This window comes from Vibrio gigantis (assembly GCF_024347515.1).
Classification (GTDB): domain Bacteria; phylum Pseudomonadota; class Gammaproteobacteria; order Enterobacterales; family Vibrionaceae; genus Vibrio; species Vibrio gigantis.
This window is the reverse complement of record NZ_AP025493.1, coordinates 1,730,140-1,845,482: the sequence shown is the minus strand read 5'-3', so window position 1 is coordinate 1,845,482 and position 115,343 is coordinate 1,730,140. Positions and strand designations below refer to the sequence as shown.

Annotated in this window: 100 protein-coding genes and 5 pseudogenes (2 of these 105 only partly in view); 41 read left to right on the top strand and 64 right to left on the bottom strand. The window is 41.6% G+C overall.

Annotated elements, in window-relative coordinates; all coding sequences use genetic code 11:
• Positions 1-162: the beginning of a hypothetical protein gene (locus OCV56_RS24205; RefSeq protein ID WP_261901425.1), read on the bottom strand. Its footprint begins 822 nt before the window's first position; 162 of the gene's 984 nt are visible here — the first part of the coding sequence; it begins with the start codon at positions 160-162; its stop codon lies off the left edge, out of view.
• A gap of 286 nt (positions 163-448) precedes the next feature.
• Positions 449-1,426, bottom strand: coding sequence for a DUF1254 domain-containing protein (locus tag OCV56_RS24200; protein WP_086715053.1), 978 nt, complete (start codon positions 1,424-1,426; stop codon positions 449-451).
• Positions 1,427-1,630: 204 nt separating this feature from the next.
• On the opposite strand from OCV56_RS24200, the gene OCV56_RS24195 reads away from it, so the two are divergent.
• Complete coding sequence (locus tag OCV56_RS24195) at positions 1,631-2,551, top strand: LysR family transcriptional regulator (RefSeq protein WP_086715055.1); 921 nt, start codon at positions 1,631-1,633, stop codon at positions 2,549-2,551.
• Positions 2,552-2,592: 41 nt separating this feature from the next.
• On the opposite strand, the gene OCV56_RS24190 is transcribed toward OCV56_RS24195, so the two are convergent.
• From OCV56_RS24190 to OCV56_RS24180, 4 genes are all read right to left on the bottom strand, one after another.
• Positions 2,593-3,381, bottom strand: a complete 789-nt coding sequence (locus OCV56_RS24190; RefSeq protein ID WP_086715057.1) for a hypothetical protein — start codon at positions 3,379-3,381, stop codon at positions 2,593-2,595.
• Positions 3,382-3,824: 443 nt separating this feature from the next.
• Complete coding sequence (locus OCV56_RS24185; protein ID WP_130200317.1) at positions 3,825-4,082, bottom strand: hypothetical protein; 258 nt, start codon at positions 4,080-4,082, stop codon at positions 3,825-3,827.
• 54 nt (positions 4,083-4,136) lie between these two features.
• On the bottom strand, positions 4,137-4,277 hold the full coding sequence (locus OCV56_RS26180; RefSeq protein WP_086715061.1) for a transposase family protein: 141 nt from the start codon (positions 4,275-4,277) through the stop codon (positions 4,137-4,139).
• Between the two features lie 211 nt (positions 4,278-4,488).
• Positions 4,489-6,828 carry a DEAD/DEAH box helicase gene (locus OCV56_RS24180; RefSeq protein WP_086715063.1) on the bottom strand — a complete coding sequence of 780 codons (2,340 nt, stop codon included), beginning with the start codon at positions 6,826-6,828 and terminating at the stop codon, positions 4,489-4,491.
• Between the two features lie 965 nt (positions 6,829-7,793).
• Between OCV56_RS24180 and OCV56_RS24175 the strand changes: the two genes are divergently transcribed.
• Positions 7,794-8,585 (top strand): metallophosphoesterase, encoded by a 792-nt coding sequence (locus OCV56_RS24175; protein WP_086715065.1) that lies wholly within the window; start codon positions 7,794-7,796, stop codon positions 8,583-8,585.
• Positions 8,586-8,722: 137 nt separating this feature from the next.
• Here OCV56_RS24175 and OCV56_RS24170 read toward each other — a convergent pair whose 3' ends face one another.
• Positions 8,723-8,992 carry a hypothetical protein gene (locus OCV56_RS24170; protein ID WP_086715067.1) on the bottom strand — a complete coding sequence of 90 codons (270 nt, stop codon included), beginning with the start codon at positions 8,990-8,992 and terminating at the stop codon, positions 8,723-8,725.
• Positions 8,993-9,025: 33 nt separating this feature from the next.
• Positions 9,026-9,355: a hypothetical protein gene (locus OCV56_RS24165; protein ID WP_086715069.1), complete on the bottom strand. Its 330-nt coding sequence runs from the start codon at positions 9,353-9,355 to the stop codon at positions 9,026-9,028.
• Positions 9,356-9,631: 276 nt separating this feature from the next.
• On the opposite strand from OCV56_RS24165, the gene OCV56_RS24160 reads away from it, so the two are divergent.
• From OCV56_RS24160 to OCV56_RS24145, 4 genes are all read left to right on the top strand, one after another.
• Positions 9,632-10,117, top strand: coding sequence for a hypothetical protein (locus tag OCV56_RS24160; protein ID WP_032477421.1), 486 nt, complete (start codon positions 9,632-9,634; stop codon positions 10,115-10,117).
• 174 nt (positions 10,118-10,291) lie between these two features.
• Entirely contained in the window at positions 10,292-10,729 is a 438-nt protein-coding gene (locus OCV56_RS24155) for a hypothetical protein (RefSeq protein WP_005376187.1), read from the top strand.
• Between the two features lie 241 nt (positions 10,730-10,970).
• Positions 10,971-12,956: a DEAD/DEAH box helicase gene (locus OCV56_RS24150; protein ID WP_031778913.1), complete on the top strand. Its 1,986-nt coding sequence runs from the start codon at positions 10,971-10,973 to the stop codon at positions 12,954-12,956.
• 56 nt (positions 12,957-13,012) lie between these two features.
• Positions 13,013-14,872: a DEAD/DEAH box helicase family protein gene (locus OCV56_RS24145; RefSeq protein ID WP_086715071.1), complete on the top strand. Its 1,860-nt coding sequence runs from the start codon at positions 13,013-13,015 to the stop codon at positions 14,870-14,872.
• 58 nt (positions 14,873-14,930) lie between these two features.
• Here OCV56_RS24145 and OCV56_RS24140 read toward each other — a convergent pair whose 3' ends face one another.
• The 9 genes from OCV56_RS24140 to OCV56_RS24100 form a co-directional block, all read right to left on the bottom strand.
• Positions 14,931-15,098 carry a hypothetical protein gene (locus tag OCV56_RS24140; RefSeq protein ID WP_005376180.1) on the bottom strand — a complete coding sequence of 56 codons (168 nt, stop codon included), beginning with the start codon at positions 15,096-15,098 and terminating at the stop codon, positions 14,931-14,933.
• An 11-nt stretch (positions 15,099-15,109) separates the two neighbouring features.
• The gene (locus OCV56_RS24135; protein WP_005376178.1) at positions 15,110-15,826 is read right to left on the bottom strand and encodes a zeta toxin family protein; all 717 of its coding nucleotides are present in this window, start codon (positions 15,824-15,826) and stop codon (positions 15,110-15,112) included.
• The gene (pglZ, locus tag OCV56_RS24130; RefSeq protein ID WP_130200311.1) at positions 15,826-17,868 is read right to left on the bottom strand and encodes a BREX-1 system phosphatase PglZ type B; all 2,043 of its coding nucleotides are present in this window, start codon (positions 17,866-17,868) and stop codon (positions 15,826-15,828) included. Before pglZ ends, OCV56_RS24135 begins: the two co-directional genes overlap by 1 nt.
• Entirely contained in the window at positions 17,855-19,543 is a 1,689-nt protein-coding gene (locus OCV56_RS24125) for a DUF262 domain-containing protein (protein ID WP_086716256.1), read from the bottom strand. The genes pglZ and OCV56_RS24125 overlap by 14 nt, the downstream gene beginning before the upstream one ends.
• A complete protein-coding gene (locus OCV56_RS24120; RefSeq protein WP_150330725.1) occupies positions 19,536-22,967 on the bottom strand; it encodes an Eco57I restriction-modification methylase domain-containing protein in 3,432 nt (1,143 codons plus the stop codon). The genes OCV56_RS24125 and OCV56_RS24120 overlap by 8 nt, the downstream gene beginning before the upstream one ends.
• A 153-nt stretch (positions 22,968-23,120) precedes the next feature.
• The gene (gene brxC / locus OCV56_RS24115) at positions 23,121-26,594 is read right to left on the bottom strand and encodes a BREX system P-loop protein BrxC (RefSeq protein WP_086712895.1); all 3,474 of its coding nucleotides are present in this window, start codon (positions 26,592-26,594) and stop codon (positions 23,121-23,123) included.
• Between the two features lie 12 nt (positions 26,595-26,606).
• A complete protein-coding gene (locus tag OCV56_RS24110) occupies positions 26,607-27,152 on the bottom strand; it encodes a BREX protein BrxB domain-containing protein (protein WP_001283833.1) in 546 nt (181 codons plus the stop codon).
• Positions 27,152-27,931 carry a hypothetical protein gene (locus OCV56_RS24105; RefSeq protein WP_001088014.1) on the bottom strand — a complete coding sequence of 260 codons (780 nt, stop codon included), beginning with the start codon at positions 27,929-27,931 and terminating at the stop codon, positions 27,152-27,154. The genes OCV56_RS24110 and OCV56_RS24105 overlap by 1 nt, the downstream gene beginning before the upstream one ends.
• On the bottom strand, positions 27,924-28,811 hold the full coding sequence (locus tag OCV56_RS24100) for a helix-turn-helix transcriptional regulator (RefSeq protein ID WP_086712894.1): 888 nt from the start codon (positions 28,809-28,811) through the stop codon (positions 27,924-27,926). The genes OCV56_RS24105 and OCV56_RS24100 overlap by 8 nt, the downstream gene beginning before the upstream one ends.
• 106 nt (positions 28,812-28,917) lie before the next feature.
• On the opposite strand from OCV56_RS24100, the pseudogene OCV56_RS24095 reads away from it, so the two are divergent.
• A pseudogene (locus OCV56_RS24095) lies at positions 28,918-29,061 on the top strand (DUF4113 domain-containing protein); the annotation flags it as partial.
• A gap of 12 nt (positions 29,062-29,073) precedes the next feature.
• Here the strand turns inward: OCV56_RS24095 and OCV56_RS24090 are convergent.
• Entirely contained in the window at positions 29,074-29,466 is a 393-nt protein-coding gene (locus OCV56_RS24090; RefSeq protein ID WP_025796295.1) for a hypothetical protein, read from the bottom strand.
• Complete coding sequence (locus tag OCV56_RS24085) at positions 29,463-29,885, bottom strand: ATP-binding protein (RefSeq protein ID WP_025796296.1); 423 nt, start codon at positions 29,883-29,885, stop codon at positions 29,463-29,465. Before OCV56_RS24085 ends, OCV56_RS24090 begins: the two co-directional genes overlap by 4 nt.
• Positions 29,886-30,532: 647 nt before the next feature.
• Between OCV56_RS24085 and OCV56_RS24080 the strand changes: the two genes are divergently transcribed.
• Positions 30,533-31,186, top strand: a complete 654-nt coding sequence (locus tag OCV56_RS24080) for a HEPN domain-containing protein (RefSeq protein WP_029805244.1) — start codon at positions 30,533-30,535, stop codon at positions 31,184-31,186.
• Between the two features lie 19 nt (positions 31,187-31,205).
• Positions 31,206-31,532, top strand: a pseudogene (locus OCV56_RS24075) (ATP-binding protein); the annotation flags it as partial.
• An 84-nt stretch (positions 31,533-31,616) separates the two neighbouring features.
• Here OCV56_RS24075 and OCV56_RS24070 read toward each other — a convergent pair.
• From OCV56_RS24070 to OCV56_RS24025, 10 genes are all read right to left on the bottom strand, one after another.
• Entirely contained in the window at positions 31,617-31,958 is a 342-nt protein-coding gene (locus OCV56_RS24070) for a hypothetical protein (protein ID WP_139061217.1), read from the bottom strand.
• A 116-nt stretch (positions 31,959-32,074) separates the two neighbouring features.
• Entirely contained in the window at positions 32,075-32,704 is a 630-nt protein-coding gene (locus OCV56_RS24065) for a hypothetical protein (RefSeq protein ID WP_025524006.1), read from the bottom strand.
• 154 nt (positions 32,705-32,858) lie between these two features.
• Positions 32,859-33,605 carry a hypothetical protein gene (locus OCV56_RS24060; protein WP_029805238.1) on the bottom strand — a complete coding sequence of 249 codons (747 nt, stop codon included), beginning with the start codon at positions 33,603-33,605 and terminating at the stop codon, positions 32,859-32,861.
• Positions 33,606-33,811: 206 nt separating this feature from the next.
• Positions 33,812-36,067: a dynamin family protein gene (locus OCV56_RS24055; protein WP_086712892.1), complete on the bottom strand. Its 2,256-nt coding sequence runs from the start codon at positions 36,065-36,067 to the stop codon at positions 33,812-33,814.
• Between the two features lie 5 nt (positions 36,068-36,072).
• Entirely contained in the window at positions 36,073-37,209 is a 1,137-nt protein-coding gene (locus OCV56_RS24050; protein WP_143691563.1) for a tellurite resistance TerB family protein, read from the bottom strand.
• 19 nt (positions 37,210-37,228) lie between these two features.
• Positions 37,229-38,458: a tellurite resistance TerB family protein gene (locus tag OCV56_RS24045; protein ID WP_086712890.1), complete on the bottom strand. Its 1,230-nt coding sequence runs from the start codon at positions 38,456-38,458 to the stop codon at positions 37,229-37,231.
• Between the two features lie 12 nt (positions 38,459-38,470).
• Positions 38,471-39,466, bottom strand: a complete 996-nt coding sequence (locus OCV56_RS24040; protein ID WP_143691562.1) for a TerB family tellurite resistance protein — start codon at positions 39,464-39,466, stop codon at positions 38,471-38,473.
• 68 nt (positions 39,467-39,534) lie between these two features.
• Positions 39,535-43,158 (bottom strand): patatin-like phospholipase family protein, encoded by a 3,624-nt coding sequence (locus tag OCV56_RS24035; protein WP_086712888.1) that lies wholly within the window; start codon positions 43,156-43,158, stop codon positions 39,535-39,537.
• Between the two features lie 11 nt (positions 43,159-43,169).
• A complete protein-coding gene (locus tag OCV56_RS24030) occupies positions 43,170-44,792 on the bottom strand; it encodes a dynamin family protein (RefSeq protein ID WP_086712887.1) in 1,623 nt (540 codons plus the stop codon).
• Between the two features lie 5 nt (positions 44,793-44,797).
• Positions 44,798-45,763, bottom strand: a complete 966-nt coding sequence (locus tag OCV56_RS24025; RefSeq protein WP_086712886.1) for a helix-turn-helix transcriptional regulator — start codon at positions 45,761-45,763, stop codon at positions 44,798-44,800.
• Between the two features lie 338 nt (positions 45,764-46,101).
• Between OCV56_RS24025 and OCV56_RS24020 the strand changes: the two genes are divergently transcribed.
• The 4 genes from OCV56_RS24020 (at position 46,102) to OCV56_RS24005 (ending at position 48,085) form a co-directional block, all read left to right on the top strand.
• Positions 46,102-46,734, top strand: a complete 633-nt coding sequence (locus tag OCV56_RS24020; RefSeq protein WP_086712885.1) for a GGDEF domain-containing protein — start codon at positions 46,102-46,104, stop codon at positions 46,732-46,734.
• Positions 46,735-46,972: 238 nt separating this feature from the next.
• Positions 46,973-47,314 carry a hypothetical protein gene (locus tag OCV56_RS24015; protein WP_086712884.1) on the top strand — a complete coding sequence of 114 codons (342 nt, stop codon included), beginning with the start codon at positions 46,973-46,975 and terminating at the stop codon, positions 47,312-47,314.
• Between the two features lie 19 nt (positions 47,315-47,333).
• The gene (locus OCV56_RS24010) at positions 47,334-47,561 is read left to right on the top strand and encodes a hypothetical protein (RefSeq protein WP_086712883.1); all 228 of its coding nucleotides are present in this window, start codon (positions 47,334-47,336) and stop codon (positions 47,559-47,561) included.
• A 32-nt stretch (positions 47,562-47,593) separates the two neighbouring features.
• Positions 47,594-48,085, top strand: coding sequence for a DUF726 domain-containing protein (locus tag OCV56_RS24005; protein ID WP_143691561.1), 492 nt, complete (start codon positions 47,594-47,596; stop codon positions 48,083-48,085).
• Positions 48,086-48,442: 357 nt separating this feature from the next.
• Here the strand turns inward: OCV56_RS24005 and OCV56_RS24000 are convergent.
• A pseudogene (locus OCV56_RS24000) lies at positions 48,443-48,645 on the bottom strand (LysR family transcriptional regulator); the annotation flags it as partial.
• Position 48,646: 1 nt separating this feature from the next.
• Between OCV56_RS24000 and OCV56_RS23995 the strand changes: the two are divergent.
• A pseudogene (locus OCV56_RS23995) lies at positions 48,647-48,968 on the top strand (type 1 glutamine amidotransferase domain-containing protein); the annotation flags it as partial.
• A gap of 211 nt (positions 48,969-49,179) precedes the next feature.
• Here the strand turns inward: OCV56_RS23995 and OCV56_RS23990 are convergent.
• The 8 genes from OCV56_RS23990 to OCV56_RS23955 all read right to left on the bottom strand — a co-directional run bounded on the left by OCV56_RS23990 (position 49,180) and on the right by OCV56_RS23955 (position 59,911).
• Positions 49,180-49,560, bottom strand: coding sequence for an HVO_A0114 family putative DNA-binding protein (locus OCV56_RS23990; protein ID WP_086712881.1), 381 nt, complete (start codon positions 49,558-49,560; stop codon positions 49,180-49,182).
• A 141-nt stretch (positions 49,561-49,701) separates the two neighbouring features.
• Positions 49,702-49,899, bottom strand: coding sequence for a hypothetical protein (locus OCV56_RS23985; protein ID WP_167373161.1), 198 nt, complete (start codon positions 49,897-49,899; stop codon positions 49,702-49,704).
• A gap of 152 nt (positions 49,900-50,051) precedes the next feature.
• Positions 50,052-50,822: a hypothetical protein gene (locus tag OCV56_RS23980; protein ID WP_086712880.1), complete on the bottom strand. Its 771-nt coding sequence runs from the start codon at positions 50,820-50,822 to the stop codon at positions 50,052-50,054.
• 295 nt (positions 50,823-51,117) lie between these two features.
• The gene (locus tag OCV56_RS23975) at positions 51,118-52,521 is read right to left on the bottom strand and encodes a relaxase/mobilization nuclease domain-containing protein (RefSeq protein ID WP_086712879.1); all 1,404 of its coding nucleotides are present in this window, start codon (positions 52,519-52,521) and stop codon (positions 51,118-51,120) included.
• Positions 52,511-53,056 (bottom strand): chromosome partitioning protein ParA, encoded by a 546-nt coding sequence (locus tag OCV56_RS23970; protein ID WP_086712878.1) that lies wholly within the window; start codon positions 53,054-53,056, stop codon positions 52,511-52,513. Before OCV56_RS23970 ends, OCV56_RS23975 begins: the two co-directional genes overlap by 11 nt.
• Positions 53,057-53,950: 894 nt before the next feature.
• A complete protein-coding gene (locus OCV56_RS23965) occupies positions 53,951-55,753 on the bottom strand; it encodes a recombinase family protein (RefSeq protein WP_086712901.1) in 1,803 nt (600 codons plus the stop codon).
• Positions 55,754-55,930: 177 nt separating this feature from the next.
• Positions 55,931-57,133, bottom strand: coding sequence for an acetate/propionate family kinase (locus tag OCV56_RS23960; protein WP_086712877.1), 1,203 nt, complete (start codon positions 57,131-57,133; stop codon positions 55,931-55,933).
• A gap of 708 nt (positions 57,134-57,841) precedes the next feature.
• Positions 57,842-59,911 (bottom strand): DEAD/DEAH box helicase, encoded by a 2,070-nt coding sequence (locus tag OCV56_RS23955; protein ID WP_086712876.1) that lies wholly within the window; start codon positions 59,909-59,911, stop codon positions 57,842-57,844.
• Positions 59,912-60,219: 308 nt separating this feature from the next.
• On the opposite strand from OCV56_RS23955, the gene rnb reads away from it, so the two are divergent.
• Both rnb and OCV56_RS23945 read left to right on the top strand, forming a co-directional pair.
• Positions 60,220-62,226, top strand: a complete 2,007-nt coding sequence (gene rnb, locus OCV56_RS23950) for an exoribonuclease II (RefSeq protein WP_086712875.1) — start codon at positions 60,220-60,222, stop codon at positions 62,224-62,226.
• A gap of 157 nt (positions 62,227-62,383) precedes the next feature.
• A complete protein-coding gene (locus OCV56_RS23945; RefSeq protein WP_086712874.1) occupies positions 62,384-63,214 on the top strand; it encodes a helix-turn-helix domain-containing protein in 831 nt (276 codons plus the stop codon).
• A 96-nt stretch (positions 63,215-63,310) separates the two neighbouring features.
• Here the strand turns inward: OCV56_RS23945 and OCV56_RS23940 are convergent, their stop codons facing one another.
• Positions 63,311-63,673: a DUF3024 domain-containing protein gene (locus OCV56_RS23940; protein WP_086712873.1), complete on the bottom strand. Its 363-nt coding sequence runs from the start codon at positions 63,671-63,673 to the stop codon at positions 63,311-63,313.
• Positions 63,674-63,926: 253 nt separating this feature from the next.
• Between OCV56_RS23940 and OCV56_RS23935 the strand changes: the two genes are divergently transcribed.
• Positions 63,927-64,742 (top strand): phosphate ABC transporter substrate-binding protein, encoded by an 816-nt coding sequence (locus tag OCV56_RS23935; RefSeq protein WP_086712872.1) that lies wholly within the window; start codon positions 63,927-63,929, stop codon positions 64,740-64,742.
• A 126-nt stretch (positions 64,743-64,868) separates the two neighbouring features.
• Here the strand turns inward: OCV56_RS23935 and OCV56_RS23930 are convergent, their stop codons facing one another.
• The 3 genes from OCV56_RS23930 to OCV56_RS23920 form a co-directional block, all read right to left on the bottom strand.
• Positions 64,869-65,555 carry a MaoC family dehydratase gene (locus tag OCV56_RS23930; protein WP_086712871.1) on the bottom strand — a complete coding sequence of 229 codons (687 nt, stop codon included), beginning with the start codon at positions 65,553-65,555 and terminating at the stop codon, positions 64,869-64,871.
• Between the two features lie 333 nt (positions 65,556-65,888).
• Positions 65,889-69,041: an efflux RND transporter permease subunit gene (locus OCV56_RS23925; RefSeq protein WP_086712870.1), complete on the bottom strand. Its 3,153-nt coding sequence runs from the start codon at positions 69,039-69,041 to the stop codon at positions 65,889-65,891.
• Positions 69,042-69,052: 11 nt separating this feature from the next.
• On the bottom strand, positions 69,053-70,189 hold the full coding sequence (locus tag OCV56_RS23920) for an efflux RND transporter periplasmic adaptor subunit (protein ID WP_086712869.1): 1,137 nt from the start codon (positions 70,187-70,189) through the stop codon (positions 69,053-69,055).
• 259 nt (positions 70,190-70,448) lie between these two features.
• On the opposite strand from OCV56_RS23920, the gene OCV56_RS23915 reads away from it, so the two are divergent.
• On the top strand, positions 70,449-70,892 hold the full coding sequence (locus tag OCV56_RS23915; RefSeq protein ID WP_004737813.1) for a dCMP deaminase family protein: 444 nt from the start codon (positions 70,449-70,451) through the stop codon (positions 70,890-70,892).
• Positions 70,893-71,012: 120 nt separating this feature from the next.
• On the opposite strand, the gene OCV56_RS23910 is transcribed toward OCV56_RS23915, so the two are convergent.
• The 3 genes from OCV56_RS23910 to pepT form a co-directional block, all read right to left on the bottom strand.
• On the bottom strand, positions 71,013-71,855 hold the full coding sequence (locus OCV56_RS23910; protein ID WP_086712868.1) for a mechanosensitive ion channel family protein: 843 nt from the start codon (positions 71,853-71,855) through the stop codon (positions 71,013-71,015).
• 122 nt (positions 71,856-71,977) lie between these two features.
• On the bottom strand, positions 71,978-72,445 hold the full coding sequence (locus OCV56_RS23905; protein WP_086712867.1) for a DM13 domain-containing protein: 468 nt from the start codon (positions 72,443-72,445) through the stop codon (positions 71,978-71,980).
• Between the two features lie 76 nt (positions 72,446-72,521).
• Positions 72,522-73,754: a peptidase T gene (pepT, locus tag OCV56_RS23900; protein ID WP_086712866.1), complete on the bottom strand. Its 1,233-nt coding sequence runs from the start codon at positions 73,752-73,754 to the stop codon at positions 72,522-72,524.
• 337 nt (positions 73,755-74,091) lie between these two features.
• On the opposite strand from pepT, the gene OCV56_RS23895 reads away from it, so the two are divergent.
• The 3 genes from OCV56_RS23895 (at position 74,092) to OCV56_RS23885 (ending at position 76,539) form a co-directional block, all read left to right on the top strand.
• The gene (locus tag OCV56_RS23895; protein WP_167373160.1) at positions 74,092-74,238 is read left to right on the top strand and encodes a hypothetical protein; all 147 of its coding nucleotides are present in this window, start codon (positions 74,092-74,094) and stop codon (positions 74,236-74,238) included.
• A gap of 329 nt (positions 74,239-74,567) precedes the next feature.
• A complete protein-coding gene (locus OCV56_RS23890; protein WP_086712865.1) occupies positions 74,568-75,620 on the top strand; it encodes an aldo/keto reductase in 1,053 nt (350 codons plus the stop codon).
• 184 nt (positions 75,621-75,804) lie between these two features.
• Positions 75,805-76,539, top strand: a complete 735-nt coding sequence (locus OCV56_RS23885) for an RNA methyltransferase (protein ID WP_086712864.1) — start codon at positions 75,805-75,807, stop codon at positions 76,537-76,539.
• Between the two features lie 97 nt (positions 76,540-76,636).
• Here the strand turns inward: OCV56_RS23885 and fdxA are convergent, their stop codons facing one another.
• Positions 76,637-76,960 (bottom strand): ferredoxin FdxA, encoded by a 324-nt coding sequence (gene fdxA, locus OCV56_RS23880; protein WP_050650887.1) that lies wholly within the window; start codon positions 76,958-76,960, stop codon positions 76,637-76,639.
• Positions 76,961-77,214: 254 nt separating this feature from the next.
• On the opposite strand from fdxA, the gene OCV56_RS23875 reads away from it, so the two are divergent.
• Positions 77,215-78,846 (top strand): NAD(P)/FAD-dependent oxidoreductase, encoded by a 1,632-nt coding sequence (locus OCV56_RS23875; protein ID WP_017631335.1) that lies wholly within the window; start codon positions 77,215-77,217, stop codon positions 78,844-78,846.
• A gap of 81 nt (positions 78,847-78,927) precedes the next feature.
• Here the strand turns inward: OCV56_RS23875 and bluB are convergent, their stop codons facing one another.
• Positions 78,928-79,596: a 5,6-dimethylbenzimidazole synthase gene (gene bluB / locus OCV56_RS23870; RefSeq protein WP_086712863.1), complete on the bottom strand. Its 669-nt coding sequence runs from the start codon at positions 79,594-79,596 to the stop codon at positions 78,928-78,930.
• Positions 79,597-79,763: 167 nt separating this feature from the next.
• Here bluB and OCV56_RS23865 point away from each other — a divergent pair, with 167 nt between their 5' ends.
• The 3 genes from OCV56_RS23865 (at position 79,764) to OCV56_RS23855 (ending at position 82,169) form a co-directional block, all read left to right on the top strand.
• On the top strand, positions 79,764-80,960 hold the full coding sequence (locus tag OCV56_RS23865; protein ID WP_010431064.1) for a DEAD/DEAH box helicase: 1,197 nt from the start codon (positions 79,764-79,766) through the stop codon (positions 80,958-80,960).
• Between the two features lie 113 nt (positions 80,961-81,073).
• Positions 81,074-81,478, top strand: coding sequence for a PPC domain-containing DNA-binding protein (locus OCV56_RS23860; protein WP_086712862.1), 405 nt, complete (start codon positions 81,074-81,076; stop codon positions 81,476-81,478).
• Between the two features lie 67 nt (positions 81,479-81,545).
• A complete protein-coding gene (locus tag OCV56_RS23855; protein ID WP_086712861.1) occupies positions 81,546-82,169 on the top strand; it encodes a 3'-5' exonuclease in 624 nt (207 codons plus the stop codon).
• 85 nt (positions 82,170-82,254) lie between these two features.
• On the opposite strand, the gene OCV56_RS23850 is transcribed toward OCV56_RS23855, so the two are convergent.
• Positions 82,255-83,091 (bottom strand): DUF6279 family lipoprotein, encoded by an 837-nt coding sequence (locus tag OCV56_RS23850; RefSeq protein ID WP_086712860.1) that lies wholly within the window; start codon positions 83,089-83,091, stop codon positions 82,255-82,257.
• Positions 83,092-83,375: 284 nt separating this feature from the next.
• Here OCV56_RS23850 and OCV56_RS23845 point away from each other — a divergent pair, with 284 nt between their 5' ends.
• The gene (locus tag OCV56_RS23845; RefSeq protein WP_017630126.1) at positions 83,376-83,549 is read left to right on the top strand and encodes a hypothetical protein; all 174 of its coding nucleotides are present in this window, start codon (positions 83,376-83,378) and stop codon (positions 83,547-83,549) included.
• A gap of 125 nt (positions 83,550-83,674) precedes the next feature.
• Here the strand turns inward: OCV56_RS23845 and dbpA are convergent, their stop codons facing one another.
• Positions 83,675-85,054, bottom strand: a complete 1,380-nt coding sequence (gene dbpA, locus OCV56_RS23840; RefSeq protein WP_017064348.1) for an ATP-dependent RNA helicase DbpA — start codon at positions 85,052-85,054, stop codon at positions 83,675-83,677.
• A gap of 189 nt (positions 85,055-85,243) precedes the next feature.
• Here dbpA and OCV56_RS23835 point away from each other — a divergent pair, with 189 nt between their 5' ends.
• On the top strand, positions 85,244-85,918 hold the full coding sequence (locus OCV56_RS23835; RefSeq protein WP_086712859.1) for a prepilin-type N-terminal cleavage/methylation domain-containing protein: 675 nt from the start codon (positions 85,244-85,246) through the stop codon (positions 85,916-85,918).
• Between the two features lie 97 nt (positions 85,919-86,015).
• Here the strand turns inward: OCV56_RS23835 and OCV56_RS23830 are convergent, their stop codons facing one another.
• The 3 genes and pseudogenes from OCV56_RS23830 to OCV56_RS23820 form a co-directional block, all read right to left on the bottom strand.
• Positions 86,016-86,924: an aldo/keto reductase gene (locus tag OCV56_RS23830; RefSeq protein WP_086712858.1), complete on the bottom strand. Its 909-nt coding sequence runs from the start codon at positions 86,922-86,924 to the stop codon at positions 86,016-86,018.
• Between the two features lie 217 nt (positions 86,925-87,141).
• Positions 87,142-87,729 (bottom strand): hypothetical protein, encoded by a 588-nt coding sequence (locus OCV56_RS23825; protein WP_086712857.1) that lies wholly within the window; start codon positions 87,727-87,729, stop codon positions 87,142-87,144.
• 211 nt (positions 87,730-87,940) lie between these two features.
• Positions 87,941-88,045, bottom strand: a pseudogene (locus OCV56_RS23820) (PstS family phosphate ABC transporter substrate-binding protein); the annotation flags it as partial.
• 106 nt (positions 88,046-88,151) lie between these two features.
• Here OCV56_RS23820 and OCV56_RS23815 point away from each other — a divergent pair.
• Entirely contained in the window at positions 88,152-89,999 is a 1,848-nt protein-coding gene (locus OCV56_RS23815) for a M3 family metallopeptidase (protein WP_086712856.1), read from the top strand.
• A 105-nt stretch (positions 90,000-90,104) separates the two neighbouring features.
• Here the strand turns inward: OCV56_RS23815 and OCV56_RS23810 are convergent, their stop codons facing one another.
• From OCV56_RS23810 to OCV56_RS23800, 3 genes are all read right to left on the bottom strand, one after another.
• Positions 90,105-90,416 carry a hypothetical protein gene (locus tag OCV56_RS23810; RefSeq protein WP_086712855.1) on the bottom strand — a complete coding sequence of 104 codons (312 nt, stop codon included), beginning with the start codon at positions 90,414-90,416 and terminating at the stop codon, positions 90,105-90,107.
• Positions 90,417-90,608: 192 nt separating this feature from the next.
• Entirely contained in the window at positions 90,609-91,649 is a 1,041-nt protein-coding gene (locus tag OCV56_RS23805; RefSeq protein WP_086712854.1) for a porin family protein, read from the bottom strand.
• Between the two features lie 156 nt (positions 91,650-91,805).
• Positions 91,806-92,726 carry a DUF3187 family protein gene (locus tag OCV56_RS23800; RefSeq protein ID WP_228761172.1) on the bottom strand — a complete coding sequence of 307 codons (921 nt, stop codon included), beginning with the start codon at positions 92,724-92,726 and terminating at the stop codon, positions 91,806-91,808.
• Positions 92,727-92,984: 258 nt separating this feature from the next.
• Here OCV56_RS23800 and OCV56_RS23795 point away from each other — a divergent pair, with 258 nt between their 5' ends.
• Positions 92,985-93,779, top strand: a complete 795-nt coding sequence (locus OCV56_RS23795) for a response regulator transcription factor (protein ID WP_086712853.1) — start codon at positions 92,985-92,987, stop codon at positions 93,777-93,779.
• Between the two features lie 31 nt (positions 93,780-93,810).
• On the opposite strand, the gene OCV56_RS23790 is transcribed toward OCV56_RS23795, so the two are convergent.
• On the bottom strand, positions 93,811-94,644 hold the full coding sequence (locus tag OCV56_RS23790) for a RecX family transcriptional regulator (protein ID WP_086712852.1): 834 nt from the start codon (positions 94,642-94,644) through the stop codon (positions 93,811-93,813).
• A 153-nt stretch (positions 94,645-94,797) separates the two neighbouring features.
• A complete protein-coding gene (locus tag OCV56_RS23785; protein ID WP_086712851.1) occupies positions 94,798-96,402 on the bottom strand; it encodes a mechanosensitive ion channel family protein in 1,605 nt (534 codons plus the stop codon).
• Positions 96,403-96,654: 252 nt separating this feature from the next.
• Here OCV56_RS23785 and OCV56_RS23780 point away from each other — a divergent pair, with 252 nt between their 5' ends.
• From OCV56_RS23780 to OCV56_RS23765, 4 genes are all read left to right on the top strand, one after another.
• Complete coding sequence (locus OCV56_RS23780) at positions 96,655-96,903, top strand: hypothetical protein (protein WP_017062732.1); 249 nt, start codon at positions 96,655-96,657, stop codon at positions 96,901-96,903.
• Between the two features lie 913 nt (positions 96,904-97,816).
• The gene (locus OCV56_RS23775) at positions 97,817-99,880 is read left to right on the top strand and encodes a protein-disulfide reductase DsbD family protein (RefSeq protein ID WP_086712899.1); all 2,064 of its coding nucleotides are present in this window, start codon (positions 97,817-97,819) and stop codon (positions 99,878-99,880) included.
• A gap of 3 nt (positions 99,881-99,883) precedes the next feature.
• Positions 99,884-100,441: a protein disulfide oxidoreductase gene (locus tag OCV56_RS23770; protein ID WP_086712850.1), complete on the top strand. Its 558-nt coding sequence runs from the start codon at positions 99,884-99,886 to the stop codon at positions 100,439-100,441.
• Positions 100,442-100,567: 126 nt separating this feature from the next.
• Entirely contained in the window at positions 100,568-101,287 is a 720-nt protein-coding gene (locus OCV56_RS23765; protein ID WP_086712849.1) for a DsbA family protein, read from the top strand.
• A 299-nt stretch (positions 101,288-101,586) separates the two neighbouring features.
• Here OCV56_RS23765 and OCV56_RS23760 read toward each other — a convergent pair whose 3' ends face one another.
• The gene (locus OCV56_RS23760; protein ID WP_086712848.1) at positions 101,587-102,603 is read right to left on the bottom strand and encodes a succinylglutamate desuccinylase/aspartoacylase family protein; all 1,017 of its coding nucleotides are present in this window, start codon (positions 102,601-102,603) and stop codon (positions 101,587-101,589) included.
• 389 nt (positions 102,604-102,992) lie between these two features.
• Here OCV56_RS23760 and OCV56_RS23755 point away from each other — a divergent pair, with 389 nt between their 5' ends.
• The 3 genes from OCV56_RS23755 (at position 102,993) to OCV56_RS23745 (ending at position 105,700) form a co-directional block, all read left to right on the top strand.
• Positions 102,993-103,967: a porin gene (locus OCV56_RS23755; protein WP_086712847.1), complete on the top strand. Its 975-nt coding sequence runs from the start codon at positions 102,993-102,995 to the stop codon at positions 103,965-103,967.
• A 155-nt stretch (positions 103,968-104,122) separates the two neighbouring features.
• Complete coding sequence (locus tag OCV56_RS23750) at positions 104,123-105,013, top strand: DMT family transporter (protein ID WP_086712846.1); 891 nt, start codon at positions 104,123-104,125, stop codon at positions 105,011-105,013.
• A 69-nt stretch (positions 105,014-105,082) separates the two neighbouring features.
• Entirely contained in the window at positions 105,083-105,700 is a 618-nt protein-coding gene (locus tag OCV56_RS23745) for a glutaredoxin domain-containing protein (protein WP_086712845.1), read from the top strand.
• A gap of 152 nt (positions 105,701-105,852) precedes the next feature.
• Here OCV56_RS23745 and OCV56_RS23740 read toward each other — a convergent pair whose 3' ends face one another.
• The 3 genes from OCV56_RS23740 to OCV56_RS23730 form a co-directional block, all read right to left on the bottom strand.
• A complete protein-coding gene (locus OCV56_RS23740; protein WP_004737777.1) occupies positions 105,853-105,987 on the bottom strand; it encodes a hypothetical protein in 135 nt (44 codons plus the stop codon).
• Between the two features lie 284 nt (positions 105,988-106,271).
• A complete protein-coding gene (locus OCV56_RS23735) occupies positions 106,272-106,622 on the bottom strand; it encodes a hypothetical protein (RefSeq protein ID WP_017057980.1) in 351 nt (116 codons plus the stop codon).
• Positions 106,623-106,722: 100 nt separating this feature from the next.
• Positions 106,723-107,928 carry a multidrug effflux MFS transporter gene (locus OCV56_RS23730; protein ID WP_086712844.1) on the bottom strand — a complete coding sequence of 402 codons (1,206 nt, stop codon included), beginning with the start codon at positions 107,926-107,928 and terminating at the stop codon, positions 106,723-106,725.
• A gap of 108 nt (positions 107,929-108,036) precedes the next feature.
• Between OCV56_RS23730 and OCV56_RS23725 the strand changes: the two genes are divergently transcribed.
• Both OCV56_RS23725 and OCV56_RS23720 read left to right on the top strand, forming a co-directional pair.
• Positions 108,037-108,933 carry a LysR family transcriptional regulator gene (locus OCV56_RS23725; RefSeq protein ID WP_086712843.1) on the top strand — a complete coding sequence of 299 codons (897 nt, stop codon included), beginning with the start codon at positions 108,037-108,039 and terminating at the stop codon, positions 108,931-108,933.
• Between the two features lie 104 nt (positions 108,934-109,037).
• Entirely contained in the window at positions 109,038-110,882 is a 1,845-nt protein-coding gene (locus tag OCV56_RS23720) for a putative bifunctional diguanylate cyclase/phosphodiesterase (protein ID WP_086712842.1), read from the top strand.
• A gap of 135 nt (positions 110,883-111,017) precedes the next feature.
• On the opposite strand, the gene OCV56_RS23715 is transcribed toward OCV56_RS23720, so the two are convergent.
• The 3 genes from OCV56_RS23715 to OCV56_RS23705 all read right to left on the bottom strand — a co-directional run bounded on the left by OCV56_RS23715 (position 111,018) and on the right by OCV56_RS23705 (position 113,663).
• Positions 111,018-112,310, bottom strand: coding sequence for a peptidoglycan DD-metalloendopeptidase family protein (locus tag OCV56_RS23715; protein ID WP_086712841.1), 1,293 nt, complete (start codon positions 112,308-112,310; stop codon positions 111,018-111,020).
• A 277-nt stretch (positions 112,311-112,587) separates the two neighbouring features.
• A complete protein-coding gene (locus OCV56_RS23710) occupies positions 112,588-112,887 on the bottom strand; it encodes an isoamylase early set domain-containing protein (protein WP_017630092.1) in 300 nt (99 codons plus the stop codon).
• Positions 112,888-113,009: 122 nt separating this feature from the next.
• The gene (locus OCV56_RS23705) at positions 113,010-113,663 is read right to left on the bottom strand and encodes a hypothetical protein (RefSeq protein ID WP_086712840.1); all 654 of its coding nucleotides are present in this window, start codon (positions 113,661-113,663) and stop codon (positions 113,010-113,012) included.
• A 32-nt stretch (positions 113,664-113,695) separates the two neighbouring features.
• Between OCV56_RS23705 and OCV56_RS23700 the strand changes: the two genes are divergently transcribed.
• The 3 genes from OCV56_RS23700 to OCV56_RS23690 form a co-directional block, all read left to right on the top strand.
• Positions 113,696-114,178, top strand: a complete 483-nt coding sequence (locus OCV56_RS23700; protein WP_190960440.1) for a GFA family protein — start codon at positions 113,696-113,698, stop codon at positions 114,176-114,178.
• A gap of 151 nt (positions 114,179-114,329) precedes the next feature.
• Positions 114,330-115,004 (top strand): YoaK family protein, encoded by a 675-nt coding sequence (locus tag OCV56_RS23695; RefSeq protein ID WP_086712838.1) that lies wholly within the window; start codon positions 114,330-114,332, stop codon positions 115,002-115,004.
• A gap of 229 nt (positions 115,005-115,233) precedes the next feature.
• On the top strand, positions 115,234-115,343 hold the start of the coding sequence (locus tag OCV56_RS23690; protein ID WP_086712837.1) for a YjiH family protein. The gene runs 1,261 nt beyond the window's last position; 110 of the gene's 1,371 nt are visible here — the first part of the coding sequence; the start codon lies at positions 115,234-115,236; the stop codon falls past the right edge of the window.

Genomic DNA, 115,343 nt, shown 5'->3' with positions numbered 1-115,343 from the left:
TAAAGCAAGTGCACCACCACCAACTGCTTTCCACGCACTCGAATCATCTTGTTCGTATGCGACACCACTCTGCTCTGTGTGTGATCCAGTATCAACACTCTGGGCCATAACGTTGCTTGAAAATACTGTTGTAATTAGAGTTGCTAAAATTGTTTTATTCATGTTCATGTTCATGTTCATGTAATTAAGTCCGGTAAATATAATTAATTTCAAAATACTATTTGTTTTCGGACCATCCTTGGAAGCGATGAGTGAATATTAACGACTTCGGTTAACCATGAATATTCGCCAATATTTAACTGGATCTTAAGCTGTACTTAACAAGTAAAGCCGACGACAAAAAACACATCAATTCAACAACTTAAACAACACCAGAAAATAAAAACACAAAAAAAGGGCTAACACATGGCCAGCCCTTTCTATTTCTTGCTATTTATTTGATGAGAAGTTATTTCCCTTTCACTGTATACATATTATCTGCTTGTTCTTTTACTAATTCAGCATCAATAGGGAGATACATTCTTACAAGGAAATTACCGCCTTGCTCTACAGTTGCATTCCCCTTACCTAGCTGGCAATTGGTAGTGAATGAAAAAGAATTACCATTGTCTTTCATTTCTGTATGTGGAATATAAAAATCATTTTCATGAATCCAACCATCCGCACCATAAAAAGTCGCCGATAAATAGCCGTTATTTTTCCAATCTAAAGCTGGTTTTTCAATTGTCCAAGTTTGGCATTTATCTGAAGCCACTTGCAGTGGAACATATTGAGCGGTATCCATTGGTAAACCTCCCCAACCATATGCGGCAGCATAAACGTAGTTATGTTGATCAACGTCTGCTAGCGTTTTTCCGAAAGCGTTGTGTCCAGCGATAGGTTGCTCGCCAGTATTAACTTGGCGAACAAGCTCATCGCGAAAGGTAATGACCTCATCGGAATCAAAGCCTTTAGTAGAATATGGATGAGCCGAATTAGCTTTAAACTGAAGCTGACTTTGACGATTTTTTGTGTCTTCATAGTCGCCGTTGTCACGCGTTCTTGCCAGTAAGTAGACATATTCGCCTTGAATATCATCGGCGGTCACCTCAAGGGTTTCACCATTTTTTACGACTTGGTGAAAGAGATGATGCTCATCAATAATATGGATAATCTGAAATTCATCAGATTTCGGTACAGTAAACGTTGCACCTTTACTGACGTCAACGATAGCTATTGAGTAGACTACATCACGGTTAGAGCGAATGACTTGCTGATTATCAATGCTGACAGGGTCATCATGCATCCATGTGTTTACTCCCGCTTTTTCTTGCACACCACTAAAATACCAGTCTGATTCCGCGACGACGTAGTTTTCCATAGTGACAGGCGCGGCAATACAGCTGAATGCACTAATTAGAGATAGAGACAAAATCGATTTTTTCATATGTTAACTCGCTGATTCAAAGATTAATGTATGTTCCTGTTCAAAGCCCTTTCGAATCAGCAATATTACATATTGAACAATCGCTGATTCGTATTCCATTACATTTATCTACCACTGTAATTAAGCGATTGAACTTAGAATATTTGAATTTATTTAGCTTGCTGTTAAGCTGAACTTAATACGTCGATTGGTAGAGGAACACCAATGAGCAATGATAAGTTTAAAAATCTCGATCTAAATCTCCTCAAGTTATTTTCTGTTGTATATCAGCAACGTAACTTAAAAAAATCCTCGGAGTTGCTATTCATTTCTCCTCCAGCAGTCAGTCAAAACATAAATAAACTGCGAGATCATTTCGAGGATGAGTTATTCGTTAAAACTCCAAAAGGCTTTGATACCACGCCGTATGCTGACAGTCTTTTCTCGGCGCTATCCCCTGCTTTGACTCTGTTGTCCAATGCAGTTAATACACATGGAGAGTTTGAACCGAGTGAACTAGATGGCACCATTACTGTAGATATGGGCCAGCAGGTTATTCCTTGGCTCTCTCCGATGATGTTTACGGAGATCTCAGAACAGTGCCCCAACGTTACGTTTGCATCTCATAATATGACAACTGAAACCCCTTCAATGATGAAAACGGATCAAGTAGACCTTGCCGTTCAATTTCAGTTTTCTAATACAACGAAAGATATTTATGAGCTGCCTCTTGGCGAAGTAAATTTCGTTGCCGTGGTGAGAGAGGATCACCCTTTCAAGAAAGAAACCGCAACCATAGAGGAGCTTTTGGAGTACAACTTCGCCCTTGTTGAAATGCCATTTTTTAATACCTTCCATACCTCTCTTATTGAACAAGTTGTTGCGAAGAAAGAACTCGAGATAAATATTGTTCATAGAAGTACATCGGCAATCAGTATTCGCGAGATTGTGTTGAAAACAGACCTAGTCGTTCCGGCCCTAGAAAACTTTGTGAAACACTGTGGAGAAGGACTAAGAGCGATAAAAGTAACAAATGTAGAAGAGCTAACGACTTTACGGTTATGTGCCTATATCCATAAGAAAAACAGAAAGAGTCAGAAGCACTTGTGGTTGTATGAGATGATTAGGTCACTAGTCAATTCTTAAAAGCTGACGTGCGTGTTGCTAGCCAGCTTTACTATCAAGGCTTAAAACTGGTAATTGAACTCAATACGATGATCGCCATCCTCGTAGTTGGTATTTTCTGTCCAGTTTGCGAAATAACGAATGTTGGCTCTAGGCATTAATTGATAACCGATCGAAAACTCATGAGTCATGATAGAGTCGTCCTGTTGAAAACCGTAATCTTTATACGTTGCTGATCCCGAAATCGTACCCATATACATTGGGTTATAATTGAGCCAAACCTTTTCAGTAATTTGCATTTTGGCGTACATACCTGCCACATAAAAAGTGCCGTGTAGGTTATAACGGTCTCGAACTTGGTTTGCATCCAAATCACCACCTGTGGTTCCTGGCAACTCTTCTCCTGCAGCAATTCCTACCCCTGCGAGAGGATATAAATTGAACATCCCCATTTTAGGCAAAGCTTGAATAAAACTGTATGACGCTGAGCCTTGGTTATGGTAAAAATCCCAACTCACATCGACTTGCGCACCACGGCCATTGGTTAGATCAACACCAAAATTTCTAAATCGAAGCGAGTTAATACTGTCGTCGTTATCTCGATTGCTCCATCCCAGAGCTTCACCTGCAATACCTTTGATTTCGAGCACGTTCATGCCCATTGTAGTCTCTTTACCCGTATCATAGGTTTGGCCAAACTTGATGTTGAGACCTTTGTCTGTATAACCAAATCCCGCTTGTGTGTAGACAGCAAGAGGATCGGACATATCTTGCACTTCAGCCTCTTGAGCAAACGACAGCGGTACGATAGAAAGAACTGCTAAAGCGAATATAGGTCTGCACATAAACATTTGTAACCTCATAGAAAATTAAGGCTACGTCCTTGTAGCATGAAAAGTACGAGGACTATACGTAGAGAAAGAATTGGCGGAAATGTATAAAAACTTAATCAGATATTAAGCAGAGCTTCACATAAGCGAGTAACAGCCAAGAAATAATTCGATTCAAGCCGAGTCACAATTATGTGAAACCTGACCTACATATAAACAAAAAGCGAGCCACTTGGGCTCGCTTTTCAGTATTTGATTTTAAGCTAAATTACAGAAGTTCTACCGACTGTTGAGCAATCACGAACTCTTCATTGGTTGGGTTACTATTAGTATCGCATATACTAATAGGGATATGGAAATAAACTAGCCAACACTAACCTAGCTTGACAGTCACTTGAAAATGGTTTCCGCCGACAGCAGACTCTGAAGGGCTTACCTCGGTCTCTTCATGAGTTTATGCTCATTCACCTACCCGCTTTACTTAGCAGACGAATTTCAGTGCTCACTCTCATGATTTTATCCGCCATTTTCACTTGACCCAGAACGGTCTGATTAGCAGCACTGAATGCAGTAACCATATGGATAGAACCGCAGCGTTTATCTTTGTTATAGGTACCAAGAATCGTCTTGCCACCAATCGCTACAACATCGCCTTTGGTGACTTCATGGCAATCTTTCATCCACTTAGAGAAACACCGCTGAAACTTTATTGCCGAAATCATATTCACCACTCAAGCTATGGTGTCATTAAACAGGTACACCCTTTTCCAAAATCTTCAATATCTTCCCCCGTCAGCGCCTGCGAGAACCACTGTCACCATTACGAAAATGATATCGGTTAGCGAATGTTCAACTTTCCAAGTGTGGCGCGGGTCGCTGATAACTGAAATATGGTTCAAAAGGGTCAGCCCGTTCATAGTGATGGCAACGTTAATGTAAAAAGCAGTATATGATCACAGCTAAAACTGCTCGTCAAATCTATCCACAACTCATTGTTTTTATTATGAAACTACAGTAGAAATGAGTGAAATGATTGCTTCACTCAAGCCTTATTCCACCACGTTTTTTCATGACCTGGCCCTACTAATTATCCCTTATACGTTTATAAGATAAATATTTTAAAAATTACTACTTATTCTCTGCCACACATGTAAATTTGTAAGACTTTCCAGAGTCAATTCTCTTAGAATTAAAACCAAGCGCTTGGAATATATTTTTAATATTCCTTGTAATTTTAGCTTGGCCTATATTCTCATCTTTACGTTCAGAAATTTTGAGTTTATTTGGAAGAATATGATTGATGATGCTTCTATGGTTATATAGTTCCTTATCTATACCTATAAATGAACCATGAAAGTTTTTACCTTTATACTCTTCTCTGCTAGAGATAATAATAAAGTCTTGAACTAAACCGACCTTAAGTATACTTCGAAGGAGTAGAGCTGCATCGAGTTTAGTTTTCTCAATTGCTGAGCCTAACTGACCAATACTTCTCCCTGTCCTGATAATTTCTAACACATCTTTATCAAAGTGAGGATTTTTTTTCTTACCATAAAAACCACTTGGTAAATTATCAAATGAATCTTCAACAATATTGAACTTCAACTTAGCTAAGGTTAGTTTAAGAGCATCATAAAAATTATCAATCAGCACTTTCTTTCTAAATTCGATACTAGACTCTATCCAATCCTCAGGAGAATTATTATATTTATTATGGTCTAACGTGCTCGGTGTAGATAGACCAAAAATGCCAAATCGGATCTTCTTTGCTTTCCGTAATCGTCTAGAAGACTGTATTATTTCCTTAGGCGTCAGAATTTTATCACATAAACAATAAACGGTATCCGTGTAATTCGATTCAATACTGAAGCCTTCTTTTAAAACTGGACTGCATATAACAGTATGATACTTAAATATTTCCGTATTTGGGCTACGGATAAATTTTTCGACAGCCTCTTCATGGCGTCCTTTCAAAAATTTGCTTGCCACAATAACGAGTATTTTGTTATCCAAGGCACTTATATAATCTACATTGCCATCATCACTAAAAAATCCCGATTCTCTTAAGATAGCATCAACTTTATCTTTTGAAGATGAGAATACAAAACAGTTCTCATTCACATTTTGGATTTTATCAATGATAGTTTGTTTTTCATGACTTCCATTTAAAAGAGATACCTCTATAGACCCAAAATCATGTTCTAGACAAGAATTATATGCGTTCGCAAGTAATACGTTCCTTTCAAGCTTTAACAAGCTTTTGATGACATTTTTTGTTATTTTGTTAGTAATATCCGCGTCCATTAACAACAGTTTCGTATTAGGGTCATTTAATGAATATTGAAGTAATTCTCTAACTATAGATTTTTCACGTTCGTCTATATAGCTATTACTTTTTGAATATAATGCCTCAAAAACTTTTTCCACCTCATCAATAATAATTATATCTGATGACATCACAGAATCTATAATATGCGGTTTACTTAATGATTTTAATGTCGTAGCAATATGTTTACTTTCTTCAATTTCATAGAGAACTGCTTCTGATGTTATAATATGGAAAGGCTCTAATTCTACCATTAACTGACTGACTTTTTCTTGTAGCCTATGCTCATAAGACTGAATTACCGACTTCAAATTTGAAATTATCGATGTTTTTTTTCCTATGCGATGAGCATGAATAACAACGTCTAGAGCCAAATCAGTTTTACCACTACCTGTACCTGATTTTAATAGAGTAATATCAGGTATAAACTTCCACAAGTCCCCTCGCCCCATACCTCGCAAACGTTTTAAATATAGGATATTCAACTCACTATTGCCATTAATTGCACCTTCAAAATAAATAAAAGAACCAGGATCAGTCACTTCTTTTGAAAAAACCAATGACTCATCAACTATATGATGAACAAAATTTTCGGCTGACTTTCTTTTAATCTCTACAACTGAGGTTAAATCTAGATCTAATGAAAATGCAATTGCACTATCTATATCTTCTTGACTAAATTGATCTTTTACAGATTTTCTAGCTTTCAACATAGCCATTGATGTGCAAAAGTTCGATGCATTATGCCTTGTCAAAAATTCATATACAGATAAATAGTAATTAAAAGTTATGTCTTCAATAAGTGGGTTACTTAAAAACTCAAATATTACGTTTCCATCAAGATCATGAAAGAGCATGCTTTTTATATTGGATATATTTGATTCTTTATAAATAAAAAAATTATTAAACATTGAAAACGAGACTTTTTCATCAGAGATATAAATCGCTTTCAACCAATTTTTAACTATAAGACCTCGTTTATGATATTCTAAAACTCTTTGTATATCATTAACATGTTTAATATGTATGACTCTTCGATTATCGTACATAGCCCATTCTGGAAGCATATCTGATAATACAATGATGCACTCATTACATTTTTTATTTCCATGTAATGAGAAATACTCTTTACTGTTTTCCATTAAATTATAATCATATGAAAATTGATGTATTACTATCAATCAAAGCGAGATACCTTATCGTGAATGACACTGTTCCGTACCTTCACCCAACTGTCCTATTAAAATAAAAATGCTTTGTAAATCTAACATATTACATGAATTCCCGACTGATTGTCATAGTAACAAGTCTCTAATGAATGACGACTTGTGACCCCTTAACCTTATAGTAGTACAGCAACTCCATGTTTATTGGCGCAGCTACGCTGCGAGAAACGATAGGTAAGCCCTGTGTCGTGTCCGTGCCCAACTGTGTGTCTTCGTTTCTCCCGCTTCCTTTACGCTATGCACTTTTTACGTGAATATATAAATTTGACGATAAGTGCATAGCTGACGTCATCCCACCATTTGGTATTGCACAGCTTCGCTGTGCTGACTGACGCAGCTGCGCTGCGAGAAACGATAGGTAGGATCTGTGTCGTATCCGTGCCCAACTATGTTTCTTCGTTTCTCCCGCTTCCTTTGCGCTATGCACTTTTTACGTGAATATATAAATTTGACGATAAGTGCATAGCCGACGTCATCCCACCATTTGGTATTGCACAGCTTCGCTGTGCTGACTGACGCAGCTGCGCTGCGAGAAACGATAGGTAAGCCCTGTGTCGTGTCCGTGCCCAACTGTGTTTCCTCATTTCTCCCGCTTCCTTTACGCTATGCACTTTTTACGTGAATATATAAATTTGACGATAAGTGCATAGCTGACGTCATCCCACCATTTGGTATTGCACAGCTTCGCTGTGCTGACTTGACGCAGCTGCGCAGCGAGAAACGATAGGTAGGCTCTGTGTCGTATCCGTGCTCAACTGTTTTATGGCCAGAAATTACACTTCAAGTAACTGATAGAAGTGCCTTAGCGTATATACTCACTTCTCTAATCCCAATAACCAATGTAATATGAAGTAGTCAATCAATCTTAAGGCCATGATAGTTTGAAGTTTTACGTTGTCTCAGACCTACATCTCGACATACACGGAATACGACGTGATTTTTGGCATGACTTCGATAAAGAAGCTACTTTGATCGTTGCAGGTGACACGGCGAACGGTCTCTCAGGCATAGCATACGTAAAGAATGTACTTTGCCGCCACTTTAAAACAGTCATCATCATTGCTGGAAACCATGAATGGTATAGCAATAAAAGTAAATCCTACTGTAAAAAAAGCGCACTCCTTGGCGACGAATCCATTACCAAATCTGGCGTTATCAAAGATTATACGAGTTCAGTACTAGTAAAGCTTAAGGCTCATAGCGATACTACTAAAAACCTGTTCTTTTTGAATAATGAATCGATTGAGTTGGAAGGATTCACTATCTTTGGTGGAACGCTCTGGTTTCCTATCCATACATACTCTGCCGAGCTTGTAGAAGCATATTCTGAGTTGATGAACGACATTAAGTTTATTGACAGCTCAATGATTGAAGAGCAGTACAAATCGTTCGTTAAGAACCTACCAGAAAAAGTTGATCTTGTTGTTTCACATCATCTTCCTTCTAAAGAAGCCTTCGCCTCAGAAGTAAATTCCAACAGTGTCTATACTCCCTATTACCAAGCAGGGCTAAGTAATGATTTGATTTCAAGAGCGAGGTTTTGGGTGGCTGGACATCAACATAATGCTGTAGAGAAAGTCATCGCTGACGGTAATACCACCTTAATTTGTAACCCCAAAGGCTCTGTCCGCTTGAGCAGTGGATTACTTTCTAAGAAAGCTTATACCCTCTAACCGCTAAATAACAACATACTTTCCATATGCAAGTCCTGGTTGGTTTCCTCTTCTACACCTTTCCATGAATTTCGCATTGATCATCTGAAATAGGGCTGAAAGTAAATGAGGTACACAAGTAACCACTCTGTTATTGTTTAAACCAGTTTGTAGTTCACTGCTTTATGAAAGTGAGGCTCCCCATTGTTCATATCGAGTTTTTCCGAGCAATAAGGACAAAAGCGAATATTAAACGCCGTTTGCCATAAAAGTTCTCCCACATTATTGATTTCCGTGCTTAGCTCCAAGTCTCTTTCTTTTGCAGTTTCTGAAATGAATAGAAACCATTGTCGATCTGATGTGTAATGATCAGTGAAATAGATAACAACCTCTTCTGGCATACGTTCACATTGATGCTGTTTATTCATGCATTCACCTTCGGATTTTATGAGTTTATCTGTCTAAAAGAATACGAAGTTTTCTGATGTTTCAGTCGCTACGTTTCTTCTCGATTTATACCTGTTACAACCATATAGCCCAGGAACACGAGACTCCTTTTGGTTCGGGCTTTGCTGATATAAATTGTTGGTAACGGACTTTTCTTTAGTTCCAGAATACCTAAAGCGCTCGAGTTGATCTTCAACTGTTAATGAATTAGCTTTAAAAATTGCTTCTTCATCTGAAATACATAAAATATTATTATCGACATTCTTATCAGAAACAATTTCAACACTTCTTTTATTGATGTAATGATACTTTCTTTTTTTCTGATTTTTCAGTTCAACACTCATAACTATATCCATTAAAAATAAAACCAACAACTTTAATTAACCATAATTAACCCCCTCTGTAAAGAATATTTTAAAACTTTATATTTCCCTTAATTTAATAATTAAACATTTAATAATTAAATTCCAAAAAAATATAACCACCTGTAGTTATGACTATATAGATCTATCAACTTAATGTTGTGTTAATATTAAACATAACATAGAATAATGTAGCTAAAGCCAATAACTTTAATCATTTTTAATGTAAGGAGTTCCATCTTGAAAATGATTTTCGAAATGCAGTATCGGCGTACAGAAAAGTTTATCTATAAACGTGAGGAGATCTGCTCAATCTTTAGAAGTGATGATATTGAGCAGATCATTGCAAAATATGACTACATTGTCAGTATTGATTTAGAGCGATTTGTTTACTTGCGTTCGACATTGCCGCCTGATTTCTTTGACAAACTAGCCTTGTCACTGCGAGAAGGCGAACTGTGTTACATCTCTTTCGAAGATGCCCTATCACGTTGGAGTGTTATCTCCCAAATTCCAATGGTTTTAATTCTCGGCACGACTGGGAAGTCGGGGTTTTATAAGACTAGATTTGGCAGCATTGAGTTTGTGCATGTTCCTCATAGCCATGAAGTAATAATGGCTAACACAACTGAACCTTATGACACTATTCGTCTTGCAAAGAAACTTTTCGCTTTTGAGGATTTAAAAAGGATTGATAGAAACATGCACCTTATCGATTACGAAGAGCTATACGCTGAAGATTAAATTGATAAAAACAGGCTTCATACATTCGATTCAAAAACATTTGACAATTACTAATTAAGGCATTAGCTTTGTAATTGTGTAATTTAAGCCCCAATTTTACGCATTTAAATTAATCTATAATAAATTAAACATTAAATCTTTTTTGGGGAGGTTTGATTTATTAAGGATTAATTTATGAGTTTTGCTATATCTAAGAATCAAAAAGCACTGTCATCACAGCCTAACTATGTTGAGGCCAGTTCTCTTGTTACCTTAAATTTCAGTGTATTAAAACACCATCCTCGAACAGTTCATTTTCAAGACCCCATTGATTTATTTGTTGTATTCGCTCAAGCCCATACACTTGTATGTTTATCACATCAGTACTCAGAAGATAGAAGTCTTTTATCTGGGCGTTTATCAAATCGCTTTCTTCATCAAGTTGAGAGTTTTGATGACATTCTAGATGTCGTGTTTACGATGAACAAATCGAACTTCATGAAAACACATTGCGAAGATAATCAGTTAAAGATTTATTTCAATGATGATTTATCTGATTCTGAAAGAATCATTTCAAATTGTTTTTCATTACAAGAGTGGCTTTGTCGATTAAGTCAACGTTCATCATTATAATTATGCACTTCCTCACCCCATCGATTTTGCCAGTGCATCCGCACTGGCTTTTTTTTTTTAATCAGTCAGTATCAATCTTAAACGTTGTGACCTTAACCTCAACTTCACGATTTTTCACTTCCCTGCCTATAAAAGCCCCCCCCTGACCTTTCCCCTTAAAGACCGCGTTGTATTTCACCAAAACACGCTTAATACGTTATAATATGCAACTATTCTTTTAGTACAAACTAGGTTAGGAAAGTTGACAACTCAAGCAGACAAACTTCGCCATATGGTTCATACGATACTAGAAAGCGATGCTCTTCACTCCCACCAAGTCAATGCAGCAACAAAAACATTTAATGCTTTTATTGGCGACGTTCGAGCAGTGGTAACGGCGGCTGAAATGCAAGCTGGTAAATCAGGAATAGCTCTAGCCCTATGCTGCTTACAAAGACTCAGTTTAAGTGACACCGATATCTGTGACCGCAAGCAGCTTAAAGATACACTTTACTTAGTCACCATGCCCGATACCGCACTAAAAGAACAAGCCGAAGCTGATCTGAGATTGGCGAAGAATGTAGTCGTCAGTAACTTTGTTAATTTTGAAAAAGCGTTAGAGAATGACTTTAAAGGTAATCCGCCTAAGCTGATCATCATTGATGAATGTCACTACGGTTCAAACGTATCCGCTGTCAGATATAGCAAGATTTTTGATTACCTTGAACAAGAGAACGATAGCTGTAAAGTTGTATTCATTTCAGCTACTCCTTTCGGCGCTCTTTATGGAGCTGAAACTGAATATCAAGAGGCGATTGAAATTCAGGAAGAAGCCGAATGTGATGACGATCAAGCTCTTATTCTTGAGGCTCAAGAAGCCGCCCAAAACGCACTTAAAGACTCTATTTTGAGGCGTGATTTCAACACTCGATTAGTATTCCACAAAACCAGCGATGAATATTATGGTGTCCGTGAAATGCTGAAAAGTGGCAAAGTTAAAGGTCTCGAGCAAGACACTAAAAACTTCCTAGTTGACTCACCAGAGCGTAACGAGTTTATCCAGCAATTTAAATCTCACGAAGGTATGGGGTGGTCTTTAGTCCGAGTTCCCGCTGGATTCGCAATGGATGCAAAAAAGTTTTTGATCAGCCAAGGCATCGACGAGAGTTCTGTCTATATTCTGGGAAACTCTCTTTCAGGCGTCCCTGAAGATGAGCATTGCAGTATAGAACGTTTTAAACGTGAGTTTGATGACGCTCTTATCTTTGAGGATAAGCTAATTGCAATCACGGTTGCTGGAGCAAGAGCTGGCATCAACTTTGGTGCTATGATGAAAAACAATTTAATCTCGACTTGGGATAGCACTGTTGCTAGCGTTGCAGCAGTCGTACAAGCCAACATAGGTCGTGCCTGTGGTTACCACGGTAATAATTCATCACTACACTTTACGAACCTAAATGCAACAGAAGCCTATGCATCTATTTTGGATCACTTAGAGAAAACTTGTTCTGAGGAAGCTGCATCTGACTTTGATGGACTAAAAGAGTTCTTTGAAGATGTGTGTCAAGAGTATCAAGTCAATGGGTTAGATGTTGGTTTAACGATCAAATACAAGCGTAGACGACCTATCGGTGATGTTGAAACCTATCGAACAGACAGTTATATCGCTGTACCAGCCAAACTATTGGATGACGAAGCGGACTTTACGCAATACACCAGAGACAAACACCTTCTTCAAGCTATTGACATAATTCGCAATGAGTTTACTGCCAAAGGAGCGCCAAGTGTCAAAGGCAATAGAGCGATGCGTGGTAAAAAGAAGAACTGGATAAAAGCTCAATGGGTAAATGGTGATAGCTACAATAATCCTGAAAAAGCTCATGCAGACGGTACTCAGGAAGAGAAAGCAAAGCTCTACACGACAATGCTCGACAACGGTGAGTATCTTGAGTTTAACCGTGTTGTCGCTCCTGGTTCAGGCGAACTATCAGAAAACAAGCTAGTTACAGCGACCATATTCAGCATATACAACATTTCTCGTCGCCAGGTTGATAAAAAAATCATGACCTTAGAAGAGGTTTATGACATGTGCGATTATTTCGATATCGAGCGAGACGACACTATGTTTGTACTCTACAAGCGTGGTGAATACGATATCGAGCGTTCTATCGCAAAGAAACAGCATAATGAATTGCCTGAAAAATCTGGAGATCTAAGCGATGAATCTCATTTTTCAGATAAAACCTAACCTGTACACAACTAATCTTAGTGGGGGCTTGTTAGCTCCCATTTTCGGTACTAACCATGAATAATTCTGATAAGCACCGCAAACTTACTGAGCATACAATCTCAAATAATACGTATCTACACCAGCGTGAAGCGGCACAACAAGCATTCAACCAGTTTAAAGCGGGATCTAGAGCAGTCGTCATTGCTGCGGAAATGCAATCTGGTAAATCAGGGGTTGCACTTGCCCTATCTTGCTTGCAAAGACTTTCGCTTTCAGATGAAGTGATAATCGACAGGAAATGTCTGAAAGACACGTTATATTTAGTAACCATGGCGGACCTTGCGCTTCAAGAACAGGCCAAACAAGACCTGTCTGCTAGCAAAAACGTGGTCGTCAGTAATTTTACAAATTTTGAATCCGCACTAAAGACACACTTCAAGTTTCAAGCTCCTAAACTGATCATTATTGATGAGTGCCACTATGGTTCAAGCAGTGATAGCGTGCGATACGACAAGGTTTTCAATTACCTTGAGCATGACAACCGCCACTGCAATGTTGCCTTTGTCTCTGCAACTCCGTTTAGTGCGCTATATGCGGCTGGTGCAGACTCGATACTCCGCCACAACTTTAATACTTCATTAGTCTTTCACAAAACAAGTGACGAGTACCATGGTATTAGGCAAATGCATCGGAGCAACCAGATCATTAAGCTTGATGAAAACTCGCGAGACTTTTGTGAAAGCTCTTTACTGAGAAATCGTTTTATTCGGCAAATCAAAGAACATGAAGGCTCTGGTTGGTCATTAATTCGAGTACCTAGCAGTCAGGCAAAAATTGCAAGAGATGTTTTGCTCTCTAATGGTATTGAGCCACATCAAATACATATTATTGGTCAAAAACTAGTAGGTCTCGAAGATCATGAACTCTGCTCTATTGATGACTTTAAGCGTGAATACGAAACTGCTGCATTATTTGATGACAAGCTGATAGCAATCACTGTCGCGGGATTTAGGGCTGGCGTTAACTTCGGTCAAGAGATGAAAGAAACACTTATCAACTCTTGGGATAGCACGATTGCTAATATTGCAGCGGTTGTACAAGCTAATATTGGTCGTGCTTGTGGCTACCACAAGAATACAACAGCAAAGCACTACACTAACCTAGATGCTGTCAGAGCCTATGGTGAGCTACTTGATCACTTAGAGTCAAACCACAATAGCCACGAGTTTGATGGGCTGCATCAGCTATTCGAACAAATTTGCTCTCGCTATGACGTCAAGGGCTTTGATCGTGGCACCACAATAGCCCCCACATGCGAAACTAAAGTAAAAAAGAAGGTTATCGATACCAAGTCTTATTTAACAAAACGTTATTTGGTCGTTCCAGGAAAACTAAAAGAGCCTGACTTCGATTTTTCTGTGTATACAGCTGATCAAGAACTCTTAGACGCCATCAAATTAATCCGTAAAGAGCTAATCGTTGAAGATGGGCCTTACAGAAAGAAAAACCGCGCTCTACGTGGCGAACACCAGAACTGGATAAAGGCGCAGTGGGTAAACGGTGCCACTTATGACGATGGCACTCAAAGCTGTGCAAAATCGAGAACATTAAACTTTATTTCTCGGTTAAATTCTGGTGAGAAAGTGGCATTTAACCAGATAGTAAACCCTGGTGGAGGCGAAAAAACTGAAGATAAGCGAGTTATGGCGAGTATATTTAGTACTTATAACCTTTCTGGTCAGATGGACGCTTTCAAGCGTTCTTTAGATTCGGATGATCTGGAAGAAATTTGTGGGCTACTAGGTGCAGAACATGATAACAACACCCTGATCGTACTTTACCAAAGAGGAGCATTATCAGAGGTTTTTGATGATAACCAACCTATTAACCACGAAGTCCAAACCTCCCGCATACGACATAACAGTGTCTTCTAGGTACAACAAAGCCGCGATGTTCGCGGCTTTGTTTTAAATACACTAGTTGAAGTATTGCCTAACAGTGACAATCGTGCTGCTTAGCTTTCGCTATCATTGTTTTCTGCTCTTCGATGGTTTCTTTAACCACCTTATCAAAAAACTTACGTTTCTCACCTGAAGAAGCGTTACGCACAAACTCAGAGAAAGGGGTTGATTTTACCTTTTCACGCTTTGTAGTGAACATCCTACCCTCCATTACTTATTTAAGCCAACGATGGCTTCTAAGGACTCGCGATTGTACTTTTTACGCAGAAGTGCGTCAATATCACTTACATTAAAATGAGGCCTTTCGTTCCTTCCGTCAATGTTTTTCTCAATGAAAATGATATCAACTTGATCTTGGAAAAGCTTTTTCAACTCACTGACTACTCTTTGTGACTCCATAAACTGATTCACAAATACTTCTTCAGGAACCCTTCTTCCCTCGACGATCTCTCTTGCTTTAACTAAACACCAAGCCTGCTCTGGCTCTTGATAAACAAAGATTATAAGAACATAGCGATTACGTTTTAAAGAACGCTGGATGTTATCTTTGGCTTTTTCAAGACTAGAGAGCGTTGAGTCTAATATAAAACTCACATCCCTTTTTAATGCTCTATCATGAATCGCTTCTACTAAAAGAGTAGCAGGCCTTTGAAATAAGGGCGAATTTATTCCGTCGTAATCCTCAAACACCTTGCGTAACTCATCATTTTCTATATGAACAAGATCTACGCCAGACTCCTTCTTGAAGGTCTTAATCATGTTGCGAGCCGTTTCGGTCTTACCTGCACCAGGAGAACCCGCCATGAAAACCGACACAGCAGACTCCTCCTGAGGTAAGTGATCGACCATTTCTTTTGCTAGCTTCTTTTTGAGCTTCTTGGCTTCTTTAATCGCTTTTTCTGTGATCTGCTCTTCTTGAAATGACATTACTGAGCGTTCCTAACGTTTAATACAGGCGTCAAACACTCCTGTAATGACAGACCACCGTGATTATAGTGATCACCCGACACATAGCCTGAGATGCCAGGAGCCATCGCGATAGAAACACTCGGATTCCAGAACCAAGGTACGACTAAACCATCGTATCGAGCATTACTCTTCAATATCGCACAGCGACGTTGGCGGTTTGTTCCTAATGACTTGTGAATTTCACCTTTTGGCAAGCCATCTGGCACCCATAGCCAGCCGTGGTCAGTTACGATTTTGATTCGCTTCCACCCTGCGTCCAATAGACCTCGGATTCGTGCCACCACATCATCCAGCACCTGCTCGATGTACTGTGGCATCTTTAACTGTTGCTTGTGACCTAAGTTATCTAGGTCTCCTGTTTGCACCCAGGCATAACCATTCGGTTCTCCTGTTTCAAGGCCATCTAAGTATTGCCAGCCTCGCTCAGCAAGTAACTTCTTAAGGTAGTGACTACTAAAAGACGCTTGTGTACTCGCTAGCGCTGGAATGAAGTCATCGTTATCCTCTAAACCCGTGAGCAAATCAGCCAGCGGTGTTACTGCGGCTTTGGCTGTTGCTGTCAATGACGGGAGCGCAGACCATTGAGAAGTGAGATCGGTATTTACATCAATAGCTGAAAGTTTGTTCTCCAGTAGCTTAGCAGTATCGAAACGTAGGCCATCAACAAAGAAAATCACTTGGCTACCAACAGAGTAGTTTGCTGATGTTTCTTTTAACTGTTTATCTCCAGGGTAACCATTCAATCGGACTTGATCTTGGAAGTTAAGCGCCACCCTTTCCAACCACGGTGTATAAATGACAGCCAGCACATCTGCAACCAACTTCTGATGGTGAATATCTTTTGCTTTTGCCATCGCATCTAGCACAGCCGCATCAGCCTGCCAGAAGCGACTGGTATACAACTCCGCCATGCCCGTAGGAGAACCCGAAGTGAATGGAATATCTGTATGCTCAAGAACAATCATAACTTGTTCTAAAATGTCTAACCAAGGTGAAAAGCCTAGTTGAGACCAGATCCAATCTTGGCGAGATTGTTGGTTATGCCACAATGTGGTAAACGTCTGCTTCAGGTTATCACGATTACTGCCTGCTATTTGCTTAAATGCGCCTTCAATAACGGACTCATCACGCAAATTTTCGGATAGATAATTTTGTGCTTCAAAAGCAAGTCCCGATGGTACTACTGTTTTTAAACGGTCCACCAGTGCAGGGAGGTTACTTGCTGTCTCTTCAAATCGTTCCCATACGCCTTGCCACTCACCTTGAGCATCACAGAGCAAATCTAGAGCAAGTGCCGTATTCGCTTCGCTCGGTTCAAAACCGTACCTTGATATACAGGACTGGCTGAAAATATCCCACTTACTGCCTTGCCATTGCTCAGCTTTTTCGGTTGGGTTGTTTAACCATCCCAAAATGTCTTTGATAGGATCATCTAGAACAATAGAGTAGAAATCTTCCGCTTCTAACTTTTTACCCATCAACTTCGTTGCTGGGGTTTCTAGTAGATCGGGCAAAACCTTCAGTATTGCTTCTTGGGTTTTAGTATCTTTTGCAAGGTCGAGTTCTAGACCTACTTTAGGGTTAGTTAGAAACGAGCCAACAGACCAGTCACGTCCAGCCGTGTTATACGCCCACCAGCAACCACGGTATTGCAGCTCAGCCAACGGCTGTAAATACTCAGGGCATTGCTCAATAGCTCGCAAATCTTTTCGCCCAACGCCAGGAAGATAAATGATTGGCGTTTTATCTTCTGGTAGTTTGCAATCTTCTAGTTTTGCAGCAATCGCACACTTAACCCAAATCGCTGGGCCTGTACGCTCTTCTGGTTTGTATTCACCGAGTTCAATTAGTTCAGGCAACTGCTGCTTGATGTATGGCATTGCGGATTGCCATTGGCAATCAATGTCTGTCCACAAAATGGCAGCAGGTGCTACTTGAACTGATTTATTAAAAGTTGCTGAGTTTCGCAACTGCTCGATTAAATAATTAACAACTAACATCAAGGTTCCAACGTTGTTTGCAAAGGTCTACTAATTCTTGTTGGCGGCGTTCTAGTACTTCAGGCGTCCATATTGGTTCATTTAGAACCTGCGTTGTCAACACATAGGACGAGATTCCGCTTTTACCGCCGAAATATGCGGTTTTCTTGCGCTCAAAATCAAAATTTGAAGCTTGAGAGTTCCTCCTTTGTGTCAAAGGAACAAGGTTAGCCAAGCGATGTGTCCACTTATCTCTCTCTTCGACATCAGGCCAGTTGTTATCCCAATCACTCTCGACTTCTACTGTTTGGGGTAGTACATGCTCTATAGTGAGTACAGAATGCTCGTACTTAGCTGCCCCATCGGTAAGGAAAGAATCGGTTCTAAGAATAAGGTAATTACGTCTTCGAGCCGTTAGGTGATAAACGTTTCCGTTAATAACGTCAACGAATTCTTGTGCTTCAGCTTGTGTTAGATTTATAGATTCTACATCTGACGAGTCAGACCTCTCGATACAATCAAGCACATCGGCATAACGCTCAATACGTTGGTTAATGTTAGCCGCGCATATATGTAGCTTTGCCGCTAAACGCTCCAGACGAATGATGAAATCCAACACTGCATTACTATCTGTTCCAAATTTAGCAAGGTAGCTTATAGCTACAGGTAACCAATCTGAGTTATCAATCTTGTTCAACCAATAAAGTACCTGGTTAATTTCTCCAGCATTATCTGTAGATAGATAAGCGCAATCACGCGCTATTAGGTACGCATCAGCGTAAGGCATTATGATGTCGTTGATTAGCGTTTCAGGCTCTGGTGTTTTTATTAAAACGTGTTCTTTAAACTCTTCAAGTAACGCACGTTTTGCCTTGGTTTTCGCGTAAATCATTCGAATATAGGTGAGAAGATCATTTAGATCATCTCGACCAGTTTCTACTTCGATCGCTTCCCACGTATCATTAAATTCATCTCGTTTTTGTTCCGCAATCTTGCCTATAGCATCCGCTTTAATGAGATCTGATGGTAGAAGATCTAAACCACGGTTATTCAAGACAGAAAAAACACGAAATGCGGACTGTTGGCTTGGCGATGTCACTGCAACCAAAAAGCAACGCGTCATTAAAAACACGCCAAAATTGATTAGGGACTGTTCGTTAACAAGCGACTTACGTAACTTAGCCTGAAGTAGCAAAGCATTTTTGCGAATGTTTACCTGAGATTCATTCGCCAACGTAGCTTCATCAATATTAGCAAGCTCATCAAACTTCAGTGTTTGGACTGTATTGGCAAAAAACTCTCGATCACGCTGTCGAAGTGCCAAACGAGGTTTTGCTGGAATACCCTGAAATTTCTTTCCTGGCTCCTGAATGTAGGTAAAACATTCGTTCCGTGCTTCGTCATCTTCCATCAACGAAGTCAATGCGGCGATCAATATGGTTAATGTTGTAAGCCGCTGTTGACCATCAATAACTTGCGAATGAGGTTTATTTTCCTCTTTCACCAAAACAATACTACCGAGGAAATAACTTTCCTCGGCTTCATGTTGATAAAAATCGTACAGGTCGTCGAATAGCTCTCCTGCTTGTTCTGTCGTCCAAGCATAAGGGCGCTGATACGGAGGGATTTCATAATCGAAATCTGAACTAAAGATTTTAGAAAGGGCATACTCTGCCCCAGTAATGTTTTTAGACACCTGAAGACTCCTTAGCTTCCCTAGCCGCTTTCTTTTCAGCGAGCGTCAGGTGATGGTCGTTAATACGACTACCCTCTTTCTCTCCGTAGACTGGGCCAAGATCAAACCATGGAGCGGAAGCGACATCTGTGCCTCGGTCTTTTTTCCAGTGGATGTTTGGCTTGCCACGGAGTACACCTGCGCCTTTTTTACCCACGTCTTTCGCTAGCATAAATGGACGGATGTTCAAACGAACCCCATCATTCAAGTCTGGGTTCCAACCAATAGGTTGTTCTTCTAACGGTTTCCAGCGCACGAATATATCCAAGCCCTTTTCACCTGCCAGGATAGCTTCCAGTTGTTTTTTGAGGTTTTCAGCCGCTGTTAAACGAATGTCTGCGCCATCTTTGCCGTCAGCTAGGTCGCGTTTCTGGGTACTGATCCAGTCATCTAGGTAAGTATAAATCAGGCGTTCAAGCCCTTTGTAATCAAGCTTATGGTAGTTAACAAGAGCTGAGAAGCCATCCTTCAAACCATCCCAAACTTGCCAAATAAATGGACGGTGTTGGAACAGTTTAGAATGCTGGTCAAAGAATTTGTCACGTAACCAGCTTTCTAGATCTTTTGCTTTTACTGCTTTAAGTAGATTTTGTTCGACTGAACTTGTCCACTCATCACCGTAGGCTTTGTGTAAGATTGTTTCTAAACGCTTAGCTGCCGTTTTCTCACCTCGTACAGCTGGAATACAAACAATACCGTCATCATCAATCAAACCAGCAAAGTCAGCGTTCTTCTTCATCACTTCACGCATTTCTGGCGCGAGTTCCATTTCAGGATCAAGTTCCGCAGGCCATTGGTAGCCAAGTAAGCGAGCGATAGCGACTTGAAGTACAGTGTAATCTTGGCGCAAACTTCCAATAGTGGTAGTTTTCGTATCTTCATCCCAAACGACTGAAGCACATGGATGACCGTGGAAAATCCATTGTGTGGGGTCATCTGTATAAGCCAAAGGAAAGCCATTTGGGTACATCACATCAGCCTTAGATGACCACTCACTCAGATTAAATGGAACTTTCACGTAGGTATTACAACTAACCTTAAGGTTTTTATCTATACTTCTGATATCTTTGATGAAGTCGTCAGAGTTCAAGTAGCAATACATCGCTAGAAAGTGCTGCTCGTTCTCTGGAACAATTGTGGCGACATTAGTATCAAAAGAGCCACCGCTATAGGCATTGATAAATAACCTACCCATACCACTAATAGAAATGCCTTTCTTGCTCCAAGCAGCTATACCTGCTTTCCACTTGCCACTAGAGTAACCAGCTTTAGCTTTTTCAGCCATGAAGTTTGCCAACATACCCTGACCGTCTTCCCAGCGGAATATATTAGTAAGGCCTGAGTATGTTTTATCTGCCAAACCTGTTGTCTGTTGATGAATCCACCCCTCGTTGGTTACTTTTCGCTCCCAAAAACGAAATACATAACACGGATCGTCGAAAGATCCCTGTCCATGTAAGCCACCCGCCAGCTCTCCCAACTTCTCTCCAACTTGAATAATATCCAAACTAACTCGGCTATCGGGGTTTGCTAATTGCGCATCTTGTTGTACTTGTTTTAATACACCACACGATAATTGCTTAGCTTTGTCCGAAGTTGTTTTATTGCCACTAACATCGCATCCTTCTATGTAATAGTTAGGTTTAGCTATACTATTTTTAAGCATCAAGAGTACGACATTAACTACTTCGCCACTAATCCCCTCAAAAGCTCCACTCCCAAGCTGATTTAACATGGAAATGGTCTTGTTATTTATAATATTAACTCTGAATTTTTCATAACTTTTTAAAAACATCCAGTTTTGAGGAAGTACTGAACTAGACATACCAAGACTTCCACAAAACCCATAAAATCGCTCAATAAACGTAGTCGCTAGATCCCCTTTAGATTTCGGATAATTATTTTCACAAAATTTTTGCAACAAAGGATCTTGATTACCTCTTTTCAAATATGGCACGTTAGTAACTACCCAGTGATAATTGCTAGCAAGCAACTGCGCATTTTTGATTAGACCTTGTGTGAGATATTTAACTTCATTGCTCACATTTGCTGCTTTTTCTAGTGCAAGATGCATCTGCTCCCATGGTGGAGTTTGGCCATTTTGTAATTCTATTTTCGGTTCAATCAAGCTTCCTAGAGTTGGGGCATCTTTAAAGGTATGCTGCATCCAAGCAATGGCATCTGTTAATGCTTCATCACCTTTTGCTAAGTCATTCCACTCTTTTTGCGCTTCAGCAATCGACATCCCTGAACAGGCCAATTGAAATTCAGGTAACGCACGGTAGCCGCCTGCATTTGGATAGCGCCATGCTTCTAAAGCCAGCGCAAATGCCGCTAGCTCTACACAGCGTTGATCTAGTTCTAAGCCATGGATATTGTCTCGCAGTACCGCATCAACCGCTTGCTTCTCTGACAATCCTTCAAGCTGCATACGCATAGGTACAAGCATTAAGAACACAGCCACTAAGAAGTGACCAGATCCACAGCAAGGGTCAAGTGTTTTAAGCTCTGATAAGTTCTCAGGCCATTTTTCAAACCCACCCGCTGCTGGTTTCCATGATTCTGCGCCCTCTTCTTTAGAGAAGCGAAGGTACTCTAGGGAGACCCCAGGAATAGCCGCTAGCTCACGAAGCTCTTGTTCGTTGTTTGCACGAATTAAATCATCTTGAGAAAGGCGTTTATTGGCCCACCAAGCACCAAGCGCATTGTCAAGTAAGAAACTCACCATATAAGGCTCTGTGAATAACTGCGTTACAGGGCTTAGTTCCTGTGCACCAATTTTCACTCCTGACTTGTTAACCTGATCTTTCTTTTTAGTTTGCCAGAACTGGTAACACCAACCTAAGCTGTCTTGAGCTTGGTAGGTTTGAGGGTCTAGCTGAGCAATCAGACTTTCTAACTCTTCAACGCGGTTCATCGACAGCTTGATATCGAAAACAGGTGAGTCCACACGGAAAATTTGTGGCAGCATTTTTTGTGCTAAGCGACCTGCAAGCTCCCAACCGTCTTTACAATCTGGCTCTTCTTCTGCCAGCTCAAAACATTCGTCCAGAGTGACTGGCGTGTACTCGTCGTACATCAATAGATTGTTTTGCTCTAGGTAACGAGCAAACAGCATACGATGCCAATGCTCATAGGCCATTTCGTTGATTAGTCGTTCAGTTTCCTGTTTACCATCTTTCAGCTTGTCGCCGAGCTGACGAGCGTGGGCACGCAACTTATTACGTAGCGCACGTTCTTCTTCGCTTAAATAGCTTGGAGCTTGAGCTTCTGCCACACCCAAGCGTTGTAGCGCTTCAAATACAGCTTGCTCTACAATATCGCGGGCTTTAACAACCGTATCTTCTAGCTTTTTACGCAGTGTTTTATCTAATGCTTGTCTCATATCGTTCTTCTTAATTCTATTAGTCTGCCCTACCTAGATAAGAGCATTTAGACTATTGAGATAGTGTTCGCTGACCACAAACTTCAAATCGCCTAGGAGAACTCTTCCTAGGCGATGTCCTTTTAGGAGGTGGTTTCAAAAAACAAAGTGATATTACTGTGGTACAACTGGCCCATTTTCTAACTCTGAACGTAGCTCTCGCTCTATTTCAGCTAGCCACTTCTGTAAGTCATCTTCCGTTTCTAGCAATGGTTTATTGAGCTTGCAATACTTCGTTTTAGGTTGAAGTTCACTGATTGCATCTTTCAATACCGCATCGAAGATGCCAGGAAGCAAGGCTACTTTGTCATTCCATCTATCAAAGCTGGTTTCATCTAGCGAGTTGAATACCGAGTCCTCGTCAGCAATATTAATTGCTGGAATAACGTCTAAGCTGCGCTTGTTCAAAAACTCATTACGCTTTGCTTCATCAAGCTTTTGCCAGTTTTCATCTGCTAATAGGTCAGACATACAAGCGCGATGCTCTTCTTCATAGCGTTCACGATGTGCGGTCAACGCCGTGCGAAGTTCATTGGTCGCTTTGTCTAGCAATGGTTTAACTGGGCAAGGTTCAGATAACAAGCTTCGGTTAGTAATGAGCGCCTGTTGTTCTTGTTGCAGCTCTTTGTATATAGCAAGTGGGTAACAGTACTCCATTGCTTGAGTTAACTTCTTCCAAAGCTTCATACGACGTTCAGCTTTATGCGCTTGTTCTTTCCATTGCTGAAAGTCGCTAATCAATTGATCTTTATTATCAAATGCCTTCTGTAATTGATCATTACCTGAGTACATCTCAAGCTCTGATAACAAAGCTGTACTTGGTGCCATAGGTAGTGGCGCGTCACCACCCGCACTACGAGCCACGTTTTTAGCATTAATAATCGCAAAAGGTAGCTTAGTTGCCTCTTCACCCGTATTGCATGCTTCTTCAAGCAAGGTAGAAACCACACCACGAACTTTAATAAGTTGTACTTTAGATAGCGTTACGTTTTCTGGTCGGAACTTAGTTTGCGTTACTGAACTACGATCTAGGCTTTTAGCATCAATCGCACGCTCTTGCACATCTGACCCTCGTAGCACTCCCGCTGCTAACATTGCATATAACGCACCATCTACAACATCTTTACCCCAACCGTATGGCGCATCATAAAAATGATCTCGGATCTCCTTACCCGTTTTCATTGTTCCAATAAAGCGATAGATCTCTGCACACACGGGTTGTTGATTCGCTTCTCCGTTGAAGCCTACCGCTTCAAGCGCATTTGGGTCTGCAAGCTTGCTTGCTTGATCAAAGACTTTAGCCCAGCCACGGCTGTCTGCCATTTTGAATTTGTTGTACAAACGCTGACACGCTAAAGCACCTGCATTTTGGATTTGCTCTGCAAGAGTTTCGCCTTCAACTTCTTGACCACCAGCCAAACGGACTTGTATCTGTGAGAAGATATCGCTCAAATAGCCTTTCTTGGCACGTTCGGCTTCACTTAAGCGCGTTTCCATTGCCTGTAAGGCGTCTTTACCCGCTTCTGTTGTTGCTCGGCCACGAACCTCTAGCGTGTTCTCTGCTGCTTTAAGCGCAACAATGGCATTCTTAAGCTCACTACGGTGGAGAGTTGGCACATAAACGAAGATGGTGGCACCATCTGGATCAGCGCCACGAGAAAGGTCGTTAAATTGCTTCTCGGTTTGCTCTGGTGCCCAGGCATAAATCCGTTTTGTAGCTTCACTTGGCAACTCTGAGTCAAAGGACACGTTGATCACTCGTGGCTCTGCTACTTCACCCTGAGTAATTCGAGCTTGAGCCACTTGCTTAGTAATATAACGCTGGATTTCTTTTGTACGGTACGCCTCTAACGTCTGAGGGTTACCCATAAGATCGTTTTCTTGGCGGCGAAACTCGTCATACCAAGCTTGGCTTTCTACCGTTTGTAAACTGAACTCTCGCCCCTTGTCAGTTTCACGAGCCATGATGAGGTGTTCATCTTCAAGCTGTTGCAGCATCTTTGGCACAAGTGGGCGAAGCTTGTATTTATCGTTTTGTAGATCCTCTAATAGCAAATCAGATAACGTATCTACTGTTGCATAAATGCCGTACTCCATCTCTGCTGGTAGCTTACTAATCAGTAAGATTAGAGAGAGTAAACGACCTTGCAGTTGCGCATCAGCATCACCACCACGCTTACGGCTGATGGTTTCGTAGATATCTTTAGAGATCACACCTGTTTGCAGTAGATTCGTTGAAATCTGATCATAAAGAAAGTCAGCGGGAACAACGTAGCCCAGCTCTTTGTCTGCCGTTGTCTTTAATGCTTCATGCACAACACGGAGTTGGTTACGCAGTTGAGAACCTGTACCCGTTTTATCTAGCGCTGGTAAGATACGCTCCCAAAAACGGCGGCGAACTGGAAGTAGCGGATAGTCTGGCACCATCCACTTCTCATCATCTTTATTGTGCTCAATGGTGCTACCACGTAGATGACGAGAAATCTCACCTAAGTTGTCATCGACGACCGTTTTAACTGCATTTTCTGCTGAAGCTTTCTTTTGAAGGATGACTTTACGAATTACTGCGTCTACATCTGTATCTTCCAACTGCACAGGAACTTGGAAACGACCCATTAAACGTTGGAGGTTTGCCATACCAGACAAGGCACTTTGACCTGTTGCAACAAACAATAGCTTTGACTTAAGTGCACTAGCGCCACTACAGGTCTCGACTACTTCTTGTACATCAAACGCTTTTTGAACGTTGTCACCGATGTACTGTTGCACCTCATCCAGAACAACTAGAGTTAGTGGTAATTCGCCGTCATTGGAAATGGCATCAACAATCGCAGAGACCATTTCATCGTTTGTTACATCATCAACGATCTTGTATTGGGCACGTAGCATCTCGCGCACTTCTTTCAGATCTGCGCCAATGCCAGGAATTGCTTGTAGAACCGCATCATGCATGATTGGGGATACGTGCAAGTTTTTAAGCTCTTTCGTCCAAGGGTCTACACCCTCTTTCACTTTTGCCTTGGCTTCGACAAACGACTTAACTTGTTCAAAAACACCTTCCGCTTTTAGCCACATGACAAAACGTGCTAGGTGATATTGCTCGGGTAAACCTGCTGATTTAAAAATGATGCCAAGAAACGCCATACGAACTTTATCGCCAGCACCTGCCCCCAAAGTGCCTGAAGCTGCATGAAGGCCACCGTTACCAGCTGCAATTGATGATAACTCATCGAAATGCTTCGCAATGTGCTCAGGTAAATCTGCGATTGAACGAGCATCAGAGCCGTTGTTTAGCGTTTGGTTTGTCCAGAGTGTGCGCAGCATTTTAGCAAGGTGAGATTTACCTGAACCAAAGAAGCCACTGATCCATACGCCTGGTTGCTCATTGTTCGTCTTAAACGCTGACAAATAGTTGCTCAGAATGCTGTCCATGCCTTTGGCATATGCTCCATCACAAACGAATGTACGCAACTCATATTCAAGCGTATCTAGAGCACCTTTAGACAGGTCATCCTTTACTTGAGCGACGCCGTTGTTAGCTAAGCGACTACTAACAGGATCGTTTACGAAAATTTCACGGTTTAACATTGAATAAAGCCCTTATGACGTTGCCGAAATCGCGGTTGCGTGATATCCCCAACCGTCTTTCGCATCTAATAATTGATAGTTGTTGTTTTGTACTTCACCAGGGAAGAAGACTACTAAGCGCCCTGTCACCTTTTCAGCTAAAGACTCTACGACACCCGACACAGATGCGAAGCCAAATAGAGTGCCGCAGCCAAGAAGAGCTATGACGCCATCTTCTGTTTGATTTGACTCGACTTTATTGGTCAGTTCTTCAACTAGCTCATCGGCGAAGTCATCGTAGAGTCCTTTGAGATACTCAGGATCTTCAAAATACGTTTCTTTGTAGTCTTGAGCCGACATCCAGTTTTCAAAACTATGAGTCAAATCTAGCAGTTGCCATGGGTGGTTATGCTTAACACATGCTTGTTCAAACTCTTCGACACGCGCACGAAGTTTTAGCTCATCTTCTTTGTGGTAGACCAGAAATATGGTTCGCTCATCAGCAGAAACCGCCACTGGCCATGGAATACTAATGTGTTTTTCAAAGCTTGTTAGTAGCTTGGATAATCGATCTGACATCACTCGTCCTCAGATTCGTTAAATTCGGGCATGACTAGACCAGGGAAAGTTACTTCAACCACTTCACTTGCTTGTTTGAAGTTAATCATTCCTCTTAGCGATGCTCTATGTGCTAGTTCAAACAATCGTTCTTTATCTTGAGCCAACATACGACACCAGAAACTATCAAATAGACGTTGCCCGCTAAGCCCGTGACAATGGGCTAGAAATAGAGCGTATGCGACATTCACATAACTAATTTCTGGGATTTTTCGGTACTTCTTTGCTCTCCCAGATAGGTATCCTGCTTGCGTCCAGGTACCATTAATGTTTTGTGCGAAAGATTTTAGTGATGCCTTGCTGAAACGTTCAGGGTCATCTTTTGATAGAAACGTCTCCATCATCTCTCTAGCTAAGTGTTGACCTGGTTCTAGGCTCAAAATCACTTCCGAAGAACTACGCAACAGTGGGTCTCTGGCGACAGCAAGTTGTAACGCTAGAATCGGTTGAGAGCCTTCATGCAGCTCCCACCAATCTCGAAATACTTTAAAGAGGAAAATATCAGGTGATAAACCATACATTGAAGCCAGAGGTTGGAAACTGTACTTACGTGCATTTTCGCTTGGTTTTTGAAGGACATTGAATACTTCAATATCTTCCCTGTAGTCTTCTAGTGTCGCGTTTTCAGGTCGCCCAAATAATAAGATCTTCAGCTCTTCTATCATCATGCTGCGAGATGTATGAGCACCACTATTACCGAACTTAAAACCCAGTGCTTTGAGGTAAGCTTGGCTATTCATTGTTATTGCCTTTGTAACCAGGGGCTAAACTCGCAGTCTCAACACCATATATAACTGCATTTTCTTCCAGCGCTAAATGGTATTGCTGTGGGTTTAATTGATATGTACTTGAGCAATCCACATTCCATTGGTTTAGCAAATAGCCCGCCAGCGCAGCACGGCATTCGACTTGAAGTTTGCCATTAACCATTCTGTAATCAAGCTCTATCGCTTCAGGGTGTTTTGCTGCTGGATGAGGAATAAAGGTTAAATCAACAATGCGGTTCCACTGCTTGTCTGCTGAAATCGATTCTTTCACACTATCGATTTCATTCTGAGCAAGGCTCGCGGATTTGATGCGAGTAAGAACGAAATCACGAAAAGAACTTGTCGAACGGTCATAAGCACGAACATGCCAACGACTGCCGTTATTCGCGAGGCTATGAGGCACAATTACTCTTGCTGAGTTACCAGAGCTAAGGGAAACGTACTTAATCTTAAGGGCAGATTTTTGGTGTATGGCACGCATAACCGCCGACAGGATGTCAGTCGAAGGTTGATTCAACTGTTGTGGCTGGATACAAACTTGGCTGTTTTCCAGTTGACTCGCCAATCCATCACCAAATCCTCTAGCAAGGCTCACTAAAACGGTATCTGGATCGTGCTCAAACAGAGGCACAAACTGCTCTGTACGATGATAAGACTTCGATTGATGAATTAGCTCTAGGTTACATGGAGCAAACTCTTTATAAGTAGCGAAGTCACGAGTTGCTGCGGCTAAACCTGTTTGAAATTTTGCAATGAGATCGGCTCTAGCAATCTCACCAAAGTAGCTCAAACTAAAATCGATAAACGCCAAGCGTTCTCTTTGAGCGTGAGGTAATTGTTCGAGTTTTTTCATCAGAAACTTCTGTTGAGAATATCTGACAGTTAATATACTCCTAATACGAGCATGGTACAATCAAAATGATTAGACCATATGATATAGAAATGAAGTGTAAGGTTCAGAATTAATGGATGTTTATGATACGTTAAACCAAAGATTTGGGTGTGTGGAACAAGGGGGAATCGCAGAAGTGCAAATGCGGCGTCAAATGTTAACGCCGCAATATACGACACGGTGGGTCGATTTACCGAAGATCAAGAGCTAGCTATCTCACAATCTACAATTCTATGTCAGGATATACCAGTCTATTGAGTTTCTTTTCAGCTTTACAATAAATCTGATCAGCAAATTTTTCCGAATTAAGGATCTTTGCGTCCGCTGCAATCCCTATAGCGCGATACACGTTGTTCAATTTCCACACGGTTTTACCGCGTTCAACTTCAACAAAAGTTGAATATGGTATGCCCTGGTATGAACCCGCAACTTTTGTATAAACTGTAACCAACACTTGAATACCTACCTGATCCTTTTTAAATAGATAAGTATCTAAAGTCTGCTGCACTTCGTTGAGTATTTTATAGACACCTTCGCTAGTTAATTCTCTAGCACGTGAACTTTTTTGCACTGATTTGAGCGCTTCATCTAAACCCTTAATTTTTATTGAACTCATTGTGACGCCTCCATTGCAGCTGAAGACATCAATGCAGGATTTAACTTCTCAAACTGTTTACTCATTCGAGTAATGACAGCATCAGGTACGCCATGAATATTTTGGTATTTCCCATTTATCTCAATGACTTCGAATGATACATTCATCTCATCCGCAAGTGATTTGTAAAATGACATTTCCCAGTTTTTTACAAATGTGTTTGCAACCACAACGTCAAATCCTGCACGAAGTAAACGCTTTGTTTCGAGTTTACACCAGGCATGAGCATTTTTGATTAGAGCGGGGTCGTATTGGTAGGTATCGTTTCTATCGATAAAAAATTGGTCAGCTTCAACTAAGACAGCATCGAGAGTTTTTGCGTATGTAGACTTTCCAGAGCCTGGTAATCCACGCACAAGGGTAAGTGTTTGCTTGGCCATTTTGGCGTTTCCTTTTATTAAAAAATAATTCCCTCCTCTCACCGATAAGGTGATGAATTCTTTGATATTGTTTAATTTATTTAACTCAATCTTTATACAAATTGAGATAGAGAGTGTTCAAGCTTATTAAAACGTATAAAAATCTTTTCGTCAACAATTTATTTCAATAAAAACAAAGGCTTATCATTTACTTTTGACGCTATTTATATCTAATAAAAACAAACCATCGGTTTACCCCTTATTGGGGGTAAACGACAGACTACCCCCAATAAAGGGTAAAGATGGTTTGTTGACCATGAATCAAACATCGATTGATGCACTGCGAAAGCAGTGCTGATTGAAAGCGGCTAACGCCGCATAGAACAAATGATTGGCCTTTGTCGAGCAATATTGATTGATTTAGTTCTATTGGATTACGCAACAAAGCTCCCCCTCTTAATCATAAATCAATTACAGAAACTATTGTCCAATAATTCTAGATACGATTAAGCAATATGAGGGAGACGATCAAATCGCAATTAGGTAAAGTTTCAGATATAAATAACATATTTAAGTGTATTTTATCCATGTCAGGTTACAGTAATGGCTAATCATGAGTTAATCAACTCCATAATAACTCACCCATAATGATAATAAACGAGGAACAAATGCTTACTTTCGATACTTTAAAAAAACGTCACCGCAACGAGCGGGAAAACTACTCCCAAGCTCTTTCAACTAGAGTACATCGTTCATTGAGTTGGTTTCAGCAAGCAGAGTCATGTGATGACGACGACTCAAAATTTACTTTCCTCTGGATCGCTTTTAACTCTGCTTACGCACAAGACTTTGAACAAAAAGTTAACTATGGAGAAAGAGGACTTTACCAAGAGTTTTTGACACGACTTGTTGAGTTGGATACTGAAAATTTATTATCAGACATCGTCTGGCATAATTACTCAGGTGCAATAAGATCTGTATTGGATAATGAATTTATTCTAGAAAGTTATTGGAATTACCATGCAGGGCGTATCACCGAACGTGAATGGAAAGAAGCCCGTAGTAAGGCCAAGATTGCTGCTAATGCCGCTCTAGGGCACAACAATACTGCATCTGTTCTTTCGATTGTATTTGCTCGTCTATACACACTGCGTAACCAAATTATTCATGGCGGAGCAACCTACGGTAGCTCAGCGAACCGTAAACAACTACGAGACTGTACTGCTCTGCTAGAAAAGATATTACCAACTATAATTAAAATCATGATGAATTCAAGCAGTGAATTGTGGGGAGATCCTGTGTACCCACTAATCCAAGATTAGATAAAAGAAAACGACAAGCCAAGCTGAGCTGAGAGTGAATGCTCAGCCGAGCCAACTCATCTACAAAGAGGGACGAAATCTCAACCGCAAGCAGATGAGCGAGCTTCTGATGGGCAGTTATCTATACAAGCACCAGAACATCTTAATCACTGCCCAAACTGGTGCAGGCAAAACATACCTTAGTTGCGCACTGGCAGACTGCGGCCAACAACAAACTGTTAGGTACTACCGATTAACTCGCTTGCTAGATGACCTGACCACAGATCGTCTGGATGGTAGCTATCAAAAGCAACTCAAATCGCTCGCTAATCAAGCCTTACTAATCCTTTATGACTGGTGTTCTGAATAAACCGAAACGAGCAGCCGCAATCACCGAAATACGCACTTCCCTGATGTGTACTAATTTAGATCTTATCTGACAGTTACCCACTTATCGACGTTGTCGTCGAGGCACCATTTTTACATCGGGGCTGACAAAGTCTTTTTGAACAGAACCACAGACTTCTAACGTATTGATATTTCGGTTTAATGTTTCAATAAACAAAAACAAGACTTGTTCGAACTTTTCGGTAGGTAGTTTATTGCGAAATAGCTCAGTGCTGGCAACATCACTAAACTGCCTTTTGAATAAAAGAATTCGTCGGCGGAGGTATTGGCTTAAGTATAGGGCCTCAGGGTTCGATCCGAGCTGGTCTACCGTGCTTATCTGCTGATTTAGCTTGAGCAAATCCAACTGAAGCTCCAGTAATGTAACTTGTTCTTCTAGTTTCACGGAATTCTGTTTTTGCCTTTCAAGTAAGTCATAAAGATGGTTTACCTGTAATGTAAGGCATATGGTCAAGTTCATGTCATCGACCTTAAAGCCCCAAAAGTGGGGCGTTGTTAATATTAGCGGATTAGAGGTGCGAATCGATTGAGTCCTTTTTTTGCAAGGTAGAAATCAACGTATTGCCAGAAGGTAAATGTATCAAGAGGCAACTGTTCATCGTCTTCAATACCGAGCACCGATGTATCTCCAGTAGCCTCAAACTCATCGATTTGCTCATCAGAAGCCTTGTGATAGCGGTTCTGAGCCAGTTCATCAATAATGTCTATTTCGCTATAACCATTAAATTTGGCTACTTCATTTGCCGTAACATCCATTCCGCAAGTTAGACCTAGAGGATGAGGTTCTGGGTTCGAGTGAAGTGCCTCCAATAGAGGTTGATCGACAAACGTTCCAGCATCATGCCAGAGGTGTATATCCCTGATAGTAAAAATCAGCCAGTAGCATGCGTTGATTGCGACTTCCCAACCAAGTAAGTTAAGCTCTCGCACGATTTGTTTTCTATCTTGATCAGATAATGGCATTCCTAAAATCTGTTGAACGACGGTCTCCTGCAATTTAAATTTAGGGTCAATCTGTTCTCTTGCTGCTTCTTTATAATCAGGCGAATTGCAATAGGTAACTAGAACAAGCTTGGCTACTTGTTTCATCGTCAGCGAGTCTTGAGGTGTGTGTCTTCGATTAATCGCCATGAGAATTCCTCTTATTGGTTTTGTTGGTTTTGCGGATATTAAAACACCTCACCCAATGTCCTAGGGAGATGTTTAATAACTCATCGGGGGATAATTTGGGGCAGTTATACCAATAGCCCCAAAAATAGTCTCACCATTTTGACGACAATTCAGGTCACTCGGCCTCGAATTCTAAGTAACCAAGTTGTGCAAGGAGATCTTCAGTCACATCAGTTGGTTGGCTAGCGCCTTGCGCCCGAATCCAAATGCGAATGGTGTCTCCCAAGCTTTTGCGATTGTCACTTTTATCTGATGCGAATTCTTGGTGGAGATCAAATGGCGCTAATGCGTGATTCAAACAACCAAGAATATCTGCTTTTGAGTTGAGTCTGCCTTCTTGGTGATAGTGCTCTGTAAATGCTCGCACAATCGAGGTTTCCACCAACGCAGACGGAAACCAATCGACTGCGTATTTATAAGAAATGATCCAATTGGGGCCATTCACCCAACTAATTGACCGATCACTGGAAGAAAACGCCCCCTCCGATGCCATCGATAGTTTATCGGTTAAACCAGCCATGCATGAACTAACGATTAGTCCTTTAATTTTTTTGCCATGCTCACGGATAAGCTCGGTAGTTTTGTTGATGGTAGCATCGGCAATGCGCTTGCCATCTCCATGCCCACCGATATACAGAATCTGTATATCCTCACGAGTATCAACGAGATGTTCTAGCGCTTTCTCAAGCGATTTGTTGTCATAATAATTACAGTTGTAGATATTCAGTTGTGGCTTGTCAGTGCTATCGTTAACCAGCTTTTTCACTCCTTCAAAGAACGGAATGCAACTGGCTTGGTCATGATTAGTTTTAAAGGAAAACCAAGGGGCCTCGGCAACTAAAAGTGCGACGTTTTTACTCATTTTTTTCTCGTTGTATTAGATAAGTCAAAATATGACTGACTGGTTATATTTTTGGCTCAGTAGAGAAGTTACCTGATGATCTCCATTCGGTAGCTCTGCAAACCGCCTGTAGCTAAAAGTTTGCATAGGCCAACTGAAAGAGATTCTGCTATTCACCAAGAGCTAATTCTCAGCTCGAAAATGAGGGCATCAATCCCCTCATCAATCTACATAGCAGCCCTCTCAGGTAGATGAAGATTAGCTGTACTCAATTGGCGCTTATCCTCTTCAACCATCTCAAGAATATCGCTGTACTCTTTAAGAGCTTGCTCTTTGTTCTCTAAGTCTGCTCGAAGCTGTTCAATGCTGCTTTCTAAATCTTCGATAAGAGTAGGAAGAAAATCTTGCTCTTCTCTGGAGATTTTACCAAGCATATCTGAGCCACATTTACTCACTTCTTGAGTGATTTCCGTTAGCAAAATGCCTACTATTCTAGCCTGCTCAGCTCTTAGTTGTTGGATCTCATCACCCTCGACTTCATTCGCAGAGAATTGCTGTCTAATCGAGTTGATATGATAGTCTAGATCCAAGCTAATTGTTGGAATCGTAATTCGGTCAACAGAGTTGCTTAGCGGTAGCAATATCATTTCAGGGTCGAAATCTGGGTCTGAAAAGTCAAATAAGCCTCTAACTGCCTGTTTGATATCTTCACGGAACTGGTTAATGTTGATAGTTTGAGAGCTTGACTGATATAGCCTATCGCTAGTCTCAACTACAAAGTCTTCTAGCTTTTGGACTGCATCTTGAACATTTGCATAGGTGTAGTTAACTGTGCGGTAGTTTATAGATGACACAGTCCTAGTTCTACCCCAACTAAATGGATTATACCAACTAGAGTCACTTACCTCAGAGTAAGTCGTATACGATTCTTCACGACTACCTGTTTGAGAGTTAATGCGTTTAACTGAAAGAGAATTCTGTTTGATGCTTTGCTCTGCCTTATGAAGCTCCTTTTCGATCTGCACTCGATATTTATCGAAAACCATGCTCACTTTTGATTTACCTGCATTAATACGCTCTGCCAACTCTTTCTGTTTCTTTTCTGCTTCAGCTAAATCGCCTTGCTGGAGATTATTTCGCTTAAGAGTAATATCATCAGAAATAGCCGTTAGTTTTTGCAATAAATCACGCTCCGCCCCTTTTAGAAGATTATCAAGACGCTCAGCCATGATTTTATCTTTATTTTCTCGGACTGACTCCAGCTTAAAGTGCACTTTTTTGAAGTTAGCTACTGCCTCCAAAATTTGTGGCGTAAAAGTAAAGCCATCAAACATTTGATTCAGGCGGTTAAGTGTGTGTTGCTCTTCTTCACTTAGATCGTCCCCTTTCTTCGCTAAATCGTAACAACGAGAAGATACAAAAATAGGCGGTAGTGCATTTTGCAGGGTTTGCATTAGATGTGGCTGACCACCATTATTCAACTCATCCTGACGACAAACAGCGTTAACTTCCGATTGAGCTTGAGCATTTAAGCTAGCGGTTAAAGAAGGCAGAGCTTGCTGAATAGAGTCGTAGTTACTGTACTCATCTAACAACGCACTATCGAACAGAGAACCAATTAAAATGATCTCTTCGATACCCTTGTTCGGGATGTTTTGTGCTAACAGTGCCATATCTTGGCTATCCAAGAACTGACCGCAATAGCTCAGTAGGAAGATAACGTCACACTGCCCTAAAAACTCTTGCGTTCGCCTGCCCCTTGATATGATAGGGTCATTCATCCCTGGAGTATCAACAACTTCGATATCTTTAAGCTCAGGAAGATTTAGAGCTAGTGATGAACTCTTTACAATTGGAGTAAACTTTCCATCAGCACCAACAAATGGGGTTAAGTCAGAGATTAACGTTTCGTTTGAACCTGTGCTTTTAATCACTTCTTCTTTATCAAGGTATTTCTCTACGTCTAAATTTGAGCGTTGTACCATTTGATAAAGTTCAAAACATGCTTTTGATTCCTCAGGGTGATTAGGCTTTTGAGGGGGTCTAATCCCTCGCTGTCGTTTCAAGCCTGGTGCCTTTGATGCTTGAAATTCATTAAGTTGCTCTTGGTAGATTTTTTCGTCTTGTTCAACCTTATGAGCTTGTTCTATTACTTTCGCCCATTCTTTTTTGCTATAGAACTCTACCGTTGCTGATGGCTGCTCAGAATAACTAATCTTGGTAAGTGCTGCTGTCATTGGTGTCGCAGCTTTAGGGAGAACCGATTTACCATCGAAAAGTAAACTGTTTAGAAACGATGATTTACCACGTTTGATTTGACCAACAATACCGATACGCAAGACTCGGTTTTCTTGTTTGGCGTTGTCAATATCGGTTTCAAATGTATCCCTAAGAAGACTAATATCGCCTAAGATCTTCTCATCAACCACTCTAGTATGAGGCCCATACTTAGAGTAGATTACGTTGATTTTATTTTTAATCATACAAATTACTCATAAAATTTAGTTAACCACCCAGCGTTAGATGTATCAGTCAAAGAAGAGTGTAGAGGCAACCCTTTTACGTTTTCTAATTGCTTAAAATTTTTCTTTGTATTTGAAAAAATAATGTTCTTCCCAATTATACAATTATCCCCACGTCCCTTCTTATAAGACCACAACGTACCATTAACATCTATTAAGCAGCCTTCTTCAAACTTTAAACCTAAGTCCAAAACTCGATTGTTTTTTCCTAGCTTTGAGATGATAATTTTTTGAGTACCGCCATCAAGCTTATAACGGTCACTATCTGTCAAGCCAATACATTTTATGAAATAGTTAACGATTGGGTTTTGTTTTATTAAAAGTAAAGAGTCAATATGAAGGGTCTCACTTAACTTATCAAAGTTAATATTGATCGTACTTAGTTTAAATTCATCTGAATCGGGTAGTATGAAATTTCCATTTATTACGCTTGCTTCTTTTTTATCTATCTTCGCTTGTAAAAAAGGAAGAATAACCTCATTGCTTATCCCATTTTCTAGTTTATTATTTATACAAGATAGAATTTTTTTCTTAGATGCTTTTTTACTCTGTTTTGAAACTTGCTCTAAAGACACATCATAGTAATTAAATATGTGATTAAAATAATCAGGATTTAAAAGGTGAATGGAGAAGTACAATGCAGCATCTTGCCAGTTTCTATTTTTGATATAGCAAAAGAGGTCAAAGATATCGTGATAGATACCTTTAGCGACTTCAAATTGAAAAGCAAGCTCGTCAATTACTTCTTTTTCTTGCTCTGATATATCACCGTCACGATAACTCATCATCAAAGCATCAAACAGGAAAAGCTGAGCTATGGGTTTGCGCCTAAAGCACTTCAAAATGCTCTGAATCGTGCTTTTGTCTGGTTGGTTAGCAAACTCGATACAGCTATCAATGACTGATTCGTCTAGATAAAGCGATCTAATGAGTATGAGTAAGTAATCTGTTTCTTCAGGGTGAATTTCACCATCTGAATTCATTACCAATGCTAGTCCTTGAAGGTAGAGCAGCTTCTCTTCGAGAGCCAATTCCTTTGCAGCGTGGTTTTCAAATGCATTGCTTTCTTTTGCAGCTTCTCTAATCATTGTTAGTATTTTCAATTTTTTATCACTTTATTTTCTAGAAAGTTGCGATTCTAATCTTACCACTTTTTAAAACACTAAAGTTAGACTCTATACACTCAACAAATTCAGCATAATGAACATAAGAATTGTTAAACTCATTTAAATAAAGTTTCCCCTCGAATTCTAAAACTTCATCTAAATACTCATTCCCACTTCTTGGGAAACATCGTTCATTAGGATAGCTAGGATGTCTTCTAGCTTGTGCAATACTTGCATTTTCGTCTTGCAGAATAAAAGCAATTATATCATTTATATTATTAGAGCGACCAACAAAACCTGTAGATAAGTAGCATGCTATGGAGTAAATCTCTTCATCCTTTTTCGCGTCATCGTCGGATAAATGCAAATTAAAACACTTATTTTCCTTATCATAATTTAGCCCAAGCGATTTTACTGAAGCTAGAATTTCACCATTTTCACTTTCTAACTCTTCATTTGGGTTTACACATATCTTACCTCGATCTAAATCAGACTGCACTTTAGGGACTATCAGTTCTACTAGAGACATTAATGATGACGTTAGATCTACATAGTGAGAGGTAACTTTAGAGTTAGGTGTAGTAATGATACCATCACTGTAATATTTCAACTCTTCCCATTCGTAATTTTCGACATTGAGCTTAGATAAGATTACTTGCTTAAATCTTTTCTCTTGTAGCTTTTCGGAACTAAGCATTAAATTATCAAAGTCAACTTCAAAATAATCTAACAAATGCTTGAAATGTTCTGGATTTAACAAATGGCTCGAAAAATACAAAGCACTTTCTTCCCAGTCTTTATTCTTTATATGACAAAATAAATCATAAATATCCTGATAGGTTCCTTTAAGAACCTCTAACTGCTCCGCAATCTTATCTACAACTGCTTTCTCTCTTTCATCTACGGAATCATCTCTGCGTGTCATCATTAGTGCATCAAACAGAAACAACTGTGCGATTGGCCTACGTCTAAAGGTACGGAAGAATGCTTGTACTGTATCTTTGTCTGGACGTTGTGCAAACTCTACAAAGCTTTCTAGGATTGATTCATCCATTTCAAACGATTTGATCAAAATACGAATGTACTCTTTCTCTTCTGGGTGAATCTCACCATCGGCATTCATCACTAGCGCTAAGCCTTGTAGATAAAGCAAGCGCTCTTCCAGAGTCAGATCCTTTGCTGCATGGTTTTCAAAAGAGTTTGCTTCTTTTGTCGCTTCATTAATTACCTCTAAAATATCTAGCATAATTTATTCCCTCTAAAATTTAGTAAAAAGCTCTCTAAAATTTTCAATTTCTTTCATCGTAGATTCCATTTCAAGCCTACTTTTTTCGAAAGAATCTATTTCAGAAACATCTTCAAGATTACATTTATTGAAAATATCATCACCTCCACCACATATTGTTAGTACGAGTAGTTTAGAGTGACGAGTACCAACACTACAGTTTGATATTGACTTTAGATTGAACATACTTATTGTTATTTCGTGGCTATGATCATTGAAGGGAGATTCTTCATCGAATAGGCAATTCTCTTCACCCTCTAGCCAAATTGTTGTCTTATTTATTCCTGCCCCTGTTATTTTAGCGGAAAATAATTTTTCGATATCAGCCTCTGACAACCAGAATTCACCTTCACCCAGTTTTATATCTGTATAGTACATTTCTTTATCAAGAAGATATTTAAAGTCTTTGTAATTCGAAACTTTAATGCTCTCAGGGGTGTAATCAATTCTGTTATACTCTACTAAGTGTTTCCACTTCCAATAACCTTCACCATCAATACTCTCAAGAACTGCTTTATTTTTTGAATCAATAGCCTCTATTGTTCTCTCTACTAAAAAGATATCATCATCTGAGAAATCTAAGAGATATCGTAACTGTTTGATAACGTCTTTCTCGGTTTGACAATAATTACCATCTTGATAGCAGATCATCACAGCGTCATAAAAGAATGTGCTTACTAGGTTGTTAGTAGTCAGTGTTTTTTTCAATTCTTCAATAAAACCTTCATCTATAGATTGTGAATTTTGTTCAACTTCTTCCAACAACTCATCTGGTAGATTTAATGTTCTGAGTAGTGTACCTATAAATCTTTTTTCTGATTCATCAATCTGTTCATCAGACCCCATGATAAGCCCCAGCCCATACAGGTATGCAACTTTATTCTCTAGGTCTAAGTCCACTATTGGGTGTTCTGATAGTGTAAATGTGTCATCGTTATAATTTTTTAATGATTTTAGAATTGCACTCATAATTGCCTCAATTAAGACTGTTTTATTATGGAGCTTTGCATTTTTACAAAACTCCATAGCATTATGTCTTAGTCATTAACGATACGTTGTTTTAGAGTAGACATCTCAGCTAACGCTTGTACTAGTTGCTTTTTCGTCTCTTCAAATGTATCTGATTGTTCTTTATGTTGCTTTTGTAATTCAACAAGCTGTTCGTTGTGTGCTTGCTTCTTCTGCTCAAGGGTAATATTGAGTTGCTGGCTGAAGTTTCTAACTACACGAGCTAGATGATCAGCTACGGTATCCATAATTTGGCTTGTTGCTTCAGGAATGACTTGACCACGAATTTTCTGCTCAACCTGAAAGTCTCTCTCTGCTTCATTATCTTTTTTCTTACCCAGCAGACCACCTAGAATACCAACGACAATGCCTGCAATTGGGCCTAGCACCACTAAGCTAATAGCACCTGCAATTGTGCCTGAGCTTAATGAAAACTTTTCTTTTTCTTGAGGTGGGATATCGAGGTGAACACTGATTCCACCGACAGAAACACTGTCATGGTTTTCTAACTTACGCTCAAAATGTGCTAGCTCTTTTTGAATAAGTTCATCTAATTCTAACTGCACCACAGGGCGCACAATAGTCGCCATCGAGTCTGACAAGGTGTTACTTTTCGCAGCACTCACTAGGCGATGGATACTATTTGATAATACTGAACTAACTTTAGCGGTAAGCTGCTCTCTGCCGACACTACAAAGGTTATACTCAAGCTCCGTTAGCACCTGTTCAAGGTGCTGCTTCTCTTGATTGAAGCTTTGCTCCAGTCCATCGATCTTATTTTCAATTTCAACGGCAGTGTTAGATGTATATGAATTTTTCGCTTTTAAAGCCACTTCAATGCTCGTAATCAAAGCAGATAGTGCTGGTTGATAGCGATGCTTTAACAAACCATCAAACTGACTTGCAGCATTATCAATCATTACTTCGAAGCCTTTGATTGTATATAGCTGTTTGTCCTGTGTTTCGATACTCGTTACTTCGAAGTGGTCTTGCATTCTTTCATTCAGCGTTTGCTTAACTTGCTCAATGCTTTTTGCCAATTCAACTTCAGACTTACGGGCTGATTTCGAAATTAAGCAGCCAATATCTTTACTGTGGTCGTAGTAAATCTCTTCAAGGCGTTCTACTACCGTATTATCGAACGGAATATCCGCTGGAAATAAAGTAACGAAGTAATCTCCACGCTCAAGGTATGTGGCAATGGCTTTTTGGTGAGCTTTATTACGAGCATCAAATCCAGGCATATCGACTAACACCACATCTCTTCTATTTTTGAGACGTTGATTATTGAGTTCTACCGTGATGTAAGCAACTTGCTCATTGGGCTGAAAATCTTGTAATGCACTTAACGAATAGATAGTTGGTTGAGTATCATCTGCGTAATGAACAGTAAATTGTTCAACCTCACTGTAAGTCAATTCGGTTGCGATTGCCGTTTCTGGCGCAATATTGACCTTTAAGTAATCTTTATCCAAATAGCTATTAAGTAATGAACTCTTACCTGCTGAGAACTTACCGATGATCGGAATAACCACTTTATAGTTGTTAACCCGAGAGGTAATAAACTCTAACTTCTCTTTTATGCTTTCATCGTTCAGGTGCTGGCTATTAATTTCATTTAACTCAGCGATCACTGATAACCATTGTGATTGGACCTGAGAAGCTGCCGAACCACTTGTTAGTAACGGAGTCTCCTCAGATGTTAGGTTGAGTGTAACTGGTCTGCGATCATTCTGACGCATTGCGTGAAGAAGCTCTAAACCTAGCTCTTTAGCAGGGCGTGGTGTAAATAGATTCAAACCAAGATCGGACTCTAGCTCACTAATGATATCTCGTTCACTCGATACCTCTGTTGCCATTTGAATGCCTTTCAATAGAGGAAAGTCATTCTCCTTTTGGCTCGCTATAGGCAAAATGTACTGAGCATCAATACGGTCTACGAACTTACCTTCATTGGACTCCCAGATAAGAGAAGCTGGCACTAACTCTTCTTTATCAATTTCCAAAAATTTCAATGCATTTACATAACGAGCTAACTCATTATTTTCCCATGTTCGACCTGAAGTTAGGTAAAAACTGCTCGTGAGATCAAGCAAAGACTGATAGGCATTTGTAGCGAAGCCATTAGCAATAGCGTCATGGAACCAGTTATTAATAATTTGGTTCCTTTCTAATGCATCAACTCTTTGTGAAACATGCGATATTTGTTGAGAAAGCTCTGCTTCCAAAACTTCAAAACCGTTTTTCATAAGCGCCAACGAGCGATTCAGTCGATGCTCTGTCATCTTAATGCTGCCATGTAACACATTGACATGGTTCATTAGGTAATTAGTTTTGTTCGATAGCGAGGCAACAACTTCTAGTGTTAACTTATTTTTCTGATTAAGTTTTTGAATCAATCGTTGGTTAGCATAGATAGCTCTGTTTAATCCATGATTAACTTCTGCTTGTCGTTCATTATTACTACCTGTCAGATTACCAATAACACGTCCGAATCTGCTCTGCTCTAACTGTGCATTTATCGCCCCTTCAGTTGAAGCAAGTGTCGTAATAGATGAAAAAGCCTCATTGAGTAACTCAGTAGAGTTATCTTTCATCTCTGCTAATAATGTATCGATGCTGCTATCAATAAATGCTTGTTCTTGAGCGTCAATTTCCATCGCAACTTGTTGAGTTACTTCTTGAAGACTCTCGTAACTTTCAAACTGACCGTTTCTTAGTTGCTTGTTTAGGTTGACGTTTTGATCGAATTTTTTTTCATCATCAGCGAGCTTATCGACAATAGCAACAAACTGCTGTTCAGTATCTTGGAAGTCTTTAAACTGCTCTAAGATGCGCTTCACATCTTCATAGCCTTCATCTATCAACTTGCCTGCATTTTCAGGAGTAAAATTAAGAGGCGCAATTAACCCATCAAACTCTCTAGTTGGTACGATGTTCCAGAAGCGGACATTAGGGTATTGTTTAACTGTTTGAGATAACTGCGGATCTCTCTCTAGATATAGATTGATGATATGAGTACAGTTATGCTGTTCAATCAATACTTTGTAAGGCGTATTATCGCTATATTCACCAGGTAAAACCCCGCCATCAAAGTAGGTGGTTCCGCCAATATTAATACCATCAAAAACAATAGGAATGGCTGCTGATGCCAGCAGCCACTGAACTATATTTGTAGGTGTTTTATCTGTTAGATCAGGGTACTCAAGCTTTCGAGTACTAGAGTTCAATGCACAAACATGAAATGGGATCTGACTTTGACTAACATCATCACAAGCACCACTTTTTTCGATTAAGTGTTTTAGACCACTTTGATTAAACAAGCCCTGTGCCTGGCTTAATCCTGTAATAGCCAATACCGCTCTAGCCGCCAATGATGGTGTAAACAGGGTACTCGCATAAGTTGCAGCCTTTCTCGCAAGGTTATCTTTGTTTAAAGACATTATTTGGTCTTTAGAGATACCACGCCATAGTTTCTCTGCCGCTTCCACATCGCCTTGTACGAATAGAGCGCCATTCAAACCACCCACCGAAGTACCAGCCACAGCTTCAACGTTTTTATCTAGACCAAACTCGTGAAGTGCTTTCCAAGCACCAACTTCATAAGCGCCTTTACCACCTCCACCAGAGAAGACAATACCTAATTTACTCATTATTTAACCTATTAATCGAAACTGACTGATACTGATGCTTTTTTGTTACTAATGATCTGCACTTTCACTTCTTGCGAGACATAAAATTGATCAAACTTAAGTGATGGTGCTGTTTTCGTGATCACATTTTTCATGATCATAATTTCTAGATTTGGTGCTTTATCGAGTTTGATAGATAAACCTAAGGCACTTATCTTCGTGACCTGCCCTTCTAGGCTATCAAGATTTGCTAGATGCGATAATGTGCTTTGATCACCTTGTAGAAGTGCATCGAACTTGAATGTTGCGCTCTGTGCTGAGTCAGATTTCTTTCTCATCGCGTTAAGCTGGACAAGACTTGGGATATCGGACAGCTTAATTTTTTTCGATTCACAAACATCCTTCAGCAAGTCTTCTATCTGAACATGAATTTTTTCAGAATCTCGTTTATGACGCTGCAAGGTATCTAACTGAGCTTTAACTTTCTTATGGAAATCAGTCAGGTGCTTCTTCTTATCACCCGTCAATTTTTCATCAAAGATCAGCTCGTTCAATGTACCGACGGTTAGCTTGAGTGTTTGTTGGGTTGCCAAATATTCTCGGTGATACTCATCAAAGATTTTTGAAAGTTGCCACTTTAATGTTGAACCATCACTACCTCGATTAACTTGAGTTAAAAACTCTTTAAGGCGTCCACCATGTTCTGAAATTTCTGAATCTTCAACCGCTGAATAACCAATGACATCGACGTAGCTGATTTCTGCATTTTCAAGATCAGCTTTGGCTACCTTGATAATGCTCTTCACTTCAGATTCAAGTTTTTTATCCGCTTTGCTCATCACTACTAGAACAGGTTGGTCTAGCTCCAGACTTTGAAGAAAGTCTATGTCTTGTTGAGGTACGGTTCCGTTCTGACTATCAACAAGCCAGATAAGATAATCTGCCACTCTTAAATGTTGACGAGCAATATTTTCATCAATTTTCTGTTGATTATCTGATTTGCTGTATCCTGGCGTATCCAAGAAGATAAGGTTAGCGTAATTAAAACTTTCTCGTTCAACCGCAATCATTTGCAGGATATGACTGAAGGTAACTTGATACTTTTTATTGAAAGCATGACAGATCGCTTTGATCGCATCTTCATTGATTTCAGTTTTCTTACCGTAAAAGTTCAAAGCATCAATTCGATTTGAAATGCCTTTAAACAAAAAGGTAGGGATAGATGTTGTTGGAGTGGTGTCAACTGGTAGAAGTGATGGACAACCTAAAACTGTATTAAGAAATCGTGTTTTACCCGCACTAAAAGAACCACCGACAGCAACAGTATGACTCTGCTGCAACTGAGGGAAAGATACTGCTTCTTTAAGCAAATCAAACCACTTGATAAGTTGAGCATAAGCACTTGCACCACTAGTATTCTCACCTCGTTTTGTGTGTGATAGAAACGTCTGATTAATTAGCTTATCTATATCCTCTAAAATTTGATCACTCGAAGTTCTTAAATCTGGTTTTGCAACTAAGCTAGCACATAGCTCCAACCCTAGTTCTGCATCTTCGAGGTAACGATTAGATTTACCTAATGATACCAAAGGTATTGTGTCTTTCTTGTCTTCTGATGATGCTAAATGACCATTCATTAAACTATCTATGTCCATCTCATTTAACCTTTCAAGTATTCATTTTTTCGTTGTGATATAACTAAATCACCAAATCCAGAGAGCCATTGTCCTAACAGTTTTGAGTCAACCACAGTTGCTGAAATTTTGTATATGTCGCCCTGTTGGGTAATATTTTGGTCTGTCGAGATTGGCGTTTCCGAAAGAAGCAACGCTAACTCATTTTTAACTTCAAGTTCGAGGGAGATCTTCTCGCCTTCACCAAAACCAAACCTTCCATCAGCATCGTATTGACTTAGCTTAAACTCTTTAGGGCGTTCAAAACCAAAAGATGAAACAGTGGCTTTACTTACCCGATGTACTGCGATGCTCCGTTCGTTGTCATAACCATCAAATCGACAAACTAAGTACATTCGTTGACCTTGCTGAGCCAAGCCTAACGGCATCACCAAAGCTGACTTTTGAACTTGTTTAGTATTGTAATAGTCAATATTGAGCAAACGATCGTGATAAAGCGCTTCGCTAATTGCACAAAATACCTTAGTTGCGATTTTAGGTGGCAACAGTGGTTGAGTTTCACTCACTACCCTCACCTTTTTTAGCCACTCTCTTTCTTTAGAGTTCCCACTTGTTGGGTTGAGTTTGTATTTCGCCTCTTGAAAAAAACCATCAAGTGACGCTGTAATGTTAACTGGTAAGAGCTTAATCAAATACTCTTCCGCTAGATTTAAAAGCAATGCCTCTTGGGCTGACAGCTTAAGCAGCGTCATACCCTCACTATCTTTATTCCAGCGATATCCATATGGTTTACTTCTCTCATCACGAATAATGTCAAAGTGTTCGCACAGCAGCTCTAAATTGCGTTGGATTGTGCGGAGTTCTCGCTCTATTCCAATATGCTCTAGTTGCTGGTGAAGATCTCGTGCCGTAACTTGATGTGATTTTGGTATGCGCTTCAGCAACTCAAACGCTACAACAAGAGATTCGTGAGTGCTCGCTCGTTTGGCCATACTTGGTCTTACCTAATTTTTCAAAAACTAATTTATTGATTTAAAACACAACAAAAAGAAAAATGATATTCCATATCGCCATGTCACTCCTTTTAATGAATTCTTTATACATCAATATGCAATCTTTAGTTAAGAAACAAGTAACCACATACCAAACAAATTGACTATAACGTGTTATATGTCAAATTGTGTCGCACTAAATCGTTTACAAAACAATCGCTTTAAGCAGTAGAGTCGTATCTAACGCACAGAAAATCTCTTGTTTTATGTGACACATAATGTCGTACTTGGGTTTAAGATCATTTCGATTAAGGACACTTTTAACATCGGAGTGCACAATGTCTGTCTATACGTGTGATAAAAATATCTCTGCTGACACCCCAAGTAGCAGTACAATTACTAAGGCGAAATGGCAGGATCTAATAAAGCAGATACGTTTCTTAGAAGTTGAAAATAAGAAGCTCAGAGAGAAGGTGTACTCCTTAGAAAATCAGGTTCGAATAGACAGCCTAACTAAAGTTGAAACTCGAGAATACGGGATGACATACCTAGAAATGTCTTTAAAAAATAATCTATTGGACTCCCTAGGTCTAGTCTTCATCGATGTCGATCATCTTAAAATCATCAACGATACAGAAGGACATATAGTTGGGGATGAAGTTTTGGCTTATGTGGGTAGCGCTCTGACAAGATTTAAGAAACCGAGTGAATCTATTTCAAGGTTTGGTGGAGACGAGTTTCTTGCGGTGCTGCCCAATGCAACACATCAAGAAATCAACATCTGGTGTAAACAACTCCACGAAACTCTCGCAAAACAACGACTGCCACTTGCTCGTCCCTCACTTTCCATCACCGTCACTACTGGAAGTTATGTTTACAACATGAAAGGCGATGAGAAATTGACATCAAAACAATTACTCAGTTTAGTTGACCTCGATATGTATCAAAAGAAAGGTGGTCGTCATCGTTAACGATCTAAATGAAAAAACCTATTAAGTCTATGGGTTGTAATAAATGTAGGTCTGCATTTCCCACGATATACAAAAAAGAAAGCCAGTCAGCTTATCTAACTGGCGTTAGCTTATTTGAGTTATTTTTTATCCAAACGCACTAATAAAATGGCATTTACCCATTGTTTTATTTACGTTTAGTTGAATTCTGATATTATCTTGACGGCCTGTTTCATAAAATAATTTTCTTGTTAGCCAGGTGCCAGAATGTTTAAAAAAAACGAAATCGAAGCCTGTTAACTATGGTATTCACCCAACCAAAGGCTTGTTCAGATACTACGACTCTGAACGCGGAATCGACAAAACCATGCGCTTTTGCTTCAAAGCAAACCTAGTTCTTGTTGGTCTCCTCATTCTTAGCAAAATAGTGGCGCTATTTAGCGTGAGTATCATATCTGCACTATTGAGCCTGGTTCTTATCGCGATTCCCTTTCTGCTGTTTACTGCCATCTACAAGATATTGGTTGAACTAGTAGTAATCATGTATTGGTTTGTGCTGTGGCCAGTAATAAACCTTATCTTCAATCGCATGACTCGATAAACCCAGTAAGGATAAATGAGTGAGAACACGAGTAATTCGAGCTGGTAAAGATGTAAAAGTGATTGTGATTAATGGCTTTATGTCTGAGCAATCCACTGATGTTACTGATTGGCTATCGGTCGTTGATAAGAACTTTCCCAAGGCAGCGGTACTCCACTGCGATTGGGACGCTAGCAATTATAAACGATTAGTAACAAACTGGATGACTCCTGAATTCGAAAAGACACCCCTGGCGGTCTATTGCTAAAAATTATATCTCAAACCATTGTTGGACTAGACTTGTTTAAACGTAAATCCGCAATTGGTGCTACTCGCAAAGAGTGGATAACTGCGATGGAAAATGCCAAACTAGCGGGAATGCAACTTGCAAACTATATCGATAAAAACCCGAGTAAATACATTTTGATGGGCCATTCACTAGGTTCACGAGTGATATTTAATTGCTTAGTCAACATGAAAACCTATGACCGAGTGATGGGTGCTTTTCTATTAGGCGGCGCGGTAGGTGCTGAAAGCCCTTGGGGTAACATAGCAATGAGAAAATCGATTCGCATTTTTAACTGTTACTCCGATAACGATATGGTGCTGCGCGGACTTTATCGAGCAGGAACATTGTTTGCCGATACGCCCGTTGGCATAAAACCAATTGAGCAAGGTTATAACAACCAGATCTTTAATATTAATATGTCACGCATTGTTCGAGGACACACCGATTATAAAAAAGCGGAAGTGGGTAACCTGATCAAAACATATACTTCTGTTCCTCGCTAGCAACCTAAAAATTATTAATTTTCTCCATTTTGCGGGAGCATATACACAAAAAGGTCGCTTCCGCAATCTTTCATCAAGGAAAAATACATCTCAATACAGCTTCTATATGTAGATGTTCATTATGTTAAATCTGTAAATCAGGCATCAAAAACTACCTTTTTAGAGCCTTAAAAACCGTAGAGCTGTTTTTTTTCCTGTAATTCTGTGAGAGTTAGTATACGCAGGTTAGAAGCAATGACTGAAATTTTTATGGCACACTAAATTTTCCAAAAACTTTTCAGTGATCACTTTCTAACTCAAAAGTGCTACATTCCGAGCTTGTGCACCTGCTGTTTATTATGAGATTTGTCATTCCTGCTATTCTGAGAAGTGGTCAAGTAGAAAGTCGATGGCCAGCCTTGCTCTTAATGGTAGGAAATGACTGTTTTGATATACAATCCAACTGCTGTTGCCGCTTCCCCAATAAGGTTCAAGAATTCGTGCTAAACGACTAGACGAAATGGCATCGCTAAAGCTGCTTTTGGTAGATAATCCACGCCTAACCCCTCTGTACAAGCCTCCGCAAAAATATCAGCAAAACATTATGAAGATGACGGTAGTGTAGCAGCCGTATTCCATGGCCCAAGTGCTCTTCTACCTATTAAGCAATGGCGACAGTTTGCTTGCGTCTAAGTCAGGGACAGGCTTCACTCGTGAAGTAGAAGAGATCGATTTTGGCACTATCAATGACATCCCATTCCAATTGGAAGAGTCTTTCGCAGATAGTGCAATTCGTTATTCTAAAGTTAAACCTTGGCAAGGGCTTGTGATTGTGGATGGTCGTGTTATTACAGGACAGAGCGCTCGCAACGTCGGTAAAGCCATCTTGAATCTATTAGCTTAAGTGATAATTAGGACTAAAACTGTACCTCACTGAGAAAACAAGTTCGATAAGTGTTTTCCTCCCACGTCGTAGATCGCTTTTTCGGCTCAGAAGTATCGCCATTCGAGTTAGCTAGCCTAGCTAACTCGTAATTAGCTTGAAATGAATCAGCTTCAATCATGTCGGTGTTATGTGCACGGTAAAAACACCTTTGTTCGAAATTGAGCGGTTATTAAAGTAGCTGTAGAAGCAGATCTTCCAGTTCTTTACCCATGAGGATCTCAAAAGAGGTATAAATGGCAGTAAGACGCTCTTCGTTTCCACATCTATCAATACGAACAAAACCTTTAGATGCAAGGTCATCAATAGAAACCGAAAGTTCTTCGACACTGCGACCTGTTATAGCAGATAACTTCCCTACACTATTTGCTCTATCACGAGAAATCATATATAAAAGCTTAATATTTTCGTTAGTTAAAACCTGTGCCAGCTCCGTTAATGATGAAAACCAGAAATGAGGGATATCTTCGACATGGTTTAATTTTCCAGCTGAAACATCCAATATATACTTGCGAACGAGTTCTTCCGAGGCGATTCCGATTCTAGCTTTCATAGTCTATCCATGTTAATAAAAATATAATGATTTTGTTTAAGGAAATGGCATTAGCTGCATGATATTGGCGAGTGTCGCACTTCGCAGTTGAATTCGGGATTTATTAAACCTCAATACAAATTTCTTTAAACCACGCTCTCATTATTCATTACTTTGATGAAGCGCAATAATCTTAAGAACATCAGCTGTAATATTAATTGCTTTAGTGCCTGATGGTATATCCATCTTATCTTGGTATTGCATCCAAACTTCGCCATTTTTAGATATGCGGATCATTGCGAATGTGTCGTTAAGAAAGGACTTATTGACGCCAAGTTGTTCATGAATATCATCCATCATAATCATCCCTATTACATGTTGTTAGAAAATATGATTAAATACTAATCTATGATTCTCAGGAAAACAATACTATTAATCTATTAGATTACAAAGTGTACACTTTCATATAATATGAAAAGCCAGATCGTTGATCTGGCAGATATCAAAGAGGTTTACGACGAACTGCAACACAAAGACTCTAGTATCTTTCTTTCAGTGCTTAATTTTTTAACTCTGTTGCCAGTTTCAAAACTGTCTATTTTACTCATGTGTTTAACAAAACGATCAGCATTTGCTTTACTTGAAATTTTAAAGTTAGACAAATTATTGTAGTTTTTAATTTTATCAGTCAATTTTTTATCATAGAAAAGCATATTCTGAAAAAGAATATCAGGCATAACGTATGCGTCTAATACTTGTTTAATTCTGTACATTGACTGATACAGATCTTGTGCTTCTACAGCTGTCAAAAGACCATCTAAAGCAAGCTTTTCAACAATATCTGCAACATCATGGATTGGCTTTGATATCTTTGCCGCCTCTTTCTGAATTCCAGCTCTGTCAATCTCGAAATAACCACGGCATTCATTTACTTTTGCTTTTTGATATATTCCGTAATAGTATTTATGCTTAGCTAAAAATTTCTCATATGCACCTCGAGTAATCTCGAACTCCCCCGACTTCACACATTTAGAAGCATTGTTACTTACAAATTCTTCAAATGTATACTTGGGGTACTCATCAATACGTTTTTGAGCAACATTAATCACCATTGTTTTAGGAGAGCCATTTCTAAAGCCTTCATTGTTTACATTTATATTTAATCGAAGATAAAGAGTCATACCTTTTCTATGTCGATACGGTGTATAATTTTTACCATCATTATTTTTGTTATCTCTTTGTTTATCTACTGCTACATTAATTGCATCTGCGTTATTAGCCATGATTAAAACCTTATCATTTATTTTTATCTTTTAATATAAGATACCAGTTAAATTAATATAAGTAAAGAAACTGAAATTTGCCAAAAAAATAATTTTAAAAGATTGATTTTCAATCTCTATCTAATACAAACCAACTGACATAACATTATTATTGACAGAAAAATTTGATAAAATATTTATTAACTATGACGAATCATTGATTTTTAAAAATCACCGAGGCATTAAAAAATAATGACTAGGGAATTATATATAGAAAGCAATATCATTGCATTTAATTACAACTATAAATATTAGGTTACTTCTTTATACCTTTGTAATCCTGGCTAATGATACTTTCTAATAGTTTGTTCACCAAACTTTGTTGTGGTTTATCATTCTTGTGTAAGACCTCAACATGAGCGGTAGTAATAAAAGTCTTATAGTCACTCTCAGAAATCTGTTTTGTGCTTAAATTTTCAAATAAATTTTCCATTGCTTTTCGCTTAGTGATGCAGCTAAATGCTTTATCAAGAGTATCCAAAAATAGCGCTTCAATGACAGTTTCAAAACCCATTTCAACATCTTTAAGCGTAGAAATCATCTCAACGACATACACAACATCAGAAGCGCCTTTTAATCTTTTACGTGCTCTCAAGTTCCACTTCATATCATCTATTAATTGTTCCACTTCTCTGCGATATCTAACATTCAAAGAAAGCATGACAAGATAAGTCCTCATATCTTGATCTTGCTTATTCTCATAAACTCTAATCGCATTATCTGATTGTTCTTGAGCGTGCACAGCCGCTCTTTCAAGTTCTTCTTCATAGTTACTAAGGTCTTTACAGGCGTCATGTAGAATACCGTTTCTAATTAGCTTTCCTAGTGTATATTTTCGATTTCCGCCCAGCTGAGAAGCAGACATTCGAACCCCGTCGAGATTAAATACGATACCCACCGCCATCCCCTTCTTTGTTTGTAGCTCTACTTTGAGCCTTGAATGTGTTGACTCAACAGCAGTGACAAACTCTGCAAGATTAGAGCCTGGCTTTAACTTATTAATACCTGTTTTTACCAGCCTAGCGATTTGAGCCTTTTTGTTAAATTTTTTAGCGTCATTAATATCAGAATAGGTATCGTAACCAATATCATTACTACTTACTAATTGTCGCAGACCAAACTCTATCTCTAGCTCCCTCATTACTTCTTGTGCTCGTATCTTGCTATAAGAGTCTTTGATGCGCTTTCTTGTCACTATATCGATGGTAGACGTGATTACGTGTATATGTTCTTGGTCGGTATCATTATGTTTAAAGACAATATATCTACAATTTGCATAACCCAAACGGCTCATCAAATTTTTAGCTGTTTTACACCATTGTGGATTAGTTAAGCTTTCATTTGTATCGAGGCTAACTATCATGTGCTTAAACTGCTGTTTAGCACTTGGGTTAAGCCTTATAGATTCTTGCATCTCTCTTATCGCAAGTGACATATCTAACATCTCTCCTGATGCACATTTGGCATTTTCAGGGATATGTATAATATTATTTGCATAAACGAACTCGGTTACTGAAACAGAGCTTTTAGTGGCACCTGCACCATAGTTTACTAGATATTTAGCCAGCCGTTCATCGTCACCTGCAACATACTTTATGAGAACATCAGCGGTCTGATCTGTGTGCTTACCGCCATTTTGTTCGGGTTCCTTATAGATCATGACTTGAGCCTCTTAATTCTTTCAGTGCCTGAACAAGCTTGTCTTCACTTAAATGCTGTTTTGCTATTTCATAAGCCGCTTCTTGAGTAAAGCTATTCACTAGCAAGTGACGAGTGGCCTGAAACTCTCTTAATAGTCCCGCTAGTACTAAAAGAGTACTTTCTATTTCATCTCTTGTGAGAGCTTTACTATTATCAATATCGTTAGCAATTGTTTTAATTTGGTCACTGAGTTCTGAAGTTTTTGTGAAGAACTCTTTAGATGCCTCTAGAATGATGGGTTTGACTTTTACAGCATTATTGATGATGTCACGAGTAAATACTGAAAGTTTTGAATAACCAGACATACATTGCTTTTTAACTAGCTCTTGATATTCTTTTTCAGTGAGGTTTGTTTTTACTGATTTAATCTGCAAATCAGCAGGTTCTTTACGAGCGTTGTATTTCTCTTTTTTTACTGTCTTAATGGCAGTTTCAATAGCTTTCAAATCTTTTGCATCTGCATTTCTTAGAATGTCTAACGTATCGTTGTTCATAATTTTTACCTATTTTGTATGTATACTCACCTCTCAAATAATTAGATGGCTATTAAGATCTAAGACTAACAGAATATGATAAAACAGCGCTAACCCCGAAGGGGGTTAGTGCAACCAACCAGAATGGGCGGAGTATCTGTCGGAGTTTTTATTTGGGACAAATAAACGCGCAGACACAGCTTGCTTAAAATTTCATTTTTTATATTATTAATTTATATTTATATTAAATTCAACTTATATTTTACTTTTAATAGAAATAAGTTTAATCCAAATGACACAGATTAAAGGCCAATAATTAGGATAGTTTAATAATCATATAGAAATCAATAACATCGAAGATTTTAATTAATAGATTACTTTCCAAGTAAGTAGACCATAAATATAAAACTTAAACCTTAAGTAGTCATATAAAAACTTGTTCTCACAGTATAAGTATTCTGTAATTATGATAATATGAAGATTAAGTATCCATTACTTACTATTAATTAATGGGTAATTTATTTAGAATATAAATCCAATGCAATTTTAGCATACAACAATTAATAGAGATTGTTCCCACAGCTAATCAATAAGCACCTCAACCTCATTCAAGCCATATACTTTAGGTGGTGAGTCTTGGTATTTGGAAGATTTTTTCTAGTCATGCTCCCATAATGAAGACCCAAAACGATCACTCAATAGTCAAAAGCAGAGCAGTTGCGCGAAGTCGAATTTTTGTTGGAAATAGGGCTTGGTGAACACTCACGATTTGACCTCAATAGGCTTTGATCATGTGTCATTTCAGTATTATGTATATCATACTGAAATGACACAGATATCTAAATACCAACCTATTTATGTTTATTGACTGCTTTTGCAATTAGTGAATGTGTTGTGGACTTACTGGCTAATTCGTTAATACCTCAACTTGGCTTGTTCAGCTATCTCTTTCCACTTACTAGGGTTTCTTTTAACAGCCATACGCACCGCGTGCATGTATCGGATAAGTTCTCTGGAGTCTGATAAATCGTTCGGTTGCTTAACATCAGTAATCTCTTTAAGTAATGGGAGGTACATACCCGATGATTTATCCAGATTGATTGAGCGTACTGCTTGAGTATCACTGATAGAACGATTAGCAGTAAACACCTCACTCACGGCTTTATCATTTTTCTCATCACTAAAACTAAATGGTAACTCTCCGATGGCGTCGGCTTTGAAGACAACTCTTAAAGAGCCACCTTGCTCTTCATCAGTGCAAATAATGTACTTCACAAATTGCTTCACAAAGTTGTTATAACGCTCCCTATCTTCGTTATTATCAAGCTTCAAGCTATTAATGATAGTTGTATCGTAGTTTCTGTGTAGAATGGACAGCTCATCAAACTTAGCTTTCTCACTTTGAATTTCATCATCTAACTTGGTGAGCTTATCTGTAAGAATAGAGTATAATCGTGGGTTTATATTTTCCATCAGCTGTTTGGTGACGACCTCAACATTCTCGTTAAGCTCCGCTATATTAGCTTCTAGGCTGCTTAATTCCTCGCTTAAGTCAGTAAAACTACTGTCATTGATTTTAGCGTAGTCTAGACCAGCTAGAGCTTTAACAAGTCTAGTTTCTATCTCTTCATAATTAAGCGCTCTTTGCGTGCAGCCTTGGTTATCGATTTGTTTTCGACATCTTACTTTCTTTCTACCTCTGTTGGGTTTGTAATAGCTCATAGAGGAACCACACTGTGGACAGAAGAGCAACTTACTGAACAGATTACTAAACGCACCAGTTTGCCGCCCGCCAGATCTCTTAAATGATTTTTTGAGGCGAAGGAACGTTTGTTCATCAATAATCGCTGGGTAATAATTTTGCTCAATATCTCCCCATGGCTGTTTCTTAGTTCCAGCATCAGTACGAACATGTTTAACGCGTTGAAACGCACCATACAACTGAATCATTTTACAGTACTTACGCACTATTTCCGTTGACCAAGTTTTTCCATTAAAGTACGGAACACCTTCACTATTCAGGGTACTAGCAATCCTATGACAGCCCAGTCCATCTAACTTCATGTTTATGATGCGCTTCATTACTCTTTCGCGATCAGGTATAAGTTCAAATGACCTCTTATCTTCAGATAACTTCATCCAAGAAGGGCAAATTGAGGTACGCTTTTCCCCCCCTTCTTTCTCTTTCATTCGCTTATTTTCGAAGTAATCATTGATTCGATTAGATTTTTGCTGGCTTTCCATGTGCGCTAAGTGAATTGCCGCTGTAATCAATAAATCATTCTCAAGTGTTGTACTCTCACTATGCTTAATGATTATGCCAAATTTCACGATAGCTACGTCAATACCATACTCTTTGAAAAGACTGAACGTTTTCCGAGACTCGTCAGCAGGCATCCGACTGATGCGATCTACTGCCTCCACAACGAGAAGTGATCCGCGTTTTATATCTCCTTTTCTTGCAGCTTCAAGAAATGCGCCGAGACCACCGTTCGTTGCGGTATTGAAACCTTTGTATGCTGATAGTCCTCTATCAGTAATAAATTCGTCCGCTATGGCGTAAGTTGGTAAACCGTTCTGTAAATTCTCCTTGTTCTTGCTCTCTACAAAACGAATAGCCCCATCGATCTGACGACGGATACCGTCCCCTTGGACTTGTACATCTTTACTCACACGCGAATAGATGTAAGCGTCCAATTGTTCCTTTGGATGAATCATTCCCAACCACCTCATGCAATACAATCCATACTAGATATCATATAGGGGAGGCTATTGCAAAACATACTACCCAAACAGGTTTAATATAAAATCCAGATAAGTTATGTGACTTATACATATGATTATAAAAGAAAAAGGCCAACACAAAGTGTCGGCCCTGAAGAAACTATTGGTGAATCATTGCTGCCTTAACAGCTCCATAGATTGCGATACTATTACAAACTCTTCATTGGTTGGGATAACCATCGCTACTGCATCTAGCATTTCAGATTTCGCGATGATGCCATCTGCGCCAAAGCGAGCACCTTCATTGCCAGCTACATCTTCAACAAAACCAAGAATCTTAAGGTTGTTTAGGATTTCGCGACGAATTGGTAGAGAGTTCTCGCCGATACCACCAGTGAAGATGATGCCGTCTAAAGAGTCTAGTGTTGCAAGGTAAGAAGCAACGTATTTAGCTACGCGGTAAGTAAACACCTCAAAAGCAAGCTTAGCGCCTTCATGGCCCTCTTCCATTGCTTCTAGGATGCCACGAGCATCGCTCGTAAGACCAGACACGCCAAGGAAGCCAGACTCCTTGTTTAGAGAGTTAAATACTTGCTCCTGTGACCAACCTTTCTTAAGAAGGTATTCGATGATACCTGGGTCTAGGTCACCACAACGTGTGCCCATCATTAAGCCAGAAAGTGGCGTGAAGCCCATTGAAGTATCAACACTGTTCCCGTCTTTGATAGCGCATACAGATGCGCCATTACCTAGGTGAACAGAGATGAAGCTAGATTCTTCAACTGGCTTATTCAGCATCTTCGCAGCTTCGCGGCTAACGAAGTAATGGCTCGTACCGTGGAAGCCGTAACGACGTACGCCGAAGTCTGTGTATAGCTCTTTTGCGATTGCACCAGTGAATGCTCGTTGTGGCATTGTTTGGTGGAAAGCCGTATCAAATACAGCAAATTGAGGTAGAGAAGGGAAAGCTTCAATCGCAGCACGGATACCGATAGCACCTGCAGGGTTATGAAGTGGAGCTAGGTCAGATAGGCTTTCAATCTCGTTCGTTACTTCTTCAGTAATACGAACCGTTTGAGTAAACTTCTCACCACCGTGAACGATACGGTGACCGATAGCCACGATATCAGCAGTGAAGCCTAGATCTTCCATCAGGCCAACCAATTTGCCAATGGCAATTTTGTGGTGGTTATCTTCACCTTGAATGGCAATTTCAGTTTTCTCGCCTTGATATTTCCAGCTCATGCGAGCATCTTCAAGACCAAAACACTCCCCTAGGCCACTCAACACTGCTTCACCAGAAACAGAATCAATGACAGCAAATTTTAGGGATGAACTACCCGAGTTAATAACCAGAACAAACGAATTAGACATTGGATATGGATCCTGTTTCAGTACGAATTGGATGAAGTGTTTACTTCAATTTTAGTTAAGCCCATTATTCAATAATTTTTGAATCTTTCAACTTTTGTTTTGAAAAAATCACCAAATGAACACATTTAAGTTGATCTTAGTCATCAAATTATTTATTTCGAGAGCGAAATTAAAAAATAGTTGAATAATGAAATCAACGAACAGGTAACGCAAACGAGTGCTTACATTATTTTTAACTTGATTCAGTTAATTGGAGTAACTCGAATAAATGTAGGTAATCCGCCTAGAAAATACTTCCCTTCCATCTGCTTATCATTACCGACGACTTCTTACTCGAGATCTCAGTTTCTCAGTGTTTACATCAAAAAGATCACAGAAGTTGAGAATAGTGAACGACAAGATCCGTTCTTCTTTTGATTGCCTTCGATCACAACGGTTTGAATAAGCGCATTGTAACGTCGCATAGATAGCCTTCACTCTTTGTTTTAGCATCTTGTAGCACATTCTTTTCGTAAGGGCTTAGAACGCGATACAGCTAACTTATAGGCACTAAGATAAGTTATAGGCGTAACGCTTAGTTGAAGTAAGCTGACTACGTACATCGAGCCAACAACAGCTTAAATTGAAATAGCAGGCACAAAAAAACCGAGCATTACGCTCGGCTTTTAAATTCAGTGTCTAGACTAAAGCGTCTAAGCAATAGGTTGATTAACCTTCGTTGCGCTCTGGACGACGACCACGGTTACCACCGCCATTGCCGTTACCATGACCACGTTCGCCACGGAAGTTACCACGGTGATCGCCACCACGGTTGCGGTCGAAACGACGTTCGCCATCACGTCCACCAGCAGAGTTACCATCGCGAGCACCATCACGGTTGCCACGGTATCCACCACGACCGCCTTCACGGTTACCACCTTCGCGGTTGCCGCCTTCACGGTTACCACGGTAGCCGCCACCATCACGACCGCCACGACCGCCACCACGGTTACCATCACGACCGCCGCCGCCACGACGAGGCTCACGGAAGTCGTTGAAATCAACAACTACAGCGCCAGCTTCTTTTTGACGAATGCGAAGTTTGCTTAGCTTACCAGCAGTTTCAGAGTTCATTGCTTTTGGCAGTTGAACGTAAGTAGAACCTTGGTCTAGCTTGATAGCACCGATAGAACCTTTAGTTAGGCCAAGTTCGTTTGCTAGTGCGCCAACGATGTCTTTAACCTGAACGCCTTGCTCACGGCCAACTTGTAGTTGGTAAGTATCCCAATCTTGAGTATTGAAGTTGCGACCACCACCGTCACGGCCGTTATCACGATCTTCACGACGCTCTTTACGACGGTTTTTATCACGCTCAATAGCAGCGATCATTGGGTCTTCGCCAACGTAGAATAGTGGGCTCTTACCTTGCTGACGCTTAAGAAGCATTGCAGCTAGAGTAGCAGCATCAACGTCTAGAGACTCTTGAAGCGTAGAGATAAGACCTGCAAAGTTTTCTAGAGCTTTGCTTTCTTTCTCTGTTTCAAGTTCAGCGCCAAGCTTAGCAACACGTGCAGCAGCAACTTGGTCACGTAGAGGAAGTTGGATTTCTTCCATAGATGACTTAGTTACGCGCTCGATTGTACGAAGCATACGAATTTGGTTAGTGCGAACTAGTAGGATCGCTTTACCTTTACGTCCAGCACGGCCAGTACGACCAATACGGTGGATGTAAGATTCAACATCGAATGGGATGTCGTAGTTGAATACGTGAGTGATACGTGGAACATCAAGACCACGAGCTACAACGTCAGTTGCAACTAGGATGTCGATAACACCTTGTTTGATGTGATCAACAGTGCGCTCACGTAGAGACTGAGGAATATCACCGTGCAGTGCAGCAGCTTTGAAGCCACGTGCAGATAGCCAATCAGCTAGACGCTCAGTGTCTTGACGAGTACGTACGAATACGATTGACGCGTCAGTTTCTTCAGTTTCTAGAAGACGAGACATTGCTTCGTCTTTTTCTACGCCTTTAACAACCCAGAAGTTCTGCGCTACTTTATCAACTGTGTGGTTAGTACCAGCAACGTCAACTCTAGCCGGGTTACGTAGGTAACGGTCAACAATAGTCTTAACCATTGGAGGCATAGTTGCAGAGAAAAGTACACGTTGTGCAGATTCTGGAGCTTGCTCTAGGATCCAAGTAACGTCATCTACGAAGCCCATTTTTAGCATTTCATCTGCTTCATCAAGAACAAATGTGTGTGCTTCATCTAGGTGTAGACGGTCACGAGTTAGTAAGTCTTTAACACGACCTGGAGTACCAACAACAATGTGAGCACCACGGCTTAGAGCACGCATTTGGTCAACAATTGAAGCACCACCGTAGATTTCAATAACCTTAAGACCTTTGATATCACGGCCAAGGTTTTTGATTTCCGCAGCAACTTGAATCGCTAGCTCACGAGTAGGAGCCATGATGATTGCTTGTGGTTTGTGTTGGTTTAGATTGATTTTGTTAAGTAAAGGCAGAGAGAATGCTGCTGTTTTACCAGTACCAGTCTGTGCTTTACCTAGAGCGTCACGGCCTTCAAGAAGAAGAGGAATAGCTGCTGCTTGGATTGGAGTTGGAGAAACGAAGCCCATGCTATCAAGAGCTGAAAGAATGTTATCGTTTAGGGCTAATTCATTAAATTGAATTACAGATTCGGACATTGGGATCCCACTATATATAAGTAAACAAAAGGTCCCGGGAGCTCTATCAATTCCAATACTGATCCAATCAGATACTGATTCCATTCAGAGTTACGAAGCAGTAATAAAACACTTCAAGCCATTAGGGACGTCTAAGGGAGGCGGATTATTCCCTAAATGCATAAAAAAAGCCAGAAAAAATTGAAATACATCACATATTTTTCGGTTTCCCATCAATACTGGCTATCATATCGCCAAAACTTGATGGATATCTCGTCAAGGCAATAGAGTTCGACCAAATTGGTAGAATTAAATAAGAGGGCAATTAATTTACGCTCACTTCGGCTTTAAGTAGTAATCGAGCCTCGCAATGATTATAGTGTGCTCAATTGTTCTCGTTAGATAAAAGTAAGATGTTTCAAGATAATCCTCTACTCGCTCAGCTCAAGCAGCAAATCCAAGAAACTCTCCCTAAAAAGGAAGGTACTATCAAAGCCACTGAAAAAGGTTTTGGTTTTCTCGAAGTTGATAGCAAAACAAGCTTCTTTATCCCGCCTCCGTACATGAAAAAATGTGTGCACGGTGACAAGGTGATTGCCATCATTCGCACAGAGAAAGAACGCGAAGTAGCTGAGCCTGAGGAATTGGTTGAACAAGGTCTTACTCGCTTTATTGCACGAGTTAAGCTTTTCAAAGGCCGATTGAACGTTGTTCCTGATCACCCACAGCTGAAAAAGCTGCAACTTAAAGCTAAGGCTCAGAAAGGCCTAAATCCTGAAACGCTTAAAGAAGGTGACTGGGTTGTTGCTCATATCGTTCAACACCCATTAAAAGGTGACAATGGCTTCTTGGCTCAGATCTCTGAGAAAATCACAGACGCTGACGACAAGATTGCACCTTGGTGGGTAACGCTGGCACAAAACGACCTACCAAACAGCGAACCTGAAGGCATCGACAACTGGCTAATCAACGATGACGCCGATCTTGAACGCGTAGACATGACGCACATCCCTTTTGTGACTATCGATGGCGAAAGCACAAAAGACATGGATGATGCGCTTTACGCGAAGAAGAAAGAAAACGGTGATTTTGAACTAACTGTCGCTATTGCTGATCCTACGGCTTACATCTCTCCAGATGATGCAATGGATAAAGTGGCTCGTGAGCGTGGTTTCACAATCTACCTTCCTGGGCGTAACATCCCGATGTTACCTCGTGATCTTGCTGACAACCTATGTTCACTGATCGAGAATGAAGTCCGCCCTGCTCTTTGCTGCACAGTAACGGTATCTAAAGATGGCGTTATCGGTGATGACATTAATTTCTTCGCTGCGAACATCAAATCTCATGCTCGTCTTGCTTACGACAACGTATCAGACTGGCTAGAAACGGGTGTATCTGAGAAATGGCAGCCATCAGAAGAGATTGCTGCCATTGTTTCTGATCTTCACCAATTCGCTCAAGCACGTTCAGCATGGCGCTCAGCAAACGCTGTTGTGTTCCCAGATCGCCCTGACTACCGCTTTGAACTTAGTGAAGACAACGATGTTGTTGCTATCCATGCAGACATGCGTCGTAGCGCAAACAAGCTCGTTGAAGAATCAATGATCAGTGCGAACATCTGTGCGGGCCGAGTACTAAAAGAAAGTTTCAACCAAGGTGTGTTTAACTGCCACTCTGGTTTCAAGGCCGAGAAAGTCTCTGATGTTCTTGAACTGGTAAACCCGCAAGCAGAAACACCGTTCACTGAAGAGCAGATCGTTTCTCTTGAAGGCTTTGCTACTCTGCGCCGTTGGTTAGGTTCTTTAGACAACAGCTACTACGACAACCGTATTCGTAAGTTCCAAGCGTACAGTGAAATCAGCAATGAGCCTGCACCACACTACGCGATGGGTCTAGACATTTACGCAACTTGGACTTCTCCAATTCGTAAATACGGCGACATGATTAACCACCGCATGCTGAAAGCGCACATCTTAGGTAAAGCGCCAATCCAAACACCAGACGAAACCATTGGTGATGAACTTGCACTGCACCGCCGTCACCACGGTATGGCTGAGCGTAATGTCGGCGACTGGTTATATGCTCGTACTCTAGCAAATGCTCCAGCAGAGGAAACTCGCTTCCAAGCAGAAATCTTCGATATTAACCGTGCAGGTATGCGTGTACGTTTACTTGAAAATGGTGCAGCTGCATTTATCCCTGGTTCTCTCATTCTTGATAATAAAGAAAGAATAGAGTGCAACGGTGATATGGGTACTGTATCTATCGATAAAGAAATGGTATACAAACTGGGAGACGTTTTAGAAGTAGTTCTCTCTGAAGTTAATCAGGAAAACCGTAATTTGGTAGCAAAGCCTACTCAAGTATTTGCGGACTTGCCTAGCGAGCCTGAAACAACAAACGAAACCGAAGCTTAGTAGCTGCAAAGGCTAGGCCTTTCAAGGTCAAATGCTTCAAAGGTTCACTTCTAAAGGCGCTAATTATTAGCGCCTTTTTTGTAAATGTCTCATGCTTAAACAATACTTAAAAAAACAATCTATAAGCAATCAATTTACAACGTCAAAGAAGCTCACTATGTCATCAATCACAGTTACTCAATTCAGAAACTTCATTCCTAGGAGACGCGAACGTTATCCTGCCTCTAAAAACGGTATCTTTATGGTATCGAAAGGCAGCATTTCTTTTGTGTTGCCCAATGGTACTCAAGCCACATTACAAGCCGGAGATTTCACGCTTTACAATTCTGGGCAGATTAAAGACATCACCGTTAATACTGAAAATGGCGAATTCAGCGCAACCTGCTTAGATTTTGATTTGGCTATCTTTCAGAAATTCATTAACCAGTTCAGTGATCTAGAGTCCTATCGAATCCCAGACAAGTACATTAAATTCAACCAAACTGATACTGAGCTCTGCCAGTTGAAAGATCTCATCATGTCGCTTGCCAGTTCTTCTTCTCAGAATGACTACGCACTCACTCAACTTGGACTGGGTTTGCTATCACTCATGGTAGAACAGTACCCTGCTCTTTTGGTCATAATTGCTCGAGCTTCAAGATTAACCGTAACGCAAAAAGTCATTCACTACATTGAGCAGAATATTGAAAATAATATCTCTTTAGACACGCTAGCCAGCTACATGGGAATGTCGCCAGCTACTCTGAAACGTCGTTTATCAGCTGAAGATCTTTCGTTTTCAAACTTATTGAAAATTAAACGTATTGCTCATGCCGCAACGCAGCTTAGAACGTCGACCAAATCCATTACTCAAATCGCTTATGAATCTGGCTTTAAGAGCGCTGCGCATTTCAGTACCGCCTTTAAAACGTATCATGGAAAAACACCGAAAGATTTCCGATCACTTATCGCACAATCTCAATTGCAAAGCGTGAAACCACAGGTTTAAAGAAGTGAAATAAATTGAGGTACAAAATTGAGTTTCGGCACATCGCAGCCGATAAGTTTATACGTTGCACCACCAGCTAAGACATAAAGTTGGTGGCTATGACCAAAAGTATGATTTGGGATCTTTTTCAATTTCAGACAACACCGCTTCAAGGTCTTTCGATTTAGGAAGATAAGGGTAAGGTCCCCAATTGACGGAGTCAGTTTCTGCATCGTCTTCAAGCGGCACCATGACCAACCAACAAGATAACGACTCATCAAAGGTCACGCTGACGATCTCATTTGTATAATCACTATGAGATGAGTCGAGTAGATAATGCGCCTGAGAAAACAGTACACCACCTTTACACTCTTCATATAGAGATTTGCCCAACTCGACAGGTAAACTGCGATTTCGAGATGTACAGAGCCTCTCAGCGCCAATTAAAAGACGATTCAGTTCGATATGAATAACGGACATAACACCCCTTGTAACTTCATAGAAACTTCTAAGTAGTGAATTCCTCTACTTAGCTTAGAACCCAACAAACATTTTAGCGAACAGGCACAAACAAAATACCCGCCTAGCTCTCAGAAACGAACCCTGCCTTAGTAAACCCAGTCAGCTTTCACTCATCGCGCCAATAGCTATACATCAAGCACATAGAATTTCACAAAAGTGTCATATAACCGCCCTATCATATGCGACAAATGTTATTAACTAGGAGTTGTTTATGTTACGAGTCGCGCTTGCCTCTCTTTTATCCTTAGCCCTGTCTTCTCATGTTGCTTTGGCACAAGAAACCACTATTTCGGGCTCCACTTCAGTATCACGAGTGATGGATGTTTTAGCTGAGGAGTACAATAAGACTCACCCTGATAACTATATTGCAGTTCAGGGCATTGGTTCTACAGCGGGTATTACCATGGTTAATAAAGGTGTCTCTGATATCGGTATGAGCTCGCGTTATTTAACCGACCGCGAACAGGACGAGAAACTGAAGGTATTTCCAATTGCCTTTGACGGCCTTGCAGTGGTAACTAACCGCTCAAACGCTGTAAGTAACGTTACTCGTGAGCAGTTATTCGATATCTACAAAGGCAAAATTACCAACTGGAAAGCGGTAGGCGGTGCGGATCAACCTATCGCAGTTGTGACTCGTGAAGCGTCTTCAGGCTCACGTTACAGCTTCGAAAGCCTGCTTGGTTTAACAAAAATCATTAATGACCGTCTAGTTTCTGACATCAACCCAAATAACTTGGTAGTGAACAGCAACAGCATGGTCAAGACGATTGTTAATCATAACCCGCATGCCATTGGTTTTATCTCTGTAGGTTCTATCGACCGTTCTATCAAGGCAATCACATTTGAAGGCGTAGAACCGACATCTAAGAACATTGCAAACCACAGTTACGAATTAGCTCGTCCATTCTTACTACTACACAAAACAGACTCTGTTTCTAAAGAGAGCAAAGACTTCATCAAGTTCGTGAAGTCAAAACAAGGACAAGATCTTATCGAAGAGTACGGCTACACACGCATTAAATAAGTGGAGCAGTTTATCGAGGTTATTAGCGATACTAATGACGTCAATTTGGTAGGACACAAACAAAAAGAGAGAGCATTACGCTCTCTCTTTTTTTGAATCTTTACAAGTCGCTTAGTTACAAGCCACTTAGAAGTGAAGTTGAATCACCGAAACGATAACCGCGCCAGGGCGACGAACACCTTCGATTTCTACGCGGATTTCGCGTTCTATCTCAAGGCCTTTCTTAATTGGCGTCACTTTTGTTAGCGTACTTTTAGCACGAACGTTGCTACCTGATTTCACAGGGTATGGGAAACGTACTTGGTTAAGACCAATGTTTACAACCATCTTCGCTGTTGGGAATTGAGACTTGTCAGGATCAACACTATCAGTTAATCGAGGAAGCAGAGATAAAGTTAAAAAACCATGTGCAATGGTTGTTTTGAACGGAGAGTCTGTTTCCGCTTTTTCAGGCTCTGTGTGGATCCACTGCATGTCTTCAGTAACAAGGCCGAACTGGTTAATGCGGTCTTGACTTACATTGATCCAGTCACCAGTATGGATAACTTCACCGATCTGCTGATTAAGCTCATCAAACACAAGCTGTGCTTCTGGCTTAAGTACGATCGGTTGTTCCACCGGCATCTCTGGTGCATCTTCATTAACAGCAGGTTTGTGGTGATCACGAACCCACGCAAAGAAATGGCTATTTTGCGTACGATTCAGAAAGTCGCCCCAGTACTCTCTAAGAGCTGGAGACATCCATTGCATAAACTCTGAGTGTTGCGAAGACATGCTGTCGCCTCGGTGTTTAAATAAATCAATGACCTTCATAAGAACCTCAATGCACAAAAAATTTCAATATAACTTCGTAATTTTGAAACACTTCACACTATTGTGCAAATGTTTTCGAGCATACACACGTTAGCTGAACCTTACTATCTTTATAATAAACAGACACTTACTAATAAAACATCATTTTATTACAAAACCCAATTTAGAGTGCTAGCTCTATCACATAATAAACATTTGATTATATAAATAGCGTTTTTATTCACAAGTGGAATAAAAAAGGCTTAGCGCAATGCTAAGCCTCAGTTTTTATAAGGAATTAATTTCCCAAGGGGTGGTCTTGTAAGTGATTAATCTTAGAAGAAGCTCCGCTCCCTATTCGTCATCAAGCGGAACCAATTTGGTATTACCGCCGTGTGCTTTCTCACGCTTGCGCTGCACAAATGCATAGAAGCCTGGGATTAGGAACGTACCCGCCAGTAACACACATAACAGTCCGCCAATCAGTGAAATACCTAAAGAGTTCTGACTCACGTGACCTGCACCCGCTGCAAAGATAAGCGGGAAGATACCTAAGATGAACGACCAAGACGTCATGTTCACAGCACGGAAACGTAGTGTACCTCCCTTCACTGCCGCATCTTCGATTGGTGCATCTTTCTCTTCACGCTCAACTTTCGCGAATTCCACAATCAAGATTGCGTTCTTCGCGGCCAAGGCTATCAAGAGAACCAAACCAATTTGTGCATAAAGGTTCAGCGGTGTGCCAGTAAGGTTCAATGCTAAGAAGGAGCCTAAAGTTGCGACCGGTACTACCAAGATAATGGCAATCGGTATGGTCCAACTCTCGTACTGAGCCACCATGAATAAGTAGATGAAGATCAGTGCCAATGCGAACGCAAAAATTGCTTGGTTACCTGCGAGTACTTCTTGGTAAGCCATGCCTGTCCATTCGTACTGATAACCCTGAGGTAAGACTTCTGCGGCTACACGCTCCATAGCTGCAATCGCATCACCACTCGAGTAACCCGGTGCTGGTTGGCCTTGAATCACGGCACTGCGGTACATGTTGTAACGCCATGCTACATCCGGTTCAAAGATCTGGTCGTAAGTAACAAGCGTACTTAGCGGGATCATCTCACCATTAGACGAACGCACGTGGAATCGTTGTAGATCATCCATGCTGCTACGGTGTTCACTGTCTGCTTGCATGGTTACGCGGAAGTTCTTACCAAACATGGTGAAATCGTTCACGTACAGAGAACCTAGATTACCTTGTAGGGTTTGGAAAATTTCCGACAGCGGAATACCAAGTTGTTGCGCTTTCTCACGGTCAATGTCGACATAGTAGTGCGGTACATTTGCACGGAAGGTACTAAATGTGTGTGAAATCTCAGGCTGTTTGGTCGCCTCAGCAATCACGTCATTCATAACCATCGCTAGGTCAGTACGGCTACGGCCTAATGTATCTTCGAGAACAAACTCAAAACCAGACGCCGCACCCATACCCGGTACCGCTGGAGGTCCCATGGCAAATACAATAGCTTGAGGCAGTTCTGTTGCTGCTCGACCATTAATACGCTGAGAAATAGCTTGCGCTGAATGCTGACCGTCCAGTGCGTTACGCATATCCCAATCGTGGAGTTTGATGAACATCGACGCACCATTCGATGCAGAAGCGCCCGTCATAAATGCGTAGCCGTTAACCAGTGTCACACCATCAACACCCGGCTCTTGCTCAACCATTTCTAGCAATTGCTCAGTCACATCTTCTGTACGAGACAGTGATGCCGCGTCAGGAAGCTGCACGTTAACCAGCAAAATACCTTTATCTTCTTGAGGCACGAACGCGGTAGACGTTGTTTTCGCGAAGTAAGTAACAGCCGCTAAAGCAACGACGAAGAAAGTGAACAGCAGTACGCCTTTCTTAACCAAGAAGCCAGCTATTTGACCGTATTTGTTAGTAACGGATTCTAGACCACGGTTAAACGCTTGGTACCAACGAGCTGTGTTACCACCGCCCTGCTTAAGAACCAATGAACATAATGCTGGTGATAACGTTAGTGCGTTGATAGAAGAGATAACAACGGCGATACAGATAGTCAGAGCGAACTGGCGATACATGATGCCGGTAATACCTGGCAGCATCGCTACTGGAATGAATACCGCTAACAGAACCAAGGTTGACGTAATGATCGGCCCCGTTACTTCTTTCATTGCAATGAGCGTGGCTTTACGTGGTGAGATGGTAGGGTCTTTAGCCATCGTGGTATCGACGTTTTCAATAACCAAGATCGCATCATCAACTACGATACCAATCGCCAATATCAAACCAAATAGGGTGACCGTGTTAATGGTAAAGCCCGTCATCTGCATGATGGCAAACGTACCGATCAAAGATACAGGGATCGCAACAACAGGAATCAAGGTTGCACGCGCACTACCTAAGAACAGGTATGTCACCGCGATAACCAGCAAAATAGCTTCAATTAAGGTTTTTACTACCCCTTTGATCGATTCAGCAACGAATACTGTGGTGTCATAACTCGCCTCGTAGGCAACGCCTTCAGGGAAGTTTTTGCTTAGGTTGTCGAGCATAGCCATTACTGCTTTACCACTTTCCAGCGCGTTAGCGTCCGACTGAAGTGACAGCGTTACGATCGAAGCATCTTGACCACGGTATTTACCATTACCATCGTAGAACTTTTTACCAAGCTCAACACGTGCAATATCTTTTAGGTAAACCGTTGAACCGTCTTGGTTTGCACGAAGTACAACATTTTCAAACTCATCAGCCGTTTCTAGTCGGCCTTTCGTTACCAAGTTGAACTGCACTTCTTGCGCATCGTTATAAGGTGCTGCTCCAATACGGCCTGCAGCGACTTGAACGTTCTGCTCCGCCAACGCGCGATTCACGTCAGAGGTGGTGATATTCAGGTTAGCCATTTTTTCAGGATCTAACCAAACACGCATCGCGTATTCACCACCACCCAAAACATTAACTTCACTAATGCCTTTTACACGAGCCAATTGGTCTTTAATGTTTAAGTTAACGTAGTTGATCAGGAACTGATCGTCGTACTCACCGTTTGGCGAATAGAAGTTCAATACCATCAAAAGGTCCGGTGAACGCTTTTTAACGGTGACACCCACCATTCTAACTTCTTGAGGAAGCTTCGATTCGATTTGAGCAACTCGGTTCTGAACGTTGACCTGAGCCATATCTGGATCAGTGCCAACATCAAAGGTCACGTTAAGGTTGTATGAACCATCATTAGCACTCTTAGAAGACATGTAGATCATATCTTCAACGCCGTTAACCGACGTTTCTATGGGGTCGGCTATCGCCTGTTCTACTACTTCAGCACTTGCACCTGTGTAGAATGCGGTAACACTAACAGAAGGCGGGCTGATTTTTGGATATTCCGCCACTGGCAAAATGGCGAGAGAGATCGCACCCGCCAGCGTTAAGATTATGGATATGACAAGGGCAAACTTAGGCCTTTGAATAAAGAAACGACTCAACATAAATAAGCCCCTTACTCAGCTTTTTCAGCAACAGGTTGAATGCGAACAGACATACCATTGCGCACACGCTGTAAGCCTTGAGTGATAACTGCGTCGTCCTTCTCTAGTCCAGAATGAACAATTACACCACCTTCAACTTGACGACCCATCTCAATGTTTCTACGCTCAGCCACTGGTGCCGCTTCGCCTTCAACTAGCACCATGACAAAATCGCCTTCAAGGTCGGTTTGAACCGCACGGCGAGGAATAGTCACAACATCAATAGATTGCTTCTCACGCAGATCAACACGAACGTGCTGGCCCGGAAGTAGTTGCTGGTCTGGGTTATCGGCTATCGCACGCATCGCTATCGTACCAGTGTTTAGATTAATACGGTTGCCCAAGAAATCGAGCTGACCTAGGTGTTCGAATGCTTCACCATTTTCAAGCATAATTTGCACTTCAACACGCTCACTGTCGCTACTGCCATCGCCTTCAATTCGGTCCATACCTAGCTCAATACGCTCACGCTCACTAATGCTAAAAGAGGCGTGAATTGGGTCTAGGCTAACCAAGGTTGTTAATACACCAGAAGACGGTGAAACCAGATCACCAGTACTTACTTTGCTGTCGCTAATACGGCCAGAGAAAGGCGCAATAATTTTAGTATGAGAAAGCTGAACGTTAGCGGCATTTAACTGAGCTTGGCCTGCTTCAAGTTGTGCTTGAGAGCCTAGCAAGTTTGCGGTTAATGCATCAAATTCTGATTGAGAGATACTGCCCTTAGGAAGTAGGTTCTTACCACGGTTGAAATCAAGTTCGGCTTTTTTAAGGTTTGCATTCGCTTGAGCAACAGACGCTTTTGCACTTGCGACTTCGGCTTCAAATGAAGATGGCTCAATGGAATAAAGTAATTGGCCCTTTTCGACCATTTGACCTTCATTGAAATGACGGCTTTGTAGATAGCCAGAAACCTGCGCCGTGATAGCCGTGTCTTCAACGGCTTCAATACGACCGATGTACGACTTACTTTGCTGGTGAGAAACGACGCTAACATCCTGTACAGCTACGAGAGGTAAAGGCGCTTGCTTGGCATTTTGAGCATCTTGCCCACATCCAGCAAGAATAAGAGAGCTTGCAAGAGCCGTAAGGATTAACTTTTTACGCATGGTTATACCGTCACTTATGAGAAATTGAACAGCATAAAAGTTACGTAACACAATTGCTTCAAATGTCCGAGGAATATCAATTATAACTCGCAAAAGTGTATCAATATGTTAATTGAAACCACGTGCTTATAAAGTAATTACAAACACGCTACAATTCCTAAGTAAATCAATATCTCAGCTTTTGTTCTCTATGGATATTGTCTAACATAATGTATTGTCAGGCAGATAAGCATTCACATTTAATTGTTAAGGAATTCTCATGATTTCAAAATGGGCTAAACGTTTCTATCAAATGGCGGAATTGGTCGGTTCTTGGAGTAAAGATCCTTCAACTCAAGTCGGCGCCGTAATCACTAAGCACAACCGTATTGTTTCCGTTGGTTTTAATGGCTACCCACATGGCGTGTCTGATAGTGCGGATACTGATGACAGAGAGATGAAGTACCTCAAGACACTTCACGCTGAAGAAAATGCGATCTTATTCGCTAAGCGTGATTTGGATAGTTGTGAAATCTGGGTGACTCATTTCCCTTGTCCAAACTGTGCGGCAAAAATCATCCAAACAGGTATTTCAGCGGTACATTGCCCAGAGCAAAGCGAAGATTTTCTTTCTCGCTGGGGCGACAAAATTAAAGTTAGCCAAGATATGTTTGAGCAAGCTGGTGTACAAGTGGATTGGCTGCCACTCGCAGATCTAGACTAATATCTAAGCTGAATTTCAGACACAAAAAAGCCGAGAGTAGATAGTATCGCTCTCAGCTTTCCTTTGTTTGGACTTATAGCTTGGACGCTATAATTTAGTCTTTATGGGGTGATGAGCAAACTAAGTGCTCGTTGGGAATGCTTCCGCGTACGCTTCCATAAAGTCTTTACGGATATCTTGCTCTAGATGAACCGCTTTCTCGGTCGGACAGAAGATCATAAAGTGCACTTCTTGCTCGCCTGTCGAACTGCTCGTGATATGAATGTGAGGCTCAGAACCCGGAAGATCAACGCCAGCGTGCTTTTCGATCACACCGTTGTAACGGCGGGCAACATCAATGAACTCTTCACAATGCTCTTCAATTTTCACAATAAGACCCGGCACCATAGGGTATAAGTTTACGAAGTCTTTTACCGTCACAAAAAAGTTATGATAAACATAGCGCTTCATGAAATTGAGGTTCTTTACCGGATACGTAAAGAACATGCTATTGGGCAGCGTGGCAGTCTTGCCAGTAAAGTGATATTGCCCATGATACAAATCGATTTCTTGAATCACGGTCGCCATCAAATTGTGTTCAATCACCTCACCACTGATTTTACCCACTTCAATCCAGTCACCGATTCGAAACGAGCGTGAACTCGCACGTTGAATCGAGCCAGTGAAACACAAGATGATCTCTTTCGAAGCCACGACTATCGCAACGGCAATCGCAGTCACAGACAGAGCAAACTCACTGATTTCAGATTTCCAGAGAATAAACAGCGTAATGACAATAATCGCAAAGGTGCCGTTTTTGGTACGAGACATCCAGTTACGTTGATCTTCGCTAAGGAAAGCGACATCACCTCTAATGCGAGACAAGGTGATTCGGCGAATGATTAAAATAAGACTGATAATCAGCGCACTAAAAATAAACTTATGAGCGAGTAGGAAATCTATTACTTGCCACACTTTTTCCATTACTTATTCCTTAGCATTACAACAGTTAGCTTTAACAACAAAGCAGCCGAAAACTGCGCTATGAAAAAGCGCTCAATTCTAGAGCGCTTTTTTACGTGCCTAAATCAGCTTAGCTAAGGCTATCACTTTATCTGGGCAGAAGTAATAAATTGGCCAAAAGTTTCACACCAAATCACAACGGTATTAAATCGATTAAGATCAACACCTTCCGGAAGCTCAACCATAAATCGGTCGAATGTTTTCACATCTCCGACCCTGAGTAACTCGCTCTTGCTGTCATTGAAGGCTTGTTCAGTTTCAATAAACTTAGGAGAGAGATAAACCTTGTAGTCCGGACCCGGTGCCAGCTCGCCTTCAAACGCAATCGCACTTTCCGAAACCGAGACGATGCCCTCCCCCCAGTGCAAGAAATCACTGTCTTGGCGATCTTTGCTGAATTCGCCCGTATAAATAGCTTGCTCTGAGATAGCTTCAACTGAACTCGAAGATGGAGAATCAGGCTCAATCAAGATAGGCAATGCATAAACACCAAGCCCAAAACCAACAGCACCCACGGCTAAGTGGGTGCAAAGTAAAACTAACTTTTTCATCGCGTACTCCCTTATGCTTAAAGAGAGTATTATTGAATACTCTCAAAAATACAAAGAGATATCGCGCTAAAGGCTGCTATTTTTGGTAGTGAGCGGCTGTACGTTGCGACAACTCAACAATCACTTTTACCGCTTGTTCCATACCCTGAATGGTAATGAACTCATGAATACCGTGGAAGTTGTAGCCACCAGTAAAGATATTCGGGCATGGTAACCCCATAAATGACAAGCGAGCACCGTCTGTACCACCTCGGATCGGTTTGATCATTGGTTCAACATCGCACTCAATCATCGCTTGCTTCGCCAACTCAATAATGTGTTGGTGCGGTTCAACCATCTCTTTCATGTTGAAGTAGCTGTCTGTTAGCACTAACTCAACACGACCTTTCTCTAGGCGTTCGTTTAGTTCATCCACTTTCTGTTGCATGAACCCCTTACGCGCTTCTACACCTTCACGTTCAAAATCACGGATAATATAACCCAATTCAGAACGAGCAACGCCCATTTCAGCCGATTTCAGGTGGTAGAAACCTTCATAGCCTTCTGTGCATTCCGGTGTTTCTTGCGCTGGCATCATCAATTGGAATTGCGCAGCGATATTCATCGAGTTCACCATTTTACCCTTTGCTGTACCCGGGTGAACGTTTACGCCGTGGCAAATAACATCAGCACTTGTTGCATTGAAGTTCTCAAATTCCAACTCGCCGACAGGACCACCATCAATGGTGTACGCCCACTCGGCGCCAAATCTTTCAACATCAAACAGGTTCGCACCTCGGCCAATCTCTTCATCTGGCGTGAAACCAATGCAAATGTCACCGTGTTTGATGTCTGGATTCGCTTTCAGGTAAGCAATCGCACTGATGATTTCAGCGATGCCTGCTTTGTTGTCAGCACCAAGCAGAGTTGTGCCATCAGTCGTGATAAGGTCGTGACCATGTAAAGAATCAAGGTCTGGGTATTGGCTAGGACTCAAACACTCGCCACTTTCACCTAATTCAATCGTTCCACCTTGGTAATCTTTAATCACCTGTGGTTTCACGTTCGCGCCTGATGCGTCAGGAGCAGTATCCATATGTGCGACAAAGCCAATCGCAGGTACCGGGTAATCGACGTTCGACGGCAGTTTCGCCATCAAATATCCATTTTCGTCCAAAGAAATATCAGTTAGCTCTAGTGCAATCAATTCTGACTTTAAGGCTTCAGCAAAAGTAATTTGACCCGGTGAACTTGGGCATTGCTGATTAGAAGGATCGGATTTGGTATCAAAAGTAACGTAATTCAGGAAACGTTCTACAAGCTTTTCCATAATTCATCTCACCATGGATTAAGTAATTGATTTACTGACCTAATTATTAGAAATATTGTTAAATAAATACGTACGCAGAGTCAGTAGCGAGTTTTTTCATCTTACGCCCCTGACCATGTATGTATTTGCTCTAAATCATTATTGGGCGAAATTAAATGAGCTTCCTATACTTGAAAACAGAGGGCTTCGTCAGTTCCACCTTACACAAGGATGATAAACGATGACTTTGTACGCATTCTACGCCCTTCGCTCTCAGCCTAAAAAAAGTACAAAGTGGATGATGATCACAGTTTATCCTTGATGCAGAATCTGTCAGACGTTACACGGAGACACAGTTATGACGATTAATAAATATTTCATTTTCTCTCCTCAAGCCTCTGAGGAACAACTTCAACCAGTATTAACTGAGAAAGAAGTTCAAAGGCAGGAAGCTCTAAGACAGGCGCAGACCCAGGGTGGGTTAGATACAAATGCGACCTCGTAACTCAAGTAATATCTAGCACTACTCAGACCCCCTATGAAAAAGCTCTATTCACTATCCTGTAGAGCTTTTTTATTCGCGAAGTATTTTCATCCCCCCAGCTTTAACCACTAAATTCATTCACCGTTTACCTCATAAGTTTTCACGAACGTATTTTTATATATGCTGCAGAAAGCTCGGCACTGAGAAATGACTCACTAAACTCCCCGATGCCATACCTTATCGTGTCATTTTGTGCTAATAATTTATATTCGTTTTCATTCCTCACTCGCCCTCTTTTCAAAACTATAATGCGAGCGCCAGAGAACCTAACCACAGGAATCCCGAATTCAATGGAATATTCAAAGCTAGGAAGTAGTCAAATTCCCGTTTCCCGTATCTGTCTTGGTAGCATGACTTGGGGGCTACAAAATACGCAACAGCAAGCCGACCAACAAATCGAATACGCATTAAGCCAAGGTATTAACTTTATCGATACTGCAGAAATGTACGCAGTTCCACCATCTCCAGATACCTATGGCAAAACAGAAGCAATTATTGGTAACTGGTTATCGCGTAACCCACAACGTCGACAAGAGTTGATCATTGCGAGCAAAATAGCCGGGCCTGGGCTTCCTTGGGTTCGTAACGGTGGCCCTATCACAGGTGAAGCGGTCATCGCCGCGGTTGATGCATCATTAAAGCGCTTGCAAACGGATTATATCGATTTGTACCAACTTCATTGGCCAAACCGCACGACACCACACTTCGGTAAACATTTTCCAAATCAGATTCATTTCAGCGACATCGATCGACAGCAGCATGAAGCTGAAATGTTGGAGATTTTACAAGCTCTAGCGAGCTGTATTAAAGCAGGAAAAATCCGCCATGTTGGCCTATCTGATGACAGTACTTGGGGCATTAACACTTACCTTAAGTTAGCCGAAAAACATGATTTACCGCGTATGGTCTCTATCCAGAATGAATTCAGCCTCCTGCACACCAAAGATTGGCCTTATTTGATTGAGAACTGTGTACATGAAGATGTCGCTTATCTGCCGTGGTCACCTTTGGCTGCCGGTATGCTAAGTGGTAAATACATTGATGGTGCAAGGCCGGAAGGTAGTCGCTGGACTTACATGCAGCGTAAAGGCATTTTCCGCGACACTGAATCTGCCAATGAAGCAGTGAAAGGGTATGTTGAAGTGGCAAATGCTCATGGATTCACACCGAGTCAACTGGCATTAGCGTGGTGTAACCAAGTCGACGGTGTTACCTCGACCATTATCGGCGCCACCACCATGGAACAGTTGAAAGAAAACGTGGCAGCGTTCAGTAAGCCGCTGTCTGAAGAGATCCTTACCGATATCAACGCTGTCTTTAAACGCTATCCTGTGCCGTATTAATCTTTGGTTGAGCTATACCTGCTCTGTTCAGCTTGAGTAAATCCTATAAGAGCGCGCTATTTAGTGCGCTTTTCTTTTTTAAGTGGGTCTCTTTTACTTGTTATGTGGATCGCATTGAGTCATCACGCTTTTGGTTATCCAACCTTTGCTCTATAATGCGCGGGCTTATATCTAGGATAAAAACATGATTTCAAAAAACCAATTAAAACTCCTTCGTGCTTTGGGCCAAAAGAAACAACGTAAAGCCCACGGCCTGTTTCTAGTTCAAGGTGAAAAGAACGTTCTTGAGCTGTTCAATAGTGACTTAGTCGTAAAAAACGTCTTTGCGACTGCGGATTTCCTATCAGAAAATCACGCATCACTGATTGAGTTTGATTGTGTAGAAGCTTCGCTAGACGATCTAACCAAAGCAAGTACTTTGGTTAGTAACAATGCCGCAATTGCCGTGGTTGAGATCCCGAAGGTTGAATTACCAGAAGCGACAGGTTTGATGATCGCACTTGATGGCGTTTCAGACCCAGGTAACCTAGGTACGATTATTCGCGTAGCCGACTGGTATGGCATCAAACATATCGTTGCGAGCAGCGATTGCGCAGACCCATACAACCCTAAAACCATCAGTGCGACTATGGGTAGCTTTGGTCGAGTGCACGTTAGCCAAACGGATTTGCCAACATATTTAGAGCAAGCGAACCTACCTGTTTACGGCGCGTTTTTAGAAGGTGAAAGCGTTCATAAGACTGACTTCACTGCCAACGGTATTTTGCTGATGGGCAGCGAGTCTCACGGTATCCGTGAACATGCGGCTAAATACGTGACTGACAAGATTACGATTCCAGCATTCGGTGGCGCAGAATCTTTAAACGTAGCAATGGCGACAGGTATCATCCTCGACAACATGCGCCGTCAGCATAGCTAGGTCTCATAAGCTAACGATCCAGTTGATAGTGTTCAGATATTAAAAAAGGCGTATTGATTAAATCAGTACGCCTTTTTATTTGAGTTCTTTTCAACAATTACTTTTCTAGCATTGCCAACTTATCAGCGACACCATTCCACTTTTCAGCTTCATCCATCGGTGCTTTGACTTCCGTTTGCACTGGCCAGATCTCGGCAAGCTCGGCATTCACTTCAATGAAGATTTTTTGATCTTCTGGCAGCTCGTCTTCTTGGAAGATCGCTTGAGCATCACATTCAGGTACACATAAACCACAATCGATGCATTCGATCGGGTTAATTACCATGAAATTCGGGCCTTCATGGAACGCATCTGCGGGGCACACGGCCACACAGTCTGTGTATTTACATTGAATACAATTATCGCCTACGACAAATGCCATGATGCTCTGCTCTATATGTTAGTCAAAATTGAAGAATGGGGATAATACTCATCCCAAAGCAAAATTCAACATCATACGGCTCTAATATCGTGTCTATTTGCTCCATGTTTCCAAATTAGTATGACAGATAAATCAATTTCTCGTAAAATGCGCGCCATTGTGAGCTTATCGCTTCTTTCAACATCAGCGTTTTCATCAAACTCTGTGTTTAGAAGTGGTCTAGCTAAGACACCTATAAAAAACGAGACATCTAAATGATACGTTTAACCGAAATTAAACTTCCACTAGACCACGAAGAGTCTGCCATTCAAGACGCGATTGAAGCGAAGCTTGGTATTAACTCTGATCAGGTACTTTCTTTTAATATCTTTAAACGTGGCTACGATGCTCGTAAGAAATCGAAGATCCTACTTATCTACACGCTAGATGTTCTCGTTGAAAACGAAGCTGAGCTGCTAGAGCAATTCATCAGCGACCCGCACGTAAAAGTTACTCCAGACATGGAATACAAATTCGTTGCTAAAGCCGTTGAAAACCAAACTGAACGCCCTGTTGTTATCGGCTTTGGCCCTTGTGGTTTGTTCGCTGGTCTAGTGCTTGCTCAAATGGGCTTCAACCCAATCATCGTTGAACGTGGTAAAGAAGTTCGTGAACGTACTAAAGATACCTTTGGTTTCTGGCGTAAACGCACATTAAACACAGAATCAAACGTACAGTTTGGTGAAGGTGGCGCAGGTACGTTCTCTGACGGTAAGCTGTACAGCCAAGTTAAAGACCCAAAACACTACGGCCGTAAAGTAATCGAAGAGTTCGTTGCAGCTGGCGCACCAGAAGAAATTCTATACGTAAGCAAGCCGCACATCGGTACCTTCAAACTGGTTACCATGATCGAAAAGATGCGTGCTTCTATCATTGAACTAGGTGGCGAAATCCGCTTTAGCACTCGCGTAGACGACGTACACATGGAAGACGGTCAAATCACTGGCTTAACGCTTTCTAACGGTGAAGAGATTAAGTCTCGCCACGTTGTACTGGCTGTTGGCCACAGTGCTCGTGACACGTTCGAAATGCTACACGACCGTGGCGTTTACATGGAAGCAAAGCCTTTCTCTGTAGGTTTCCGTATCGAACACAAGCAATCAATGATTGATGAAGCTCGTTTCGGCAAGAATGCAGGCAACCCAATTCTAGGTGCGGCTGACTACAAACTGGTTCACCACTGTAAGAATGGCCGCACTGTATACAGCTTTTGTATGTGTCCTGGTGGTACTGTGGTTGCTGCAACCTCTGAAGAAGGCCGCGTTGTAACGAACGGTATGAGCCAATACTCTCGTGCAGAACGTAACGCAAACAGCGCAATCGTTGTTGGTATCGACCCAGAACGCGATTACCCAGGTGACGCACTGGCTGGTATCCGTTTACAACGAGAACTAGAAAGCGGTGCTTATGTTCTTGGTGGCGAAAACTACGATGCACCAGCACAGAAAATTGGCGACTTCCTGAAAGGCCGCGATCCAAGTGCCATCGGTGAAGTACAACCGTCTTTCACACCGGGTATCCACCTAACAGACATTTCAAAAGCGCTGCCTGATTTTGCTATCGAAGCGATTCGTGAAGCAATCCCAGCGTTCGAGAAGAAGATCAAAGGTTTCTCTACACCAGACGGCCTACTAACAGGTGTTGAGACTCGAACCTCTTCTCCTGTATGCATCAAGCGTGGCAAAGACTACCAAAGCATCAACCTTAAGGGCTTCTTCCCTGCAGGTGAAGGCGCAGGCTACGCAGGTGGTATCTTATCTGCTGGTATCGACGGTATTAAAGTCGCTGAAGCTTTAGCGCTGTCTATGGCAGAACAAAACCAAGCTGAGAAAATTGAGATCGCTTAAGGTCTCGGCTTAAAGCAAATATCAAAAAGGGCTCAATGAGCCCTTTTTTAGATCTTAATATCAGTGTTTCTGTTGAAGCAGTTACTTTTCATCAATCTGCAGCTGCTTAGGGTTCCACTTCCCTTCATGAATCGCTGAATTCACGTCTCTCCTTGGTAGCCAACCCATGGTTTCAAGTTCTGGTTTATCTTTGAAATGATCAACGTAGCCAATACATAAATACGCCACGATATCGATGTTTTCTGGGATATCTAATGCGTCTCGCAGTGTTGAGTCATGCAGGATACTCACCCATCCTAAACCTAGGTTTTCGGCTCTTGCCGCGAGCCACAGGTTTTGAACCGCGCAAACGGTGCTGTATAGATCCATCTCTTGTTTAATGGTTCTACCTAACACAACCTTTCCGGTTCGATTACGGTCGCAAGTCACACAGATACCGATAGGTGATTCGACGATACCTTCTAGCTTTAGACGCTTATACATCGCCTGCTTTTCATCGGTGAACATTTCCGCGGATTCTGCATGAGCCTGATTGAAACCCGCTTTGATCTGCTGTTTGGTTTCGATATCACGAACGACGACAAAATCCCAAGGCTGCATGAACCCCACACTGGGAGCATGGTGCGCTGCGGTTAGCACACGCATCAAAACGTCTTCTGGGATCTCATCAGGAAGAAACTGACCACGAACATCTCGGCGAGAAAAAATCGTTTTATATACTGCATCGCGTTCATTCGGCGTAATTTCCATACATCCCTGTCTTATCGTCGTCTTATTGAGCCAGTATTATCCAACTAAAGTGTCTATGTTACTAGCGGTACACAAGCAACATGGTAGAATGCCGCCATTAATCTTATCCTTGTATAAGATTGTTGAACCTTTCCATCGCTATTTAGCCAAATCATACCGAGAAACTTATGCCATTTTCCAAGCTTGGATTAAGCTCACCTATTGTTAAAGCCGTTGCAAAACAAGGCTATGAAAAGCCAACCTCTATTCAAGAAAAAGCAATTCCGATTGTACTTTCTGGTAAGAACCTTATTGCTGCTGCACAAACAGGTACAGGTAAAACTGCGAGCTTTGTTCTCCCTATCTTAGAAATGCTAAGTAAAGGTGAAACACAACGTAAAAAACGTATTCGTGCTGTTATTCTGACACCAACTCGTGAGCTTGCGATTCAAGTTGAACAGAACATTACTAAGTACGCGAAGTTCCTAAACCTAACATCATTAGCGATGTACGGTGGCGTGTCTTACCAGCACCAGAAAGATCGTCTTATTGAAGGCGTAGATATTCTTGTGGCAACACCAGGCCGTTTGATCGACATGTACGGGCAACGTGCCGTTCACTTTGATGAAGTCGAAGTACTGGTTCTTGATGAAGCCGACCGTATGCTAGACATGGGTTTCATTGAAGACATCAACAAGATCATCGCGCGTTTGCCACAAAACATTCAAAATTTGTTGTTCTCAGCAACGCTATCAACGCCAGTTCGTGCGCTAGCAAAAAGCGCAATCAGTGAAGCGGAAGAGATTTCTATCGCCAAAACTGACGCTTCTAAAGCAAACATCGAACAATGGTTGGTGACCGTCGATAAAGACCGTAAGTCTGCACTATTAAGCCACATGATCACTGACGGTGAGTGGGACCAAGCGCTTATCTTTATCGAGACCAAGCACGGTGCGGCTAAGTTGGTTGCTCAACTTGAAAAGCGTGGCATCCAAGCTGAAGCTTTCCACAGTGGACGTAGCCAAGCGATTCGTGAAAAGATTCTGGCTGACTTCAAGAAAGGTCGTCTAAAATATCTAGTTGCAACAGGTGTTGCTGCTCGTGGTATCGATATCGATAATCTAAGTCGCGTAGTGAACTACGACATCCCATTCCCAGCTGACGACTATGTTCACCGTATTGGTCGTACAGGCCGTGCTGATGCGTCTGGTGAAGCGATCTCTTTCCTATCGAAAGATAACTTCAAAAACCTGTGCATCATTGAAAAACGTCTTGGCCACTTGATTGAACGTCGCGTTGTTGAAGGTTTCGAACCACGCAAAGAAGTACCAATTTCAGTATTGAACTTCGTTCCTAAGAAGAAAAGAGAACAGCAACAAGACTAAGTAATTTCAGCTACAGAAAATGCGAAAGTCGCGTTAGCCAAAATAAAAATAAGACGAAGCCCAATGTGGCTTCGTTTTGTTCTTTGAAATACAAATAAAACTGAGGCAATAAGATGATCACTCCTATCGCAACGAGATTAACCCGAGGCCAAGATCTAAAGCTTGAACTCCAAAAGTTTGTGACAGCGCACAATATCTCTGCGGGCTCTGTCGCGTCTTGTGTCGGGTGTGTTTCTCAACTCAATATTCGTTTGGCTAATGCGAACAACACCAAGCTAATCACAGCTCCGTTCGAAATTGTGTCGCTTATGGCAACGCTAACCCCAAACCACCAGCATGTTCATATATCGGTTGCTGATGAAAATGGAAATGTGATTGGTGGGCATTTGCTTGAAGGGACGATTATCGCAACCACCGCTGAATTGATTGTTCACCGCTACGATACCTTGACCTTCAACAGAGAGCATGACGATTCGACGGGTTACACTGAGCTCACTATCAGCAACAACACGCAATAGATCGCCCTGTAGCAAGACTAAACGCTCCATATAAAGCGATACAACCCAATAGTAATTAGGAAACACGATGGCTCCAAACTCCGCAGACTCCGTTATCGTTCTCGATTTCGAAACCACAGGCTTATCACCAAACATGGGTGACCGAGCGATTGAAATCGGTGCGGTTAAATTAGTTAACGGCGAAGTCGTCGACACCTTCCAACAACTCATGAACCCAGGATTTCGTGTTAGTGGATTCATTGAAGGTTATACCGGAATCAGTAACCGTATGTTAAGCACAGCGGCCAGTTGTAGTGAAGTGATGGATGAGTTTGCAGACTTCATTCAAGACAGCCAACTTGTCGCTCACAATGCCTCATTTGATAAGCGCTTTCTTGATGCGGAATTAGATAATATTGGTCGCGATTACAATGGACAGTTTGCCTGCTCAATGCTGATTGCTCGTCGTCTAATCCAAGACGCGCCGACTCATAAGTTAGGCGACCTTGTGCGTTTCAAGAATATCGACAACGACGGTACTTTCCACAGAGCGTTAGCCGATTCAGAAATGACAGCTAGACTGTGGTTATTGATGATTGATGAACTACAAAGCGACCACGGTATTCAACAACCGAGCTTTCAACTGATGCAGAAAATATCTAAGACCGCTAAAGGCTCTATTGCAAAGCTGTTGATGAGTAATCGAGGTTAAAACCCTTACCATGCGATAATGTTTGAAAGGCTGATTAGTTTAACACGATCAGCCTTTTTAGTTATTAACGAAGCTTACTTGTCCCCTACTCCTGCAGCGTCACCAGTGTAGATTCGAGACTCTCTAATTCATTCATGAAATAAGACCATTGCTTATCACTACTGATTGCGGCGATATCCACCAAGAATTTGGCTGATGTCTGCATATTTTTATTAAGCTTAGATTCCAATTCGTCTGGATAATAAGCTTCATTATTCAGAAGCAAGTTCATAATAATTGGCTGAGCGATATGTAGATCACTCTTCTTTCCCATCAGTGTTGTGAGATCTTGGTAGGTATTATTTTGATATTGACGCCAGCTATCGTTGGTATTTACCCATTCTTGAGACCAAGTGAAAATAATCTGTTTTTGTTCTTTCGATACCGACCCTAGCCATCGTTCTAGCCTCTCTTCTATTCGATTTCGATATCGACCTCTGGAATCTTCGTCATTCAACGACAATCTTCCTTCGTAATAGTCTTGCTGCTTTTCTCTAAAGTTTTGTAAGAACTCACTATCTTGCTTAGGGCTCAATTGCATACTTAACGCGTAAACATCGGGGGCAAACTTATTGACGATAGCGCGAATATGATTTTTAATTTGTTCGCTCTGGTCAACGATAAAGGCAGAGTTCATATCAGCACGAGCAATACTTTGAATCACTTCTAATTGCGAAATATATAGAGGAAGTTGAGTTTCTTTATGCCAGACTTGCAATGAGTCTAGGCGGGCTTCTAGCTCGGACTCTTGACTATTAGATAACGAAACAAAGTCTTCGATATAACTAACCGCAAACCAACTGATATTGTTATAGGCGAATTTTGTCCCACATCCAGCAAATAGAAAGCACACCAATATCACTAACCAACGGCATTTTCTCATTACACCCTCTCACAACCCTTTACTGATCAGCGAACCTGTAAACAGCCTTATCAGATTCACTCTTGATCTTATAACATTAGCTATAAAAGCAGTTAATCGTAAAAACTTTAAGATAAATTGAGACTTCACCTTGCTAAACCGTCTATTTAGGCAAATGATTAAACTAAAAATAATTAACGGCAGTGATATAACTTGATTTTTATTACTCATTTGACGTAGTGCGAACCCTATAAAAGAAACGGGTCAGCGTATTTTTAAATGATTGATTATTTGGGAGGCAAGCTATGGCCGCTATTCCTGAGCACCCAAGCGATTTAGAATATGAGCTTTGTTATTTTGACGATGGTTCAATAACCACAATCACGATATTCGTTCACAATCGACAGGAAGCGATGAATTGGTATGTTAGCGAAGGAAAACATATCAACGATCTTTATTCGATAAGACCCGATGAATAATGCTTTAATATAGAGGACTAGGCCGATAAACCTAAAAGAAGAAACTTAAGTGACATTTTGCAGAATACCCTTTACTGCAATGTCATTAGTTATAACGCATCGCAGCAAAGGGATTCAGTCTCGAATTACTTCAGGATTCGGGCGCGGAATTGACGCCCCTTCATTTTACCTGATTCGATCTTGTTCAGTGCTTTCTTAGCGACAGAGCGCTCGACAGCAACGTAAGCGCGCATTGCGAACAAGTTGATCTTACCTACTGATTTACCATCAATACCACCTTGACCAGTCAATGCTCCAAGAATATCGCCAGCACGAAGCTTAGCTTTCTTACCGCCATCAATCTGAATGGTTACCATGTTTGAGTAGTACGGCTTAGCAATGGGTTTTGCTGGAAGCTCTGATGGCTCAATCGGCATATCCATGTACTCATCAATTTGAGCAACACGGTACATCTCTTTCTCGCTAAAGAAGCTGATAGCGACACCTTTACTTCCTGCACGGCCAGTACGACCAATGCGGTGTACGTGAACTTCAGGGTCGCGAGACAATTCAAAGTTAAATACAGCGTCTAGGTTATCAACATCAAGACCACGGGCCGCAACGTCTGTCGCAACTAGAATCGAGATCGTTTTGTTTGAGAACTGAACCAAAGCTTGGTCACGTTCACGCTGCTCCATGTCGCCATGAAGTTCGATAACGCTGAAACCACGGTGGCTTAGCTCATCGTTTACGTTCTGTACTTCTTTCTTAGTGTTACAGAACACAACCGCAGATTCCGGTTGGTGATGAAGTAGCAGCAACTCTAGGGCATCATCACGAGCTTCAGAACCTTCTAGCTTGTAGAAGTGTTGCTGGATGCTTGAGTGGTCGTGCGTTGACTCAACCTTCACCATTTCTGGGTTACGCATAATGCGATCTGCAACAGATTTGATCTGTTTAGGGAAAGTGGCACTGAATAGCAGAGTTTGGCGTTCTTTTGGCGCCGCTTCAATCACTGCATCCAAAGCGTCTTGGAAACCCATCTCTAGCATGCGGTCGGCTTCATCTAACACAAGTGTGTTCAGTTCAGACAGGTCAATGCGGCCTTTCTCTAGGTGGTCAAGAATACGACCAGGAGTGCCCACAAGAATGTGTGCGCCATGCTCTAGTGAACCAATCTGTGGGCCCATTGGCATACCGCCACATAGTGTCAGCACTTTAATATTGTGAATACCACGAGCAAGAGTACGGATCTCTTTTGCTACTTGGTCTGCAAGCTCACGAGTCGGACATAACACTAAAGACTGAACACGGAAACGCTTAACGCGTAGGTTCTGCAGCACGCCTAAACCAAAAGCAGCTGTTTTACCTGAACCCGTTTTGCCCTGACCGATAACGTCCTTGCCATTTAGGATAGTAGGAAGACTTAACGCTTGGATCGGCGTCATTTCAGTATAACCAAGAGAATCTAACGTATTTAGAAGCTCTGGTTTAAGGGCGATTGAAGAGAATTTTGAAGTGCTCAATGGAAATATCCAACTGGTGAAAAACAGAGTGCATTATGAGTGTTTTTGAAAATTATTCCACCTTAATCACAGTTTTGAAGAAACAAACAACCATAACAAATATTTATTAATTAGCAGTGTTAATTAATAATAAAATACGGGATACTATAAAGTAGTTAGAAACTCGTAAACTCCTTAGGATTCATCAGTATGAAAAAAACTTCGTGGCACAAAGGCTTCACACTATTAGAGCTAATCGTTGTCATTGTCATACTCGCCGTTATCGCTGCCATTGCTGCACCACGGTTTTTATCTATTGCTGATGATGCTAGAGAAGCGACTAGCCGAGCACTGTTTGACAACTTCCGCGCAGGTGCCGAGATCTATCAAGGAGCTTGTTTAGCGAGAGGTGGAGATGTCACTGAGCTACAAGGACAAAACACATCAGATTTCAATATTGATGGTATCTATTCTAACTTTTCAGGCAGCTGTTATCCTGTTCGCAACAGCAACGCAGGTGTTCGTAGAGACATCAACAATGCGAGAGGCTGTTACGAGCTTTTCCAAGACGTCGTCAACAGTGACCACTTCGAAGATATCAATTTTGGTAGCGGTGGTTGGAAAAATGGAGAAACGGTTAGCGAAAGCGAGTTGTTAGCAGCTCGTGATGCTGGCTATCAAGTCTACATCCATCAAAGATCGCAGTACTTTTCATACTGCCACTACTACAATATTGAAGCTGACTTAAGTAACGCACCTTATCTACTTTATAACGCAGTTGATGGAACCATGGTCTCGGGGACAAAGAACCTGTCGAACGGATTTAGTTGGGCTAGTGAGCTTCAAGAATACTCGGTAGCGACTCCCCCGCCATACAACAAATAACACTCTGATAACTCGCTACTCTTCAAAAAAACAGACTCACGTCAAAACAAAAAAGCCAGCTTTCATAGCTGGCTTTTTACTTACTGTGGGTTAGAGCTTATGGCACACCGTGACCTTTAGAAGCCACCCATACGCGGTACCACTGCTCACGAGTCAGTTCAATTTTCAGTGCATCAACGGCCGTCTTCACACGTTCAATCTTCCCTGAGCCAATAATCGCAATCGGATTAGACGGTAAACGGCGAACCCAAGCGTAAATCACTTGATCAATACTGTCTGCACCCACTTCTTTGCGAATCGCTTCTAGCTCATCACGAACGCGAATCGCTTGTGCTGAATCGCCACTAAAGATACTACCGCCACCCAGACAAGACCACGCCATTGGGCGAATGCGGTTCATCTGCAGTTGATCTAAAGTGCCGTCATGGGCAACTTCGAAGTTCAGTGGGTTAATTTCAACTTGGTTGGTGACTAATGGCTTACCAAGGCGAGATTGAAGCAGCTCGAACTGACGCGGTGAAAAGTTAGAAACACCAAAGTGCTTAACTTTACCGACCTTATGTAGCTCTGCGAACGCTTCTGCTACTTCATCGGCATCCATCAGTACGTCTGGGCGATGAATCAACAATACGTCGATATCGTTAACACCGAGGCGCTCTAGTGAGTTATTTACTGATTGGTAAATGTGGTGCGCGCTGGTGTCATAGTGATTGATCTTACGATCAGGAGTGTGGTTACCACACAAGTTGATATCGCACTTGGTGACGATTTGAATGTCATCACGAAGGCTTGGCTCAAGCGCTAATGCTTCACCAAACAACTTTTCACATTGGTAGTTACCGTAGATATCCGCGTGATCAACAGTTGTGATGCCAAGATCAATGTGCTGCTTAAGGAAGGTCAGGCGTTGTTGCGGGGTCATGCCCCACTCAGCTGTACGCCAGTATCCTTGCACCAACTCAGAAAGTTCTGGGCCTTGTGGCGCTGTCGTTACTCTTGCAACCATAGGTTGTCTCCTTTATCAATACTGAACGTATCCTAAGCTCGTTTTACCGAAGGCTCAACGTATAACAAATGGCAAAAGTAAACGCTTGCCAAAAATGTGAGAGCCACAGAAAAACGAACACTTAAATGAATAATAACTTGCTGTCTGCCCGTGAACCGTTATTCCAAAAGGCTTGTTCTCTCTAATGAATTACGAAAGCATCTATAAATTTGAGCAATTAAAAGCGATTTAGTTCAACCGTTAAGTTATCACCATCACTCTGTAACTGAACCCAAGGAGAAGACGAACTAGCAGACGATGAGTTAGGAACGTTCCATAAACTCACTTGATCGGATGAATGGTGTGGCGCATTAATAAATTCTACGAGCTGCTTATCTACCTCATCAAAACCAACGCCCTCACGTTTTGCGTGTTCGAGTTGAGCGACGACATCAAACTCATCTTCCCCAATACGAATTGAACTCAGAGCAAAGCCATCTTGACGAAGGAAAGCCTGAAGCTTGGTGTAACTTAAGTTTGAATATGGCAAGCTTAAGCGAACCACTTCAATACTTGATTCACCTAACTCCAGTTCAACATAAACATCCAGATCGTAATATTTGGTTTGGTCACTGCACAGCAGAGTGCCTTCTATGTCACCACAATCCATAAGATCGATATCGTTGATATAGTTTTGAGCACTTGGCTGATCTGAACTTGTGTTGAATACCGTTCGCAGCCACCAGCTTTCGGTTGCTTGTGCGGAGAATGCAATTGCATTCAAAACCAGTAACAAAGGTAGGGTTGAGGCAGGAAAAGTTCTCATTAATTGTGCTTATTTCGTGCGATAAGAACCGTCCATTATACGCGACCGATCAGTAAACAAACCCCTGAACCACAAATTTCAGGCGAAAAAAAACGGGCATACATGCCCGCTAGATAAATTCTATCGCCGAATAACGTAATCCGTCACGTTGAGAACCATTACGGAACTAACAATACCATTCCGATGATTCATATACAACACATCATACCCATTATTTATAGCCACCTTCTATTGCTGGCTCTTCAAGCGATAGTCTTACTTTATTACGTTGAATGGCTTCTGGCGGCAAACTGATGAAGCCGTATTGGTTCAGCACGCTTGATCTTACGTATAACTTCTATGCCGTTATACGTAACGTCACAAAATACATTTGGTGAATGTGTCATAATGTTGAAATTACTGGTTAATTTTCAAGGAAAGTCATGACGGCAACGAACTACCTCAACCAACTGAATCAAAAATATCTTGCGACTCATAAAGCAAAAGAAGACTTCTTTTGGGATACTTACATGGGGATAAGTGACGACCATAATGGGTCTACACAAGCGCAAACTCAGTGGACCGAATTTCTTAGCGCGGCTGAACAGATAACCACTATCGAAAAGCACATTTCTACCATTGACGAAATTCGAGACGCAGAAGAAAAAGAGAGCACATTGACTGGACTAAATGGCTGGTTAGCGACCTTTAAGTCTCACGCGATTGAATCTCGACAATCTCAGAAACTGAAAGCCGACCTAATCAGATTCGAAGCAGCTCTGTTTGAGAAAAAACAAAATCACGTAATGACTTACGTCAATGAGATGGGTGAAGAAACAGAAGGCTCTTTGCCAGTTCTAGGCTCAACAGTTAGAACTAATAGTAATGAAGAGGTAAGGCTTTCTGCACACCAAACATTGCTCGATTTAGAACAGTGGTTACTGGTAAATGGCTTCATTGAACTCATCAAAAAGCGTAACCAATTTGCTCAATCACTTGGTTTCAAAACCTTTTTTGATTACTCAGTAGTTAAAACTGAACAGATGACAACAGAGCAACTGTTTACGATCCTAGACGACTTCGATGCGCGCACGCGCGATAGCCATCAACAAAGTCTAACGAACTTAGCTGAGCAGAAAGGTGAAAGTGCACTGCAAGCTCACAACTTCACCTACTCTTTTGCTGGTGACGTTATGAATGACTTAGACCCTTATGTTCCCTTCTCAAAATCACTGAGACGCTGGATAGAATCTTTTGGTCGCCTAAACATTGAATACTCTCAAGCTACGTTGAAATTGGATTTACTTGATCGTAAAGGCAAATACCCTAATGGCTTCTGTCATGGGCCGATCCCTTCTTTCTGCGACCAAGGCGCTTGGGTTGCAGCTCAAGTCAACTTCACGAGCAACGCTAAACCCGATCAAGTAGGCAGTGGTTATGATGGGATTAACACGCTGTTTCACGAAGGTGGGCACGCAGCGCATTTTGCCAATGTGAAAATGAACGCGCCTTGTTTCTCTCAAGAGTTTGCACCAACCTCGATGGCTTATGCTGAAACTCAGTCTATGTTCTGTGACAGCTTGTTGAACGACGCCGATTGGTTAAAACAGTACGCGCTTAATTCAGAAGGCCAACCTGTGCCAGACGAATTGATTAAAGCAATTATTGATAACAAACAACCGTTTAGAGCCTATCAAGAGCGCAGCATTCTTGTGGTCCCTTATTTTGAGCGTGCACTTTACGAACTGGCTGATGAAGACCTAACACCTGAAAAGATCACAGCACTTGCACGTAGGACTGAAAAGGCAATTCTTGGATTGACTTGCAGCCCTCGCCCACTGATGGCGATCCCACATCTACTGTCGGATGAAGCATCTTGTTCATATCAAGGTTATCTATTGGCTCACATGGCGGTGTATCAAACACGTGCTTATTTCACCGACAAGTTTGGGTACTTAACGGATAACCCAGAGATCGGCCCTTTATTGGCTGAGCACTACTGGCATAAAGGCAATAGTGTTAATCACAATGGAACAATAGAGAGCCTGACTGGAGAAGGTTTCAATGCCAAATACCTTGCTGATGAGTGCAACTTAACACCTGAACAAGCATGGGCAATCGAAGAGAGAAAGATCAAACAACTGGCTTCTCGTGAACGTGCACAAGTCGCAGATTTAAATGCGAAAATATCGATCGTCGATGGCGCAACTGAATTAGCGAATAATGAAGAGTCGAATGAGCAAATGTGTGATGATTTTGAGCGTTATATTGTTGAAAAATATGGACGATAACCAACGTTCAAGTTCACTATCACTATCACTATCACTATCACTCGTTGATTAAACGGACAAAAAGTAAAAAGGACGATATCAATCGTCCTTTTTTCAATATTGGCACTACGCCGTAGCGCACACCGAGCGTGTTTCGGTATCGAATTCAATATCAACCGATTCAACGCTTCTCAAAGACTTTCTGTGAATACCATATACTTGTCCCGTCAAAACAATATAAAACTTTTCAGTTTGCAGTAAGTTCCATGCTTCATCCAAAGATTCTGCGTAGACTTTGTTTTGTGAGTCTTGTGGGCGAGTACCAGCAGCTCTTCCATGTTTACGTGCCAATTCGAACAATCCATTTCGATTAGGCTTGCACATAAACAGAGTCTCATTGCCATAAATGACACCCTTGCCAGTTATGCTCTTAACCATTTTGTTTCTCCAGATAATAACCCACTCGTAACGCTTGAGTGGCATACCACATGTCGAACAGTGGATGCTTAAGCTGCGCAAAGAAGAGAATATGGTGTAAAGACCGGGCAGCAATTACACCATAACGTTCAGTTTCAATATTTGAGTTTTAAAAGCTTAGGCTCTCAGCGCGCCTAAGCCTCGATACTACTCTTAGAAGTAGTAGTAAGCTGCTGCGAATACGTGTGTTTCTTCGTCGTATTGCATACCTGTTGAACCAATACGCGAGCCTTCGATATCTTGCTTAATATCGATGCCCATATCAGCATTGTCAGCAATACGGTACATAGCGGCGACGTTGATGTAAGAAGCGTCTACATCCGCTTGGCCATCAAGTTCATTGTTGCTAGATGCATAACCAGCTGCAATTGTTAGGTCTTCAGATAGCGTGTAACCACCAGACAGGTAGTAACCTGTATTTTTAGCTGAATCACTCTCTTCAATCCAAGAGTTTACACCTAGCTTAAGAGCACCAAATTTCACGTTACCAGTTACTGTGTATACTTCGAAATCATCTTCGTAGTTACGGTTTTCGTAACCAGCGTATAGGTTGAATACTTCTTGCTCTAGACCAACGTAACCGTTCACACCTTTATCGAATTTCTCATCATTACGTGAGTCTTTCGTTTCAAAGTAAGAGATGCCGTAAGCGATACCACTTGTTGCACCTTGGAACTTAACTACGTTGAATGCATCAGAAGCATCGCCCGCAGAAGCACCAAACTCGTAAGTGTTATCACCTGCGCCGTCAACTTTATCTAGTGCCGTATCGTTTTCCCAGCCGAATGAAGCGATACCGTAACCAGTGTCGAAACCTAACCACGCTTTATCTACGTCTGTCGCAGGGCCTGTATCAATGCCATTTACCCAACCAGATGTTGCTGCGTCGTTCCCTGCAACGTTATCGTCAGTTGTGTAGTTCAGCATCATGTCAGTTTCGAAGTAACCAACAAAACGCTTGTTACGGTAACTTACCGCAAGTGTTAGACCAGTCGCCCAGTCATCGTAGAATGCTTTAGAACCTGTGTCGTAGTAACCACCAACACCGAAAGAACCTGCTACTGAGAATTGATCTTTGTGCATAGAATCAAAAGCAAACATCTCTTCATTCTGGCTATTTTGGCTGCTTGTGTTTACAGCGAATGCTGAAGTTGAAATGCTTGCAATCGCAAGTGCTACTAATGTTTTTTTCATGATTACCACTACCTATATATTGATTCGGCCTTGTTAGTCCGGCCTTTTGGAGTGGCGCTATTGTTCAAAAAATCCAGTTATTGATATACCGTAAAATTACTGAAAATTTTATAACCAAGATGAATTTAATTAAATAATGATATGTTGATATCGCTTTTATATTGAGAAACGCAAGCCGAGCGTAAAGCCGATATCGGTACTGTTATCCATATTGCGAATGTTCTCAATCATCAAGGCTTCTAAAGCAAGGCGGTACAAACGATAGCGATACCCCACAACCACTTCATTCGATGGCTCCGAGAAATCGGGGTCATTCGTCGACCAGCCTTGATAGTTAAGCGATTCAAGGACAAAGCTATGCTGCTGATTCCATCGATACTCATATCCGACAGCCCAACTGGCACTCACGTTTTCAAGGGTTAGATTCTCATCGCTAACTAAATGACCATCGCTGTTTCGATGTACAAGGCCAATAGTAGAAAAAATACTGTGCCTTGGTGTGATATAGCTGTAGTTGAGTTGAGCACCTTGCTCAAAACTGGTTCTCGCAAATTGCCCGCTTCTCACATTGTTGTAAAACAACGAACCACCAGCAGACAGTGACATCGGCCCTCGAGAATACAATAGCAACTCATTGTAGAAAGTAAGCGCTTTGGTTAAGTCATCGCCTTCAAAATCCGATACATGAACACCGGCATTATGAAAATCCATTGTGAACTGGTCTTCCGCAACTTCATCACGGCCATTCTGCCCAATACCAAACAGATCATGAAACCCCATCACAAAGCTGTCTAAACCGTTATCTTTTGCTGTGACAACACGATAATCGAGTTCAGTTTTCCAAATCGGAGAGGCTTGCCATTGAACAGCAATGTTCGATTGATTTTGATAATAGTCTAAGGAGTAAGCTTGCGTATGTGCCCATATACTGGACTGCGTATAAGAGGACTTAAATTCTATCGTACCAGTCCTATTTGGCTCAGCAGAACGAAGCTGTGTAGAGAGTACATTCGAATGAATTGGAGATTGTGCATAGACGAACATTGGAGATGCAACGGCACTGTAAAAAGGCAAAATCGATAGGGATAGTGTTAGGGTTGTTCTTAACGCTGTCACAACTTTCTCAATAGTTTAAAACGTCCGATTTTCTTAAAAACAGCCTTCAATTAATGCAGCAAATTTACTGCTTTTCGCTAAAATACATAGAATAAAGTGTTCTAAAAAAATCGAACTAAGAACACCTTAACGATCTTTTCAGGTTCACTTGCCCTTGAGCGTTTTAACGAATATCTTCACGGCGTGAATGAATAACCTAATTTTTGATAAGGATAAAATGTGAGCGCCTCTAGCCAGAGCTTTGAACAATTGTTGATGAGTCAGTCTGAAACCTTGATCAATAGTGACCCAAAAGATTTTACTGCTACTTGGTCCAAAGCAAGCTTTGACGTTCTAGACTGGTTTGATGTTGATAGGTTAACCCTGTACCCAAACTCTATGGTACTACTCGAAGACGGGAAAACTTGCTCAGTATCTAAGTCACATATCCCATCTATCAATAAGCAAGATTTTTTAGGCTGTAACCATCTTGAGTACTTAAAGCTACTCAAAACCCAAGAAACCTACTTAGAGTTTTCTGAAGATCAGCTCGCTAAAATTCAAAACGATGTATTGAGCCGAATATATAAACAAGGTGGCAAGTGGCACTGCATTATCCCTTTGCAGCTGTTTAACCAACGTTGGGGCGCACTCTCTTTCACTAACTTCCACGACAATAAAACCACTTTGGGTTTAGAAGATATTAAGCGGCTGAAACTTGTGTGTGAGATGTGGCTTTGTTATTGGCAGCATTCAACGTTAGCGCGAACGTTGAATCAAAGCGAGAATCTATGGGAAGACGATAGCGATAAACTGTTGTTGTTAACGAAGAAGCAAACTAAGGTGCTATCTCTTATCGCTCAAGGCTACACAGCCAAGGAGTGTGCCGATAAATTGCACCTAAGCCCGCGTACCATCGAATCACATAAGTACCGAATGCTCGGGTTGATGAACCTGAATAATCACAATGAATTGGTTCAATTTGCTTTGCGTAACGGCCTTGGGATCACTGAAAACAGGGACATAACTCGATAGGTCTGTTTATTTTGGCTCCTATACATCCCAGTTATTCATTGCCTTCACTTAACGCGAACTTTATCTCATCGGATGAAAAGCCTTTACGGCTCAGCATCGCGTAAGCCTTGGAGCGCTCTTTATGGTCATTAAGATCATAAGATTTTTTCTGTAATTGTTCTAAGCAAGACGAGTAGAAATCCAGTTGCTCTGCGTTAATTAATCGATCGATTAACACTGATAGCTCACTTGTGTCGATTTGTCGTTGTTTCAGCTCTTGCTGAATGGCAGTCAAACCCTTCCCTTTACGCGCGTATTTCAACACTTCTTTCTCCAAATCGGCTTTCTCGGCCTTGATCTGAATATTACTCTTGAGCTCATGAGCTTGTGGGTGCTGTTCGATAGCAATTTTGACTTGTTGATAGCTGAAGCCACGTTTTTGTAATGTCGCTACCAGCTTTTCACGGCTCATGGTAAAGCCCGTGTAGTAGTTGTTGATGCGTTCAATCAAGATGGTTTGTTCATCTATGTTTTTGTCAGCAGATACCTTATGAATCGCATCCAAAATGACCGAGTCTGTTAACCCTTTCTTCTTCAGTTTCTCAACGATATAACGGGAGCCAAACTCACCAAAGAAAGCTTGCTCGACAAATTGCTCTGCAAAATCCTGATCAGACTTTAGATACCCGTAACCTTTCAAGTTACTCAAGGTTTCATCGATCCAATCTTGATTGTCCGTTTTCACTTTCAGTTTCGCAGTCAACTCGCTTTCAGTCATATCCCTCTGAGTTAAATGCCACATGGCAGAGTTCATAACGCTTTCGATTCGTCGCGCTTTTCTTACCGTTGCTTTTTTAATATCCGGGTTTTGCTGTGAATCATCCATTCAATTTCAACTATCAAGATTAGGCCTACCCCATGATAACGTAATTCTGAGTTGGATGAAGTGAGACAACGGAATGAGACTTAAGATAAACCGACAACAAAAAATGGACGCCTAAATAGCGTCCATTTAATCATCACGTTAATAAATTAGTGATTAGCTCTCTTCGTGGTTGTATACATGCACATCACGTTGAGGGAATGGAATGGTAATGCCTTCTTCGTCGAAGCGCTTCTTCACTGTTTCCGTCACATCCCAATATACATCCCAGTAATCGTCGGTTTTAACCCAAGGCCTCACCACGAAATCAACTGAAGACGTATTCAAGGTATGCAGCTTAATCATGTGCTCTGGTTTTTTTAGCACTAGAGGGTGCGCAACAATGATTTCGTTTAATACGGCTTTCGCCTTATCAATGTCATCAGAGTAGCCAATGCCAAATACCATATCGACACGTCGCACACGCTCTGCTGTGATGTTATTGATCACATCACCCCAAATTTTATTATTGGGAATCACCAAGCGTTGGTTATCGATAGTCTGGACGGTGGTCGATACAAGGCTCATGTCTTTAACTGTGCCTTGAACACCAGCGACTTTCACCATGTCACCCACATCGTATGGACGGTAGATCAAAATCATCAAGCCAGAAGCAAAATTAGATAGCGTATCTTGCAATGCGAAACCAATGATCACACCGGCAACACCGAAACCTGTTAGTAGTGGTGCTAGCTCTATCCCGATTTGCGACAGCGCGATAAGCAAACCAATAAACACGACCGCTTTAGATGCGATTGATACAAAGAAGTCCTGCATCAATACACTAAAGTCCATTTTCGAATGCGAAACGCTCTTACGAACGGTTTTGCGTGCGACGTTTGACAGCAAACGAGTCACATACAAAATACCCAAGAACAGAGCCAGTTTGACAATGAATGAAGGGGTATTTTCGAATGCCCATGAGCTGAACGAACGAAGCCAACCATCTAAAAGCTCCAGTGCAACATCAACATCCAATACATCAGCGTTAATGTCTCCCGTCGTTGCCAGCAACACTCGCTTGTAAGAAGTCACGTCGACGCCAAACGGTTCCATTAGTGTGATGGTTTCTTCTAAGCTCGCCACCATTACACTCGTGCGCTCGCTGAAACGCTCAAGCTCCTTTTTAATGGTCGCTTTCTCTTCTTCATTCACGAAAGACAAACGCGCTTCTAGATCTTGTCGCTGTGTGTCTGTGTAAAGAATGGCATTAGTCAGGTATTTAGAGCGAGACACCAAGTCAACTTTTAGAGCTTTTTCCGGTACAGCTACATCAACACCACGCTCTTTTGACCACGCTAATGTTTTAGCAAGCTGTTGGTAATAGGTGTCCATCATTCCGATTCGTTTCTGAATACGTAATTCAAGACGTTTCTTAACATCACCTTCAGCTGAGCGATTTTCTTTGCTCATTGAAACGATTTTAGTTTCATTCAACGATAACAATTTTTGAAGTAGTTCAACCTGCTGAGCAAGAACAACATCTAGCCCTTCTTTCTTATCAGAGGAGAGTTGTGTGAAAATCTCCTCACGCAACCCTTGGTTCTTGCGTCTCAAAATATCTTCAAGAAAGGGTTTCTCAGCATCATGCGCCGTTTCTAATGTTGCCAGATCGAGCATTAACTGATCTTGTACTTCTGCTATTTTCTCAACGCTCTGCGCATAACTTCCAAATGCAACAAACGCCAACATTAACAATAGACAACGCCAAACCTTCATCATATAAATTCCTATTACTGTCTAAATTGACCCTATAAATAGTAGTAAAAAGAATATGGATAACAAGCATTTAAACGTATGTTATGTTAAAAATTCGCAAATTATCAGTCAGCTTCTAATATTTGAGAGTTCCAATCCCCTCTTATGACCTGTAGAGTACCCACCCAACAAAGAACAACGGCCAATATCTTCACTTTGGCGCATGCACTAAAGCGCCTTAAATACGATGTTGGCTCACAGCAAGAGAGTATAAAAATGAACAACGAACTTGATATTATTGAGTCTCTAGAAGAGTTAGAGCAATTCCTAATTTCAGTGGAAGCTGGCGGCTTAGGCCTTGAAGGCGTTGAAGGTGTAGGCATGGCAACCAATAATTCTGATGGCCGTCACTTCGTTGCTGTATTCAACAGTAGCCATAAAGTTCTACTTGCTCGTTGGATCACCAAAGAAGTCTTTGATAATGGTAAAGACTTGGTACGTAACGGCCCTCGCCGCACTCACTAAGTTTTTCCACTAGTCCTAATGATTAAAGCCCAACACGTTCATCTACGACCTGTTGGGCTTTTTTGTATCGCCTCATGGAAAATAAACCACTCGATACACAATAAATTCGCGATAACTGCCGATTGTTGTGAACTTTAACTAGAGCTCAATGTCGTATTCGCGTGAGTTGGTGTTTATACGGCGTTTATCGTATATCTGCTGTTTCCCGCACTAATACATAGTTTCACTTTAACAATTTTATGACTTGTGGCGCGAAGAGAACTTATCTAAGCTAGCCACAATCCAACGAGCTCGCTTTAGCTACTAACTGATTCGATTACTGACTGATTTGCTAAATACACCATTGCTTTTCTTATCTACACAGAACCGCCGACAAAAGCATTCGCTTTGGGCGCTCTTTCTTACCGGACTGGTTATCGTAACCTGTCTGGCAAGTACGCTATCTGTAAAGAAAGTATCGATTTCAACTTCTCTCATTGGTCAATCTATCCTAGTTGATGCACAAACTCATACGGAAGCCAGTACCCCTCAAACCGACATCGCTTCTTCAGAAAAAATGGCCGCTCTATACGCCAGTGTTTTCGGTTTAGAAGCCTCTAAAATGTTAACTTCACCCAATTCAAGTTCATGCAGCCTAAGTTCAAAAATGCTGACCTTTGCCGCCCCAAAAACCGGCTGGCTGATCCCATTCGTACTTATTATTGCTGTTGCATTTAATTTACCGCCTCACATCTCAAGGTTATCTAGAGATAATCATCGCTCAACTCGACCTACAAAACTCCGCTTACACCTAACTCACTGTATATTTAGAGAGTAAATAACCGGGCTACTACACCCTATTTATTTATTTTTTGGAGATACATTTGTGTACAACACACTACTAACTAAGTTTGTCGATTCATTGACATTCTGTATGCGTACATGCGCGAAAACCTTAGCCACAGCCATTTTGGTTATGACTTCATTTACCGCCTTGGCACAGACCACGGGCTGGCTTAGCGTGCCTGAGCACCCGCCTGTAAAAATGAGAATGATGTCGACAGGCGAACAATCCGATGACGGTTCTCAAATTCAGACCGTACTCGATGTCGTACTCGACGGCGACTGGAAAACCTATTGGCGTAGCCCGGGGGAAGGTGGCATTCCTCCTAGTTGGGACTGGTCTGGTTCAACAAACATTGAGTCGGTAGAGTGGCATTGGCCGATACCTAAGTACTACGAGCAGCTTGACGTGATGACATTAGGCTACAAAAAGCACGTCAGCTTTCCTGTTACGTTAACCCTGAAAGACAACACCAAGCCAGCAATATTCAAGGCGTCGTTTACTTTCCCGTCGTGCACCAATATCTGTGTTTTGACCGATTACGACATCGAATTGCCGATCGATCCGCAAACATTAGCGCTCGATGAAGAAGCCATGTTCTTGTTCAACCAAGGCATGAGCCAATCTCCGCGAGAAGCGAACCGCACTTCGGTGGTCGGTCTATTTTGGGACAAGAACAAGCAGCAACTGGTTACTCAGCTGACAAGCAAAGATGGTTGGGACAAGCCGATGGTGTTGATTGACGGTCAAGAAGTGATTGATGACTTCTTTTCTCAACCAACCGTCCACATAACAGACAATACAATGACTGCTGTATTCGATGTGAGCAACTGGATTGGTGAAGTCGACTTAACAGATCGAACGGTGAGTGTCACAGTGTCGGACACGAACTTTGCCGAAGAGATGACAGCTCAAGTGGGCTCAGAGCCAATCGCTTACCAAGAGAGCAACAACGGCTTCATTGCGATGATCGGTTTTGCCTTGATTGGTGGGTTGATCCTCAACATCATGCCATGTGTGTTACCCGTATTAGGAATGAAGTTGAACAGCATCATTCAAAACCAAGGTGCATCCAACCGACATATCCGACTCTCATTCTTAGCTTCTGCCTCAGGTGTCATTACGTCATTTGCGCTGTTAGCCCTAGGTATAACCGTCCTAAAGATGGGTGGTAACGCTATTGGCTGGGGAATCCAATTCCAGAACGTTTGGTTTATCGGTTTCATGCTGATAATCACCTTGCTGTTCTCAATTAACCTATTGGGTTTATTTGAGTTCCGACTGCCTTCAGGTTTAAACACCTGGATGGCGACCAAAGGTGACGATTCACATTCGGGTCACTTCGTTCAAGGCATGTTTGCCACACTCTTAGCAACACCGTGTAGCGCGCCATTCCTTGGTACCGCCGTAGCTTATGCACTCGGTGCAAGCTACCAAGAACTGTGGGCTATCTTCATTGCACTTGGCATTGGTATGAGTGCACCTTGGCTAATCTTCGCTCTGTTCCCAAGCCTAACCAAATTGCTGCCGAAACCGGGCGCGTGGATGTTCAAAGTTAAGTTGGTATTTGGCTTAATGATGTTCATCACCAGCTTATGGTTAACAAGCTTACTGACCCCATTCATTGGTAAGTTCCCAACCATTGTTCTTACTGTATTCATTCTGGCTACGGTACTCATTTGGATTGGTAAGAAACTAGGTGCAAAAGTACTTACGCCTATATTAGCTACAACCACGATAGTATTTGGTGGTGCACTAATCGTTGGCAGCATGACGGCAGATAACTGGTCAACCCCTATTGTGGATGACTTGCCTTGGCAACCGCTCGATGCCAAACAGATCCCTCAGTTAGTCGAAGAAGGTAAAACGATCTTTGTTGATGTGACTGCAGAGTGGTGTATTACATGTAAAGCGAACAAGATCGGTGTCATCCTTCAAGATCCTGTCTACAGCCACCTACAACAAGAAGACATTGTTTTGATGAAAGGCGATTGGACAACACCAAGTGAAAGTGTCACTCAATACTTGCAAAGTAACGGGCGATTTGGAGTGCCATTTAACATCGTATACGGTCCAAGCTATAAAAAAGGCATCCCTCTACCGGTAATCCTCAACAGTGAAACCGTCGTTCAAGCCATCGACGCTGCGAGGTAATTAATGAACACTCCCAACACTGAAGATAAAACCGATAGATCGGAAGAGAGCGAGGCGAAGAAGCCAAGCCGTATTAAGAAATGGGGAAAGGAACTCGTTTCAATGATTCTGATCGTTGGCGTCGTTTCATTTGCTATGGACTTTTATCACAGTAGAAGTATGCCCCAAGGAGACGCAATTCCAATCGCTGGCCAATCGATCCAAGGGGAAGATATTGATGTTATTGAGCTAAGCAAAAATGGTAAGCCTGTCATCGTCTATTTTTGGGCGACTTGGTGTAGCGCATGTAAATTGGTAAGCCCAACCATTAATAGTTTCAATGACTCCCATCAAGTGGTCTCTGTGGCGCTTTCGTCTGGCCCTGACGAGCGAGTTCAGCGCTTTATGGACGCAAAAGAGTACGATTTTCCGGTTATCAATGATCTTTCAGGACGAATCAGTAGAGATTGGGGAATCAACGTTACACCGAGCATTGTCATCATCAAAGATGGAGAGATCACCAGTATCGCAACGGGTGTTACTTCCCCTATAGGCCTGTGGTTAAGGACCTACTTCGCTTAGCTGGCTTACAAAGAAAACAGAGCAAAGCAAAGTGATAAACCGACTGGGCCAATTTAACAAATAATATTACGGTGAGCGCAGCCCAGGATGCGCTTACCAAAATCAAGAATTTAGAGAATAGACAACATGAAAAAACATCTGATAAGCACGCTGATTTTAGGCTCACTAATGAGCACAAGTGCCTTCGCTGAATTAAACAAAGAGCAGACCCAACAACTTGAAGAAATAAATCAGTTTCTTAAAGAGAACCCTTCGACGATCTCAGGTCTACATACCAGTCTAGAACAGTACGTTGCAGGCCAAGCGCAAGCAAAGAAAGCACAATCTGAAAGCCATGATTGGCTATATAACAATGACGCGCACCCAATCACCGGAAACCCGGATGGCAAGTCGGTCATTATTAACTTCACCGACTACAACTGCCCTTTCTGTAAACGCTTAGAAAAAGGCTTAGTTAAACTGGCCTCTGAAAACAATGACATCAAGGTTATTAATGTTTACTTGTCGTTTAAGCAGCAGCAAGTTTCGGGTCTAGAGACCAATGCTGCTCTATACGCGATGAAAGTATGGAAAGATAACCCGGAAGCGTTCCCTGAAGTCGACAGATTACTGATGGCGAAAAGTGGTATTCACACCAAGTCATCACTGCAAGCTGTAGCCAAGAAGACGGGAACAGAAGCGCAGCTAGACACCACCACAGAACAAAACAACACGTTAATGACTAACCACCAAACCTTTAGCGCATTGGGTCTAACCGGCACACCAACATTAATGATGAACGGGCAGATCTTGCCGGGATACGTACCTTACGACCGATTAAAAGAGATCGTGGATGACGCTTTTTAATCGAGTTTAAATAGAGACAAAGACTCGAAAGAGAAGTAAATAAAAGCCGACTAGCGTAACTCGTAGTCGGCTTTTTTATGAGCTTAAGATAGTGTTTTCAGTATTATTTTTGAAACAAAAAAGCAGTCGAAGTGTCACCATCTCGCCATGGGTTCTTAATTTATCCTATTTACTCTAAAAGCAGTTCTGTCGACGAGTCCAAGACGTGTTAACTCTAGACAACTGTCCTTTGACCGAGCCTAGCTCGGTCTTTTTTTGTGCGTTTCAAATGACAAACCTAGCGACAGTCTAACTTACATCTAGCTCAATAAGCGGCACACCAACGCACCAGGCTCCCTTAACGCATCCACGTTATAGCTGAGTACACGTCCGGCAGACGGCGCGTGATAACGGCGGCATTCATTCCCAAAAGCGTCATATTGAATCGCCAATAAATCACCTTGTTCTACACTCTGCAGAAGTTCAACCTGTGGCAATACGAAACCACCAATATCGGCGCGGATAGAAACCACATTGTTACCCTCTATCCAATCCATGTTAGGCAGTTGGATTTTCTCTGGGTTATTTATGTCAATCTCGAACATTTCATAATAGGACAGCATATTAAAAACACCGTCTACCGCTCGTTGAATCATGTCAGGCTGGGTAAATTTCCCCATCCCCACTTCCACCGTGATACTCGGTATCCCACTTCGATTCCAGACCGTTTCAAGAATACCCGGGTCGCCGGGATCATTGAGAACACAATCTGCTCGCATCAACCTTGCCATTTCCAAACATCGTTCAATTCGGTAATCAGCAAACACATAAAGTGGGTAGACCGCGCCACGTGTTTGAGTATGGAGGTCAACGGCGAATGTTGCATTGTGCTTAAGCAAGCGATCCCACAAAGAGGCGACAAAGCGCTCCGCTGCCAAGCCATTCACATCTCCCGGAAAGAGTCTATTAAGGTTGGCAGGACAAGACCCCGGGTCTGAAGAGATAAAATCACGGCTATGGTTTAGCAAGCCAGACAAATTCACCGTAGGCACAATCGTTACCGTGCCTTTTAATGTTTTACCGACTAAGTCCCTGATAATTTGCTGAGCAGCCAACACACCGTTTAGCTCATCACCGTGAATACCGGCCGTAATCATCAGCTTTGGGCCTTCTTGGCTGCCTTTGAAAACAGAAACCGGCATATTCTTAGGTTGCCCTAGCCCATCACTGGTGACTTGAAACCAAAACTGATGTTCACCAACAGGTAGGTCTTCAACATTCAAGGAGCCAATAACCTGCCTACCTTGTAAAACATCACCTAAGTACTCTGTTTTCATCCAACGTCTCCATCTTGCTGAGCAAAATCTATTCTCTTCTAAGTTTTTGCATCATAGAGGATATCTTAACCAGTACAAGCAGTTAATCAGACTAGCAAGCCCTGAACCGCTCCCCATATTTATCAGCATCAGCATCAGCATCAGCATCCGAGATTCCGAATTAAAACTTGCGAATGTCACTACTAAAGTACACATGGCTTATATAACTATTCACAGAACACTCAGTCTATTGAAATAAAAACGCAATAAAATCAATGCTTAAAAAAGTTCCCCATTCACGAAAATGTAATTTTATAGAAATGAAAGCTTAATTTACCTGCTCTAAATTAGCTTCATATCGAAACGGAGAGCACATTGCTCACGGATTTTAAAATACAAGGTAAGTGATTATGAAAAAGGCAGTTCTAGCTTCTGCAGTGGTAGCAGCACTAGTTTCAGGTTCATCTCTAGCAGCAACAGTTTACAGCTCTGATGGTACTGAGCTCAAGATTGGCGGTCGTGCTGAAGCTCGTTTCAACATCTCTGACAACAACGAAAGCGCATCTGACAGCTCTTTCAAAGACAAATCGCGTGCACGTGTGAATATTTCAGGTAAGTCAGAGCTTTCTGACGGCTTATATGGATTCGGTAAGTATGAAGCAGAGTTCACTAGCGCATCAACAACAGAGTTCGAAGACGGAAATGGCGATACTGTAAAAATTGAAAATGAGTCTCTTACCAATCGCTACTACTACGCAGGTTTAGGTACCAAATTCGGTGAGTTCTCTTACGGTAAGCAAGATTCTGCGCAAGTAATGCTAACTGATATTACAGATACCATGGCTACATTTGGGGCAGATGCTGCTGATGCAGTTGCTGGTAACAAAGACAAACGCGAGAACAACTTCCTTTATTCCGGTGAGTTCAATGCACTGACCGTTCAAGCTAACTACATAGCTGCAAACGAGAAAGATGCAGATAGTTTTGGCCTCGCTGCTATGTACAACCTAGGTGCTTTTGACCTTGGTGCGGGTTACGTTTCTCAAAAGAATGGTAACTTCGATGATGATCAAATCAACCTTGTAGCTCAGTTCTCTATGGACGCGTTTACGGTGGGAGGCCTATACACAATGGCTTCAGTTGCAGATGAAGATTACACTGGCTACGAACTCTCCGCCAAATTCAAAGCAACTAAACAGCTATCACTCATTGGCGTGTACAACTACGGTGAGTTTGATAAAGCGACTGACGAAGAAGCAAATAACTTTGCAATTGAAGCGGTATACAAGTTCAACGGCCACATTCGTACATATGCGGGTTACAAGTTTGAACAGCTAGATAATAAAGATGACCAACTACAAGCTGGCATCCGTTACGACTTCTAATCTAAATCGACTTTAGATTCAGACTAAAAAGGTTGGGCAATAGCTCAACCTTTTTTCATATTCAAATATTCTGACTAACTTCTTCAATGCTTTTTCTGGTTAAGTGGTGCTAAATCCGTATCATACGTGAACCACATCAAATAATTAGAAGCATCATGTCACAACATCATCCGATCCAAGGCGCTAGCTGGATGCTAACCGCAGGTCTAGCCTTTGCCGTTATCAATAGCCTAACTCAAATTGCTAGCATTCATTTCGGACTTACTTCTACCACCGTTGCCGTCATTCAATACGCCATCGCGTTGTTCGCAATTCTTCCTTATCTGAAAACGCTAGGTATTCGCCGCGCACTAAAAACCGACAACCTCAAATTGCACGTATTCCGTGTATTCTTGTCAGTTATTGGTATTCAACTTTGGATATGGGCACTGGCTTACCCAGTGCCTATTTGGCAAGGCATTGCCCTTCTCATGACGTCGCCACTTTTCGCCACCATAGGTTCAGGGCTTTTCCTCAAAGAGAAAGTGGGCGCAGCTCGCTGGGGCGCGACCTTAGCCGGCTTCGCTGGAGCTATGGTGATACTAGAGCCTTGGGCCGAAGACTTTAGTTGGGCTACATTACTACCCGTTGGTGCAGCTTTCTTCTGGGCATGCTACTCACTGATGGTGAAAAAGCTCTCTTCACAAGACAGCCCTTCAACCATGGTGGTTTACCTTCTTCTATTGATTACGCCATTTAACATCTTGCTGGCCGTTCCTGATTGGCAAATGCCAAGTGGCGGCACTATTTGGGCTATCTTAATCGTTATCGGTGTTATGACAGCTTTGGCTCAGTGGGCGATTGTAAAAGCCTACTCGGTCGCTGATGCCTCTTTCGTTCAACCGTTTGATCACGCGAAATTACCACTTAATGTCTTGGCTGGCTGGCTAGTCTTCAGCTGGGTTCCACCAGGTCGTTTATGGCTAGGGGCTGCGATTATCATTGCTTCTGTTGCGTTCATTACCCATTGGGAAACGAAAAAACCGACGAAAGTTAAGAAAGTTTAAAGTCGATGAAATAAATAGTTCGACTGTCCGTTCTATATTGATAAGAGAATTTTAAGCGAGGTCGTAACCATGAAGAAACCAGTCAAGATTACACTATACCGTTGGGCAGGCAGCTGGGGTCCATTTAAAGTAAACATCCCATGTGGAGAGTGTACCCTTACCAAAGACATTCTTGAGGATACTTTTGAAAATGAGTTGGCCGATGTCGATGTCGAACTGGAAGTGAAAGATTGGTTGTCTCACTGGTGGGAACCGTTAAAACTAGGTTCTTGGCATGCTCCCATCCTTGTTGTTGAAGGCAAAGTTGTAAGCCAAGGCGAAGCGCTTAATCGCGGAGTCTTGGTTCAATCAGTGATTAAAGAGTGGACCAAACGAGACAGCTTAAAAGGCAACATCGTTTATGGTAAGGCGACGTGCCCATTCTGTGTTAAAGCAAAGAAAATGCTTGATGAAGCAGGTGTCGAATACCAATACCACGATGTCGTAAAAGACAGCGCAGCTTTGTATCGCATGATTCCTGAAGTAAAAGCGCACATTGGTGAGAAAACACCCGTAACCGTTCCGCAAATCTGGCTGGATGGCAAATACATCGGTGGCGCGGACAACTTAGAAGCGTGGATGAAAGAGAATGGCCTAGATAGCATCCCTAATAATGTCGTCGACTTATCCAATCAATCTGCTGGTTAAATTCATTAAGAGCCATTAGTCAGACGAGAAATTAGTGTTTTTTGTGTCCATCCACAACAAAACAAAGCGATAACTTCACCAATCGCTAAAACGAAAAAGGCCTTAAACTTCAACGAGTTTAAGGCCTTTTAAAATTCCGTTTTGGAAAATGGTTACTTAGCCATTTTCTTCATCATTCGCTTGATGAATGATGCTTTTTTCGGCTTTGACTTGCCGTACATTGCTTCGTGCATCATGTTTTTTGCTGCCATTTGACCAAGGTATGCGTGGCCTAGTTCGTAGTTCATGCTTATCTCCGCACATAATCAACTTTCTTTAGCGCGGATTTTACACTTAAAACGCCCAAAAACAAGATCTAAATCACACTTTATTGCAACTGAATTAACTTAGTTGCAATAAGTCTGTTTTTATCTTTGCGCAGATCGACATTATATCCTTATATCAAAGAGTTAACATGAAGTCTGGTTTGACCTTAATGTCTATTTCTATGAACAATCCAAAACATTGGTTTAAACAGTCATAAAAAAAGCAGCTCAAGTGAGCTGCTTTCGAAAATACTGTACTGAGAAACCTAGCTACGCTTTGGCTGTCTGTAAGTTTTACCGGCAATTTGGTATGTATCTTTTTGCTTCAATTCAAACATCGTTTCAAAGAACCAAGCTGCAAATTTGATTAAGTCATCGCCTTCATTCATGACATGCTCGATGTACTCTTGCTCTTCGCCTTGTTCATTTTCTTGAAGCGTTACGTGGTAAATTCGCTTTTCGCCTTCCACTTCAGCTAGTGCAAATTGCCCCGTCAGTGATGCAGCAGCCTCAGCGACTTCTGTATCCTCATTGGATTTCAATAGCTCAAGCGCTTGAGGCAGGCCATCTAGTGCGCAGATAGCTTTTACCAGTACTTCAAATTCATTTTGCTGCATTTTGTTTTTACCTATTCAATGGACCGAAGCATTGTAGAAAACCATCAGCACAAATACAACGTATTAACGATGGTGCATTGGACGATAGTGAACTAGGCATTTAGCTATATTCCACTTCAACAGTATCATCTTTCTTGTTCATTTTGATTGAAGACCAAAGCACGCCTCCCATAGCTCCCCCAATAATCAAGTAGAACACACCCAGCTGTAGGTAAGTCGTCACCCAACTCTCGACGAGATACCCACCAAGTAAACCCGCCAAACACATCTGAATTGAACCCGACAATGCAGAGACCGCACCAGCTTGTTTCTTATGTGGTTCCAACAACATACTAATAGAGAGAGGAAAAGAGATACCCTGTGCAATAGTCAGCCAAGTAAACGCCCAAACTAAGTTAAAGATGGATAACTCATGAGTCAAAAGCCAAGTTCCCGACGCCAAGATAATAAAGATAGCTAGGCTCATCAGTTGAGGCGTACTAAACCTACGATTGAGCAAGTTTAAAGCGACGCTACCTACTAGCAAGCCTGCCGAAGGGACAATCATCAATGTTCCGTATTCTGCGGCAGTCAGCCCCAATTGCTCTTGCATTAAGAATGGAAACAACGACAACGAAACCAAACTCGCCATGTAGCTCATCCAGTTATAACTGGCACTGGTCAACACTTGGCGATTGGTTAACAAACGCCCATAGTTCTTGACCACTTGGCTGACTTCAAAGCGGCTCTTTCCGTATGGCAAAGTCTCATGAAGTACAAAGTAACCCAGCGTAAATATCGCTAATAAGTACAATAAAACGAACAGGAACACCGCCTGCCAACCGAGGTGAAATGAAATCCAACCACCAAATACCGGCGCAATGATCGGCATAATAGAAGCCGTAATCGAGATATAAGACAACGCTTTGGTCAGTTGAGGGCCATCATAGCTGTCGCGGAGCACACTTCGTCCGAGAACCGAAGCACTACCCGCTCCTAAACCTTGCAACAAACGGCCAACCTCTAGCGCCAGCATGTTGTCAGAAAACACGACACAAACGATAGTACCAATCAAATAAACGCCCTGACCTAACAAGAAGATAGGCCGTCTTCCCACCGCATCAGACATAGGTCCGTAAAATAGCTGAGACAAGCCAAAACCCACAAGAAACAGCGTGACGAGCAGCTGTACATCTACCTGAGTCACACTTAAGTCAGAAGCAATTAACGGCAAAGATGGCAAATAGATACTCACACCTACCTGCCCCGTAGCAATAATCATCATTGCTAAAAGTAACGGCGTTTTTTTAAAGGTCGATTGGCTCAAAAAATTCCCTATTCGTTTGATATTTGTTCATGATATAAGTTTATATTCAAAACCAGTAATTGATAATTAACCAAATTGGAATTTAATTAAGTCCTAACAGGAAACAATATGGATTGGATTCTCAACGTAAAGAGCTACGTTAGAGTGGTGGAAGAAGGCAGTTTCAACGGTGCTGCGCGTAAACTCAACACCACAAGCTCAGCGATCAGTAAAAGAGTAAACTGGCTTGAAGAGCGCATTGGCACTCAACTTTTAAAGCGAACGACTCGCTCAATCAGCCAAACCGAAGCGGGCGCACTATTTTACCAAAGAGCCAAAGACCAACTCGATAACTGGCAGTCGATCATTGATGAAACCCGCTCAGTTAACCAAACTCCTGCAGGCTTACTGAAGATAGGTGCGACCATCGCGGTCGGCTCTAAGTTTCTGGTTCAGCACATGGACGACTTCCTTGAAAAGTATCCGGATATTAAGGTACAGCTCATCACCACCACCTCTGGGCAACTGCCTGAACTTGGCTTAGATCTGGTGATAAGCCGCGAACTTGAACAACTCAACTCGTTAAGCTTTAAAAAAACACCTTTGTTTGAGCACAAGGCTGGTTTCTATGCCGCTCCGAGCTACTTGGCTAAACACGGTTACCCAAGCTGCGAGCAAGATTTAGAACAACACAATTCGCTGATTTGGGGCGAGCGTCCCACTCGAGAGGTTACGCTGACGAAAGGTCAACGAATCACGTTGAATGGAAACTTTGCGACAACCAACCCAGAGGCTCTATTTCACGCAGCCAAGCGAGGAATGGGCGTATTGTTAACCATCAAAGCGATGATCAAAGAAGATCTAAAACAAGGGACATTAGTTCCAGTATTGCCAAATATTACCGCCGACGAAGTGATGGTTTACGCCTATTACCCTAAGCTTGATTATTCTCATACACGAACAAAACTATTTTTGGATCATCTTAAAGAGAGGCTAGATAAAGAGCGTAGCACCCAGATTTTGTGAATTTAGTCACAAATAAATTTGAAAAGGTATACAACTCGGTCAATAATAAACAAGACGCATATCAACTTATGCACGATGACTCTGGTTAACTACGGATGGTGACTATGACTCAACATACACAAAGCAGCATAATAAACACAGAGCGCATTGGCCGCTTGTTAAAGTTGGAAGGAGTCGACCTTCTAGAGTCAGCTGTACTCACCTTACACCAAGCTTTTGGGACACAATACACCAGCATTATCGAGAAAAAGTACTTCCCAGACCAAATCATTCCTTTAGTGATTGCACATTCTGACCATGTATTACATGACAAGATCAACCCTCGTCATGGTCAAATCTATCAGCAAGCAATCAATCAAAACCACCCAGATTGCTCCTTTGCACAATACATCGTTCAATCTCTACCTACGTCGGCGTTTAAACGAGAAATCACCTCTCAAAACTCTATTGCTATCCCTACTTGTACTCAAAGTGGTGAAGTTATGGGGGTATTGTTTTCGACATTCACTACACCTATTAGCCCAGATCAGCAACAAGATGCGATAAAGCACCATCAACTATTCGCAGACATCATAATCCACACATTAAGAGAAATGTGGTTTAACGATCGCTCAGAGCAACTGGTGAATCAACTCAGTTATGAGGTGTCACACGACAGCCTTACCGGGTTACTAAACAGAAGTTGTTTATCAGATACCTTGGAATCTATTACTCAACAGAGCGTCACACCGTTCACCATCGGGTTACTCGACATCAATAGCTTCAAAGCGATTAATGATATATACGGTAATTATATTGGCGATAAAGTACTTCAATATGTCGCTGAAATTTTGCGCCGCACCTTACCCGAGCGCAATCTGGCTTTCCGGACTGCGGGTAATGAGTTTGCTTTTATCACCTATCATTCTAATCCAATCGCCGTATGCGAAGAAATTCTGGCCAAAATAAAACAAGGCTATAGTAGTGTTGATATCAAGATCGATTTTGACGTTAGCATCGGTATTGCACGCTCAGACGGAGACACCAAAGACATCGAGCAAATCATTTTCAACACTAGCTTGGCGCTAAAGGAGTGCAAACATAACCAAGATACTCACATTCAATGTTATGACACCCATCTAAGGCTACGCTACCAAAGAAAGGCCGAGTTAGTCGCCGCTCTGCGAAGTGAGCTTGAAAACCCGGTGTCAAATAGTTATGTACCTAATGACAATGGTATGTATGTGGTTGTGCAGCCAATTGTCAGTCAAGGTGACACACAATGGGAATACTTCGAGGTACTGACTCGCTGGAAAACCGCCAGACATGGTGACATATCGCCAGTGGAGTTCATTCAAGTAGCTGAAGAGTCTGGGCTGATTGTTGAGTTAGGTGAACGTATTATCGAGTTAGTGTGCCGTGCTAAAACCACATTAGAACAAGGCTTAGGTTACAAGGTTAAGCTTGGAATCAACTGTTCAGCTCATGAGCTTACCGACTCTCAGCGTTACATTTCCTATCTCACTCAAACCATTGAACAACACCATTTTAAAGCCAATGAGTTTGTTATTGAGTTAACCGAAACGGTGTTGTTATCTCCAACCCAAGAGACAAAATCGGCACTTAACTTTTTGAGAGGGCAAGGCTTTAGAATTGCACTAGACGATTTTGGTACGGGCTACTCCAGTTTGAACTATATTCACAGCTACCCCATAGATTGCATTAAAATTGATGCCACCTTTATCCGTAACTTGCTGACTAACTCAACTTCCGAGAGCGTCGTTTGGTTGATTATCCAACTCGCTCATAGGCTCAATGTATCATTGGTTGCGGAAGGTGTAGAAAAGCGTGAGCAATTAGAAAAGTTGCACGCAATGGGATGTGACAAAATCCAAGGATACTTCTACTCACCACCGATGCGACCAGAGGCTATCGTCAGCTATATCACGCATTCGGAGCCTTTGGCTTAAACCGCTATCCGTTGTATTAATTTAGGATCGAAAAAACCGCGAGGGCATAACTCTATTCTGAGTGATACTCTCGCGGTTTTAGCTGACTGCTTGATGATTAACAGCCTAATGTTGGGTTATCTCTAAGAGATCCAACTAGCTGTTATTAGATTGAGCTTCTAAAGCAACCTTTAACAGCTTATCAGCTTCATCTCTTGCTGCTACAAACGTCGCTTTTTCCTTTTTAGGCACAGAATCTGCCATTGGGATATTAGCTGTCATTGCGTTAACAGGACGACCACGTTCAATCAGCTCATAGTGCAAGTGTGCGCCTGTCACTCGACCAGTTTTACCAGATAAACCAATACGCTGACCACGAGATACCGTTTGTCCTTTACGAACGAGGATCTTACTCAAATGTAGGTAGCGTGTTTTATAAGTGCTGCCGTGCTGAATGACCACGTAGTTACCGGCATATGGGTGCTTACGCGTCATAATAACTTTGCCATCACCCGTTGCTTGAACCGGCGTGCCAATTGGCGTCGCGAAGTCTGTACCGTTATGTGGTGAGACTCGGCCCGTCACAGGGTGTAAGCGCTTAGGGTTGAACTGAGAACTCTGACGCCAACCACTGCTCACTGGGTAGCGTTGGAAAGCGCGTTGTAAACTATCGCCATTAGCATCGTAATATTGCCCGTCAGTGTGTAAGTACGCTGACACAACTCGGTTACGATTCATGATCTTAATTGCTTCAATTTCACGTTTTCCGGTTGCAACACCATCTACATATTGCGCTTTTTGAAGCACTTCAAACTGATCGCCAGCACGTAGGTCTCGGCTAAAATTCAGCTTGTCTTTAAGAAGAGTCACAATATGGTCAATCTCAAGACTGCTCAAGCCAACCTTGTTCGCCGACATAGAGAAACTGCCTTGAATATTACCCACTAAAGGCTTTTGCTTCCATTCACCAGGAATAGAGATGTCTTCGAATTCGTAGCTGCCGTCATCAAGCAGTTGGTAAACCACTTTGTCTGCAACACTAAACTGAAGTTCCATTTTAGAAAGGTCGCCGGTCGCTTCATCACGCCAAAAGCGTAATGTGTTACCCGGACGAAGTGTATCTAAAGCAAGGAAGTTCAAATCGGTTTCCATCACGCTCATCATCGATTTATAAGAAAATCCAAGATGAGTGAAAATGCTACTCAAGTTATCGCCAGATTGAATTTGATACTCAAATGTCGGCGGCTCAATTACGGTAACAGAAGAAGGCGATAGAATAGATTCAATAACCGTTGAGTCCGGTAGATCAAGCTCGATCGTTTTTGTCAGATTTGATTGCGAAGATTGCAGAGCAACTCCAATCGCTGCAATAAGTGGCAGCCCTAAAATAGCTACTTTTTTTACAGGTGAAAGCTCAGCAAACGGAGAGGGAAATATTTTTGAATACACGGTAAACAGGTCTTTCTACGATATAAAGGCATAGGATATGCTTTTCAAACGCATAAATCATCAATGCATTGTCATAATATGATGTGAATCTGCCCAACTTACCCTAAGTCATTGAGTTGCCGTAGACTAATTACCATTAAACAAAAAATAAAATTAACCGCTAAATTTGAAAATAAAAAAGCAGAAACGGCTAGTTTCTGCTTTCTATTGGTCGACGTTATTCCGTTTCGATTAATTAATAAACGAAGCGAATTAGTTGCTAGTTTCCGGAAAAAGGCTAAGCGTTAACCGTCGACACTAGGCAGTTATCTTCACCAAACTCATTAGGGATATAACGATCAGCATTCGAATCGTTTACCCATTGTTGGTCATCAACTAGGTAGCGGAATTGAAACTCGCCATCTTTAGGCAAGCGAGTTTTAAACTTGTATACCTTCCCTTTCGCCAACTTTTTCATTGGCGTTGCTTTCCAATCAAGGAAATCAGCAACGATAGACACAGAATTCGCTTCTTGAGCTTCTAGCTCAAAAGTCACTTCAACTTCATCTTTCGTTTTAAAAAAACGTTTATTAATCATTTGCAAGCTCCATTTGTAAAGTAAGCAGACACAAGGCTATGAGTGTCTAAATTTCATTCATCTACGTAAGATAATATGTAATTTGGCTCACATAAACAACAGATCCTTACACTAACAAAACGTTATTGCTTACCAATTGATTGCGTATCAAAAGAAAAGCTCATTAACACCTTTTCAGAAGGTGCTTCTGCAAATGATTGTTCCGCAGAATGCTGGGTAAAGCCGATAAAACCTTCCCCAGTGAGTTTTTTCTGTAATTGTGAATCTGGCTGTTCGGCAACATCCAAAGTCTGAATTTGCACGCGATCGCCCAAGAGAAGTTGGTCAACTAACACTACACGGCTTCGCTGCTGATCATGTTTAAACAGACCAAGGTAATAAAATACACCGCTGCCTTGGTTCGATATCCACATTGGCGCAATAAAAAAGCTCACATTCCCCAAGGTTACCGCAGAAAGGCTTTTCGTATCGACGGTCACCACACCACGCTCTACCCCTGAATCATAGCGACCAAACGCGATTGCTTTTGGTGCATCGATTTCATTAATAAAAGCGTATGCGTTGGTTTCAGGTACTTTGATTGTCCATGGGTTGGTTGTCTTCATATCAAAAACGGTTTCTACGACTGGGTCATAAGTGACTTGAGAAGAAGGAAACTTAGCTAAAATTTCTTCATCACTTAAACTAAAGCGATAAACACCCGCCAGTATCACCACCACTAACATGACGATTGGAATCAGTAGAATCAGAGGTATAGGTAAGATTTTCTTTTTCATGGGCAATTATATTCTTTTGTTTTCATCCAGTTGTGCAGACCATAAAGGGCTTTAGTATAATTATCAATACAGGGTTAACGAGAAGTGGAGCATGGATGGATATCAATCATATAAAACATAGAAATATCAGAAGTTGCGAATGCCGCTGTGGAGCAGTCAACCTAGTATGCAGAGGTGAACCTCAACGAACCTCGGTATGTCATTGTTATGAGTGCCAGAAACGCACCGGAAGTGTGTTCGGCGTTCAGGCTCGGTACCCAATAGAACAAGTCACACTCAATGGCGAAGTGACCTCTTTCTCACGCATCAGCGATACCGGTAATGAAGTCACCTATCAGTTTTGCCCTAAGTGTGGCACCACCATGCTTTTGCAGTCGGTTTCCGCCGCCGACTTTTACATCGTCCCACTCGGGTTATTTAAAGAGCAAGACTTTCCGTTACCAAGCTTTTCAGTCTACGAAGAACGTAAACACGGTTGGGTCAAATTCGACCATCAAATGAGTCACTACAACTAGCTTATTGCTGCCCTTTACCTCTACAAAACAACAGCATTAAAACAAACTGCAATACTGTTGCCTAAGATCAAATATCAAAGCACCACAACGCTAGCGTATCTTTTCGCTAGCGTTATAATCTTGCTCCTCTATTTAACCTAGGGTGAACCACATGATTTCTAAGCTGCCTCGCTGGGTTGAATACGGCGCCTTACTACTAGCTGGTCTTGCTGGCAGCGTTAATGCTATCGGTTTACTTGGCTTCCAACACCAAGCTATCTCCCATATTTCAGGTACCATGTCTTTACTAGGCAGCAGCCTACTCACACCAACCTCGGCTTCTGTTCACCTGCTATTGGTTATCATGAGCTTCATGTTAGGTGCGGCATTCAGCGGATTCTTTATTGAAAACCAAGCATTAAAGTTAGGACGTCGTTATGGTGTTGCTCTATGTATAGAGGGTGGATTGCTGTTCTTGGCGCTGTGGGCATTGTTACAAGGCTACACTTCAGGTCAGTATTTCGCTTCAGCCGCGTGTGGTTTGCAGAACGCGATGATCACCACTTACAGCGGTGCGATCATTCGAACAACACACATGAGCGGGATCATTACCGATCTTGGGATCATGATTGGTGCTCGCTTAAAGGGAATGCCTTTTGACCGCCGTAAAGCAAAGCTGCTGATGTTCATTGTCGTTGGCTTCTTATTTGGCGGCTTAAGTGGCGCTTGTCTGTTCCAACGCTTCGAAATTATGGCACTCGCTTTCCCTGCCTCTTTTGCCTTCATTATCGCATTTAGTTATTGGCTATACTTGACCTATCGAACTGAAACCCCAGTCAATTTATAAATACCTGGTAATATATCCTCAGATTACGTAACATCCGCAACACTTTATTCTAAACTCTTAATGAGTTGCAGAATAACCAGTATGAATAGTTAGCGATATTTGATGAATAGTATTGCAAGCACTATCAATACTGGGTAATCTTGCAGCCAGTGAGAAAATACGGATGTTTAGAGAATAAAAACGCCAAGGATGTGGCTTTTTTACATGTAGAAATACGAGAACAATTAACATGTCTAACAACACGAACACTGCTCAAACAGAGAAATCTAAAGGCAGTTTCTGGGTTTTCTTAATCCCATCTCTGATTGGTTTGTTCCTTTTTATGGCTCCAATCAGCTA

Coding starts and splice junctions, on each gene's coding strand:
- OCV56_RS24200 (WP_086715053.1), bottom strand. CDS start 1,426: ATGAAAAAATCGATTTTGTCTCTATCTCTAATTAGTGCATTCAGCTGT.
- OCV56_RS24195 (WP_086715055.1), top strand. CDS start 1,631: ATGAGCAATGATAAGTTTAAAAATCTCGATCTAAATCTCCTCAAGTTA.
- OCV56_RS24190 (WP_086715057.1), bottom strand. CDS start 3,381: ATGTTTATGTGCAGACCTATATTCGCTTTAGCAGTTCTTTCTATCGTA.
- OCV56_RS24185 (WP_130200317.1), bottom strand. CDS start 4,082: ATGATTTCGGCAATAAAGTTTCAGCGGTGTTTCTCTAAGTGGATGAAA.
- OCV56_RS26180 (WP_086715061.1), bottom strand. CDS start 4,277: ATGAACGGGCTGACCCTTTTGAACCATATTTCAGTTATCAGCGACCCG.
- OCV56_RS24180 (WP_086715063.1), bottom strand. CDS start 6,828: ATGGAAAACAGTAAAGAGTATTTCTCATTACATGGAAATAAAAAATGT.
- OCV56_RS24170 (WP_086715067.1), bottom strand. CDS start 8,992: ATGAATAAACAGCATCAATGTGAACGTATGCCAGAAGAGGTTGTTATC.
- OCV56_RS24165 (WP_086715069.1), bottom strand. CDS start 9,355: ATGAGTGTTGAACTGAAAAATCAGAAAAAAAGAAAGTATCATTACATC.
- OCV56_RS24160 (WP_032477421.1), top strand. CDS start 9,632: ATGCAGTATCGGCGTACAGAAAAGTTTATCTATAAACGTGAGGAGATC.
- OCV56_RS24155 (WP_005376187.1), top strand. CDS start 10,292: ATGAGTTTTGCTATATCTAAGAATCAAAAAGCACTGTCATCACAGCCT.
- OCV56_RS24145 (WP_086715071.1), top strand. CDS start 13,013: ATGAATAATTCTGATAAGCACCGCAAACTTACTGAGCATACAATCTCA.
- OCV56_RS24140 (WP_005376180.1), bottom strand. CDS start 15,098: ATGTTCACTACAAAGCGTGAAAAGGTAAAATCAACCCCTTTCTCTGAG.
- OCV56_RS24135 (WP_005376178.1), bottom strand. CDS start 15,826: ATGTCATTTCAAGAAGAGCAGATCACAGAAAAAGCGATTAAAGAAGCC.
- pglZ (WP_130200311.1), bottom strand. CDS start 17,868: ATGTTAGTTGTTAATTATTTAATCGAGCAGTTGCGAAACTCAGCAACT.
- OCV56_RS24120 (WP_150330725.1), bottom strand. CDS start 22,967: ATGAGACAAGCATTAGATAAAACACTGCGTAAAAAGCTAGAAGATACG.
- brxC (WP_086712895.1), bottom strand. CDS start 26,594: ATGTTAAACCGTGAAATTTTCGTAAACGATCCTGTTAGTAGTCGCTTA.
- OCV56_RS24110 (WP_001283833.1), bottom strand. CDS start 27,152: ATGTCAGATCGATTATCCAAGCTACTAACAAGCTTTGAAAAACACATT.
- OCV56_RS24105 (WP_001088014.1), bottom strand. CDS start 27,931: ATGAATAGCCAAGCTTACCTCAAAGCACTGGGTTTTAAGTTCGGTAAT.
- OCV56_RS24100 (WP_086712894.1), bottom strand. CDS start 28,811: ATGAAAAAACTCGAACAATTACCTCACGCTCAAAGAGAACGCTTGGCG.
- OCV56_RS24090 (WP_025796295.1), bottom strand. CDS start 29,466: ATGAGTTCAATAAAAATTAAGGGTTTAGATGAAGCGCTCAAATCAGTG.
- OCV56_RS24085 (WP_025796296.1), bottom strand. CDS start 29,885: ATGGCCAAGCAAACACTTACCCTTGTGCGTGGATTACCAGGCTCTGGA.
- OCV56_RS24080 (WP_029805244.1), top strand. CDS start 30,533: ATGCTTACTTTCGATACTTTAAAAAAACGTCACCGCAACGAGCGGGAA.
- OCV56_RS24065 (WP_025524006.1), bottom strand. CDS start 32,704: ATGGCGATTAATCGAAGACACACACCTCAAGACTCGCTGACGATGAAA.
- OCV56_RS24060 (WP_029805238.1), bottom strand. CDS start 33,605: ATGAGTAAAAACGTCGCACTTTTAGTTGCCGAGGCCCCTTGGTTTTCC.
- OCV56_RS24055 (WP_086712892.1), bottom strand. CDS start 36,067: ATGATTAAAAATAAAATCAACGTAATCTACTCTAAGTATGGGCCTCAT.
- OCV56_RS24045 (WP_086712890.1), bottom strand. CDS start 38,458: ATGCTAGATATTTTAGAGGTAATTAATGAAGCGACAAAAGAAGCAAAC.
- OCV56_RS24040 (WP_143691562.1), bottom strand. CDS start 39,466: ATGAGTGCAATTCTAAAATCATTAAAAAATTATAACGATGACACATTT.
- OCV56_RS24035 (WP_086712888.1), bottom strand. CDS start 43,158: ATGAGTAAATTAGGTATTGTCTTCTCTGGTGGAGGTGGTAAAGGCGCT.
- OCV56_RS24030 (WP_086712887.1), bottom strand. CDS start 44,792: ATGGACATAGATAGTTTAATGAATGGTCATTTAGCATCATCAGAAGAC.
- OCV56_RS24025 (WP_086712886.1), bottom strand. CDS start 45,763: ATGGCCAAACGAGCGAGCACTCACGAATCTCTTGTTGTAGCGTTTGAG.
- OCV56_RS24020 (WP_086712885.1), top strand. CDS start 46,102: ATGTCTGTCTATACGTGTGATAAAAATATCTCTGCTGACACCCCAAGT.
- OCV56_RS23990 (WP_086712881.1), bottom strand. CDS start 49,560: ATGAAAGCTAGAATCGGAATCGCCTCGGAAGAACTCGTTCGCAAGTAT.
- OCV56_RS23985 (WP_167373161.1), bottom strand. CDS start 49,899: ATGATGGATGATATTCATGAACAACTTGGCGTCAATAAGTCCTTTCTT.
- OCV56_RS23980 (WP_086712880.1), bottom strand. CDS start 50,822: ATGGCTAATAACGCAGATGCAATTAATGTAGCAGTAGATAAACAAAGA.
- OCV56_RS23975 (WP_086712879.1), bottom strand. CDS start 52,521: ATGATCTATAAGGAACCCGAACAAAATGGCGGTAAGCACACAGATCAG.
- OCV56_RS23970 (WP_086712878.1), bottom strand. CDS start 53,056: ATGAACAACGATACGTTAGACATTCTAAGAAATGCAGATGCAAAAGAT.
- OCV56_RS23965 (WP_086712901.1), bottom strand. CDS start 55,753: ATGATTCATCCAAAGGAACAATTGGACGCTTACATCTATTCGCGTGTG.
- OCV56_RS23960 (WP_086712877.1), bottom strand. CDS start 57,133: ATGTCTAATTCGTTTGTTCTGGTTATTAACTCGGGTAGTTCATCCCTA.
- OCV56_RS23955 (WP_086712876.1), bottom strand. CDS start 59,911: ATGGAATCAGTATCTGATTGGATCAGTATTGGAATTGATAGAGCTCCC.
- rnb (WP_086712875.1), top strand. CDS start 60,220: ATGTTTCAAGATAATCCTCTACTCGCTCAGCTCAAGCAGCAAATCCAA.
- OCV56_RS23945 (WP_086712874.1), top strand. CDS start 62,384: ATGTCATCAATCACAGTTACTCAATTCAGAAACTTCATTCCTAGGAGA.
- OCV56_RS23940 (WP_086712873.1), bottom strand. CDS start 63,673: ATGTCCGTTATTCATATCGAACTGAATCGTCTTTTAATTGGCGCTGAG.
- OCV56_RS23935 (WP_086712872.1), top strand. CDS start 63,927: ATGTTACGAGTCGCGCTTGCCTCTCTTTTATCCTTAGCCCTGTCTTCT.
- OCV56_RS23930 (WP_086712871.1), bottom strand. CDS start 65,555: ATGAAGGTCATTGATTTATTTAAACACCGAGGCGACAGCATGTCTTCG.
- OCV56_RS23925 (WP_086712870.1), bottom strand. CDS start 69,041: ATGTTGAGTCGTTTCTTTATTCAAAGGCCTAAGTTTGCCCTTGTCATA.
- OCV56_RS23920 (WP_086712869.1), bottom strand. CDS start 70,189: ATGCGTAAAAAGTTAATCCTTACGGCTCTTGCAAGCTCTCTTATTCTT.
- OCV56_RS23915 (WP_004737813.1), top strand. CDS start 70,449: ATGATTTCAAAATGGGCTAAACGTTTCTATCAAATGGCGGAATTGGTC.
- OCV56_RS23910 (WP_086712868.1), bottom strand. CDS start 71,855: ATGGAAAAAGTGTGGCAAGTAATAGATTTCCTACTCGCTCATAAGTTT.
- OCV56_RS23905 (WP_086712867.1), bottom strand. CDS start 72,445: ATGAAAAAGTTAGTTTTACTTTGCACCCACTTAGCCGTGGGTGCTGTT.
- pepT (WP_086712866.1), bottom strand. CDS start 73,754: ATGGAAAAGCTTGTAGAACGTTTCCTGAATTACGTTACTTTTGATACC.
- OCV56_RS23895 (WP_167373160.1), top strand. CDS start 74,092: ATGACGATTAATAAATATTTCATTTTCTCTCCTCAAGCCTCTGAGGAA.
- OCV56_RS23890 (WP_086712865.1), top strand. CDS start 74,568: ATGGAATATTCAAAGCTAGGAAGTAGTCAAATTCCCGTTTCCCGTATC.
- OCV56_RS23885 (WP_086712864.1), top strand. CDS start 75,805: ATGATTTCAAAAAACCAATTAAAACTCCTTCGTGCTTTGGGCCAAAAG.
- fdxA (WP_050650887.1), bottom strand. CDS start 76,960: ATGGCATTTGTCGTAGGCGATAATTGTATTCAATGTAAATACACAGAC.
- OCV56_RS23875 (WP_017631335.1), top strand. CDS start 77,215: ATGATACGTTTAACCGAAATTAAACTTCCACTAGACCACGAAGAGTCT.
- bluB (WP_086712863.1), bottom strand. CDS start 79,596: ATGGAAATTACGCCGAATGAACGCGATGCAGTATATAAAACGATTTTT.
- OCV56_RS23865 (WP_010431064.1), top strand. CDS start 79,764: ATGCCATTTTCCAAGCTTGGATTAAGCTCACCTATTGTTAAAGCCGTT.
- OCV56_RS23860 (WP_086712862.1), top strand. CDS start 81,074: ATGATCACTCCTATCGCAACGAGATTAACCCGAGGCCAAGATCTAAAG.
- OCV56_RS23855 (WP_086712861.1), top strand. CDS start 81,546: ATGGCTCCAAACTCCGCAGACTCCGTTATCGTTCTCGATTTCGAAACC.
- OCV56_RS23850 (WP_086712860.1), bottom strand. CDS start 83,091: ATGAGAAAATGCCGTTGGTTAGTGATATTGGTGTGCTTTCTATTTGCT.
- OCV56_RS23845 (WP_017630126.1), top strand. CDS start 83,376: ATGGCCGCTATTCCTGAGCACCCAAGCGATTTAGAATATGAGCTTTGT.
- OCV56_RS23835 (WP_086712859.1), top strand. CDS start 85,244: ATGAAAAAAACTTCGTGGCACAAAGGCTTCACACTATTAGAGCTAATC.
- OCV56_RS23830 (WP_086712858.1), bottom strand. CDS start 86,924: ATGGTTGCAAGAGTAACGACAGCGCCACAAGGCCCAGAACTTTCTGAG.
- OCV56_RS23825 (WP_086712857.1), bottom strand. CDS start 87,729: ATGAGAACTTTTCCTGCCTCAACCCTACCTTTGTTACTGGTTTTGAAT.
- OCV56_RS23815 (WP_086712856.1), top strand. CDS start 88,152: ATGACGGCAACGAACTACCTCAACCAACTGAATCAAAAATATCTTGCG.
- OCV56_RS23810 (WP_086712855.1), bottom strand. CDS start 90,416: ATGGTTAAGAGCATAACTGGCAAGGGTGTCATTTATGGCAATGAGACT.
- OCV56_RS23805 (WP_086712854.1), bottom strand. CDS start 91,649: ATGAAAAAAACATTAGTAGCACTTGCGATTGCAAGCATTTCAACTTCA.
- OCV56_RS23790 (WP_086712852.1), bottom strand. CDS start 94,644: ATGGATGATTCACAGCAAAACCCGGATATTAAAAAAGCAACGGTAAGA.
- OCV56_RS23785 (WP_086712851.1), bottom strand. CDS start 96,402: ATGATGAAGGTTTGGCGTTGTCTATTGTTAATGTTGGCGTTTGTTGCA.
- OCV56_RS23780 (WP_017062732.1), top strand. CDS start 96,655: ATGAACAACGAACTTGATATTATTGAGTCTCTAGAAGAGTTAGAGCAA.
- OCV56_RS23775 (WP_086712899.1), top strand. CDS start 97,817: ATGCGTACATGCGCGAAAACCTTAGCCACAGCCATTTTGGTTATGACT.
- OCV56_RS23770 (WP_086712850.1), top strand. CDS start 99,884: ATGAACACTCCCAACACTGAAGATAAAACCGATAGATCGGAAGAGAGC.
- OCV56_RS23765 (WP_086712849.1), top strand. CDS start 100,568: ATGAAAAAACATCTGATAAGCACGCTGATTTTAGGCTCACTAATGAGC.
- OCV56_RS23760 (WP_086712848.1), bottom strand. CDS start 102,603: ATGAAAACAGAGTACTTAGGTGATGTTTTACAAGGTAGGCAGGTTATT.
- OCV56_RS23755 (WP_086712847.1), top strand. CDS start 102,993: ATGAAAAAGGCAGTTCTAGCTTCTGCAGTGGTAGCAGCACTAGTTTCA.
- OCV56_RS23750 (WP_086712846.1), top strand. CDS start 104,123: ATGTCACAACATCATCCGATCCAAGGCGCTAGCTGGATGCTAACCGCA.
- OCV56_RS23745 (WP_086712845.1), top strand. CDS start 105,083: ATGAAGAAACCAGTCAAGATTACACTATACCGTTGGGCAGGCAGCTGG.
- OCV56_RS23740 (WP_004737777.1), bottom strand. CDS start 105,987: ATGAACTACGAACTAGGCCACGCATACCTTGGTCAAATGGCAGCAAAA.
- OCV56_RS23735 (WP_017057980.1), bottom strand. CDS start 106,622: ATGCAGCAAAATGAATTTGAAGTACTGGTAAAAGCTATCTGCGCACTA.
- OCV56_RS23725 (WP_086712843.1), top strand. CDS start 108,037: ATGGATTGGATTCTCAACGTAAAGAGCTACGTTAGAGTGGTGGAAGAA.
- OCV56_RS23720 (WP_086712842.1), top strand. CDS start 109,038: ATGACTCAACATACACAAAGCAGCATAATAAACACAGAGCGCATTGGC.
- OCV56_RS23710 (WP_017630092.1), bottom strand. CDS start 112,887: ATGATTAATAAACGTTTTTTTAAAACGAAAGATGAAGTTGAAGTGACT.
- OCV56_RS23705 (WP_086712840.1), bottom strand. CDS start 113,663: ATGAAAAAGAAAATCTTACCTATACCTCTGATTCTACTGATTCCAATC.
- OCV56_RS23695 (WP_086712838.1), top strand. CDS start 114,330: ATGATTTCTAAGCTGCCTCGCTGGGTTGAATACGGCGCCTTACTACTA.